This window comes from Paeniroseomonas aquatica (genome assembly GCF_030409335.1).
GTDB lineage: Bacteria > Pseudomonadota > Alphaproteobacteria > Acetobacterales > Acetobacteraceae > Belnapia > Belnapia aquatica.
Map to the genome: position 1 here is coordinate 220,942 of NZ_JAUFPN010000153.1, position 101,753 is coordinate 322,694.

Genomic DNA, 101,753 nt, shown 5'->3' on the forward strand with positions numbered 1-101,753 from the left:
GCCGCGACGCCGCCGACGTGGCGATCAGCACCACCTTCGGCCCGAGCACCCTGGCCGGCTTCTTCGTCCGCACCGACGAGATCCCCGGCTAGCCCCTGCCGGGCGGGGGGGCTTTATGGCGCCGCCCGGCGGGGGCATAAGCGCCCCGTCGGGATGGGAGAACGGGCGGATGGCGAGCTTCGATCTGGTGCTGCGCGGCGGCACCTGCGTGCTGCCCTGGGGGCAGGAGGCCACCGATGTCGGCGTCCGCGCCGGCCGCATCGCCGCGCTGGGCGACCTCCGCACCGCCGCCGCGGCCGAGACCATCGACTGCACCGGCCTGCACGTGCTGCCCGGGCTGATCGATGCGCATGTGCACCTGCGCGACCCCGGCGACCCCAAGGTCGAAACCCTGGCCGACGGCACCAAGGGCGCGATCCTCGGCGGCCTGGCCGCGGTCTTCGACATGCCGAACACCGCCCCGGCCATCACCGACCGCGAAAGGCTGGACTGGAAGCGCGACTACCTCGCCGGGAATGCCTGGTGCGACGTCGGGATCTACGTCGGCGCCAGCATGAAGAACATCCCGGAACTGGCCAGCCTCGAGCTGCAGCCCAATGTCTGCGCGGTGAAGGTCTTCGCCGGCAGCAGCACCGGCGACCTGCTGGTGGCCGACGATGCTAGCCTCGAGGCGGTGATGCGCAGCGGCCGGCGGCGGATCGCCTACCACTCGGAGGACGAGTACCGGCTGCAGGAACGCAAGCCGCTGTTCCACAGCGGCATGCCGCACCGCAACCACATGGTCTGGCGCGACGTGGAATGCGCCGTGCTGGGGACGAAGCGCCTGATGGCGCTGGCCCGCAAGACCGGCCGCCCGGCGCATATCCTGCACGTCAGCACCGCCGAGGAGCTGGAATTGCTGCGGGCCTGTCGCGACGTGGCGACCGTCGAGGTCCTGCTCAACCACCTGACCCAGACCGACGAGGCCTACGACCGGCTCGGCGGCTATGCGGTGATGAACCCGCCGATCCGCGACGCCCGGCACATGGCGGCGGCCTGGGCCGCGGTCGCCGATGGCACGGTGGACGTGGTGGGCTCCGACCACGCGCCGCACAGCCGCGCCGCCAAGGAGCGCCCCTGGCCGGATGGCGCGGCGGGGCTCACGGGCGTGCAGACCATCGTGCCGCTCATGCTCGACCATGTCAGCGCCGGGCGGCTCAGCCTCTCGCGCCTGGTCGACCTGATGTGCGCCGGCCCGGCCCGGGTCTATGGCGTCACCGGCAAGGGACGGCTGGCGGCCGGCTACGACGCCGACTTCACCCTGGTGGACATGGGCAAGTCCCGGACCATCGAGGAAAGCTGGATCGTCTCGCCCTGCGGCTGGACGCCCTTCGCCGGCACGCGCTGCCAGGGCTGGCCGGTCGGCACCATCATCCGCGGCGCGGTGGCGATGCGCGACGACGAGGTGATCGGCACCCCGCGCGGCGCCGCCGTCCGCTTCGCCGAGGCGCGCGGCAGTTAGAGCAAACTCCGATCTGATGGACTCATCAGATCGGAGAAATTTGCTCGCCAGAACAACATGCTAGAGCGGATTCCGTGAGCCAGTGCGAACGGAAACCGCTCTAGCGCCCGGGCCGCGCCTCGCCGGGGCCTGCCGCCCCGGCCAAGCCGGCGATGCGGAGCCGGTAGATCCGGGCGGCGTTTCCCGCAAAAAGCGCCGCCCGCTCCGCCTCCGGCAGGTCCGCCACCGCCGCGGCGAAGCCCTCGACGATGGTGCGGAAGCTGCCGCAGAGCCCATCCACCGGGAAGTTCGAGGCGAACATGCAGCGCCCCGCCCCGAAGATCCCGATGGTCTCCCGGATGATCCCGATGTTGTCGGCGATCGCCCAGGGCCGCCCGGCCAGGCCGAGGCCGGAAATCTTCACGCTGACCTGCGGCGCCGCCGCTAGCCGCCGCATCGCCGCCCGCCACCCGGCCAGGCCCGCGGCGCTGCGGTCGGCGGGCAGGCCGGTGTGGTTCAGCACCAGCGGCGTCGCCGGATGGGCCTCGACCAGCGCCAGCGCCTCGTCCAGGTGCCACCAGGGCGCCTGCAGCTCGAAGTGCAGCCCGTGCCGGGCCAGCAGCCCATAGCCCGCCCGCCAGCGCGGGTCGCCCATGCCGCCCGGGGCGCCGGGCTCGACCAACGCGGGCGATGCGGCGGCGCGCGGCTTGTGGCGGATGCCGCGCACCAGCGGCATGCCGCCCAGCGCCTCCAGCACCGCCGGCGCATCCGCCCGGTCCAGCCAGGCCTGCGCCACATGCGCCGCGGGACGGCCGGTGCGGGCCGCCAGCGCCGTCATCCAGCGGCTTTCGCCTAAAGGATCGGCCGGGTCCCATTCGCCCTCCATCGTCACCGTGGCGACGACCGGCAGCCCCTCGGCCACGCGGTCGTAGTCCTCGGGCAGGAAGTCCCGCCCGCGCAGCGCCGCGTAGTCGCCGTAGCGGAAGGGGATCATCGGCAGGTCGCGCAGCCAGGGATGCGGGTTGCGCCGCAGGTCCCAGAAATGGTGGTGCGCGTCGATGATGGGCAGGCCGGGCATCGTTCAGGCCTTCGCCAGCCCGAGTTCGCGCAGCAGCACGGCGGAGGTCTGGCCGAAGCCGGCGGCGAAGCGGGCGAAGCCCTCCGGCCCGTCCCAGACCGGCACGATGCCGCGCGCCCGCATCGGCTCCTGCACGTCGGTGCGGGCATGCGCCCGCTCGGCCGCGGCCAGCAGCGCCGCCCTGACCGGCGCCGGGATGCCGCGCGGCCCCACCAGGGCGAACCAATTGGCATAGACCCAGTCGAGGCCGCATTCGCGCAAGGTCGGCACCTCGGGGTAGGTCGTCATCCGCGCCTCGGCCATCACCGCCAGCACCCGGACCCGCCCGGCCGCGGCCAGGGACTGCGCCTCCACCGGGGAGCCGGTGAAGACGCCGAGGCCCCCCGCCACCAGATCCTGCAGCGCCGGCGCGCCGCCGACGCTCGGGATCCAGCGGATGCGGTCGGCCTCCAGCCCCAGCGCCCGGGTCATCCCCGCCGCCGCCAGGTGCCAGGATCCGCCGGGGCCGACGCCGGAGCCGGTCAGCTGGCCGCGCCGGCCCTCCTTCAGCGCCGCCGCGAAGGCCTGGAAGTCCCGCCAGGGGGCGCTGGCCTGGACCGTGACGCCGGCCGGGATGGTCGCCAGCCGCGACAGCAGGTCGAGGTTCTCCGCCCCGAAGTCGGCGAGGCCGAGCACCCGGAAATTCACGAATTCGGAGGTGCCGGTGCCGATGGTATAGCCATCCGGCGCGGCATTCGCGATGGCGGCATGGCCGGTGATGCCGTTGCCGCCGGTGCGGTTCACCACGTTGACCGGCTGGCCCAACTCCCGCTCCAGCCCCTGGGCGAAGAAGCGGGTCACCGTATCGGCCCCGCCGCCGGCCGCCCAGGGCACCACCAGGGTGACCGGCCGGGTCGGCCAGGCGGGCTGGGCCGAGGCCAGCGCGGGGATGAGGGCGGGCAGCGCCGCGAGGGAACGCCGGGTGACGCGCATCGGTATCCTCCTGGGCCCGCGTCGTCGCCGCGCGGTTCCTCGGCCGCGATCCTGCGCCGCGCCGCGCCGGCCGGCAATGCGGCCGGAGGGGCCGGGATCGCCCCGCCCCGCCCCGACCCGGAAGCCGGCCCGGCCCGGGCACTTCCGTCGTCCCATGGCGTTGGCTAGGGTGCCGGAACTCCAGGAGAATACATATGCCGATGCAAGCCTACCGGGCCTCCACCGCCCATATCACCAGCAACCTGTCGCTTTGGGCCGCCATCTTCGGGGTCGTGACCGTGGTCCTCTGCATCGCCCGCTACGTCATCGGCGGCGGCGACCACCTGGGCGACCTCGCCGCCCTGTCCGGCATGATCTTCGGCACGCTGATCATGATGAAGAGCCAGGAAGGCTACGTCGCGCCCGAGCTGGACGAGACCGCAGCCTGAGCCCCGGCGGCGGGGCGAGACGTCCCGCCGCCCGCCGTCAGCGGCCGGCGAGTGCCGGCCGCGGCGCCGCATCCGCCGCCGCCTGGGTCGCCGAGACCCGCCAGACCGCGTTGCCCACGTCGTCGGCCACCAGCAGCGCGCCTCGGGCATCGAGGGTGACGCCCACCGGCCGGCCCAGCGCCTTGCCATCCTCGCTCAGGAAACCCGTCAGCACATCAACCGGCAAGCCATTCGGGCGGCCCTCGGCAAAGGGCACGAAGATCACCTTGTAGCCGCTCGGCGGCCGCCGGTTCCAGGAGCCGTGCTGGCCGACGAAGGCGCCCTCGCGGAAGGCCGCGGGCAGGGTGCTGCCCTCGGCAAAGCTCAGCCCGAGCGAGGCGGTATGCGGCCCGAGGGCGTAGTCCGGCTTGATCGCCCGCGCCACCAGGTCGGCCCGCTGCGGCAGCACCCGGCTGTCCACCACCTGACCGTAGTAGCTGTAGGGCCAGCCGTAGAAGCCGCCGTCGCGCACCGAGGTCATGTAGTCCGGCACCAGGTCGCTGCCGATCTCGTCGCGCTCGTTCACCGCGGTCCAGAGCGCGCCGGTCCGCGGCTCCCAGGCCATGCCGACCGGGTTGCGCAGGCCGGAGGCGAAGACCCGGGTCTCGCCGGAGCGGGCATTGATCTCCAGGATGGCGGCGCGGTTCTCCTCCGCCGCGATCCCGTTCTCCGCCACGTTGCTGTTGGAGCCGACGCTGGCATAGAGCCGCGCGCCATCGGCGCTGGCGACGAGGCCCTTGGTCCAGTGGTGGTTGATGGGCCCGCCCGGCAGCGGCGCCAGCCGCTCGCCCGGCGCGGTGATGCGGGTCTCGCCCGCCCGGTAGGGGAAGCGCACCACCGCATCGGTATTGGCGACGAAGAGCGTCTCCCCCACCAGCGCCATGCCGAAGGGCGAGTTCAGCCCCTCGAGGAAGACCGAGCGCGTCTCCGCCACGCCGTCGCCATCGGCATCGCGCAGCAGGGTGATGCGGTTGGCGCTCGGCACGCCGGCGCCGGCCCGGCTCATCACCAGCCCCATGACCCAGCCGCGGATGCCCTCGCTCTCGGCCTTCGGCGGCTTGTTGCTCTCGGCCACCAGCACGTCGCCGTTCGGCAGCACGTAGAGCCAGCGCGGATGGTCGAGGCCGCGGGCGAAGGCCGTGACCTGCATCCCGGCGGCCGGGGTCGGCCTGGCCCCCTCCGGCCAGCCGACGGCGGGGGCGATGTTGACGGTCGGGATCCAGCTCGACCGCGGCGGCGGCAGCTGCGGATTGGGACCGGTGCCGGCGGCGACGGTATGGTTGGCTTCCTCGCAGCCGGCCAGTGCCAAAGCCAGGGGGGCCAGCAGCATCGCCACGGGGAGGAGGGAACGCATCATGGGCTTCACCTTCAGGCGCTGCGGCGCTTGGGCGCGGCGCGCGGCTTGGCGGCGGCGGGCTTCTTCGCCGCCGCCTTCTTCGCGGGGGCCTTGGCCTTCGGCGCGTCGCCGCCGAGGCTCTGCTTCAGCGCCGCCATCAGGTCGATGACATTGTCGCGCGCCGGCTCCTCGGCCGGCTCGGGCTCCTCCTCGCCGCGCAGCTTGGCCTCGATCACCTCGCGCAGCCGGGCCTCGTAGCGGTCGGTCATGTCGGCGAGGTCGAAGCGCGCCGCCTGGCGCTCGACCAGCTGCGTCGCCAGCTTCACCATGGCCGCATCCGGCTTCGGCCCGGCGAGATGGGCGAAGGCCTCCTCCGGGTCGTGCAGCTCCTTCGGGTCGACCAGCGTGTGCACCACAAGACCGCGGCCCAGCGGCATCACCGCGACCGAGCGTTCCCGCCTTGCGATCACCAGCCGCGACAGCGCCACCTTGCCGGTCCGGCCGATGGCCTCGCGCAGCACCGCATAGACATCCTCGCCCGCCTCGCCATCCGGCAGCATGAAGTAGCTGGTGTCGTAGTAGACCGGGTCGATGGTCTCGGCGGGGACGAATTTATCGATGTTCAGCACCGAGGAGGTGTCGATCTTCGCCCGCTCGAAATCGGCGTCGTCGAGCAGGACGTAGGTGTCCTTCTTGAACTCGTAGCCCTTCACGAGATCCGAGCGCTCCACCTCCTTCTCGGTCCCGGCATCGAGCGTGACCATGCGCACGCGGTTGCCGGTCTTCGGGTTGATGAGGTGGAAATGCAGCTCGGCCGAGGCCTGGCGCACGCTGGTGAGGGCGATGGGGCAGGAGACGAGGGCGAGGCGGAGATGCCCGCGCCAGATTGGGCGTTGGTGGTGCTCGGCCATCACGGCTGTTCCTTCGGTAGCGGCCGGGCGGCGGCGGCGAAGCCGGCCCAGGGGTCCTGCCTCTGCTTCGCCAGGCGCTGCGGCACCGTCGCGATGGTGAAGTCGGCCGGGTCCAGCTTCGCCGTCACCTCCCGCCAGGCGAGCGGCGTGGCGACCGTCGCCCCCGGCCGGGCGCGCGGCGAATAGGAACATATCGCGGTGGAGCCGGCGCCGTTCCGCAGCCAGTCCACCAGGATGCGGCCGCGCCGGCGGGCCTTGGGCACCGTGGAGACGAAGCGCTCGGGCTCGGCGGCCTCCATCGCCCGGGCGATGCCATGGGCGAAGTCCCGCACCGCGCCCCAGTCCGCCGCGGGCTGCAGCGGCACCACCACATGCAGCCCCTTGCCGCCGGTGGTGCGGCAGAAGCTCTCGAGCCCGAGGCTCCGCAGCCGCGTGCGCAGGTCGAGCGCGGCCTTGACCACCTGGGGGTAGCTGACGCCCTCGCCGGGGTCGAGGTCGAGCACGATGCGGTCGGGGTGGCCGGGGTCGTCCAGGGTCGCGCCCCAGCCATGCAGCTCGATCGCCGCCATCTGGGCGCAGGCGAGGAGGCCGGATTCGTCTTGGATGGCGAGCCAGGGCTGGTCCTCCGCGCTGCCTTCCTGCAGGGCAGGGGGCATGCCGCGGTTGCCGTGCTTCTGGAAGAAGCTCTGGCCCTCGATCCCGTCGGGGCAGCGCAGCAGCGCCAGCGGCCGGCCGGCGATGCCGGGCAAGGCCCGCGCCGCCACCTTGGTCCAGTATTCCGCCAGATCCTGCTTGGTGACGCCGGGCCAGAGCTCGCGGTCGGCATGGGTGATCTCGGTGCCGCCGACCCGCTGGGCGCCGCGCACCGGCTTCGGCGCGTGGACGATCCGCCCGGCGCCCGGGGTCTTCGGCTGGAAGGGCATGCGCGGCTCCTCCGGGTGCGGCACCTCGCGCACCACCTCCTCCGGCCCCTTGTCCTCGCGCAGGCCGAGCCAGGTGGCGTGGCGCAGCCGGCCGAAGCCGGTCCAGCCGATGTACTGCACCTCGCCCACCAGCTCCGGCTGCACCCAGTTGATCGCCGGGTCGGGCGGGTCGCCGGCCAGCAGCATCCCCTCCGGCGCGGTGCTGGCGAGGCGGCCGAGGCGGCGGCGGAGGCTGGCCAGCTCCTTCTCGGAGAAGCCGGTGCCGACGCCGCCGATGTAGTGCAGCCGCCCGCCGTCGTCGTGGAAGCCGAGGTGCAGCGCGCCGAGCCCCTGCCGCGCCCCGGCCGGCGGGGTCCAGCCGAGGATGATGAACTCGTCCCGGCCCTGGCACTTCAGCTTCACCCAGTCCCGCGTGCGGGCGCCGCGGTAGGGCGCATCGGCGCGCTTGCAGATGATGCCCTCGAGCCCCATCGCGCAGGCCTGGCGCCGCACCCGCGGCGTCTCGCCTTCCAGGTGGTCGCTGAAGCGCAGCGGACCCTTCCAGGCATCGAGCGGCTTCAGCACCGCCTTGCGGTCGGCCAGCCGGCAGGGCCGCAGGTCCCAGCCATTCCAGTGCAGCGCATCGAACAGATAGAGGAACAGGCCGCGCCGGTCGCCGTCCTGGCTGAGCGCCGCCTGCAGCGCGGCGAAGGAGGAGAGCCCGTCCGGCCGCAGCGCCACCAGCTCGCCGTCCAGCAGCAGCCTGTCCGGCTTCAGCCGGGCCACGGCGCGGGCGATGTCGGGCAGCTTGGCCGACCAGTCGAGCCCGTTGCGGGTGATGAGCCGCACGTCGCGGCCGTGCTTCCTGACCAGCAGCCGGTAGCCGTCGAACTTCACCTCCGACATCCAGCCGTCGCCCTCGGGCGGTTCCTCGACCAGCGTCGCCAGCATCGGCTTCTGGCTGTCCGGCAGGGTGCCCTGGATGGCGCCGGCGGCGGGGGCATCGGCGGGCTTCGGCCGCGGCGCGGCCTCGGGCTTGGGCGCCACCACCGTCCCCGGCCGGGCGACCGGCGCGGCGGCGGCCTCGGCCTTGCGCACCGGCGCGGGCTTGGCCTTCTCCGGCACCTTGCGCGCCCTGGGCGGGGGCTTCGCCTCCAGCGCCGCGGCATCGCCGCCGGGCTGCTCGGCCTCGTCGTGCTCCTTGATGAGCAGCCAGTTCTCGGCCCGCTCCCGCCCGCGCGGCTTCATCCGCACCAGCACGAAGCCGCCCGAGAGCCGCGCCCCGTCGACCCGGAATTTCATCTCCCCGGCGGCGAGGTCGGCCACCGGGTCGCCGAGCGGCGCCCAGCTCCCGGCATCCCAGATCTCGACGGTGCCGGCGCCGTAATTGCCCTCGGGGATGGTGCCGTGGAAATCGGCGTAGTCCAGCGGGTGGTCCTCGACCCGCACCGCCAGGCGCTTGTCGGCCGGGTCGAGCGAGGGGCCCTTGGGCACCGCCCAGCTCAGCAGCACGCCGTCCAGCTCCAGCCGGAAATCCCAGTGCAGCCGGCGGGCATCGTGCTTCTGCACGACGAAGCGGAGCGCCTTGCCACGCCCCTTGCGGCCGGGCGCCGGCTCCGGCGTCGCGGCGAAGTTGCGCTTCGCCCGGTAGGTGACGATGGAGGTGTCGCGGCCCTGCTGCGGCATGTTCGGGACAACGTTGCCGCCCCGGCAAGGTTCCGGCCAGCGCCGCTCCGGCGGCGTGCCCCGCCGGGCGCCGGGTCAGGCGGGCGGCCGATGCTCCAGGATGTTGACCAGGCGCCCGAAGGGATCGCGGACATGGAAGCGGTCGACGCCCCATGGCTCGGCCACCGGGCCGTACTCGATCCCAAAGCCGGCGGCCCGCATCCGGCCGAGCGTCGCGGCGAGGTCGTCCACCTCGATGGAGAGGTCGGGCACCGGCGTGCCCGAGCCGCCTTCGGTCGCCACGCTGAGCTGCGGCGCCATGCCGCCGTCGCCCGCGAAGGTCATGATCCATCCGAGGTCCATGACGACCCTCAGCCCGAGCGCATCGCCGTAGAAGGCCCTGGCGGCCCCGATCCGCTCCGCGGCGATGTTCGCCACGATCCGCCGCACCGCCATCCGCCGCCTAGATGCTGAGGTCGAGCAGGTTGTAGTCGCGCAGCCCCGCCTTGGCCGCCGCATCCCAGGTGAAGCGCTCGTCGCTCGCCACCTGCGGCGCATAGGCGAAGGGCGCCTCCTCCGGGAAGCGCTGCCGCCGTGCCGCGATGCCGAGGCCGATCAGCCGCGCCCGCTCCCGGATGCGCTCGGCGTCATAGACCGCCGGCGCATTGTGCACCCCGCCGCCCCGCACCCCGAGCACCGAGCGCCGCCGGTGGAAGCCGAAGTTCCAGGTCACCCGCCAGTCCCGGCTGGTATTGGCGAAGGAGCCGTGCACCGCCTGCCGGTTGGTGATGGCGACATCGCCCGGCGCGCAGAGGATGGGCACCGCCTCCGGCAGCCGCTCGCCGCCCGCCGCCGCGACCATGGCCTTGATGTCCGCCTTGCCGCCCTTGTGCGAGCCGGGGACCACCCAGACCCCGTTGGCCGCGGTGCAGCCATAGAGCTGCGCCATGAAGTTGAAGCCGTGCGAGCCCTGGTCCCAGTCCGGGCTGTCCCAATGCGTGACGCCGTCCTGGTGCCAGGCGACCGAGGCGCCGCGCCCCGGCTCCTTGATGAAGATCGCCTCGTTGAAGGGCACGAAGTCGTCGCCGTTCACCGCCGCCGCCATGGCCAGCAGCGCCGGGTGGGCATAGAGCCGCAGCGCCGCGTCGGAGAACTGCAGCGAGCCGAGGATGAGGTAGACCACCTCCTTCGGCGCCGCCGCATCCGGCGTCGGCTCGAACATCTTCACCGGGTGGCGGCCGTTGGCGAGGTCCGTGCCGCCGAAGGGGTCGCCCAGCGGCCGGGACCAGAACAGGGTATTGGCGGCATTCCCCGCCGTCAGCGCCGGGCGGCCCTTGGCATCCAGCGCGGCGCCGCGCTCGGCCGGCAGCCGGTCGAGGATGTCCTTCAGGTCGGCATCGAGGTCGGCCAGCTCCGCGGCGCCCAGCACGCCCTCGAAGACATAGAAGCCGCAGCGCCAATAGGCCTCGAGGATCTCGGGGTGGATCTTCCCGTCCGCGTCGAGGCGGAGCGGTCCGCGGTTGCCGAGCGCCGCGGCGCGGGCCTCGCCGGCCTGGAGATAGGCCTGCATGGCCGCGGCCTCCGGGCCGTAGTCGATCGGTGCCAGCTGGTTCATGCCGCATCCTCCGGTATTTTGCGGGAACGGTAGGTCCGCCCCGGCCGGCGGCGCAAGGCCGGCCCCTCGGGTGACAGCCGCGCCCGCCGGGGCCTAAGCTTCCGGCGACGTCCAGGCAGCAGCGGAACCCATCGCATGACCCCAGAGATCCTTGCGCAGCTCGCCCCGACCGGGGTGCTGCGCGCCGGCATCAACCTCAGCAATTTCCTGCTCGTCACCGGCCGCAGCCCGGAGGGCGAGCCGGAGGGCGTCTCCCCCGGCATGGCCCGCGCCATCGCCGACAGGCTCGGCGTGCCGGTGCAGTACGTGACCTTCCCGAAGCCGGGCGAGCTGGCCGATGCGGTCGGCACCGATACCTGGGACATCGGGCTGATCGGCGCCGAGCCGCAGCGGGCCGAGAAGATCGCCTTCACCGCCGCTTATGCCGAGATCGAAGCGACCTACCTGGTCCCCGCCGGCTCGCCGATCACGCGCCTCGATCAGGTGGACCAGCCGGGCAACCGCATCGCCGTGACGGCCCGGGCCGCCTACGACCTCTGGCTCGAGCGCAACATCCACAAGGCGACGCTGGTCCGCACGCCGAGCCTCGACGCCGCGCTGGAGCTGTTCACGAAGGAGAAATTCGAGGTGCTGGCCGGGCTGCGTCCCCGGCTGCTGACCGACCTCGCCAGCCTGCCCGGCGCCCGCATCCTGGATGGCCAGTTCACCGCCGTGCAGCAGGCGATCGGCACCGCCCGCGCCAATGCCGCCGCCGCCGCCTTCCTGCGCGACTTCGTCGAGGAGGCGAAGGCGACGGGCCTGGTCGCCCGGCTGATCGAGCAGCACAAGCCGAAGGGCCTGTCGGTCGCCCCCGCCGCCGGCTGAGGCCGGCCGCCCTCCTGGCCGCCCCACCCCGCCGGTCAGGCCGCCGGCACCGCCAGCAGCTCGATCTGCCAGAGCATCTCCGCCGTGGTCAGCGGCCAGCCGTTGTCCGGGCCGGGCAGCAGCAGCGCGGCGGGCGGCAGCTGGCCCAGGGCGCTCTGGGCCAGCAGGGCGCAGCGCATGCCGAGGCCGGCTTGCCAGCAGAGCGCGACCAGGGCCTTGGCGCTGCGCAGCCGGACGGCCCGCTCCACCGCGCCGGCCGGCACCGCGGCCTGGGCCGCCAGCATGGCCACCATGGCAGCCTGGTCGCCGCGCATCGCCGCCTCCTCGAAGTGCTGCTCGGCCGGCGGCTCGGGCGCCGCCGCCGTCAGCCGTGCCTCCACCCGGCGCTGCAGCCGCGCGGCGAGCCCGGGTTCCAGCTCGGGCCGCGCCGCCAGCCCTTCCAGCAGGTGGCCGGCGACGCAGAGCGCCAGCGCCCGCAGCGCCCGCGGCGACAGCGACGGCCGCCGCACCAGCTCCTCCTGCCAGGCGAGGCGGGTCGCCGCCTGCACGATCAGCCCGTCCAGCGTCTGCTCCCGGATGCTGGCCGAGCCGTTGCCGAGCAGGGCGCCGATCGCCGCCTCGTCGGCGGTGCCGACGATGGCCTCGCAGAGCGCCTCGCTCAGCGCCGGCCGCCGGGCGACGGCGGTGACGGTGGCCGGCACCGGCGGCGCCGCCACCAGCGCCAGCAGGTCCGCCTCGGTCAGCAGCGGCGACAGCCGGATCACCGGCTCCGCCACCGCCATGGCGGCATCGCCGGCCAGCTGCAAAATCAGTTCCCGCGGCGCCTCCGGCATCGCCTTCAGCTCCTCGGCGATCACCGCCCGGACCTGCTCCGCGGCATCCCCGGCCAGGCCGCAGAGGGTCTGCCAGCCGAGCAGCCCCAGCCGGTCCTGGGCCGCCGCCCTGGCCCGGGCCTCCAGCTGCGGCGCCTGCGGCGCCAGCTTGCGGCCGACCGCCGCCCGCACCCGGGGGTCGGCGTCGCCGGCCAGCAGCCGGTCCGCCCGGGCCGGCGCCGCGGCATTGGCGGCGACCGCCGCCCGCACCGCCGCGCTGCTNCCCGGGCCATGGCGGCGGCATTGGCGGCGATCGCCGCCCGCACCGCCGCGCTGCCGTCGGCCGCCAGGAAGACCAGCAGCTCGGGCGTCGTGCCCGGCTGGGCGGCCAGGGCGACGCGCGCCGCCTCCCCGCCGGTGCGGGCCAGGCGCTTGGCGTCCTCGTAGCCCGGCGGGGTGGAGGTGGGGCGGGGCATCAGCCCCGCCCCGCCGGCGGGGCCTCGTGGCGCGGCTCCGGCGCCAGCCGCCAGCCGTTCCGGCCGCCGCGCTTGGCGGTGTACATGGCGGTATCGGCCCGGGCGAGCAGCGTATCCGGCGTGTCCGAGCCATCCACCGCCCGCACCGCGCCGCCGATGCTGAAGGTCAGCGGCAGGGTGCAGCCGGGGATCAGCCCGGGCAGCACCGCCACCGCGGTCCGGCACATCGCCCCGGCCCGCATCCCCGCCGCCTCGGCATCGGCATCCTGCAGCCAGACCGCGAATTCGTCGCCGCCGAAGCGGGCCACCAAATCGGTCGGCCGGACGATGTCGCGCAGCAGCCGGCCGACCGCGATCAGCGCCTGGTCGCCCGCCTCATGCCCCATCCGGTCGTTCAGCGGCTTGAAATTGTCGAGGTCGACGAAGAGCACCGCCCCGCCCGAGCGGGACGGCTCCATGTTCAGCCGCTCGAGCCGCCGGTGCAGATCCTCGAGGAAGGCGCGGCGGTTCAGCAGGCCGGTCAGTGAATCGGTCCGCGCCTGCAGCTCCAGCTCCTGCTGCAGCGCCTGGTTGCCGAGCGCGACGAAGACCAGGTCCGCCGCCGAGGCCAGCAGGTGCCGGTCGTCCGCGTCGAAGGGCCGCCCGCCCGGCGGCCGCCAGGCCAGCAGCGCATGCCGCGGCGCCCGGCGCTGCGGATGCGGCAGCACCGCCAGCGCCTCCTGCCCGGGCCCCTCGGCATAGCTCGGCACGTCGTCGTTCAGCAGGGTGCCGACCGCCTCCAGCAGCGATCCCGGGTCGTCGCCATGCCGGTGGGTCACCACCGGCAGGCCGGAGGGTCCCACCTCCAGCACCGCGGCGCCGGCGCAGCCGAGCGCCGGCGGCAGGGCCTCGAGGGTCGCGGCGAGCATCCGCGGCGCCAGCACCTGCCGGCGGACCCGGCGCAGCAGCGTCTCCAGCGCCTGGGCGCGGCGCAGTCCGGCGGCCTGGGCATCGGCCTCCCGCACCTCGGCGGTGATGTCGCGGCCGATGCCGCGCAGCCCGGCGAAGCCGCCCGCGGCATCCAGCAGCGGTGCCACCGCCAGGCTGTAGCAGGCCGGCCCGCCCGTCGCCTGGCGCAGCCAGGCCCGGATGCCGCGGCCGCCGCCGGGCCGGCCGCCGGCCGGCGGGCGGAAGGGGTCGGGCTCGGTGTGCAGCAGCAGGTCGCTGGCCGGCTGGCCCAGCAGCGCGCCCTCCGGCCAGCCCAGCGCCGGATCCGGCGCCAGGAAGGTGAGGCGCCCCGCCGCATCCGTCTCGAAGGCCAGGTCGGCGGCGAGCTGGGTGAAGTCCCGCCAGCGCTGGCGGGATTCCAGCAGCGCGCCGCGCAGCACCGGCACCGTGGCCTGCGACGGGACGGCGGCGGGCGCGGGGGCAGGGGTGTCCTGGGCCATGTCCATGCCGCGGACCTTGAACCGCCCCGCTGAAGGACCGGTTAACCCCGGCGCTCCCCTGCCGCGTTGACAGCGGCGCGCCGGCATCGGCATGGTCCGCCGCCATTCCCCGCAGCGCCGCCGAGGACCTTGCCCCATGTCGTATGCCAGCCTCCAGGCCCCGATCGAAGCATTGTGGGAGCGCCGGGACACCGTCTCCTCCGCGACCGGCGGCGACGACCGGGCGGTGGTCATGGCGGCGCTCGAGGCGATGGACAGCGGCCAGCTCCGCGTCGCCGAGGCCGATGCGGGCGGCACCTGGCAGGTCAGGCAATGGGCCAAGCAGGCGGTGCTGCTCTCCTTCCGGCTGGTCGATTCCGCGCCGATGGACACCGCGGCCGGCGCCTACGACAAGGTGCCGCTGAAATTCGCCGACTGGGGGCCGAACCGCTTCAAGGATGCCGGCTTCCGCGCCGTCCCCGGCGCCGTGGTCCGCAAATCCGCCTACATCGCCCCGGGCGTGGTGCTGATGCCGAGCTTCGTCAACGTCGGCGCCTATGTCGACCGCAACACCATGGTCGATACCTGGGCGACCGTCGGCTCCTGCGCCCAGATCGGCAGGAACGTCCACATCTCGGGCGGCGTCGGCATCGGCGGCGTGCTGGAGCCGCTCCAGGCCAACCCGGTCATCATCGAGGACGACTGCTTCATCGGCGCCCGCTCCGAGGTCGCCGAGGGCGTGGTGGTCGAGCGCGGCGCAGTGCTGTCGATGGGCGTCTTCCTCGGCGCCAGCACCAAAATCATCAACCGCGCGACCGGCGAGGTCCACATCGGCCGCGTGCCCGCCTATTCCGTGGTGGTCCCCGGCACGCTGCCCGGCCGGCCGCTGCCGGACGGCACGCCCGGCCCGAGCCTCTACTGCGCCGTCATCGTGAAGACGGTCGATGCCCAGACCCGCTCCAAGACCTCGATCAACGAGCTGCTGCGCGACTGATGTCGAACACCCCCACCGACCCGGTGCCGCTGGCCCAGGCGCTGATCCGCTGCCCGAGCGTCACCCCGGCCGATGCCGGGGCGCTGGGTGTGCTGGAGGCGGCCCTCGCCCCGCTCGGCTTCGCCTGCCACCGCATGCGCTTCGGCGAGACCGAGAACCTGTTCGCCCGGCGCGGCACCGAAAGCCCGCATTTCTGCTACGCCGGCCATACCGACGTGGTCCCGCCGGGCGAGCAGGGCTGGACCGACGGCCCCTTCTCGGGCGTCGTCCGCGACGGCACGCTCTACGGCCGCGGCGCCTGCGACATGAAGGGCGGCATCGCCGCCTTCGTCGCCGGCCTCACCGACTTCCTCGCCGCCAACCCCAACCACGCCGGCAGCATCAGCCTGCTGATCACCGGCGACGAGGAAGGCCCGGCCAAGGACGGCACCACCCGCGTGCTCGACTGGATGGCCGAGACCGGCCACATCCCCGACATGGCGCTGGTGGGGGAGCCCACCTCGCGCGCCGCACTCGGCGACATCGTCAAGGTCGGCCGCCGCGGCAGCATGACCGCCTACATCACCCTGTTCGGCACCCAGGGCCACAGCGCCTATCCGCAGCGCGCCGACAACCCGATCCACCGCCTTGTCCGCGTCCTGCACCGGCTCACCGCCGCGCCGATCGACCAGGGCAGCGAATTCTTCGAGGCGACGACGCTTCAGGTCACCGGCTTCGACGTCGGCAACACCGCGAACAACGTCATCCCCGCCGAGGCGCGGGCGATGCTGAACATCCGCTTCAACGACCTCCACACCAGCGCCGGCCTGACCGAGCATCTCCATGCCGCCCTCCGCGCCGAGGGGGCCCGCTACGAGATGCGCATCGACTGCTCCGGCGAGAGTTTTTTGACGTCGCCCGGCCCCTTCGTGGATGGCCTGCAGCGCGCAGTGGAACGCGCCACCGGCCGCCCCGCCACGCTCGATACCGGCGGCGGCACCTCGGACGCCCGCTTCATCGCCCGCTTCTGCCCGGTGGCCGAGCTCGGCGGCGTCGGCTCAACGATGCACAAGGTCGATGAATGCGTCCCCGTCGCGGAACTCCGCGACCTCGCCACGCTCTATCGCCTGGTCCTCGAGGAGAGCCTGCGCTGAGCCTGCCGCCCCCGCCTGCCGGCCCCCCACCGCTCGGCCCGCCGCCGCTGAAGATGGTGATCGAGGCCGGGCTGCGCGGGGCGCTGCTGCTGGCGCGCGGCCGGCCCGAGGGGCTAATGCTGATCGAGGCGGGCCCGGGCGGCGTCGCCCGCAGCTTCTGGGCCGCGGCGCTCTGCCTGCCCGGCTTCCTGGCGCTGCGGCTCTTCGCCTGGGCCGAGGTCGGCCCGGCGAGCCTCGGCCGCGGGCTGACGGCGGAGCTGCTGGGCTATGCCTGCACCTGGGCCGGCTTCGCCCTGGCCACCCTGCCGCTGGCCGAGGCCAGCGGCCGGAAGGCCGAATGGCCGCAGTTCATCGCCGCCTGGAACTGGGCCAATGTGGTGCAGTACCTGGTGCTGCTGGCGCTGACCGTGCCGGCCTCGCTCGGCCTGCCGCCGCTGCTGGCGCATGGGCTCGGGCTGGCGGCGCTGGGCTATGCGCTCTGGCTCGAATGGTTTGTCGCCAAGTCGGCGCTGCGCATCGCCGGCGGCCGGGCGGCGGCCTTCGTGCTGCTCGACCTCGCGCTCGGCATCTTCGTCGGCGGGCTGGTGGCGCGGCTGACGGAAGGCTGAGGCCGGCGATGCGCCCGGATGCGCTGCACGCCCTTCGCCGCGGCGACCTCGCCGGGGCGCGCAGCCTGCGCCTGGCCGGGCTCGGGCTGACGGAATTCCCCGCGGAGATCCTCGGCCTCGCCGATACGCTGGAATTGCTCGACCTCAGCGGCAATGCGCTGGCGGCGCTGCCGCCGTCCTTCGGCCGGCTGCGCCGGCTGCGGGTCTTCTTCGGCTCGGGCAACCGCTTCGGCCGGCTGCCGCCGGTGCTGGGGGATTGCCTGGCCTTGAGCCAGCTCGGCTGCCGCGGCAGCGCCCTCGCCGAGGTCCCGGCCGAGGCGCTGCCGCCGGCGCTGCGCTGGCTCACCCTGACCGACAACCACCTGGCCAGCCTGCCCGCGGCGCTCGGGGAACGGCCGGCGCTGCAGAAGCTGATGCTCTCCGGCAACCGGCTGGACCGGCTCCCCGAGGGGCTGGCCGGCGCCGGCCGCCTCGAGCTGCTGCGCATCGCCGCCAACCGCTTCGCGACGCTGCCGCCCTGGGTCGGGGCGCTGCCGTCGCTGGCCTGGCTGGCCATGGCCGGCAACCCTTGCGAGGGCCCAGGGAAGGACCCCAGGGAGGACCCCGGGGCGGTGCCCGCCGCCACGCCGGTGGCCTGGTCGGATCTGGTGCCCGGGGCGCTGCTGGGGGAGGGCGCCTCCGGCCGGGTCCATGCGGCGGCATGGGACGGTCGCCCGGTGGCGCTCAAGCTGTTCAAGGGCGCCATGACCAGCGACGGCCTGCCGGAGCGGGAGATGGCCGCCTGCCTCGCCGCCGGCGGCCACCCCAACCTGATCGGCGCGCTGGGCCGGCTGACCGGGCATCCCGAGGCGCTGCAGGGCCTGGTCATGCCGCTGCTGCCGGTTGCCTGGCGGGTGCTGGCCGGGCCGCCGAGCCTCGAGAGCTGCAGCCGCGATGTCTATGACCCGGCGCTGCGGCTGGATGCGGAGGTGGCGCTGCGGCTCGCCCGCGGCATCGGCGCGGCGGCGGCGCACCTGCATGGGCGCGGCCTGCTGCATGGCGACCTCTATGCCCACAACGTGCTCTGGGACGGCACGGCGGGGGCGGCGGTGCTGAGCGACCTCGGCGCCGCCGCCTGCCTGCCGTCCGGCGCCCTGGGCGAGAGGCTGCAACGGATCGAGGTGCGGGCCTGGGGGCTGCTGCTCGGCGAATTGCTCGACCGCTGCGCGGCGGCGCCGGCGGCCGCCCGGGCGATGGAGGCGGCCTGCGTGCAGCCCGAGGTCGCCGCCCGGCCGCTGCTGGCCGAGGCGCTGGCGATGCTGCCGGCGGCCTAGAGCAAACTCCGATCTGATGGACGCATCAGGCCGGAGATATTTGCTCGCCAGAACAACAGGCTAGAGCGGGCTCCGTGAGCCACTGCGAACGGAAACCGCTCTAGACCCAGTCGGGCTCCTGCGCGTAGCGCACGAAGCCGAAGCACAGCCCCTCGGCCGGCGCCGTCTGCCCGGCCCGGGTCCGGTCGGCGCCGTCCAGCACCCGCCGCGGCCATTCGACGCCGCGCTTGCCCTGGCCGACCTCCAGCAGGGTGCCGGCGAGGTTGCGGATCTGGTGGTGCAGGAAGCTGCGGGCCTCGGCCACGATCACCACCTCGTCGCCCTGCCGGCTGACCTCCAGCCGGTCGAGGGTGCGCATCGCGCTTTTCGCCTGGCAGGCGGCGGCGCGGAAGGCGGAGAAGTCGTGCCGCCCCAGCAGGCGCTGCGCGGCGTCGTGCATCGCCGCCGCATCGAGCCGCTGCTGCACGTGCCAGACCCGGCCCAGCTCCAGCGCCGGCCGCGCCCGGCGGTTGAGGATGCGGTAGCGGTAGCCGCGGTGGATGGCCGAGAAGCGGGCATTCCAGCCCGCGGGGGCCAGGGCCGCGGCCACCACCGCCACCGGATGCGGCCTTGTGTGGAAGTTCAGCGCCTCCCGCAGCCGCTCGGGCGGCAGCTCGCGGTCGATCCCGAGCTGCGCCACCTGGCCTTCGGCATGCACCCCGGCATCGGTCCGCCCGGCGGCGACCGAGGCCGGGACCACCCCGCCGTTCAGCTTCGCCGCCGCCTCCTCCAGCACCTGCTGGACCGAGAGCCCGTTCTCCTGCCGCTGCCAGCCGACGAAGGGGCCGCCGTCGTATTCCAGGGTCAGGGCGTAGAGGGGCACTACCCGAGCACCGTTCCTACCGGCAGCGGGAACCCCCGCAGGAAATCCGCGACCGGCATCGGCCCACGCCCCGGCCGCTGCAGCCGCAGCAGCCGCAGCGCGCCCTCGCCGCAGGCGACCAGCCCGGCCGCATCCAGCACGGTGCCCGGCGCGCCGGACCCCTCGGCGGGGGCGGCCTCCAGCACCCGGATCGCCTCGCCGCCCTGGCGGAAGGCGGTGCCCGGCCAGGGGTTCAGCGCCCGCACCCGGCGGTCCAGCGCCGCGGCCGGCAGCGACCAGTCGAGCCGGGCGTCGTCCTTGGTCAGCTTCGGGGCATAGGTCATGCCGGCCTCGGGCTGCGGCACCGCCGGCGGGTCGCGCTCCAGCGCCTCCAGCACCAGCCGCGCGCCCAGCTCGGCCAGGGTGTCGTGCAGCTCCGGCGTCGTGGACCGCGGGCCGATCGGCACCGTGCCGCGCAGCAGCATCGGGCCGGTGTCCAGCCCCGCGTCCATCTGCATGATGGTGACGCCGGTCTCGGCGTCGCCGGCCAGGATCGCGGCATGGATCGGCGCCGCCCCGCGCCAGCGCGGCAGCAGCGAGGCGTGGATGTTGAGGCAGCCGCGCCGCGGCGCCGCGAGCATGGCCTGCGGCAGGATCAGCCCATAGGCCGCGACGACGGCCGCCTCCAGCCCGAGCGCGGCGAAGGCGGCGTGCTCGGCCGCGTCCTTGCGCAGCCGGGCCGGGGTCCGCACCGGCAGGCCCAGCGCCAGCGCCGCCCGGTGGACCGGGCAGGGGGCCTCCCGCTGCCCGCGCCCGGCCGGGCGCGGCGGCTGGCAGTAGACCGCGGCGATCTCGTGGCCCGCCGCCTGCAGCGCCCGCAGCGCCGGCACCGCGAAATCCGGGCTGCCCATGAAGGCGAGCCGCATCAGTCCCGCACCTTGGCCTTGAGCTCCTTGGCCAGCTTGCGCAGCAGCATGTTCCGCTTCAGGGCGCTGATGTGGTCGACGAAGAGCACGCCGTCGAGGTGGTCGACCTCGTGCTGCAGGCAGGTCGCAAGCAGCCCCTCCGCCTCGATCTCGCGCCTGGCGCCGCCGAGGTCGAGGTAGCGCAGCTTCACCCGGGCCGGGCGGGTCACCTCGGCGAATTGGCCGGGCAGGGAGAGACAGCCCTCCTCCCGCGCCGCCAGCTCCTTGCTCGCGGCGACGATCTCGGGGTTCACCAGCACCATCGGGTCCGGCGTGTCGTCCTTCTGCAGGTCGACCACCACCAGGCGCAGCAGCGTGCCCACCTGCGGCGCCGCGAGGCCGATGCCCGGGGCCTTGTACATGGCGTCCAGCATGCGCGGCGCGAGGGCGCGGACGGCATCGCCATCCGCCGGCGCGACGGCGCGCGCCTTGGCCCGAAGGCGGGGGTCGGGAACCAGGAGGATCGGCAGGGTTTCAGGGTCTGTCATGGCGGATGGGCGATGTAGCCCCGGCGCCACCCCCTTGCAACCGAAGCCGCCGCCGACAACATCTGGACCCGGCCGGATGCTTCGGGTCCGGCCGCCCGCTTCGCTCCACCTGAGGAGGCTCCGCGTGTCGCGTCCATCGGTTTTCGGCTCACCGCTGTTCCTCGGCTTCGACCACCTGGAACAGATGCTCGACCGCGTCGCCAAGAATTCGGATGGCTACCCGCCCTACAACATCGAGCAGACCGCGGAGAACCGGCTGCGGATCAGCCTGGCGGTCGCCGGCTTCTCGATGGACGACCTGCAGATCACCCAGGAAGACAACCAGCTGGTGATCCGCGGCCGCCAGCGGGACGACAGCGAGGGCCGGATCTTCCTCCACCGCGGCATCGCCGCCCGCCAGTTCCAGCGGGCCTTCGTGCTGGCGGAGGGGATCGAGGTCGAGGGCGCCTGGCTGGACAACGGGCTGCTGCACGTGGACCTGCAACGGCCGCAGCCGGAAGTCCGGGTCCGCAGCATCCCGATCAACGGCAGCCAGGGCCACCACGCCGCGCCCAGGGGCGCGGTGCCGTCCCGCGGGATGGGGGCGAAGGTCGCCGCCATGCCGATCGTCGAGGGGCGGAGCAACCGCGGCTGACGCTTTGGGGCGTGCCATTGCGGCCGACCGCCGCCGGGCGCCCCGCCGCATGGGCCATTCGGCCATGCCAACAGGAGAGACCGTTATGAACCATGATTTCTCGTCCGATGCCCCGCCCGCCGCGGCCTTCGCGCTGCGCCACCTCTCGATGGCCGACTGGGCCCGGTTCGGCGTGCAGCAGATCGCCTATATCCGCCCGGTGGTGGTGAACGGCGTCGCCGCCATCTCCATCCATGCCGCCGACGGCACCCCGATCGGGGCGGCGCCGAACGCGGAAGCGGCGATCGCCGCCATCGAGCAGCACGAGCTGGCCGCCGTCCTGGTGCACTGAGCCGCCGGGCGGCTCGTCCGGGCGAAGCCTAGGGGCCGCGATGCCGGGCATCGCGGCCCTTTTTCATGCCGGGCTCAGCCCGGGTTGGCGTCGATCCAGCCGACGCAGCCATCCGGCCGCCGGTAGACCACCGCCAGCGCGCCCGAGCCGCTGTTGCGGAACATCAGCACCGGCTGGTGCGTCAGGTCGAGCCGCATCACCGCCTCCCGCACCGTCAGCCGGGCGATGAAGCTGGGCTGCTCGGCGATGATGGCGCTGTGCCCGGCCTCCGGCTGCTCGGCCTCAGGCTCCTCGGTCGCGGCCCCCTCGGCCTCCTCCTCGGGCTCGGCCTCCAGCACGTAGGCGGTCGCCGCCTCGGCGGCATCCGGCCGCTCGTCGGCCAGGCTGCGGGCGTGGTCGTTCACCCGCCGGCGGTAGCGCCGGAGCCGCTTGGCGACATGTTCGGCGGCGACCTCGAAGGCCTTGTGGGCGTCGACCCCCTCGCCCTCGCCCCGCATGAACAGGTTGCGGCCGGCCTTGAGGTTAATGTCGCAGGCGAAGAAGGCCCCCATCCGGCCCTTCGCGTCGCGCCGGAAGGTGACGTTCGCCTCCAGCGCATGGTCGAAATACTTGCGGGCAATGATCGTGAGACCCTCCCTGACGTGCGTCTTCAGCGCCTCGCCGGTCTCGACCTGCTTGCCCGCGACAGTGATGTGCATGTGGACAGACCCTCCTTCCCGGTAAACCGGAAGGGCCGCCCGGCGAACCGGCGGTGACCCGGGGGGACTGCCCCCCCGGCATGCGCCGCAGGGTCATGCCGGCGGCAGGGGATGGCGACCTGCCGGCCGGCAGGGTCAGGCCGGGACGGCCTTCTCCCGCTTGCGCTGCACCGATGATGGGATGCGCAGCGCCTCCCGGTATTTGGCCACCGTTCGACGGGCGATGTCCACGCCTTCCTGCCGCAGTCGCTCGACGATTGCGTCGTCGGACAGAACCGCCTCCGCATCCTCCTGGTCGATCATGCCGCGGATGCGGTGCCGCACCGCCTCGGCGCTGTGGGATTCGCCGCCATGGGTGCCGGCGATGGCGGTGGTGAAGAAGTACTTCAGCTCGAAGGTGCCGCGCGGGGTGGCGATGTACTTGTTGGCGGTGACGCGGGAGACGGTGCTTTCGTGCATCTGCACCTCCTCGGCCACGTCGCGCAGGATCAGCGGCCGCAGGTACTCGACCCCGTGGCGGAAGAAGCCGTCCTGGCGCCGGACGATCTCCCCGGCCACCTTCAGGATGGTGTTGGCGCGCTGCTCCAGGCTTTTCAGCAGCCAGTTGGCGCTCTGCAGCTTCTCCGCCAGGAAGGCCTTGTCGTCCTTGCTGCGGGCGCCGACCTGGCACTTGGCATGGAAGCCGCGGTTGACCAGCACGCGCGGCAGGGTCTCCGGGTTCAGCTCCAGGATCCAGCCGCCGTCGGGGGCGCGGCGCATCAGCACGTCGGGCACCAGCGCCGGCGCCGGCTGCTGGTCGAAGCTCGCCCCCGGCTTCGGGTCCAGCCGCCGGATCTCGGCGATCATGTCGCCGAGGTCCTCGGCATCGACGCCGCAGACCGCCATCAGCCCGGCCCGGTCGCGCCGGGCCAGCAGCTCGAGGTTGTCGAGCAGCGCCCGCATCGCCGGGTCCAGCCGGTTCTTCTCGGCCAGCTGCACCGCGAGGCACTCCGACAGGTTGCGACAGAACATCCCGACCGGGTCGAAGCGCTGCATCCGGTGGCGGACCGCCGCCACCACCTCGACCGCGCAGCCCATGGCGGCGGCGAGCCGGGCATCCTCGACCGGCAGCCGCCCGGCGGCATCCACCAGCGCCAGGATCTGGGCGGCGATCAGCCGGTCGCGCGGGCTCTCGAAGGTCAGCCGAGCCTGCTCGCCCAGGTGCTCGCGCAGCGTCTGGCCCTGCGCCGCCAGGTCGTCGACGCCGGACAGCTCCTCGCCGAAATCGGCCCGGCCGCCCTTGCCGTAGGGGGATTCGTAGCCGCCGCCCTGGTCGTAGACATTCTCGAAGTCGGCATCGAGCGGCGCCGCCGCCTCGGCCGGCAGGGTCTCCGAGACCGCCGCCGCATGGCTGTCCGCGCCCTCGGCGACCAGGGGGGCGGTATCGACCCGGTGCCCGTCGTCCGGCCCGGCCAGCACCCGCTCGTCGCGCTCCAGCAGCGGGTTGCGCTCCAGCTCCTCCTCGACGAAGGCGGTGACCTCGAGGTTCGAGGATTGCAGCAGCTTGATCGCCTGCCGCAGCTGCGGCGTCATCACCAGCGACTGCGACTGCCGCAGGTCGAGGCGCGGCGCCATGCTCATGGCTAGAGGGCCCCGATCGGCCGATCAGCCGGGCCGGGGCTGGTCACAAACTGAACCGCTCGCCGAGGTAGACCCGGCGCACGCCCTCATGCGCCACGATGTCGTGCGGCAGCCCCTCCATCAGCACCTGGCCGTCGTGCAGGATATAGGCCCGGTCGATGATCTCGAGCGTCTCGCGGACGTTGTGGTCGGTGATGAGCACGCCGATGCCGCGGTTCTTCAGGTGCTTCACCAAGTCGCGGATCTCGCCGACCGCGATCGGGTCGATGCCCGCCAGCGGCTCGTCCAGCAGGATGTAGCTGGGGTGGGTGGCCAGGGCGCGGGCGATCTCGCAGCGCCGCCGCTCCCCGCCCGAGAGCGCCAGCGCCGGGGCGCGGCGCAGGTGGGCGATGCCGAATTCGGCCAGCAACTCGTCCAGCATCTGCTCGCGCCGGTCGCGCTCCGGCTCCACCACTTCCAGCGCCGCGCGGATGTTGTCCTCGACCGAGAGGCCGCGGAAGATCGAGGCCTCCTGCGGCAGGTAGCCGAGGCCGAGCCGGGCGCGGCGGTACATCGGCAGGGTGGTGACGTCGTGGCCGTCCATGATCACCCGTCCCTCGTCCGGCTGCACCAGCCCGGTGATCATGTAGAAGGTGGTGGTCTTGCCGGCGCCGTTCGGCCCGAGCAGCCCCACCGCCTCGCCCCGCTTGAGGTTGATCGAGACTCCGCGCACCACCGGCCGCTTGCGGTAGCGCTTGCCGAGGCCGACCGCCACCAGCCCGCCCTCGCCGTCGAGGCTGCGCAGCGGCGGGGTGCCGGGGGCTGCGGTGGGGAGGGGGGAATGGCTGTTCATCGGCTACGGCGCTCCGGCGTCGCGGGTTGGGTCGCGCCCCCCTGTCCCCGGGGCTGGCCCGCGGCCGGTTCCCCCGGCTGGTCCGGGTTCTGGTTCGGCAGGATCAGCCCCTGCACCCGGGCGCCGGGGGCGGAGACCAGCCGCGCCACGCCGGTCCGCATGTTCACGATGGCCTCCTGGCCATTGACCTGGTTGTCGCCGCGGGTGATCCGCACGTCGCCCAGCAGCCGGGCCATGCCGGTCGCCGCGCTGTAGACGCCGCGGCTGCCGCGCACGACCTCGGTCGGGGTGCGGATCTCGACATTGCCGAAGGCCTCGACCCGGTCGAGCTTGCCCGAGCCCGGCGGCTCCCGCCCGGCCGCCCCGGCGGCGGCCACGGGCGGGGCCGGCCTTGGCGCGGATGGCGCGGTGCCCGGCCCGTCGAGGAAGTAGGAGACGAGGGTATCGGCGGTGATCCGCCGCCCCTCGGCATTGTCCACCACCACGGCATTGCCGCGGGCGACCGCCATCTTGCGCTGCGACCAGTACTCCAGGCTGTCGGTCGCGGTGATCACCTGCTGCGCCGTGGTCAGCGAGAGGTCGCGCCCGGTCAGCACCAGCACCGCCTGGTCGATGTCATAGACCGCGCGGTCGCCGCGGGCGACGTCGGTGGCGGAGGTGATGCGGACGCGGCCCTCCGCCTCCAGCCGCCAGATCTCGCTGCCGCCGCCGAGCGCCTCGTCCGGCGCCGTCGCCGGGCCGGCGGCGGGGGGCGGGGCCGGGGCCGCCCCGGCGCGGGCCTGCGGCCGGTAGCGCGCCATCAGCCGGTCCGAATCCACGGTCACGCCGCCGCGGACCGCCCGGGCATTGCCGCGGGCGATCACCACCTGCTCGGCCTGCCGCCACTCGATCCCGTCGGAGGCCGTCACGTCCACCGGCCCGCCCTGGGAGAGGTCGAGGCCCTGGCCCCAGGCCAGGAGGGGCCAGCCGAGGGCCGTCCCGGCCAGCATCGCCGCCCGCAGCACCCGTCTCATCGCTTGCCCTCCAGCACCGCATGGGCATTCCCGGTGAAGACCACCACGGCGCCGCGCTCGGTCAGGCGGAAGCCCTCCGAGGTCAGGGTGCCGAAGCTGCCCTGGGCCGCCACCGGCGTATCCCCGCTGGCGCTGCCCGCGTCCAGCTGCACCGCGGCGGCCTCGGTCAGCAGCATCAGCCCGCTGTCGTGGTAGATCGTCACCGCCCCGGCCAGGTCGAGGTGGTTGGCCGGCCGGTCGAAGCGCCCGGTCCGGGCCTGGACATAGATCCAGGCGCCGTCGGTCAGCAGCAGGTCGCCGCGGGGTTCCTCGAGGTTCAGGATCTGGGTCGCGCCTTCCTGCTGCGCCGCGTCGGCGGTGATGGTGAAGGGCCGGTTCAGGTCGTCGATTCCCTGGTAGCGCGGATTGACCACCCGCAGCCCCTCCGCCCGCGGCTGCACCGTGCGGCGGAAGCTGACCCGGGAGCGGTCCTCGTTGCCCTCGATCTCGGGCCAGAAGACCACGGCCGAGAGCAGCGCCAGGGCCAGCGCCGGCAGCAGCCGCTTGGTCCAGCGCACGGCGAAGCGCCGCCGCGCGAGCTGGCCGCGGCTCAGCCCGCGCCGCTCCCGCGACAGCGCCAGCATCTGCCGGCCGGGACCGTCCTCGGCGGCGTCCCGCGGGCCGGCGCCGAGCCCATCCAGGCGCTGCGCCGGCGGCCGGCCGGGCGGGGAGGGATTGGCCATCATGGACGGGATGCAGCCACCGGGCGCCGCGCGACGGGCCGTGCCGGGGGCCGGACCCGGTCGGGGCGGCGGGGGAGGGCGATGCTCACCGCGCATCTATGGGCTGGCCTGGCGCGGGGGTCAACGCGCCGCGATGCCGCCGGGACAAGAATCGTGCCAACCGCGGCGCGACCCTTGACAAGCAGACTAAATTTCCGCAATCGGAACGGCCCGGCGCCGCGGCTAATGCGCGAAGATATCGGGTTCGGCATAGCCCAGAAGGTCGAGCGCGCCGCGGGCCGGCAGGAAGCGGAAGCAGGCCTCGGCCAGCTCCAGCCGCCCCTCGCGCCGCAGCAGCCCCTCCAGCCGGGCCCAGAGCGCATGCAGGTAGAGCACGTCGGAGGCGGCATAGGCGAGCTGCTCCGGGGTGAGCTCCGGGGCGCCCCAGTCGGAGGATTGCTGCTGCTTCGAGATCTCGACCCCGAGCAGCTCCTTGCAGAGGCCCTGCAGCCCGTGCCGGTCGGTGAAGGTCCGCACCAGCTTGGCCGCGACCTTGGTGCAGACCACCGGCGCCACCGTGATGCCGAGGGCGTGGTGCAGCGCGGCGCAGTCGAAGCGGGCGAAATGGAACAGCTTGGTGGTGCCGGGATCGGCCAGCATCCGCTTCAGGTTCGGGCACGCCGCGCCGCGGCCGCCGAGGCTCTCGGGGATGATCTGCACGCAATGCGCGTTGCCGTCGCCGGACGAGAGCTGGACCAGGCAGAGCCGGTCGCGGTGCGGGTTGAGGCCCATGGTCTCGGTGTCGATCGCCACCATCGGCCCGAGGTCGAGGCCGTCGGGCAGGTCATGCCGGTGCAGGCTGATCACGGTGCGGGTCCTCGCAGGGGTGCCGCGGCTGCGCCGGGCCGGGGAAAACAGGGTGATCCCCAAGGATATTTCCCCGCCGCGGAGAGTGGTGCCCAGGAAAGGACTCGAACCTTCACAACCTTGCGGTTACTGGCACCTGAAGCCAGCGCGTCTACCAATTCCACCACCTGGGCAAAGGTCGCGGCACCCGGCTTCGATCATCGCCGGGAGCGGCCTGATAGAGGGGCCCGATCCGGCCGTCAAGCGTCCTCGTGGCCCTTACCGGCTTGGCGCCGCACCGCGCCAGACATATGGTCCGCGCCGCCGCCCTGACACGCCCTTCGGCCGGAGCCACCTCGCATGCGCCAGTCCACCAACCGCCACGTCGCCACCGTCTTCGGGGGCGCCGGCTTCATCGGCCGCTACGTGGTGCAGCGCCTGGCCGCCCGCGGCTACGTGGTGCGCGTCGCCGGGCGCAATCCGGCCGGCGCCCGCTTCCTGCAGACCCAGGGCAGCGTCGGCCAGATCGTCCCGCTCAGCGCCGGCGTGGCGGACGAGGGCGCCTGCGCCCGCGCCATCGCCGGCGCCGACCTGGTGGTGAACCTGGTCGGGATCCTGCAGGAATCGAAGGCGGGCGACTTCCAGCGCATCCAGGCCGAGGGCGCCGGCCGCATCGCCCGGCTGGCCGCCGCCGCGGGAGTGGAGCGGCTGGTGCACCTCTCGGCCATCGGCGCCGACCCGTCCAGCCCGAGCCAGTACGGCCGGACCAAGGCCGCCGGCGAGGCCGCGGTTCGCAGCGCCTTCCCGGCCGTCACCATCCTTCGTCCCTCCATCGTCTTCGGGCCGGAGGACCAGTTCTTCAACCGCTTCGCCGGCCTCGCCCGGATGCTGCCGATCATGCCGGTGGTGGCCGGCGCCAGCCGCTTCCAGCCGGTCTATGTCGGGGATGTCGCGGATGCGGTCATCGCCGCCGCGACGCGCGAGGATGCGGTGGGCAAGACCTTCGAGCTCGGCGGCCCCCGCGTCGCCAGCTTCCGCGAGCTGCTGCGCTTCATCCTCGACACCACCGGCCACCACCGCCCGCTGGTCGACCTGCCGGCCGCGCTGGTGAAGCTGCAGGTCGCCATCGGCCGCTTCCTGCCCAACCCGCCGCTGACCCAGGACCAGCTGCTGATGCTGCAGCGGGACAATGTCGTCGCCGCAGGGTCGCTGGGCCTCGCCGATCTCGGCATCGCGCCCAAGGCGCTGGAGGCGGTGGTGCCGGGCTACCTCCAGCGCTTCCGCAGCGGCGGCGGCCGCCGGCCGCAGCTCGTCGGCTGAAAGGTCCGAATCGGACCGAAGCGCCGGGCATATCATACCGGGAAGCTAACCCCGGGTGACGGAATGCCGATAATAGGTCAGCGCTGCTGTCCTATCGGCCAAAAAGGACTCGCCTCCCGTATCCGGGAGCCGTAATGCTGCGTCACAGATGTCAGCCCGGGCGGCTGCGGCGCCGCGCGCGCCCGACGCCCCGGACCAGAAAGCGGGGACCCCGGCCATGGCCGAACGCATGCTGCAATTCGTCCGCCTTCACCAGGCGCAGCCCGAGAAGCGTCCCGTCTCGGCCCGCCGCGAGGATTTCGGCGAGATCTACCGCGAATTCGCCGCCGGCGCCGCGGCCGAGCAGGCCAGCCGCTGCAGCCAGTGCGGCGTGCCCTTCTGCTCGGTGCATTGCCCGCTGAACAACAACATCCCGGACTGGCTGAAGCTCACCGCCGAGGGCCGGCTCGAGGAAGCCTACGAGATCGCCGCCGCGACCAATACCTTCCCCGAGATCTGCGGCCGCATCTGCCCGCAGGACCGGTTGTGCGAAGGCAATTGCGTCATCGAGAAGGGCTTCGAGAGCGTCACCATCGGCGCGGTCGAGAAGTACATCACCGATACCGCCTGGGAGAACGGCTGGGTCAAGCCGCCGAGCCCGCGCCAGGAACGGCCCCAGAGCATCGGCATCATCGGCGCCGGCCCGGCCGGCCTCGCGGTCGCCGAGCGGCTGCGCGGCCGCGGCTACCAGATCCATGTCTACGACCGCTACGACCGCGTCGGCGGGCTGATGATCTACGGCATCCCGAACTTCAAGCTGGAGAAGGAGGTCGTCCTCCGCCGCTGGCAGCAGTACGAGGCGGGGGGGATCCACTTCCACCTGAACGTCGCCGTCGGCACCGACGTCACCATGGCCGAGCTGCGCTCCCGGCACGACGCGGTCTTCATCGGCACCGGCGTCTACAGGGCGCGCGACATCGAGACCCCGGGCAGCGGGCTCGCCGGCATCGTCCCGGCGCTCGACTACCTCACCGCCTCGAACCGCGACAACCTCGGCGACGCGGTGCCGGAGTTCACCTCCGGCGCGCTGGACGCCAGGGGCAAGCGGGTCGTGGTCGTCGGCGGCGGCGACACCGCCATGGATTGCGTCCGCACCGCCGTCCGCCAGGGCGCGACCAGCGTCACCTGCCTCTACCGCCGCGACAAGGCCAACATGCCCGGCTCGATGCGGGAGGTGAAGAACGCCGAGGAGGAGGGGGTGGAGTTCACCTGGCTCGCCGCGCCGGAAGCCTTCGTCGGGGAGGGCAAGGTGACGGGCGTCCGCGCCAGCCGCATGCACCTCGGCCTGCCCGACGCGACCGGGCGGCAGCAGGTGGCGACCATCGCCGGCAGCGGCTTCACCCTCCCCTGCGACCTCGCCATCAAGGCGCTCGGCTTCGACCCCGAGGACCAGCCGGCGATGTTCGGCGAGCCCGACCTCGCGGTCACCCGCTGGGGCACGCTGAAGGTGCATCAGCGCACCATGATGACCAGCCTGCCCGGCGTCTTCGCCGGCGGCGACATCGTCCGCGGCGCCTCGCTCGTGGTCTGGGCCATCCGCGACGGCCGCGACGCCGCCGACCAGATCGATGCCTATGTGACGTCCAAGGCGACCGCGGCGCTCGCCGTGGCGGCGGAGTGATCCCCATGACAGAATCCGGCAGCGAGTTCATCGACGGCTACCGCGCCAACCTGGCGACCCTGGCCGAGGCGCATGTCGACACCACCGAGCACGACGCCTGCGGCGTCGGCCTCGTCGCCGCCATCAATGGCAAGCCTTCCCGCCAGGTGGTCCAGGCCGGCATCGATGCGCTGAAGGCGGTCTGGCACCGCGGCGCCGTCGACGCCGACGGCAAGACCGGCGACGGCGCCGGCATCCACATCGAGATCCCGCAGGACTTCTTCGCCGAGGTGGTGCAGCGCGGCGGCGACCGCATGCGCCCGGGCCGCATCGCGGTCGGCATGGTCTTCCTGCCCAAGACCGACTTCGGCGCCCAGGAGCGCTGCCGCCAGATCGTCGAGAGCGAGATCCTGGCGGCCGGCTACGCCATCTATTCCTGGCGCCAGGTGCCGATCGACGTCGCCTGCATCGGCGAGAAGGCCAATGCGACGCGGCCCGAGATCGAGCAGATCCTGATCTACGACCCCGAGCTGCGCGACGAGGCGATCTACGAGCGCGACCTCTTCGTCATCCGCCGCAAGATCGAGAAGCAGGCGATCGCGGCGCAGATCAGCGAACTGTATCTCTGTTCGCTCTCCTGCCGGTCGCTGATCTACAAGGGCATGTTCCTGGCCGAGAGCCTCTCGGTCTTCTACCCCGACCTGCTCGATGCCCGCTTCACCTCGCGCTTCGCCATCTACCACCAGCGCTACAGCACCAATACCTTCCCCACCTGGAAGCTGGCGCAGCCCTTCCGCATGCTCGCCCACAACGGCGAGATCAACACGCTGCACGGCAACGTCAACTGGATGAAGAGCCACGAGACCCGGCTGTCGCATCCGCTGCTCGATGCCCATCTCGAGGACATCAAGCCGGTGGTCCAGGCCGGCGGCTCGGACACCGCGACCCTCGACAACGTCTTCGAGCTGCTGGTCCGCGGCGGCCGCGACGCGCCCATGGCGAAGTCGATGCTGATCCCCGAGAGCCTCGGCGCCAATGCGACCATGCCGCAGCCGCACCGCGACCTCTTCCTCTACTGCAACGCGGTGATGGAGCCCTGGGACGGGCCCGCCGCCATCGCCGCGACCGACGGCCGCTGGGTCATCGCCGGGCTCGACCGCAACGGCCTCCGCCCGCTGCGCTACACCCAGACCGCGGACGGGCTGCTGATCGTCGGCTCCGAGACCGGCATGGTGAAGGTGGCCGAGGATCTGGTGGTCTCGAAGGGCCGGGTCGGCCCCGGCCAGTGCATCGGCGTCGATCTCGAGACCGGCACCTTCTACGGCGACGCCGCGCTGAAGGACGCGCTCTCGGCCCGCCACCCCTTCGGCCGCTGGACCGAGCGCACCACCCGGATCGACGAGATCGTCCGCGCCGAGGCGCATGAGCCCGAGATCCTGCGCGGCGAGGAGCTGCGCCGCCGCCAGCTCGCGGTCGGCTACACCCTCGAGGAGCTGGAGACCATCCTGCACCCGATGGTCGAGGACAGCGCCGAGGCCATCGGCAGCATGGGCGACGACACCCCGATCGCGGTGCTCTCGGGCCACTACCGCGGCCTGCACCACTACTTCCGCCAGACCTTCAGCCAGGTCACCAACCCGCCGATCGACAGCCTGCGCGAGACGCGGGTGATGACGCTGAAGACCCGGCTCGGCAACCTCGGGAACATCCTCGACGAGGACCCGACCCAGTGCGACATGCTCATGCTCGACAGCCCGGTGCTGTCGAACAGCGAGTTCGGCGCCATGCGCCAGTACATGGGCGCGACCGCCTGCGAGGTCGACTGCACCTTCCCGGTCGAGGAGGGCGAGGCCGGGCTGCGCCGCGCCATCGACCGCATCCGGCGCGAGGCCGAGGAGGGGGTGCGCTCGGGCTGCGCCCACATCATCCTGACCGACCAGCACCAGGGCGCCGCCCGCGTGCCGATCCCGATGATCCTGGCGGTCGGCGGCGTGCACACCCACCTGGTGAAGCATTCGCTGCGGACCTTCACCAGCCTCAACATCCGCTCGGCCGAATGTCTCGACGTGCACTACGCCGCGGTGCTGATCGGCGCCGGCGCCACCACGGTGAACGCCTACCTCGCGCAGGAGAGCATCGCCGACCGCCACCGCCGCGGGCTGTTCGGCGACACGCCGCTGCCGGAATGCGTGGCGCACTACAAGAAGGCGGTCGACAAGGGGCTGCTGAAGGTGATGTCCAAGATGGGCATCTCGGTCATCAGCAGCTACCGCGGGGGGATGAATTTCGAGGCCATCGGCCTCTCCCGCGCCCTCGTCGCCGAATTCTTCCCCGGCGTGCCGAGCCGCATCTCCGGCATCGGCCTGCAGGGCATCGCCCGCCGGGTGCTGGCGCTGCATGCCCGTGCCTGGGACGCCGATGTGGTCACCCTGCCGGTCGGCGGACTCTACAAGCGGCGGCTGCGCGGCGAGAGCCATGCCTTCGACGGCGGGCTGATCCATACCCTGCAGGATGCGGTCGAGACCGACAGCTACACCAAGTTCAAGCGCTACTCGGACGCGGTCCGCCGCCAGGCGCCGGTCGCGCTGCGCGACCTGCTCGACTTCCGCACCGAGGGCCGCACCCCGGTGCCGCTCGAGGAAGTCGACAGCATCACCGAGATCCGGAAGCGCCTGATCGCCCCCGGCATCTCGCTCGGCGCGCTGAGCCCCGAGGCGCATGAGACGCTGTCGATCGCGATGAACCGCATCGGCGCCAAGTCGGACAGCGGGGAAGGGGGCGAGGATCCCGCCCGCGCCACCCCGCGCGCCAACGGCGACAACGCCAACAGCGCCATCAAGCAGATCGCCTCCGGCCGCTTCGGCGTCACCGCCGAGTACCTGAACGCCTGCCGCGAGATCGAGATCAAGGTCGCCCAGGGCGCCAAGCCCGGCGAGGGCGGCCAGCTGCCCGGCTTCAAGGTCAGCGGGCTGATCGCCAAGCTGCGCCATTCCACGCCCGGCGTGACCCTCATCTCCCCGCCGCCGCACCACGACATCTACTCGATCGAGGATCTGGCGCAGCTCATCTACGACCTGAAGCAGATCAACCCGGATGCGACGGTCACGGTGAAGCTGGTGAGCCGCTCCGGCATCGGCACCATCGCCGCCGGCGTCGCCAAGGCCAAGGCGGATGCCATCCTGGTCTCCGGCCATTCCGGCGGCACCGGCGCCAGCCCGCAGACCAGCATCAAATACGCCGGCCTGCCCTGGGAGATGGGGCTCTCCGAGACCCATCAGGTGCTCCAGCTCAACCGGCTGCGGCACCGGGTCAAGCTGCGGACCGACGGCGGCATCAAGACCGGCCGCGACGTGGTCATCGCCGCCATGCTGGGCGCCGAGGAATTCGGCATCGGCACCGCCTCGCTGGTGGCGATGGGCTGCATCATGGTGCGGCAGTGCCATTCCAACACCTGCCCGGTCGGCGTCTGCACCCAGGACGAGACGCTGCGGCAGAAATTCGCGGGCTCCCCGGAGAAGGTGATCAACCTCTTCTCCTTCGTCGCGGAGGAAGTGCGGGAGATCCTGGCCAGCCTCGGCGTCCGCAAGCTGGTCGACGTCATCGGCCGCACCGACCTGCTGAAGCAGGTCAGCCGCGGCTCGGAGGATCTCGACGACCTCGACCTCAACCCGCTGCTGGTGCAGGCCGATGCCGGCCCGCATGCCCGCTACTGCACGCTGGAAGGCCGCAACGAGGTTCCCGAGACCCTCGATGCCGACATGATCCGCGACGCCGCCGCGCTGTTCGAGCGGGGCGAGAAGATGCAGCTGCAGTACAACATCCGGAACACCCACCGGGCCATCGGCACCAAGATCAGCAGCAAGATCACCCGCAAGTTCGGCATGTCCGGCCTGCAGCCGGGCCACCTCACGGTGCGGCTGCGCGGCACCGCCGGGCAGTCGCTCGGCGCCTTCGCGGTGCGCGGCCTCAAGCTCGAGGTGCTGGGCGATGCCAACGACTACGTCGGCAAGGGGCTCTCGGGCGCCAGCATCGTGGTGCGCCCGGCGCCCTCCTCGGCGCTGGTCTGGAACGAGAACACCATCATCGGCAACACCTGCCTCTATGGCGCGACCGCGGGCGAGCTGTTTGCCGGCGGCCAGGCCGGGGAGCGCTTCGCGGTCCGCAACTCGGGTGCGCTGGCCGTGGTCGAGGGCTGCGGCGCCAATGGCTGCGAGTACATGACCGGCGGCACGGTGGTGATCCTCGGCCCGGTCGGCGACAATTTCGGCGCCGGCTTCACCGGCGGCGTGGCCTTCCTGTACGACGCCGACGACACCTTCGAGCGCCGGGTCAATCCCGAGACGCTGCTCTGGTCCCGCCTCGCCTCCAGCCACTGGGAGGCGGAGCTGCAGGCCCTGCTCGCCCGCCACGTCGCCGAGACCGGCTCCCGCCTCGGCGCCCGGCTGCTGAACGACTGGGCGCAGGAGCGCGGCCGGTTCTGGCACGTGGTGCCGAAGGAATACGCCCGCTACCTCGCCGCGCCGATGCAGGACCCGGCGGCGGTGGCGGCCGAGTAGCAAGCCGGCGGCGGCGGCCATGCTCGGTGGCCGCCGCCGGGCGATCCGGGGGCGAGGGGGGCAGATTTGCCGCTCTCGCGTCACGGTTGCCGCTTCCGAAGCTGCCGCACGGGTGCCATAACGCGTCCGTGCGTACCCTTTTCCACATCCCCCTCTCGCCGTTCTGCCGCAAGGTCCGCCTTGCCCTGGCCGAAAAGCGCATCCCCTTCGAGCTGCGGATCGAGCGCGTCTGGGAGCGCCGGCCGGAATTCGAGGCGATGAACGCCGCGGTCACCGTGCCGGTGCTGCTGGAGGAGAATGGCTTCGCCATCGCCGACAGCTATGCCATCTGCGAATACCTCGACGAGGCCTACCCGGACGTGCCGCTGTTCGGCCGCACCCTGGGGGAGCGGGCCGAGGTCCGCCGCCTGGTCGCCTGGTTCGACGGCAAGTTCAACGCCGAGGTCACCCGCAACCTGCTGTTCGAGAAGCAGATGAAGCGGCTGCTCGGCCGCGGCAACCCGGATGCGACGGCGATGCGGGCGGGCTACCAGAACATGCGCCCGCACATGGCCTATCTCGGCTGGCTGGCGGAGAACCGGGCCTGGCTGGCCGGCCCGCACATCAGCCTGGCGGATTTCGCGGCCGCCGCCCACCTCTCGGCGCTCGACTACATCGGCGACGTGAAATGGGAGCTGAGCGACGCGGCGCGCGACTGGTACGCGCGGATGAAGTCGCGCCCCTGCTTCCGCGCCATCCTGGCCGACCGGGTCAGCGGCCTGACCCCGCCCGAGCACTACGACAACCCCGACTTCTGAAGGGCGGGCCGGCGCTTGATCAGCCGGCGCCCCGGATGACGGCGCGCTAGCGCCGCTGCGGTCGCCGCGGCGTCGGCACGGCCTCGTTCAGCGCCAGGTTCTGCAGCGCGAGGTCGGCGGTCGCGCTGCCCGGCGCCAGTCGCGCGACCCGTTCCCAGTCCTGCTTCGCCCCGGCGGTATCGCCCTGCATCTGCCGGATGATCCCCCGCTCCAGCATCGCCTCGGCATTCTCCGGCGCCAGCGCCAGCGCCCGGGCGACGTCCTCGGCGGCCTGGCCGACCTTGTCCAGGTGGCGGTTGGCGGCGGCGCGGAAGACCCAGGCCTCGGCCCGGTCCGGGTTCAGCGCCAGCACGCGGTCCGCATCCTCCAGCGCCTCGGCGAAGCGGGAGAGGGTGCCGAGCGCCACGGCGCGGTCCAGCAGCAGCTCGGTGTCGTCCGGTGCCAGGGCCAGCCCCATGGTGGTGGCGCCGAAGGCCCGGCTGCCGTCGCCGGCCATCATCCAGGCCTGCCCCGCCTGGGCGAAGAGCGAGGCCCGGAGCGCCGCGCCGGCGCGGCTGGCCCGGCCAAGCTGTTCCAGCCGCTCCGCCGCCCGCTCCGGCTCGCCCATGCCGAGCAGCGCCAGCGCGCCGCAATGCCGCGCCCCCTCGCCGCCGCCGGACGCCTCCCAGGCTTCCGCCATGGACCGGGCGCCCTCGGCATCGGTGCGGATCTGGCCGAGGCAGGCGTCGTACTGCGCGCCCTCGGCCAGCCGCGGCCCGTCGGGGGGCCGCTCGCCGGCCGCGGCCAGCAGCAGGACGGAGCAGGCACCGAGCAGGATGGGGCGAAGGAGTGTCACGCGGCCAGTCTAGGGCAAAGCCCGCCGCAGGGACATCGCCCGGCCGGTCATCGGGCCGCGATGACCAGCCCTGGCATCCGCCGCATCGCCGCGCCAGATCATCCGCATGACCCATCCGCCCGCCATCCCGCCCACCGTCCCGCCCGCCCCGGCGCCTCCGGGGCACCTCCTCATCGCCGGCCTCGGCTACAGCGGCAGCGCCGTGGCGCGGGAGGCGCTGGCGGCCGGCTGGCAGGTGACCGGCACCTTCCGGGACCCGTCCCGCGGCGCGGCCCCGCCCGGCGTCGGCGTCATCGCCTTCGCCGCCGCCGGCCCGGCATTCGCCACCGCCACCCACCTGCTGGTCACCGCCGCGCCCGGGGAGGCCGGCGACCCGGTGCTCGCCGCCCATGCCACGGCCATCGCCGCCGCGCCGGCCCTGCGCTGGGTCGGCTACCTCTCGACCACCGGCGTCTACGGCGACCGCGGCGGCGGCTGGGTCGACGAGGCGACGCCCCCCGCGCCCGGCCAGGACCGCTCCCGCCGCCGGCTCGAGGCCGAGCAGGCCTGGGGCGCCCTCGCCGCCCGCCTCGCGGTCGACATCTTCCGGGTCGGCGGCATCTATGGCCCGGGGCGCAGCGCCTTCGACGAGCTCCGCGCCGGCACCGCCCGCCGCACCGTCAAGCCCGGCCATGCCTTCAGCCGCATCCACCGCGACGACATCGCTCTCGCCGTCGGCGCCGCCATCGGCCAGGCGCTGCCGCCCGGCCGGCGCATCCTCAACCTGGTCGACGACGAGGTGGCGGAAAGCGCCGAGGTGGTGGCGGAAGCCGCCCGGCTGCTCGGCGTGGCGCCGCCCCCGGCCATCCCCTACGAGCAGGCCGCCGCCGGCATGTCCCCCATGGCCCGCAGCTTCTGGGCGGAGAACCGCAAGGTCGCCAATGCCGCGACCAAGTCAGCGCTGGGCATCCGGTGGCGCCACCCCGGCTACCGCGCCGGCCTCGCCGCCATCCTGGCGGCCGAGCAAGGGGGGGCCGAGCAGCTCGCCGACCACCCGCCGCAGTAGCGCCAGGTCCTGCGGCCGGGAGAGCCGGTGGTCGCCGTCCTTCACCAGCACCACCTGCACGTCCGCCCCGGTCACCGCCGCGGCGATCTTCAGCGCGGTGTCCCAGGGCACGTCCGGGTCGTCCTGGCCCTGCAGCAACCGGATCGGCACGGTGATGGGCACCGCCGCCCGCAGCAGCAGATGGCGGCGGCCTTCCTCCAGCAGCTGGCGGGTGATGGGGTAGGGCGGGCCATACTGGCTCGGCCGGTGCCAGACCCCGTCGCGGGCGATGATCGCCTGGATCTCGGCCGGCAGCAGCGCCTCGATCCGCGCGGTGAAGTCCGGCGCCGCGGCGATGCCGACCAGCGCCGCCACCCGCTCCGGCTGGCGCACCGCCAGCAGCAGCGCGATCCAGCCGCCCATGGAGGAGCCGACCAGCACCTGCGGCCCGGCGGTCAGCGCGGCGATCGCCGTGGCCGCATCCTGGGCCCAGCGGCCGATGGTGCCATCCTCGAAGCGCCCGCCGCTGGCGCCGTGGCCGCTGTAGTCGAGCCGCAGGAAGGCCTGGCCCCGCGCGGCGCAGAAGGCCGAAAGATCCTCCGCCTTGCTGCCGGTCATGTCGCTGTTGAAGCCGCCGAGGAAGACCACCCCGGGGCCGCGGCCGGGGATGCGGCGCCAGGCCAGCGCGACGCCGTCGCCGCGGTCGAGGCGGCCGTGCTCCTCGGTCATCGGAGGAAGGTCGAGGAAGGAAAAGTGTTCCTTCCTCGAGCTCCATCCTTCCTTTTTGTGAGTCCGCCCATGGCCAATGCCTCACTGAAAACGAATGGAAATAGAAGAGGGCCTGGGAGAATGCTTTCTCCTGGGCCTTCCTTGCTTACGCTCTGGGCAATCCCCGCCTTGCCAGATTGGCGAACAGCGCGCCCGTCCCGAAGACCCAGGGCGGGCAGCCATCCGTCCGATCCACCTCGTTCACCAGCGCCCCGAGCCGCGGCGTGGCGATCCGCACGACGTCGCCGGGATGATGGGTGAAGCCCTGGCCCGCCTCGCCACGGTCCTTGCTGGGCGAGAAGGGGGTGCCGAGGAAGAGCACCGCGCCATCGGGGTACTGGTGGTGCGGCCCGATCATCTGGTCCACCACCTCGGTCGGGTCGCGGGCGATGGCGCCGACCATGCCGCGCTCCTCCAGCGCGAAGCCGTCGCGGCCGGTGATGGTCAGGGTCAGCTCCGCCCGCCGCACGTCCTCCAGGGTGAAGCCCGCATCGAACAACCGCAGCAGCGGCCCCAGCGCGCAGGAGGCGTTGTTGTCCTTCGCCCGCCCCAGCAGCAGGGCGGACCGCCCCTCCACGTCCCGCAGGTTCACGTCGTTGCCCAGCATGGCGCCGAGGATGGCGCCGCGCGCATTCACCGCCAGCACCGCCTCCGGCTCCGGGTTCGACCAGGCGCTGTTCGGATGCACGCCGACCTTGGCGCCGATGCCGACCGAGGCCATCGGCGGGCATTTGGAGAAGATCTCGGCATCCGGGCCGATGCCGACCTCGAGGTACTGGCTCCACCAGCCCTTCCCGACCAGCGTCGCCTTGACCGCCGCCGCCTCGGCGCTGCCCGGCCGCAACTCGGAGAGGTCGTCGCCGATGATGGCCCGCACCTCGGCCCGCACCGTCTCCGCCTGGGAGGCATCGCCGCGGCAGCGCTCCTCGATGACCCGCTCCAGCATGGAGCGGACATAGGTCACGCCGCAGGCCTTCACCGCCTGCAGGTCGACCGGCGCCAGCAGCCAGGGCTTCGCCGTATCGCGCGCCGCATGCGCGCTGTTCGCCAGCACCGCCGGGAGGTCGAGCGGGATGGGGACGCCGCGGTGGCGGATGGCGGCGACCGGGTCGGGCTCGTTCAGCCAGGCGCTGCTGGTGCCGAAGGCGGGGGTCATGTCGAAGGCCGCGCCCTGCAGCAGGGCGAGGACGCTCGGCCCTTCCGCCGTCATGATCCGCGCGGCGAAGCTGCCGTCCTTCCAGTCCTGCGGCAGGCAATCCGCCAGCCAGGCCGTGCTGTCGAGGCGCATGGTCATGGTCTTCTCCCTTTGCGCCATTCTTAGGGGGGCCGGGGAGCGCCGCGAAGCCCCCCCCGGCGACGGGTTTGCCTTGCCCTCCGGCCCGGGTCGGGCTATAGGAATATAATCAAAGGCATCGCCGTGAGCGCTGCCGGCCGCCGCCGCGGCGCAGCCGGCAATAAATTTTATTGTGTTTCGATTCAGTGGTTTGGGCAGCGCGAGCCCAGGAAATTTAGGGGAATTGAGGGGATTTGAGCGGAATTGAGGGCGCCCGGCCGGTCCGCGCCAAGCCCCGCCTTGACGACCCCGGGCCTCGCCCCGGACGCTGCGCCGCATGCCCCTCGACACGCCCCCGGCCCCCGCCTGGGCGCCCCCGGTCTCCCCCGCCTGCATCTCCTCGCCCTTCGGCGCCCGCCCGGCCGGCGGGCCGCGGGCCTCCCGGCTGCATGGCGGCATCGACCTGCCCGCCCCGGCCGGCGCCGCGATCCGCGCCGCCGCCGCCGGCGAGGTGGTCGCCATCCGCCGCCGCGGCGCCGCCGGGCTGGAGGTGGACCTGCGCCACGCCGGTGGCTGGCTGACCCGCTATGCCCATCTCGGCACCGTCGTGCCGGCGCTCGCCGGCGGCCGCCGCGCGGTGGCCCGGGGCGAGCCGCTTGGCCGGGTCGGCCGCACCGGCATCACCTACGGCACGCACCTGCACCTCGAGCTCTGGCTGAACGGCGTGCGGCAGGATCCGGCGCCGCACTTCCGCCTCGAAAGCTGCGGCGGCTGACCGGAGTTCGGCTTGCGGCCCGCGCCGCCCTCGCGCACCATGCCCCGTCCGGCAGGCTGTGCCGGCCCCGCCTTGACGATCCGCCCGAACGGTCCTGGCCCGGCTACGGCCGGACAGCATGCGAAGGGAATCCCCGATGTCATCAGCCATGAAACTCGCCAGCTCCGACATGTCCGATGCCGAGTGGCAGACCCGCTGCGACCTCGCCGCGCTCTACCACGTCTGCCACGACCTCGGCTGGACCGACCTGATCAACACCCACATGTCAGCCCGCATCCCCGGCGAGCCCGAGCATTTCCTGATCAACCGCTACGGCGAGACCTTCGACGAGGTCACCGCCTCCTCGCTGGTGAAGATGGACCTCAAGGGCAACGTCATCGGCGACCAGGGCCGCTACAACGCCGCCGGCTTCACCATCCACAGCGGCGTCTACATCGGCCGTCCCGATGCGAATTGCGTCCTCCACACCCATACCCGGGCCGGCGGCGGCGTCTCGCTGATGAAGCGCGGCCTGCGCCCGATCAGCCAGGATGCGCTGCACGTCTACGACGAGGTGGTCTACCACGAATACGGCGTGCCGACTTCGCAGGAGGAATGCGACGCCCTGGCCGAATCCTGCAAGGGCGGCACCTGCGTCGTGCTGCACAACCACGGCCTGCTTACGCTCGGCGAGACCATCCACGGCGCCATGATGCGCCTCTACATGCTCGAGCGCGCCTGCGAACTCGAACTCATGGCCCGCCAGCTGGATGAGCCGCCGGTGCCGATCGAGCCCTACATCATCGACCGCGCCGCCGCCCGCATGAAGAAGCTGCGCGCCACGCCGGAATACGGCCTGCTGGAATTCCAGGGCCTGGTCCGCGCCATCGACCGCAAGGGCGCCAAGTACCGGTGTTGACGATCTACGGCGTCCATCGCTCCCGCGCCTCGCGGAACCTCTGGCTGGCCGGGGAGATCGGCCTGCCCTTCCGCCACGTCCCGGTCATCCAGTCCTATCGGCTGGCCGACCCGGATGCGGCGGATGCGCCGCTGAACACCCGCTCGCCCGCCTTCCTCGCGGTGAACCCGAACGGCCGCATCCCCAGCATCGACGACGACGGGCTGGTGCTGCACGAATCGCTGGCCATCAACCTCTACCTCGCGCGGCGCTACGGCGGCGCGCTGGGGCCGGCGGATGCGGCCGAGGACGGGCTGATGGGCATGTGGTCGCTCTGGGCGGCGACCGAGGTGGAGCCGCATGCCATCCAGGTGCTGTACAACCTGGCGGCCAGGCCGCCGGCGGAGCGCGACGCCGCCCTCGCCGCCGCCTCGGTCGCCGCGCTGCGCGCGCCCTTCGCGGTGCTGGACAAGGCGCTTGCGGCGACCGGCTTCGCCGTCGGCGGCCGCTTCACCGTGGCCGACATCACCCTGTCGGAGGTGCTCCGCTACGCCATGCCGGCGCCGGAGCTCTTCGCCCCGCATCCGGCGCTCCGCGCCTGGCTCGAGGCCTGCCACGCCCGCCCGGCCTTCCGGGCGATGATGGCGGCGCGGGAGGCGGAGCCAGCCTGATCCGGCTCAGGTGCCGCAGAAGGTCGCCAGCACCCGCTCCTCGGGCTCGGGCGGCAGGCTGTAGCGGGTGAAGCCGGGCTGGTCCTCGTAGGGCCGGGTCAGCACCGCCAGCAGCTCCTCGAAGGGGGCGAAGTCCTCGCGCTCGACCGCCGCCGCCAGCGCCGCCTCCACCCGGTGGTTGCGCGGGATGAAGGCGGGATTGGCGGCGCGCATGGTGGCGAGGCGGGTCGCCGGGTCGGTCGCCTCCAGGGCCAGCCGGGCCTGCCAGCGCTCGGCCCAGGCATCATAGGCCGCGGGGTCGGCGAACAGCGCCCGCGGCGCCGGCTCGCCCGCCAGGGCAGCGCCGAGACCGCGGAAGGTCAGGGTATAGTCCGCCTGGTTCTCCGTCATGGCGGTCAGCAGCGCCTGGGCCAGCTCGGCATCCTCCGGCCGCTCCTCCAGCAGCCCGAGCTTGCGCCGCAGCCCGGCGAGCCAGGCGCCCTGGAAGATCGGGCCGAAGCCGGCCAGCGCCTCCTGCGCCTGGGCCACCGCCCGGTCCTGGTCGGCGTCGAGCAGCGGCAGCAGGGTCTCGGCCAGCCGCGTCAGGTTCCACTGGGCGATGCGCGGCTGGTTGCCGTAGGCGTAGCGGCTGGCCTGGTCGATCGAGCTGAAGACCGTCGCCGGGTCGTAGGCATCCATGAAGGCGCAGGGCCCGTAGTCGATGGTCTCGCCCGAGATGGCGCAGTTGTCGGTGTTCATCACCCCATGGATGAAGCCGACCAGCAGCCACTGCGCGATCAGCCCGGCCTGGGCCGCGACCACCGCCTCGAGCAGGGCGCGGTAGGGGTTGGGCGCCGCGAGCGCCGCCGGGTAGTGCCGGGCGATGGCATGGTCGGCCAGCAGCTGCACCCCCTCGGCATCGCCGCGGGCGGCGAAGAACTGGAAGGTGCCGACCCGGATGTGGCTGGCGGCGACGCGGGTGAGCACCGCCCCGGGCAGCGCCGTCTCGCGCCAGACGCTCTCGCCGGTGGTGACGGCGGCGAGCGCCCGGGTGGTCGGCACGCCGAGCGCCGCCATGGCCTCGGAGACGATGTATTCCCGCAGCACCGGGCCGAGCGCCGCCCTTCCGTCGCCGCCGCGGGAGAAGGGCGTCCGGCCGGAGCCCTTGAGCTGGAGGTCGCGGCGCTGGCCGTCGCGGCCCACCACCTCGCCCAGCAGCAGGGCGCGGCCGTCGCCGAGCTGCGGCACGAAATTGCCGAACTGGTGCCCGGCATAGGCCAGGGCGGCGGCGCCTTCCGGCAGGTCGTTGCCGGCCAGCATGGCGACGCCCTCGGGGCTGGCCAGCCAGGCGGCATCGAGGCCGAGCTGCTCGGCCAGCGGCCCGTTGAGCCGGATGAGCCGCGGCGCGGCGACCGGACGCGGCTCCAGCCGGGCGAAGAAGCGTTCCGGCAGGCGGGTGTAGCTGGTGTCGAAATCGATCTGGACGGGCATGGCGCGGCCTCCGGCGGCGCCCGGGCGGGCCCCGCCTTCAAGGGTCTATGGTGTCTGCGGCAACCGGGGAGGTGGGCATCGCCGGGGCCTGGGTCAACGCGGGGGCGGTATCGGGCGGCAGCTCCGCCGCCGGCTCCTCGCTGCGGCGGGCGGTGAGGCCGATCCAGTCGCGCAGCGCCGCCAGGGTCTCCGGCCGCAGCCGCAGCCCGGCGGCGGTCGCCTGGCGGGTCAGCGCGGCATAGAAGGCGCGGCGGAGGCGGCCGGCGGTATCGGCGGGCTCGGGGGCCGGCTGCCAGTCGAAGCGGGCGCGCAGCAGCCATTGCACCAGCACGTCCACCGCCCGGGCCGGCACGTCGAAGCCGGCGCCGATCGCCTCCGAGACCAGGGCGGCACGGGCCGCCCCGCCCGGCCCGCCCGGCAGCGGCAGCAGGCTCGCCAGCCGGTCGAGCACGAATTCCAGCTCCTCCGGCCCGAGGCGGGGCAGCTCGGTACCCTCCGCGGTGGCCGGGCGCAGCTCGGCCAGGGCGCGGGAGAGCGGGTCATTCCCCGTCTCCGCCTGGGCGAGGGCGGGCGGCTCGTGCCGGCGCGGGTCATAGAGCCAGCCGCCGCCTGGCCCGGCCTCGAGCATCAGGTCGGGGGCGCCCTCGATCAGCTTGGCCAGCGTCCCGGCGCCGCCGAAGCGGCTGCGCCGGACCCAGCCGCCGCACTCGACATGGATGCGCTTGCCCAGCGCCGGCAGGTGCAGCGGGTCCGCCGCGGCGGCCACCATGCGGCGGAGCGCGGCCAGGATGGTGCTGCGCTGGGCCTCCGGCTCGCCGGGGTCGGCGACGGCATCCGGCTCCGTCGCGGCGGGCGGGTGGGCGCCGGAGGATACCGCCGGGAGGGCCGGCACCGGCCCGGCCGGCTCGGGCAGCAGCGCCGCCTCGGCGAAATCCCCGAGCGGCAGCACGGCATCGGCGGCGGCCCGGAAGGCCAGGGCGGAGGCGTCGTGGGTGATGACCAGCGTCCGCCGGTCATGCTCCCGCAGCCGGTGCAGCAGCGGGGTGAAGTCGCTGTCGCCCGAGAGGATCAGGAATTCCTCGAAGCGGGTGGCATGGCCGATGGCATCGGCGATATCGAGGGCCATGACGATGTCGGCGGCATTCTTCAGCCGGGCGAGGCGCGGGCAATCCACCACGGTGAAGCCGGCGCGGACGAAGTCGCCGCGGAAGCGGCTGTAGTAGATGCGGGGCTGGCCGAGCCAGCGGGCCAGGCCGCCGCCGGCCTCCGGCTCGGTCCAGCCGGCCGGGTTCAGGTAGCAGCGGCGCACCAGCAGCCGGCGCGGGCCGCCGGGCAGGGCCTCCGCCAGCCAGTCCAGCCAGCGGCCGGGGTTGGCGGCGAAGCTCCAGGCGGCCCATTCGTCGAGGGCGGCGAGGGTCGAGAAGACATTGTCGAAATCGACATAGAGAGCGGCGCGGCGCGGCTCCGGCACAGGGAATGACTCCAGACGGCGGGGGAATATCGGCGCCCTGCCGCGGTGCCGCAAGCGCGGCGCTTGACGAGCGGCGCCCGCGCTGCCCATGGTCCGCGCCCCACGCCCCCTGACAGGAAACGCCATTCCCATGCCTGCGATCACGCTACCCGACGGGTCCGTCCGCGCCTTCGATGGGCCGGTGACGGGCACTGCCGTCGCGGCGGCGATCGGCCCCGGCCTCGCCAAGGCGGCGCTCGCCATGCAGGTGGATGGCGCGACGCGCGACCTCGCGGCCGAGATCACGGCGGACGCCGCCGTGCGCTTCATCACCCGCCGCGACCCCGAGGCGCTGGAGCTGATCCGGCACGACACCGCGCATGTGCTGGCCGAGGCGGTGCAGGCGCTCTACCCGGGCACCCAGGTGACCATCGGCCCCTCGATCGAGAACGGCTTCTACTACGACTTCGCCCGCAACGAGCCCTTCACGCCGGAGGATTTCGGCGCGATCGAGGCGAAGATGCGGGAGATCATCGCCCGCAACGCCCCCTTCGTGCGCAGCGTCATGCCGCGCGACGAAGCCATCGGGTTCTTCAAGGACAAGGGCGAGAAGTACAAGGCGGAGCTGATCCAGGACCTGCCGACCGACGTCGAGATCAGCCTCTATTCCCAGGGCGACTGGATCGACCTCTGCCGCGGCCCGCACATGCGCGGCACCGGCGACATCGGCGGCGCCTTCAAGCTGACCAAGGTGGCCGGGGCCTATTGGCGCGGCGACCACCGCAACGCCATGCTGTCGCGCATCTACGGCACCGCCTGGCGCGACCAGAAGGAGCTGGACGCCTACCTCCACCAGCTGGAGGAGGCGGAGAAGCGCGACCACCGCAAGATCGGCCGCGAGATGCACCTCTTCCACCTCCAGGAGGAGGCGACCGGCAGCATCTTCTGGCACCCCAAGGGCTGGAAGCTCTACCGGGTGCTGGAGGACTACATGCGCCGCCGGCTCGACCGGACCGACTACCAGGAGGTGAAGACCCCCCAGCTGGTCGACCGCAAGCTCTGGGAGGCCTCCGGCCACTGGGAGAAATTCCGGGAGAACATGTTCATCGCCCGGGTCGAGGACGAGTCCGAGAAGGACCGGGTCCTGGCGCTGAAGCCGATGAACTGCCCCTGCCACGTGCAGATCTTCAACCAGGGGCTCCGCAGCTACCGCGAGCTGCCGCTGCGGATGGCGGAATTCGGCTCCTGCCACCGCTACGAGCCCTCGGGGGCGCTGCACGGCATCATGCGGGTCAGGGCCTTTACCCAGGACGACGCCCACATCTTCTGCTCCGAGGAGCAGATCGCGGCCGAGACGGTGGAATTCGTGGCGCTGCTGTCCTCGATCTACCGCGACCTCGGCTTCGCCGACTTCCGGGTGAAGTTCAGCGACCGGCCGGCCAAGCGGGCGGGCGAGGATGCGGTCTGGGACCAGGCCGAGGGCGCCCTGCGCGAGGCCTGCCGGACGGCCGGCGTGGACTACGAGCTGAACCCGGGGGAGGGCGCCTTCTATGGCCCGAAGCTGGAATTCGTCCTGCGCGACGCCATCGGCCGCGACTGGCAATGCGGCACGCTGCAGGTCGATTTCGTCCTGCCGGAGCGGCTGGATGCGGAATACGTGGCCGAGGACGGCACCCGCCGCCGCCCGGTCATGCTGCACCGGGCCATCCTCGGCAGCTTCGAGCGCTTCATCGGCATCCTGATCGAGCAGCATGCCGGGCGCTTCCCGCTGTGGCTGGCCCCGGTTCAGGTGGTGGTGACCACCATCGTCTCGGACGCCGACGGCTTCGCGCGGGAGGCGGCGGCGGCCCTGGCCAAGGCCGGGATGCGCGTCGACCTCGATCTGCGCAACGAGAAGATCAACCGCAAGGTGGTGGACCACATCGACCAGCGCGTGCCGGTGCTGGCGGTGGTGGGCCGGCGGGAGGCCGAGGAGGGCAGCCTGGTGCTGCGCCGCCTGCCCGGCCGGGAGCAGGTGACCCTGCCGCTGGCCGAGGCGGTGGCGCTGCTCGCGCGGGAGGCAACCCCGCCCGATCTCAGGCAGGCCGATTGTGATGCCGAGGCCGCGGTGGCCTGATCAGCGTTGCGGAACAAGGGCTTGCGCCGGTTGCTTCGCGGTGCGGGGAAGCCGGGCGCTGGCGCTTGCTGTTGCAGCGGCGTGAGGCAGGGCCCATAACTACAGACCAACACGTCGACAGGAGACGACCATAGCCAGAGGTCCCGTTTCGAACCAGATGCCGACCCGCGACGGACCGCGGGTCAATGAAGAAATTCGCGTCCCCCAGGTCCGGTTGATCGATCAGGACGGCGAGATGCTCGGCGTCATGACGGCGCGCGAGGCCATGCTGAAGGCTTTCGAGGTCGGGCTGGATCTGCTCGAAATCAGCCCGAACGCGGTGCCCCCGGTCTGCAAGATCACCGACTACGGCAAGTTCAAGTACGAGGCCCAGAAGAAGGCCAACGAGGCCCGCAAGAAGCAGAAAGTCGTCGAGATCAAGGAAGTCAAGGTTCGCCCGAACATCGACGACCATGACTACGACGTGAAGATGCGCCAGATGAAGGGCTTCATCGAGGAAGGCGACAAGGTCAAGGTGACCCTGCGGTTCCGCGGCCGCGAGATGGCCCACCAGGATCTCGGCATCAAGGTGCTCGAGCGCATCCGGATGGAGCTGGGCGAGACCATCAAGGTCGAGCAGATGCCCCGGCTCGAGAACCGCCAGATGATCATGGTGCTGGCGCCCAAATAGGCTTGACGTTCGGGACGCCGGGTCTTAGGCGTCCGGACTTCGGTCAAGTAGGTCCCCTGCCGGGCAGGGGGCTCCGTCGCTCCGCGAAGTCTCGCGCAGCGGCGCGATACGTTATGGTCTGGCGGGAAGGGTACGGGTCGGTCCGATGTTCGAGGCATTATCCAGCAAGCTGAACGGGGTCTTCGACAAGCTCCGCCGTCGCGGCGCGCTGACCGATGCCGACGTCCAGGAGGCCCTGCGCGAGGTCCGCGTCGCCCTGCTCGAGGCCGATGTCGCCCTGCCGGTGGTGAAGGACATCACCACCAAGGTGCGGGACCGCGCCGTGGGCCAGGAGGTGCTGCGCAGCGTCTCGCCGGCGCAGCAGGTCATCAAGATCGTCAACGACTGCCTGGTGGAAGCGCTCGGCGGCGGCGAGGGTGATACCGGGGCCCGTGGCCTCGACCTCAATGCGCCGTCGCCGGTGCCGATCCTGATGGTCGGGCTCCAGGGCTCGGGCAAGACCACCACCTCCGGCAAGATCGCGTTGCGGCTGAAGAACCGCGACAAGAAGAAGGTGCTGCTCGCCTCGCTCGACGTGCACCGCCCCGCGGCGCAGCTGCAGCTCGAGACGCTGGCGAAGCAGGTGGGCGTCGCCAGCCTGCCGATCATCGCCGGCCAGACGCCGCTGCAGATCGCGGAGCGGGCGATGGACCTCGGGCGGCGCGAGCTCTTCGACGTGGTCATCCTCGACACCGCCGGCCGGCTCGCCATCGACGTGGTGCTGATGGCGGAGGTGGCGGCGGTGAAGGCCGCGACCCATCCGCACGAGACCCTGCTGGTGGTCGATGCCATGACCGGCCAGGACGCGGTGAACACCGCCCGCGCCTTCCAGGACACGGTGGGCGTCACCGGCATCGTCATGACCCGGATCGACGGCGATGCCCGCGGCGGCGCGGCGCTGTCCATGCGGGCGGTCACCGGCGCCCCGATCAAGCTGCTCGGCGCCGGCGAGAAGCTGGATGCGCTGGAGGATTTCCACCCCGACCGCATCGCCTCCCGCATCCTCGGCATGGGCGACATCGTCTCGCTCGTCGAGCGCGCGGCCGAGACCATCGACCAGGCCGACGCCGAGAAGATGGCGGCCCGGATGCAGAAGGGCCAGTTCACGCTGGAGGACTACGCGAGCCAGCTGAAGCAGATCGGCAAGATGGGCTCGCTGTCCGGCATCCTCGGGATGCTGCCGGGCGTGGGCAAGATCAAGCAGCAGCTCGAGGGCGCCAACCTCGACACCACCATCCTGAAGCGCCAGGCCGCCATCATCGGCAGCATGACGGTGAAGGAGCGGCGGGTGCCCGACCTCATCAAGGCCTCCCGCAAGCGGCGCATCGCCGCCGGCAGCGGCGCCACGGTGCAGGAGGTCAACCGGCTGCTGAAGCAATTCGACGAGATGTCCGCGATGATGAAGCGGATGAGCAAGCTCGGCCAGAAGGGGATGATGCGCGGCGGCCTCGCCGCGCTGATGCCGCAGGGGAAGCAAGGCCCCGGCGGACGGCGTCCCTACTGACCCCCACCCACCACACGGAGCGACATTGATACCATGGGCCTGAAGATCCGCCTCGCACGCGCCGGCGCCAAGAAGCGTCCCTACTACCACATCGTGGTGGCCGACAGCCGCAGCCCGCGCGACGGCCGCTTCATCGAGAAGCTGGGCAGCTACAACCCGATGCTGCCCTCCGACCACACCGACCGGGTGCGGCTGGTCGACGAGCGCATCAAGCATTGGCTGGGCGAGGGCGCCGTGGCGACCGACCGCGTGGCGAAGTTCCTCGGCAAGGCCGACCTCGCGCCGATGCCGGTCTTCCCGGAGCAGCCGAAGCAGTCGCTGCCGAAGAAGAAGGCGCAGGAGCGCGCCGCGGCCGCCGCAGCGGCGGCCGGCTAAGACCTTAAGCCAAGGGACCAGGGCCGGTGTCGGGCAAGCGGATATTGGTGGGGGAGATCGGCAGGCCGCACGGGGTGCGCGGCCTGGTGAAGCTGCGCAGCTTCACCGCCGATCCCGCCGCCATCGCCGACTACGGCCCGCTGACCGACGAGGCCGGCACCAGGCGCTACGGCATCACGCTGCTCTCGGAAGGGGTGGCGCGGGTCGAGGGCGTGGCGGACCGCGACGCGGCGCAGAAGCTGACCGGGACACGGCTGTATGTCGAACGGGCGCTGCTGCCGCCGGCCGAGGAGGAGGAGTTCTACCTCGCCGACCTGCTGGGCCTCCGGGCCGAGACCGAGGCGGGTGCGCTGCTCGGCCTGATCCGCGCGGTGGAGGACCATGGCGCCGGCGCCTTCCTGGTGATCGAGGCGACGCCGGAACTGCTGGTGCCCTTCACCCGGGCGGCGGTGCCGGTGATCGACCTCCGGGACGGCCGCGTGGTGGTGATCCCGCCGGACGAGATCGTGGTGCGGCCGGAACCCGGTGCGGAGGATGCCGCATGACTGTTGCGTCTCCCTGGCAAGCCTCCGTCCTCACGCTGTTCCCCGAGATGTTTCCCGGGCCGCTCGGCCAGTCCCTGGCCGGGAAGGCGCTCCGCGAGGGGCGCTGGGCGCTGGAGGCCATCGACATCCGCGGCTTCGCCACCGACCGCCACCGCAGCGTGGACGACACGCCCTGCGGCGGCGGCGCGGGGATGGTGCTGCGGCCGGACGTGGTCGATGCGGCCTGCGCCGCGGCGCTGGCGGCGGGGCCGGACCGGCCGCTGGTGGTGCTGACGCCGCGCGGGCGGCCGCTGGACCAGGCCATGGTGCGCGGCTTCGCCGCGGCGCCCGGCGTGGTGCTGCTCTGCGGCCGGTTCGAGGGCATCGACCAGCGGGTGATCGAGGCACGGGCGATGACCGAGGTCTCGATCGGCGACTACGTGCTCTCGGGCGGCGAGCCGGCGGCGCTGGTGCTGCTCGATGCCTGCGTGCGGCTGCTGCCCGGCGTCATGGGCGCGGCCGAGAGCGGGGAGGAGGAGAGCTTCTCCTCGGGCCTGCTGGAGTACCCGCACTACACCCGCCCGACGGTCTGGAACGACCGCGCCGTGCCGCCCGTGCTGCTCTCCGGCCATCATGCCGAGATCGCGCGCTGGCGGCGGGCGCAGGCCGAGGCCATCACCCGCGAGCGCCGCCCCGAGCTCTGGGCGCGATACGCCGCGGCCAACCCCATCGCTGCTTCGCGTGCGCCGCTTGCCGGTCACCCCGACGCCGCCTAAATCAAGATACGAGAAGGACCAAGCCATGAACCTGCTGCAGCAGTTCGAAGCGGAACAGCTCACCCGCCTCTCCGCCGCCCGCGCCGTGCCGGACTTCGGCCCCGGCGACACGGTGCGCGTGATGGTGCGCGTCGTCGAAGGCGAGCGCGTCCGCACCCAGGCCTATGAGGGCGTGGTCATCGCCCGCAGCAACAAGGGCGTGAACAGCAACTTCACCGTCCGCAAGCTCTCCTACGGCGAGGGCGTCGAGCGGGTCTTCCCGCTGTACTCGCCCTCGGTGACCGAGATCCTGGTGCTGCGGCGCGGCAAGGTGCGGCGCGCGAAGCTGTATTACCTGCGGGGCCGGACCGGCAAGGCGGCGCGCATCGTCGAGAAGCGCGACCCGCGGCCGGCCAAGGCCGAGGCCGCACCGGCCGAAGCCAAGGCCTGAGATACCCCGAATGCCCCGTTCCGGAAGGAGCGGGGCTTCTGTTCTTTTGACTGGGTAGGGGACAAGCAAGATGTCAGCGCAGAAGCCGCGCACGCTGTTCGACAAGATCTGGGACGCGCATGTCGTCGAGACGCTGCCCGACGGTACGGCCCTGCTCTACATCGACCTTCACCTCACCCATGAAGTGACCACGCCGCAGGCCTTCGACGGCCTCCGCGCCGCCGGCCGCAAGCTGCGCCGGCCCGACCGGACGCTGGGCGTGATCGACCACAACATCGCCACCGATGCCAGCCGCTACACCGGGATCGTCGATCCGGAAAGCCGCCTGCAGGTGGAGACGCTGGAGCGCAACGCCGTCGAATTCGGCATGCCGCTGATCCCGCTGCTGGATGCCCGCCAGGGCATCGTGCACGTCATCGGGCCGGAGCTGGGCCGTTCGTTGCCGGGCATGACCATCGTCTGCGGCGACAGCCACACCAGCACCCATGGCGCCATGGGGGCGCTGGCCTTCGGCATCGGCACATCCGAGGTCGAGCACGTGCTGGCGACCCAGACGCTGCTGCAGAAGCCGGCGAAGAATATGCAGGTGCTGGTCGAGGGCAACCTCGCGGTCGGCTGTTCCGGCAAGGACATCACCCTTGCCGTCATCGGCAAGATCGGCACCGCCGGCGGCACCGGCCATGTGATCGAATACGCCGGCGACGCCATCCGCGCGCTCGACATGGCCGGGCGGATGACGGTCTGCAACATGTCGATCGAGGGCGGCGCCCGGGCCGGCATGGTGGCCCCCGACCAGACCACCTTCGACTACATCATGAAGACCCCGAACGGCCCCAAGGGCGAAGCCTTCGAGCAGGCGCTGGCCTGGTGGAAGACGCTGCCGACCGACGCCGGCGCGCATTTCGACACGGTGGTGAAGCTGGCCGCGCATGAGATCGCGCCGCAGGTCACCTGGGGCACCAGCCCCGAGGACGTGCTGCCCATCACCGGCGTGGTGCCGAACCCGGAGGAGGCGGCCGACGAGGCCCGCCGTGCCCAGCTCCGCCGCATGGTGGAGTACATGGGCCTCACGCCCGGGCAGCGGCTGCAGGACCTGAAGATCGACGTCGCCTTCATCGGCAGCTGCACCAACAGCCGGATCGAGGATATCCGCATCGCCGCGGCCATCGCCCGCGGCCGCCGCGTGGCGGACGGCGTGCGCGCGCTGGTGGTGCCGGGGTCGGGCCTGGTGAAGAAGCAGGCGGAGGCCGAAGGGCTCGACCGCATCCTCACCGAGGCCGGCTTCGAGTGGCGCGAGGCGGGCTGCTCGATGTGCCTCGGCATGAACCCGGACAAGCTGACGCCGGGCCAGCGCAGCGCGTCCACCAGCAACCGCAACTTCGAGGGCCGCCAGGGCCCGGGCGGCCGCACCCACCTGCTGAGCCCCGCCATGGCCGCCGCCGCCGCCATCGCCGGGCACCTGGCCGATGTGCGCGACTACCAGCCGAAGGAGAGCGTGTGATGCAGGCCTTCACCACGCTGACCGGCATCGCCGCGCCCATGCCGGCCGCCAATGTCGATACCGACAAGATCATCCCGGCCCGCTTCCTCAAGTCGATCAGCCGCAGCGGCTTCGGCAAGCATCTGTTCGCCAACATGCGCTTCAACCCGGACGGGTCGGAGAACCCCGACTTCGTCCTTAACAAGGAGCCGTACCGGAAGGCCGAGGTCCTCATCGCCTATGAGAATTTCGGCTGCGGCTCCTCGCGCGAGCACGCGCCCTGGGCGTTGCTCGACTTCGGTATCCGCTGCGTCATCGCCCCCGACTTCGCCGACATCTTCAACAACAACTGCTTCAAGAACGGCGTGCTGCCGGTCCGCCTGCCGCGCGAGGTCTGCGAGCAGCTGATGGAGGACGCCCGCCTCGGCGGCAATGCGCGGATCACGGTCGATCTCGAGCGCGAGGTGGTGGTGCGCCCCTCGGGCGAGGAGATCCCCTTCAAGATCGATCCGCTGCGCCGGCACCTGATGCTGAACGGCCTCGACGACATCGGCCAAACCATGCAGCACGGCGCCTCCATCGACAGCTTCGAGGCGAAGCAGCAGGCCGCCCAGCCCTGGCTGCACGGCTGAGCCGGAAGGAAACCGACCAATGGCTGCCAACAAGACGCTGCTGATGCTGCCGGGCGACGGCATCGGCCCCGAAGTCATGCGCGAGGTCCGCCGCATCATCGAGTGGATGGACCGCCGCCGCAGCGTGACCTTCCGGATCGAGGAGGGGCTGGTCGGCGGCGCCGCCATCGATGCCGAGGGCACCCCCTGCTCCGACGCCACCGTGGCCCGCGCCAAGGCGGCGGATGCCGTGCTCTTCGGCAGCGTCGGCGGCCCGAAGTGGGACAGCCAGCCCTTCGAGAACCGGCCCGAGCTCGGCGTGCTGCGGCTGCGCAAGGAGCTCGGCCTGTTCGCCAACCTGCGCCCGGCGCTGGTGCTGAACCCGCTGGTCGATGCCTCCTCGCTGAAGCCCGACGTGGTCCGCGGCGTGGACATCATGGTGGTGCGGGAATCCACGGGTGGCATCTACTTCGGCGAGCCGCGCGGGATCGAGACCATGCCGGACGGCAAGCGCCGCGGCGTCGATACCGAGGTTTATACCGAGGACGAGATCGCCCGGGTCGCCCGCGTCGGCTTCGACCTGGCGCGCAAGCGCCGGGGCAAGATGACCTCGGTCGAGAAGGCCAATGTCATGCAGTCCGGCCGGCTGTGGCGGGCGGTGGTGGGGGAGATCGGCCGCGCCGAATACCCCGACGTGCAGCTCGAGCACATGTACGCCGACAATTGCGCCATGCAGCTCTGCTCGCGGCCGAAGCAGTTCGACGTCATCCTCGGCTCCAACCTGTTCGGCGACCTGCTGAGCGACCTGGCGGCGGCGCTGACCGGCTCGCTCGGGATGCTGCCCTCGGCGACGCTCGGCGCGGTGGATGCCACCTCGGGCAAGCGCCACGCGCTCTACGAGCCGGTGCACGGCAGCGCGCCGGATATCGCCGGCAAGGGCATCGCCAATCCCTGCGCCCAGATCCTCTCCTTCGCCATGCTGCTGCGCTGGTCCTTCGGCATGGAGGAGGACGCGGCCCTGCTGGAGACGGCGGTGGAGAAGGTGCTCGGCGGCGGCCTGCGCACGGCCGACATCATGCAGACCGGCATGGCCCGCGTCGGCACCGGCGTGATGGGCGAGGCGGTGATGCGCGAATTGGAGAAGCTGACCGCCTGATCGCCTCCGGCGGCGGGATTGGGGGTTGCGCCGCGGCGCAGCCTCCGCTATTCCGCCGCCTCGCCGCGAAAGCGGCCTGCGCGCCCGTAGCTCAGCTGGATAGAGCACCAGACTACGAATCTGGGGGTCAGGAGTTCGAATCTCTTCGGGCGCGCCATTCTTTCCCACCATGCGGTTGACGCGGCCTCGCCTGGCCCGGATCGCCCCTTCCCATGCCTGAATCCGATCCGCCCGCCGCCCTGGGCCCAGCCTCGCCCTGCACCGGGCGGTGCCGGCTCGATGCGCCGCAGCGCCATTGCCTCGGCTGCGGCCGCAGCCTGGCGGAGATCGCCGCCTGGCCGACGGCCACCGCCGCGGCCCGGCAGGCGATCCTGCTGGCCCTGGCCGGCCGGCGGAAGCCCGGCGGCGGCTGAGGCCCGGCGGCAGCCCTGGCCCCGCGCCCGGGCCGGCACCATCTCTCCGTGATGCGGTGGCTGCTCCTCGGCCTGTGTTGTCTCGCGGCCGGCCTGGCCTTCGGCCTGCGCCACCTGCCGCCGGCCTGGGATCCCCGCACCCCGCTCGACCTCACCGCGCCGCCCAACCTGCTGACCGGGGCCAAGCTCGGCTGGATGGCTCGGCACCCCGAGACCTGCTTCGCCGCCTTCGCCCTCTCCGGCATCCCGGTCGACCGGGTACCGGACCGCGCCTCCGAGGTGGGCTGCGGCCTGCAGGACGTGGTGCGCCTGGCCGGCGCCGTCCGTGCCGCGCCGGGCGTGCCGCTGGTCACCTGCCCCCTGGCCGCCGCCTGGGTGCTGTTCGAGCGCAACACCCTGCAGCCCGCCGCGCAACGCCACCTCGGCAGTCCCGTGGCGGGCCTGCGCCACCTCGGCAGCCATGCCTGCCGCAACGTGAACCATGCCGAGGCGGGGCGGCGCAGCCAGCATGCCACCGCCAACGCGATCGATGTCGCGGGCTTCGTGCTGCAGGACCGCCGCGAGGTGCAGCTGGCCCAGGGCTGGTCGGGGGCGCCGGCGGAGGCGGCCTTCCTGCGGGCGGTGCGGGACGGGGCCTGCCGGTGGTTCAACGGCGTCTTCGGGCCGGACTACAACGCCGCGCACCGGGACCATTTCCACCTCGACATGGGCCCCTGGCGAAGCTGCCGCTGAGGCATCCGCCCCGCCTGCAGACCGCGGCGTTTGGCGATATCCGCCGGCATGCCGCACACTCCCCGGGGCAAGGTGGAGGTCTATCGTGAAGCGTCGTGATTTCCTGACCCTGGCGGCCGGCACCGCGGCACTGGCACGGCCCGGGGTGCTGCGCGCCCAGGGAACCGCCGGGGCGTCGTCGGTGCTCCGGTTCGTTCCCCAGTCGGACCTGACGCTGCTCGACCCGGTGTTCAACACCGCGCTGGTGACGCGCAACCACGGCATGATGGTCTACGACCAGCTCTATGGCCTCGACAGCAGCTACGAGGCCCGGCCGCAGCTGGTCGAGGGCCATGTCATCGAGGATGACGGCCGCACCTGGCGCATCACCCTGCGGGGGGGCACCACCTTCCACGACGGCACGCCGATCCTGGCCCGCGACGCCATCGCCAGCATCGACCGCTGGACCCGCGCCGACGTGCTCGGCCAGAACATCCGCGCCATCACCCAGGAGATGACGGCGGTCTCCGACCGCGTCTTCCTGGTGAAGCTGAAGCAGCCCTTCCCGCTGCTGGCGACCGCCCTGGCCAAGCCTTCCTCCTACTGCCCGGTGATGCAGGAGCGCTTCGCCCGCAATCCGACCTCGACGCAGGTGACCGAGATCGTCGGCAGCGGCCCCTTCCGCTGGGTGGCCGACGAGCGGATGTCCGGCTCGCGCGCGGTCTACGAGCGCTTCGCCGGCTACAAGCCGCGCGACGAGCCGGTGAGCTTCCTCGCCGGCGGCAAGATCGCCCGGGTGGACCGCGTCGAGTGGCACACCATCCCGGATGCCGCGACCGCCGGCGCCGCGCTGCAGCGGGGCGAGGTGGACTGGTGGGAGCAGCCCGCGGCCGACCTGCTGCCGCTGCTGAAGCGCGCCCGCAACGTCAAGGTCGAAGTGAAGGACAAGGCGGGGCTGATGGGCATGATCCGCCTCAACCACCTCCAGCCGCCCTTCGACAACCCGGCGATCCGCCGCGCCTTCCTCCCCGCCATCAACCAGACCGACTACCTGACGGCGGTGATGGGCGACGACCGCTCGCTCTGGAACGACCGCTGCGGCTTCTTCCTGCCCGGCACCGCGCTGGCGACCGAGGCCGGGCTTGAGGCGATGGCCGGGGCGCCGGACTACGACAAGGTCCGGCGCAACCTCCAGGCCGCGGGCTACAAGGGCGAGAAGGTGGTGCTGGCGGTGCCGACCGACCTCACCGCGCTGAATGCGATGAGCGAGATCGCCGGCGACATGTTCCGCCGGGTCGGCATCAACCTGGACTACCAGGCCTCCGACTGGGGCTCGGTCGCCGGGCGGGTGATGAACAACCGGGACGGCTTGGACAAGGGCGGCTGGAGCGCCTGGTGCAACTACATCCCCGGCATCATCGCCCTCAACCCGGCGACGCAATCCTATGTCCGCGGCCCCGGCCGGGCGGGGACCTCCGGCTGGCCCGACCTGCCGAAGATCGAGGCGCTGCGCGAGCAGTTCCTCGCCGCCGGCAGCCTCGCCGAGCAGAAGCGCCTCACCGAGCAGATCCAGCTGCAGGCCTTCGAGGACATCCCCTACCTGCCGACCGGCGCCTATACCCCGCCCACCGCCTTCCGCAGCAACGTCACCGGCCTGATCGAGGGCTTCCCGCTGTTCTACAACCTGCAGAAGTCCTGATCCCATGCCGCTCTACGATGACCCCACCGCCCGGCCGGACAGCACGGTCAACGTCGGCCCCCGCTTCACCTACCCCACCGCGGGGGACCACCACTGGCAGGAGATGCGCCCCTTCGAGGCCCCGCGCGGGGACCCCGAGTGGCACGAGGTGCATGTCTATACCGACGCCATCTCCTATGCGCCCGGCGAGTGCGTGCAGTTCCACGGCAGCACCAATGCCGCGGCCTTCACCCTCGAGGTGATGCGGGACGGGCTGAAGCCCGAGGTGGTGCACCGCGCGGAGGGCCTGCCGGGCCGGGCCACGGCCATGCCGGCGGATGCCTACGAAGCCGGCTGCGGCTGGCCGGTGCTGCACCGCTGGACGCTGCCGGCCGGCCTGCCCTCGGGCTTCTACCTGGTCGAGTCGACCGTCGCCCGGCGGCAGGGCGGCCGCTTCGTGCAGCACCACTTCTTCGTCGTGCGGCCGGCGGCCGGCGCCGCGGCGGGACGGCTGCTGCACGTGCTGCCCACCTGCACCTACACCGCTTACAACGACTGGGGCGGCGCCAACCACTACGGCGGCAGCCATGGCCCCGCCCGCAACGCCATGTCACCGCTGCTGAGCCTGCAGCGGCCCTGGACGCGGGGCCTGGTGAAGCTGCCGGAGAATGCGCCGCGCATCTGCGCCACCACGCCTGAGCCGATGATGCCGCTGCGCTACGACTTCAAGGAATGGTCCTACGCCAACGGCTTCAGCTACTACTACGCGGCGACCGGCTGGGCGCAGTACGACCGGCACTTCGCGCTATGGGCCGAGCGCGAGGGCTATGCCGTCGACACCATCACCCAGACCGACCTGCACCTCCGCCCCGAGCTGCTGGATGGCTACGGCGGCGTCGTCATCGTCGGCCACGACGAGTACTGGACGCGGGAGATGCGGCTCGCGGTCGAGAGCTACGTGGACCGCGGCGGCCATCTCGCCCGCTTCGGCGCCAACTTCACCTGGCAGGTCCGGCTGGAGGAGGAGGGCCGGCGCCAGGTCTGCCACAAGAGCAACGCCCACCGCACCGACCCGATCCGCGCGACCGGCGACGACACGCGGCTGACCAGCGCCTGGGAGGACCGGCACGTCCGCTGGCCCGGCGCCACCACCGTCGGGGTGAACGGCCTCGGCGGCACCTACGCGAACTGGGGCCGCTTCACCCCGCGCGGCAGCCGCGGCTTCACCGTCTACCGGCCGGAGCACTGGGCCTTCGCCGATACCGACCTCAGCTACGGCGACGTCTTCGGCGCCGAGGCCCGCATCTTCGGCTACGAGGTGGATGGCGTCGACTACACCTTCCGCGACGGCCTGCCCTACCCGACGGGCAAGGACGGCACGCCGGACAGCGTCGAGATCCTGGCCATGACACCGGCGGTCATGGCCGAGGCTCCGCTCGAGAGCTACACGCTCCGCGCCTATGTCGGCGCGCACGACTGGTACGAGAAGGCCGAGATGATCCATGGCGTCGCCGATGCGGCGACGCTGGCGAAATCCTACCATGGCTCCGGCATGATGGTGTCGATGCGGCGCGGCAAGGGCGAGGTGCTGACCGCCGCGAGCTGCGAGTGGGTGATGGGGCTGACGCGCGGCTGCGCCTATACCCAGCGGATCACCCGCACCATCCTCGACCGCTTCGGCGCCGCCCCCGCGCCCGGCCCGGGGGAGGGCTAGCCCGGGCTTCGGCCGGCCGCCTCAGGGCTGGCCGGGCCGCTGCAGCGGCAGCATCCGGTCCAGCGTCCCGTCGCGCCGGACCGCGACATGCCAGACGGTGCCGGCGATATGCAGCAGCACCAGCCCGTAGACCGCGAACTGGGTCCAGACGTGGATGCGGTTGGCGATGATCCCGAGCGTCTCGTTCTTCGGCAGCCCCGGCAGGCCGAACAGGCCGAAGAAGGGCACCGGCTGGCCGTTGCCCGCCATCAGGTAGCCGGTTGCTGGCATCAGCAGCAGCACGGCATAGAGCAGCCAGTGGGTGGCCTGCGCCAGCCGCCGCGCCGCCGTGCCGGTCGCGGCCGGCAGCGGCGGCGGCGGATGCGCGGCGCGCCAGCTGAGCCGGGCGACGACCAGCAGGAAGATCATGATGCCGCAGGATTCGTGCAGCAGGTACCAGAACACCCGGATCGGGCCTTCGGGGAAATTCTCCGCCACCCAGACGAAGGGCAGCATGAGGCCGAGCAGCGCGGTCGTGACCCAGTGCAGCAGCTGCGCCATGCCGGTATAGCGCATCATGCCCGCCTCATCCTTGCTGTACGGCATGCGCCATCCCTGGAGTTTCGTGGTGACAGGCCGGCCCGGGCCGCCCGGCGCCGGCGCGGCGCCCGGCCCCGCGGGCAAGGGCTCGGGCCGGGATGAGCGGGAGAGCAGGCATGGATGATAGTGCGGTCAGTGTCCTCACCCTGGTCAAGGGCCGCGAGCGCCATCTGCGCAACCTGCTGGCCGGGCTGGCGGCGGGAACGCGGCGGCCGGATCGATGCGTCGTCGTCGACATGGGCGAGCAGCCGGTCGAGCTTTCGGCGCTGCCCTTCCCGGTCACCCTGCACCGCATGCCGCAGCCCGGGCTGCCGCTGGCCGCGGCGCGCAACGCCGCGGCGCGGCTGGCCGGGACGCCGGGGCTGGTCTTCCTCGACGTCGACTGCATCCCGGCGCCGGATCTCGTCGCCGGCCTGGCCCGGGATGTCGCCGGCGCGGCGGCGCTGATCTGCTGCGAGGTGCTCTATCTCCCGGCCGAGGCGGCCTCGGCCGGCCTCGACCCGCGGCGCCTCCGCGCCCTCGGCCGGCGCCATCCGCTGCGGCAATTCCCCGGGACCGGGCTGCGGCCGGAGGCCAATGCCGGGCTGTTCTGGTCGCTGGCCTTCGCCACCCGCCGCGCCGTCTTCGAGCGGCTCGGCGGCTTCGACGAGGCCTATGTCGGCTATGGCGCGGAGGATACCGACCTCGCCTTCCGCGCCCGCGACGCCGGCGTGCCGCTGCTCTTCACCGCCAGCACCTGCGCCTTCCACCAGTACCATCCGGTCTACGACCCGCCGCTGCAGCACTTCGCCGACATCATCGCCAATGCGGACCGCTTCCGGCGGCAGCATGGCATCTGGCCGATGGACGGCTGGCTGCGGGCCTTCGCCGCCATGGGGCTGATCGCGCCGCCGCCGGCCGAGGGGGGGCTGACGCTGCTGCGGCATCCCACCGCCGCGGAGGTCGCCGCCGCCGCCCGGCCGCCGGCCGAGGCCTACGGTCCATAGGCTTCGGCGCGATCGGCCGCGGCATCGATGAAGACCGCGGCCCGGTCCAGCGCGTCCGGGTCGTGCAACGCGGCGATCCGGCCGGGGTCGAGGGCCGCCGCCTCGCGCAGCAGGGCGGGCCAGGCGGCGGCCGCCGGCCAGGCGGGCCGCACCACGGCGGCGCCGAGGCCGGCGAGGCGCGCCGCCTTCTCCGCCTGCTCGCCGAAGGGGCGGGGCTCCGGCAGGCAGAGGAAGCGCTTGCCGAGCGCCGCCACCTCGGCGACCAGCCCGTCGCCGGCGCCGCCGATGACCAGGTCGGCGCCGGCGAGGATGGCCTGGGCATCCGCCCGCCAGCCCAGCAGGGCCAGGTTGACGGGCGGCGCGGCGTCCGCGGGCACCACCGGGCCGAGCACCCGCCAGGCGTGGTCCGGGGTCGCCCGCGCGGCCGCCGCCAGGGCGGCGCCGTCGCCGCCGCCGCCGCCCCGGCCGAAGACGACGACGATCCCGCCGCCCTCCGTGGCGGGCGGGGCGGGGACGGCCAGGAAGCCGGTATGGACGGACTTCCGCAGGACCCAGGCCGGGGTGCCGCTGGACTCCAGCGGGGCCGGGAAGGGGGCGATCAGCGCCTCGGCGGCCCGGAAGGCGGCGAGGTGCGGCGGGTCCTCGCGCCGCCCGTTGAGCCGGACATAGAGGAAGGGCGTGGCGCAGAGGCGGGACAGCAGGGCGACCTCGACCGAGACGTCCACCACCAGCAGGGCCGGGCGCCGGGCGGCGATCCAGCCGGCGATGGCGGCGGCGCGGCGCCGCGTCCCCTCATGCCCGAGCGGGGCGTAGTGCAGCCCCGGCACGCCGGCGAGGTCGCCGTGCCGGGCCGGGTCCCGGACGGCATCGTCGGGCAGGTCGAGGACGGGGCAGGGGGCCCGCGCCCGCTGGTCCGCCGGGATGGTGCCGAGCAGCACGCAGGGGCGCCGCAGCCGCCGGGCCAGCGCCGTGGCGCGCTGCCAGTGCCCGATGCCCTGGTGGTGCAGGTAGTAGCCGACCGGCCTCATCCGAGGCCGGCCATGGCGGGCACCGCGGCCCGCGTCCGGCCGCCGTGGAAGCGGGCGATCTCGTCGTGGTAGAGGCGCTCGTATCGGTCCACCATCACCGCGGCGTCGCACTGGGCTTCCGCGCGGCTGCGGCAGGCGCTGCGGGAGAGGGCCGCCGCCGCCGGGATGGCGCGGGCCAGGGCCTCGACGTCATCGGCGGGGACGAGGCGGCCGGTGCGGGCATCGAGCAGGTCCGGCAGGGCGCCGCGGGCGAAGCCGGCGACCGGCGTGCCGCAGGCCAACGCCTCGGCGACGACCAGGCCGTAGGCCTCCTCCCAGCAGGGGGTCACCAGGCTGACGGACGCCCGCGCCACCTCCTGCACCAGCTCCGGATGGCCGAGATGGCCGACATAGACGATGTCGCCGCCGAGCGCCGGCGCGACGAAGCCCTCCCAGTAGGCCCGGTCCTCGATCGGCCCCAGGATCCGCAGCGGCATGCGCGCGAGGCGCGCGGCGGCGATCGCCAGGTGCAGCCCCTTCTCCGGCACAAGCCGGCCGCTCCAGACGGCCCGCGGCATGGCCGGCGGCTCGAGGCGGGCGCGGAACAGCCCGAGGTCGATGCCGTTCGGGATTGTGTCGGTCACCGGAACGATCGGCTGCCAGAGGCGCCGCATCGCCGCCGACACCGCCACGAAGCGCAGCGGGCGCTGAGGCGGCGCGGCGGCCGCGGCCTCCAGCTCCTCGAAGGGCGGGCAGTGCAGCGTCGTCACCATGGCAGCCGGGATGCGGTCCGCCCGGTCCAGCGGGAGGTAGTGCAGCGAATTGTTGTGGACCAAGTCGAAGCCGCCGCGCTCGAGGCGCCCGACGATGCGGGCATAGGCCGCATGCTCCACCCGCGCGGTGACCGCGGCCTCCTGCAGCGTCGCCGGCGTGCCGGTCGGCGTGCAGATGGCCTGCAGATCGCAGACGGGGTCCGAGCCGGCGGCGGCGAAGAGCGTCACCCGGTGGCCGCGGGCCTGCAGGTGGCGGACCAGGAGATGGGTCTGGGCCTCGAGGCCGCCGGCGAAGGGCTCGGCGATGGGATGCTTGAGATGGGACAGGACCGCGATCCTCACGCGCCACCGACCATGGGCCCCAGCCCCTTCCATCGGCCGGCCCGGCCCGCGATCCGGCGGAGGCGACCCCCGAGCTGGCCTGCCATCAGCTGCCGATGACCCGGACCGGATGGGTGAAGACCTCGAAGCCGCTGCCGCGTGCGACCGCGACGAGGGTGACGCCGCAGGCCTCCGCCGTGCGTACCGCCAGCGCGGTCGGCGCGGAGACGGCGGCGATCACCGGCGCGCCGATCCGCGCCGCCTTCTGCACCATCTCCACCGAGACGCGGCTGGTGAGCGCGATCAGCCCGCCCGCGCCGGCCTCGCCGGCTCGCGCCAGGGCCCCGGCGAGCTTGTCCAGCGCGTTGTGCCGGCCGACATCCTCGCGGATGGCGACCAGCCCGTGGTCCGGGCGCCAGAAGGCCGCGGCATGCACCGCGCGGGCATCCCGGTTCATCGCCTGGGCCTCGGCCAGGGCCGCCATCGCCGCCTCGATCGCCCCGGGCCAGAGCCGCAGCGCGGAGCGCACCGGCGGCACCGCCCGCGCCGCCTCCTCCAGCGACTGGATGCCGCAGAGGCCGCAGCCCACGGGTCCGGCCAGGGCCCGGCGTCGCCCCAGCTGGCGCAGCCCGCTCTCCTCGGCGAGCCGCATCCGCACCTCGCAGCCGAGCGCGCCGCGCGGCACCACCTCCAGCTCCTCGATGGCGCCGGCGGCGGAGACGATAGCCTCGGTCAGGGAGAAGCCGAGGGCGAAGTCCTCCAGGTCCGCGGGGCTGGCCATCATCACCGCATGCGTGGCCCCGTCGTAGACCAGCGCCACCGCGGTCTCCTCGGCCAGGACCCGCTCGCCCGGGAAGAGCGAGGTGCCGGAGACGGCGACGCGCGGCAGGGTGGCCAGGGGAGGGGCCAGGGGAGGGGCCAGGGGCGGGGCCAAGCTCATGCGGCGGCCATGGCCTGCAGCCGGACCGGGATCGACTTGGCGGCCGGCACCTTGCTGTGCTCGGCATGGTGCCAGAGCGGGATCAGCGGGTTGCACTCGGGGTAGTAGGCGGCGCAGCAGCCGGCCGGGATATCGTAGTAGGTCACCCGGAAGCCCTCGACGCGGCGGGGGATGCCGTCCTCCACCGCCGTGGCCAGGGCCACCGCCGCGCCGTCCGCGAGGCCGAGCCGCGCCGCGTCGCCGGCATTCATGAACAGCACCATCCGGGTGCCGCTGACCCCGCGGAAGCGGTCGTCGTAGCCGTAGATGGTGGTGTTGAACTGGTCGTTGGAGCGGATCGTGATGAGCTGCAGCACGTCCGGCTGCGGCGCCACCGCGGTGTCGGGGTTTTCCTCGAGGGAGGCGGGGGTGAGGAAATTCGCCTTGCCCGTTTCGGTCTTCCATTCCCGCTGCCGGGCCGGGAGCGGCCGGTGGAAGCCGCTGCCTTCGAAGACGCGGGTGTTGAAGCCCGCAAAGGTCTCCGGGTAGGTCGCCTCGATGGCATCGCGCACGCGGCCGTAGTCCGCCACCCAGTCAGCCCAGGGCAGGCGCGGGTTGGGGGGCAGCGTCGCCTGGGCGATGCCGGCGACGATCGCCGGCTCGGAGCGCAGCTCCGGCCCGGCCGGCGCCACCTGGCCGCGGCTCGGGTGGATCTTGGTCATGGTGTCCTCGCAGGTGACCGACTGCGGCCCCGCCGCCTGCTCATCCACCTCGATCCGCCCGAGGCAGGGCAGCAGGTAGGCGACCTCGCCGTTGACGAGGTGGCTCCGGTTCAGCTTGGTCGAGATCTGCACCGTCAGCCGCAGCCGGGGCCAGGCTTCCTCCATCGCCGCCGTCTCCGGCACCGCGCGGATGAAATTGCCGCCGAGGCTCAGGAAGGCGCGGACCGTCCCGGCGATGATGCCCTCGCAGGCCTCGACCGTGTTCAGCCCGGACTCGCGCGGCGGCGTGAAGCCGTATTGCTCGGCCAGCCGGTCGAGCGGCACCAGCTCCGGCTTCTCGCTGATGCCGACGGTGCGTTGGCCCTGGACGTTGGAGTGCCCGCGCACCGGCAGCACGCCGGCGCCGGGCTTGCCGATGTTGCCGCGCAGCAGCAGCAGGTTGACCACCATGCGCACGTTCTCGACGCCGGTGCGGTGCTGCGTCAGCCCCATGCCGTAGACGGCGATGGCCGACCCGCTGCGGGCGTAGATCGCCGCGGTCTCGGCCAGCGCGGCGCGGCCGAGGCCGGAGCGCGCCTCGAGCGCCGCCCAGTCGGCGGCGCGGGCCGCGGCGGCGAAGGCGCCGAAGCCGTGGGTGTGCTCGGCGATGAAGGCATGGTCGATCCAGGGCGCCGTCCCGGCCGCCGCCGCCGCGTCGTCGCCCTCGAGCAGCGCCTTGCAGATGCCGAGGATGGCGGCGATGTCGCCGCCGGCCTTGACCTGGTGGTAGTGCGAGGAGATGCGCGTCTCCGACCGGGTGAGCATCTCGCGCGGCGACTGGGGATTGGTGAAGCGCTCCCAGCCGCGCTCCCGTAGCGGGTTGAAGGTGATCATCGGGACGCCGCGCTTCGCCGCCTCCTGCAGCGGGTGCAGCATGCGCGGGCTGTTGGTGCCGACGTTCTGCCCGAAGGAGAGGATCAGCTCGGTCCGCTTGAAATCCTCGAGCAGGATGGTGCCGACCGGCGCGCCGATCGACTCCGGCAGGCCGACCGAGGTGCTCTCGTGGCACATGTTGGAACTGTCGGGCAGGTTGTTGTGGCCGTAGAGCCTGGCGAAGAGGCCCCACATGTAGGAGGTCTCCAGCGAGGCGCGGCCGGAGGCGTAGAAGACGGTGCTGCGGGGCTCGAGCGCCCGCAGCTCCGCGCCGATCTCGCGGAAGGCCGCCTCCCAGGACACCGGCACCCAGCGGTCGCTCGCGTGGTCGAGGCGCATCGGGCGCAGCAGGCGGCCCTCGGCCTCGAGGTCGTGGTCGGTCCAGCCGCGCAGCTCGCTCACCGTGTGCCGGGCGAAGAAGTCGTCCGGCACGCGCCTGCGGGTGATCTCCCAGGCCGTCGCCTTGGCGCCGTTCTCGCAGTACTCGAAGGTCGCGGCCTCGTCGGGCTTGGCCCAGGAGCAGGAGACGCAGGAGTACCCCTCCGGCTTGTTCTGCCGCAGCAGGGTGGCATTGCCGGTGGCCAGCCGCTGCTGCTTGGTCAGGACGCTCTCGACCGAGCGGAGCGAGCCCCAGCCGCCTGCGGGACCGGTGTAGGGTCTGATCCGGATCTTCTCGCTCATGTCGGCCTCTGTGCCACGTCCCGGGAGGGCGCCGCTGTTCGGGGGAGGGGGGTCAGGCCGGCCGGCCCGTGGCAGCAGCCCGCGGCGCATCGGGCGAAGGGCCGGCGGGGACTGCCGGATGCCGATCGGGAGTATCCGCCACCATGCTGCAACCCCTGGGCGCTGCGACCGGGGAAGCCTTCCCGCCCCGGCGCCGATGGGGGGAAGGCGACCCATGCGTCCTGACGGCCATGCGGTCGCCGGGACAAGCGCCACGGGCCCGGCTTCGTTCCCGCCCGGCGCCGCACCGCGGCGTGCCGGCGCATGACGGTGCAGTCAGGGGCTGCATTGTCATATAAGGATATGTTTATGTCTGTTGACAGCTTGCGGCAGCCGGGGTCAGATGCCGGGGTCGAGGTTCTCTCTGGCCATGCCCGGCCGGGGAGCTAAGAGGGAATTCGGTGAGGCGGCGACGCCGATGCCGAAGCTGCCCCCGCAACTGTGAGCGGTGAGCCGGGATCCGTCGCGCGCCACTGATGCCTCCGGGCATTGGGAAGGCCAGGATCGAGGCGCTGACCCGTGAGCCAGGAGACCTGCCCCGACACATAACGTCCTCCGGCGGGGTGCCCGGTCAGGCCGCAGAGTCCGCGCGCGCCGGTCCGCACCGTCGTGGCTCGGGTTGCGTCCGGCTGCCTCCCTGCCCATCGCAAAGGCAAGGTTCATGACCGTCACCGTCGCAACCCTCGGCTTTCCCCGCATCGGGCCGCGCCGCGAGCTCAAGGTGGCGCTGGAGCGCTTCTGGTCCGGCAAGTCGGACCGCGCCGCCCTGCTCTCGACCGCCGCCGAGCTGCGCGCCAGGACCTGGGCGCGGCAGGCCGGCCTCGGCGTCGACCACGTGCCGAGCAACGACTTCTCCCTCTATGACCACGTGCTCGACACCAGCGCCATGGTCGGCGCCGTCCCGGCGATCTATGGCTGGCAGGGCGGCCCGGTCGGCCTCGATACCTACTTCGCCATGGCGCGCGGCGCCCAGGGGGAGGCGGAGCACGCCGACTGCGGCCATGGCTGCCACCACAAGGCGGTGGACGTGCCGGCCGCCGAGATGACCAAGTGGTTCGACACCAACTACCACTACCTGGTCCCGGAATTCTCCTCCGGCCAGGCCTTCGCGCTGTCCTCCACCAAGGTCGTCGACGAGTACCTGGAGGCCAAGGCGCAGGGCATCGCCACCCGTCCGGTGCTGCTGGGACCGGTGACCTTCCTGAAGCTCGGCAAGAGCCATACCGAGGGGCTGCACCGACGCGAGCTGCTGCGCGCCCTGCTGCCCGTCTATGCCGAGGTCCTCGGCCGCCTGGCCGCGGCGGGGGCGGGCTGGGTGCAGATCGACGAGCCCTGCTTGGTGCTGGACCTGACCGCCGAGGACCACGCCCTGCTGGCCGAGGCCTATGCGGCGCTGGCCAAGGCGGCGCCCGGCATCCGGCTGATGCTCACCACCTATTTCGGCGCGCTGGGCGACAACCTCGACGCCGCCCTGGCGCTGCCGGTCGCCGGCCTGCACCTCGACCTCATCCGCGCCCCGGCGCAGCTCGAGACCGTGCTGGCCAGGGCGCGGCCGGAGCTGGTGCTGTCGCTCGGCGTCGTCGACGGCCGCAACGTCTGGCGCGCCGACCTCGAGGCCCTGCTCGACCGGCTCGAGCCGGTGGTGGCGAGCGGCCGGGAGATCGTGCTGGCGCCCTCCTGCTCGCTGCTGCACACGCCGATCGACCTGGCGCAGGAGACCGCGCTCGACGCCGATGTCCGGAGCTGGCTGGCCTTCGCCGTCCAGAAGATCGAGGAGCTGGTGACGCTGGCCCGCGCGCTGAACGGCGGCCGTGCCGGCGTGGCCGGGCCGCTGCGCGATGCCTCCGCCGCCGCCGCCTCGCGCCGGACCTCGCCCAAGATCCACGATGCGGCGGTCAGCGAGCGCCTGGCCCGGGTGACCGCGGCGATGGGCCGGCGCCCGGCCGGCTTCGCCGAACGCCGCCCGCTGCAGGCCGGGCAGCTCGGCCTGCCGGCCTTCCCGACCACCACCATCGGCTCCTTCCCGCAGACCGAGGCGGTGCGCAAGGCCCGCTCCGCCCATGGCAAGGGCAGCCTGTCCGATGCCGACTACGAGGCCTTCCTGCGCGAGGAGACCGCCCGCACCGTGCGCTGGCAGGAGAGCATCGGCCTCGACGTGCTGGTGCACGGCGAGTTCGAGCGCAACGACATGGTGCAGTACTTCGGCGAGCAGCTCTCGGGCTTCGCCTTCACCAAACACGGCTGGGTGCAGTCCTACGGGTCCCGCTGCGTGCGGCCGCCGATCCTGTTCGGCGACGTCTCGCGGCCGAAGCCGATGACGGTCGCCTGGTGGTCCTATGCGCAGGGCCTGACGCAGCGGCCGATGAAGGGCATGCTCACCGGCCCGGTGACCATCCTGAACTGGTCCTTCGTGCGCGACGACATCCCGCGCGCGCTGGCCTGCCGGCAGACCGCGCTCGCCATCCGCGACGAGGTGGTGGACCTGGAGCGGGCCGGCGCGAAGATCATCCAGATCGACGAGGCCGCGCTGCGCGAGGGCCTGCCGCTGCGCCGCGGCGACTGGGACGCCTACCTGGCCTGGGCGGTGGAGAGCTTCCGCCTGACCGCATCGGGCGTGGCCGACCGCACCCAGATCCATACCCACATGTGCTACTCGGAGTTCAACGACATCATCGCCGCCATCGGCGACATGGATGCCGACGTGATCTCGATCGAGACCGCGCGATCCCGGATGGAGCTGCTCGGCGCCTTCGCCGACTACCGCTACCCGGCCGAGATCGGGCCCGGCGTCTACGACATCCACTCGCCGCGGGTGCCCGCGGTGGCGGAGATGACCGAGCTGCTGCAGGCCGCCCGCGCGCGCCTGGCGGCGGACCAGCTCTGGGTCAATCCGGACTGCGGCCTCAAGACCCGCAAATGGCCGGAGACCGAAGCAGCCCTCATCAACATGGTGGCGGCCGCCCAGGCGGCGCGCGCCGCCGCCTGAGCCGCACCAAGGGGGCCGCGATCCGTCGCGGCCCCCTCCTGCCCCTGCCGCGCCACGACCGCGGCCGCCGATGTGAAGGAAGCCGAGCATGAGCAACATGGAGACTTTGGCGCCGGTCCTGCGGCGCTGGCTGTCGAGCGAGCGGATCGAGCCCCTGCCGATGCGCGACGCGGCGCAGCCGGCACCGCTGCTGTCCTTCGAGTTCTTCCCGCCCCGCACCGAGGCGCTGGAGCAGCAGCTCTGGGCCTGCATCAAGCGCCTGGCGCCGCTGGCGCCGCGTTTCGTCTCGGTGACCTACGGCGCCGGCGGGACCACGCATGAGCGCACCCATGCGACCGTCGCCCGCCTCGCCCGTGAGACGGAGCTGGTGCCGGCCGCGCACCTCACCTGCGTCGGCGCCACCCGCGAGGAGGTCGACGCGGTGGCGCGCGGCTACTGGGAGGCCGGCGTGCGCCACATCGTGGCGCTGCGCGGCGATCCCGCCCCAGGCACGGATTATGCGCCGCATCCCGGCGGCTATGCCTATGCCAGCGACCTGGTCGCCGGGCTGCGGCGGATCGCCGATTTCGAGATCTCGGTCGCCGCCTACCCCGAGATGCACCCGACGGCGCGGAGCCCGGAGGATGATCTCGATAGCCTCAAGCGCAAGCTCGACAACGGGGCGACGCGGGCCATCACCCAGTACTTCTTCGACACCGCGACCTACCTGCGGTTCCTCGACCGCTGCCTGGCCGCCGGCATCACCGCGCCGATCGTCCCCGGCATCATGCCGGTGTCGAATTTCGCCCAGGCCGCCCGCTTCTCGGCGATGTGCGGCACGAGCGTCCCGGCTTGGCTGGGCCACCTGTTCGAAGGGACCGAGGATGCGCCGGAGATCCGCCGCATCGTGGCCAGCATCGTCGCCGCCGAGCAGGTCCGCACGCTGCAGGCCAACGGCGTCGACGAATTCCACTTCTACACGCTGAACCGTCCCGAGCTGACCCATGCGATCGCCCATATCCTCGGCGTGCGGCCGAGACCGGGCAGCGTGGCCGCCCAGGCCGGGTGACGGCTACCGCAGGGTCGGGTCCAGCCGGTCGCGCAGCCAGTCGCCCAGCACCGAGACCGAGAAGGTGGTCAGCACGATGACCGCGGCGGGGGAGAGCAGGATCCAGGGCGCCCGGGTCAGGTACTCCCGCCCGTAGCCGACCATGGAGCCGAGCGAGGTCTCCGGCGGCTGCACCCCGAGGCCGAGGAAGGAGAGCCCGCTCTCCAGCAGGATGATCTCGGGGAAGGCCAGCGTCATCGAGACGATGAGCGTCGAGGCGATGTTCGGCAGCACGTGCCGGCCATAGACCCGCCACGGCGAGGCGCCGAGCTGGCGCACCGCCGCGGCATAGCCCTGGGCGCCTGCCGAGACCGCCAGCCCGCGGGCGATGCGGGCATAGCGCTCCCAGGCATGCAGCCCGAGCAGGCAGACGAACAAGGTCAGCGAATTGCCGAAGAAGGCCAGCACCGAGAGCGCCAGGATCAGGAAGGGCAGGCTGGCCGAGAAATCGACCAGCGCCAGCACCACCTGGTCCACGACGCCGCGGCAATGCGCCGCGAGGAAGCCGAGCGTCGTGCCGATCACCGCGCCGATGATCGTCGCCCCGAAGGCGATCAGCAGGCTCATCCGGATCGAGTACACGAGCCGGGAGAGCACGTCCCGCCCCAGCTCGTCCGTCCCGAGCGGATGCGGCGCCACCCCGCCGAAGCCGATCGGCGGCGAGAGCCTGTTGCGCAGGTCGAGTGCGGTATAGCCATAGGGGCTGACCACATCCGCCAGCAGCGCGATGCCCAGCATCAGCAGCAGCCAGACCCCGGCGAAGACCACCAGCGCCGGCAGCCCCCGCGGCGCCGCCGGCGGGGCGAGGGTGACCGGCAGGGCGGCCTCGGACATCTCAGGCCCCCCGCACGGCGTTGCGCAGCCGCGGGTCGAGCGCGCCATAGAGCAGGTCGACCACCAGGTTGGCGGTGACCATGGTGGCGGCGACCAGCAGCAGGATGCACTGCACCACCGCGAGGTCGCGGTTGGCGACCGCCACCACCAGCAGCCGCCCGACGCCGGGCCAGGAAAAGACGCTCTCGACCACCACCGCCCCGGCGATCAGGCTGCCGACCATGAAGCCGATGATGGTCACCGTCGGGATCGCCGCATTCGGCAGCGCATGGCCCCAGACCACCGCCCGCCAGGGCACGCCCTTGGCCGAGGCGGTGCGGATATAGGGCTGGCCCAGCACCTCCAGCATCGCGCTGCGGGTGAAGCGCGCCAGCACCGCCGCGCCGCCGACGCCCATGGTGACGATGGGCAGGATCGCATGCCGCCAGCTGTCCTGCCCGCCCGAGGGCAGCCAGCCCAGCTGCACCGCGAAGACCAGCACCAGCAGTAGGCCGAGCACGAAGGAGGGAACGGTGAAGCCGGCGACCGCCAGCACCATCACCGCCCGGTCGATCAGCGAATTGCGGTGCAGCGCCGCGGTGATGCCGGCGGGGATGCCGATGCAGAGCTTGATGAGCAGCGCCGGGACGGTCAGCGCCAGCGTCGCCGGGATGCGCTCGGCGACCAGGGTGATGGCCTCCCGCCCGTCCCGCATCGAGCGGCCGAGGTCGCCGCGGAGGATCGCCCCGAAGTAGCGGAGGTACTGCACATACAGCGGCTCCTCCAGCCCCCAGGCCTGGCGGAAGGCGGCGACCGCCTCGGGCGGGGCATCGGCGCCCATGATGATCTGCGCCGGGTCGCCCGAAAGCCGCAGCACGAGGAAGGCGAAGCTGACCACCAGCACGATGGTGACCGCGGCGCGCAGCAGCCGGAAGCCGAGGAAGCGGAGCATCAGGCGGCCTTTCTGGGGCGGACATCGCCCTGCGCGACATGGCAGGCGACCAGCCTGCCGTCGCCGGCGCGCGGCTTCAGCACCGGGTCCGCCTGCGCGCACATCGGCACCGCCGCGGCGCAGCGGGGGTGGAAGGCGCAGCCGGCGGGCCGGTCGGCCGGATTGGGCGGATCGCCGGCCAGCAGGATGCGGCGCTGGCGGCGGCCAGGATGCGGGATGGCCGAGACCAGTGCCTGGGCATAAGGGTGCGCCGGGTCCTGCAGCACCGCATCCGGCTCGCCTTCCTCGACGATGCGGCCGAGGTACATCACGGCCACCCGGTGGCTCACCTGCCGCACCGCCCGCAGGTCGTGGCTGACGAAGAGGATGGCGGTGCCGAGCCGCGCCTGCAGCTCGACCAGCAGGTTCATCACCTGCGCCTGGATCGAGACGTCGAGCGCGCTGATCGGCTCGTCGCAGACCAGCAGCGCGGGGTCGGTCGCTAGGGCGCGGGCCAGCACCGCCCGCTGCCGCTGGCCGCCGGAGAGCTCATGCGGATATTGCCGGCCCTGGTCCGGCCGCAGCCCGACCTCCCGCAGCAGGGTGGCGACGCGCTCCGCCCGGTCCGGCAGGCCGTGGATCTCGAGCGGCTCGGCCACCTGCGCGCCGACCGTCATGCGCCGGTCGAGCGCGCCGAGCGGGTCCTGGAAGACCATCTGCATCCGCGCCCGCAGCGCCCGCCAGGCCGGCGTGCCGGGGGGCGGCATCGGCTGCCCCTCGAAGGCGACGCGGCCGGCATCGGGTGCCTCCAGCCCCAGCACCAGCCGCCCGGTGGTGGACTTGCCGCAGCCGCTCTCGCCGACGAGCCCCAGGGTCCGCCCCCGTTCCAGGGTCAGCGAGACGCCATCCACCGCCCGCACCGCGGCCGGCCGGCCGAAGACGCCGCGCCGCATCCAGTAGCGCCGGACCAGCCCCTCGGCCGCCAGCAGGGGAAGGTCCCTCATGCCGGGACCAATTCGCGGGCGGCGCGCAGGCAGGCGGCGCTGTGCTGCGGGCCGAGCGCGACGGCGGCCGGCAGCCCCTCGGTGCAGGCCGGCAGGCGCTGCGGGCAGCGCGGGGCGAAGGCGCAGCCCGGCGGCATCGCCCAGGGCTCCGGCACCCCGCCGGGGATGGCGGCCAGCGGCCGGCGCGGCCCGTCGACCGGCGGCAGCGCGCCGAGCAGCCCTTGCGTGTAGGGATGCGCCGGCGCCGCGAACAACCGCGCGGTCGCTGCCGCCTCGACAATCCGCCCGGCATACATCACCGCCACCCGCTCGCAGGTATCGGCCACCACGCCGAGGTCGTGGCTGATCAGCACCAGCGCCATGCCGAGGTCCCGCCGCAGCGCCCCCAGCAGTTCCAGGATCTGCGCCTGGATGGTCACGTCGAGCGCCGTCGTCGGCTCGTCCGCCACCAGCAGCTCCGGCCGCCCGGCCAGCGCCATGGCGATCATCACCCGCTGGTTCTGCCCGCCCGAGAGCTCATGCGGATAGGCATCCAGCCGCCGCCCCGCATCCGGGATGCCGACCTGGTCAAGCAGCCGCCGCGCCTCCTTCCGCGCCGCCGCGCCGCGCAGCCCCTGGTGCAGCCCGAGGGCCTCGGCGATCTGCCGGCCGATGCGGTGCACCGGATTGAGGCTGCTGGCCGGGTCCTGGAAGATCATCGCCACCCGGCCGCCGCGCACCCGGTCCAGCACCGCCGGCGCGGCGCCGAGGATCTCCGCCCCGCCCAGCCGCACGCTGCCGGAGACCCTGGCCCGCGCCGGCAGCAGGCCGAGCGCCGCCAACCAGGTGACCGACTTGCCGCAGCCGCTCTCGCCGACCAGGCCCAGCGCCTCGCCCGGGCCGATGTCGAGGTCGATGCCGCGCAGCGCCAGCGACCCGCCGAAGCCGACCGTCAGGCCGCGGATGGAGACCAGCTCAGACATCCCAGTTGCCCGCCCGGAAGTCCATCAGGAAGGATTGCGCCGCCCGCCAGCGGATGGCGCGGCGCTTGCCGGTGAAATTCGCGGCCTGGTGCAGCATGGCATAGGCCGGGTCCTCGTTCTCCAGGATGCCCAGCAGCCGCCGCATCGCCGCCCGGCGCCTGGCCGTGTCCATCTCGGATTCCAGCGCCTCCACCGCGGCGAAGGCCTCCTCGTTCGCCCATTCGCCGCCGGCGGGGTGCGAGCCATGCCGGCCCCAGACGCCCGGCATGTTGGAGACGGGATCGGCGATGAAGACGGTGCTCGACCAGTCCCGCAGCGCCCGGTCCGGGCCGGGGGCCAGCACCTGGTTCCAGTTCTCCCGCATCTCGATCTTCACGTTCAGCCCGGCCGCCCGCCAATTCTCCACCAGCACCTGCGCGGTCGGCGTCTGCGCGGTGTAGTAGTTGTTCAGCAGCCGGTAGGGGATGACCTCGCCCTTGTAGCCGCTGGCCTTCACCAGGGCGCGGGCCTCGGCCAGGTCGAAGCGCGGCTGCGGCCAGTCCTCCAGGTACATCCCGGCATAGAAGGGGAATTGCATCCCCCGCGGCACCTCGGTCCGCCCGGCCCAGAGCCCCTCGATGATCGCGGCGCGGTCGATCGACAGGCCGAGGGCGCGGCGGATGCGGGCATCGGCCAGTTGTGGATGGGTCTTGTCGAAGGCGATGAAGCGGTGATTGGCGATCAGCCCGCCCTGCACCTCAAAGGCCCGGTTGCGCTCGATCTCGCCGATCTGGTCGGGCGGGATGTCGCAGGCGAAGTCGTATTCGCCCGAGAGCAGCCCGGCGATCCGCGCTGAGACCTCCGGCACCTCGAGGAAGCGGATGCGCCGCAGCGGCGGCCGCCCGCCCCAGTACTCATCGAAAGCCTCCAGCAGCAGGGAGGTATCGGGGCGGAATTCGGCGACGCGATAGGGCCCGGTGCCGATCGGCTTGCGCGCCCATTCCAGCCAGCTTCCCGCTTCCGCCAATGCCCGGCGGTTGACCACGATGCCGATGCGGTGGCCCAGCCGCTTGTCGAGCGCCGGGTCCGGCCGTTCCGTGACGAAGCGCAGCCGGTGCCGCCCCAGCACCTCCACCGTCAGCCCGGGGAAGACCGCCCGCCCCTGGGCGCGGACCTCCTGCGGCACCCGCGCGGCGATGCCGGAGGCGCCGCCCATCAGCCGCTCCGGTCCGAAGGAGGCCGCGACATCCTCGGCCACCATCTCGTCGCCGTTGTGGAAGCGGACGCCGGGGCGCAGCTCCACCTCCACCCGCCGCGCATCCAGCCGGGTCCAGCTGAGCGCCAGGCCGGGCCGCGGGGCCAGGGTGGTGATCCAGTCGGTATCGACCAGCGGCTCGGTGTAGCAGGCGAAATGCCGCGTCCCGACGTTGGAATTCTCCCGCGCCACGTCCAGCGTATTGGAGTTGGCGATCTTCTGCACCGCGACGGTGACCGAAGGCCGCGCATCCTGCGCGACCGCCAGCCGCGGCAGGGCCGGTGCGGCCAACAATCCCAAGGTGGTGCGGCGCGACAGCACGCCTCAGGCCCCCCAGTTCGCCGCGCGGAAGTCCATGGCGAAGGCCGGCGCCGCCTTCCAGCGGATATCCTTCCGCTTCGCCGTGAAGGTCGCGTTCTGGTGCAGCACGGTATAGGCGGGGTCCTCCCGCTCGGCGATCTCCAGCATGCGGCGGAAGGCCTGCTTGCGCTGCGCCCGGTCGGTCCCGGTCTCCAGCGCACGGCAGAGGGTGTTGAACTCCTCGTTGGCGTATTCGCCGACCTGCTGCTGCTGCCCGTTCGGGCCATGCTGGTTCACCAGGGAGGAGACGGGGTCGCTGAACAGCCCGCTGTTGGACCAGTCGCGCACCGCGCGGGTCGCCCCCGGCTCCAGGATCTGCGACCAATTCTCCTTCATCTCGATCTGCACGTTCAGCCCGGCCGCGCGCCACATCTCGACCAGCACCTGCGCCGTCGGCGTCTGGTTGGTGTAGTAGTTGTTCAGCAGGCGATAGGGGATCGGGTCGCCCTTGTAGCCGGCCTCGCGCAGCAGGCGGCGGGCCTCCGCCAGGTCGAATTTCGGCACCGACCAGTCACCCACGAACATGTCGCCGTAGAATTCCCACTGCAGCCCGCGCGGGATGCTGGTGCGCCCCGCCCAGAGGCTGTCGACGATCGCCTGCCGGTCGATCGCATGGGTGAAGGCGCGCCTGACCCGCGCATCCCGCAGCGGCGCATGGTTCCTATCGAACACCGTCAGCCGGTGGTTCGGGATGGTGCCGCCCTGCACCTCGAAGCCGCGGTTGCGCTCGATGCCCGAGATCTGGTCGGGCGGGATGTCGCAGGCGAAATGGTACTCGCCCGAGAGCAGCCCGTTGACGCGGGAGGAGACCTCGGGGACCTCGACGAAGCGGAGCTGCTTCAGCGGCGGCCGGCCGCCCCAGTACTCGTCATGCGCCACCAGGGTCAGCGAATGGTCGGCGCGGAATTCGGCGACCTTGTAGGGCCCGGTGGTGACCGGCTTGCGCGACCAGTCGAGCCAGGTGGCGGCCTCGGCATAGCCGCGCCGGCTGCCGATCTCGGCGCCGTAGCGGGCCATGCGGCCCTCCAGCGTCACGTCCGGCGTGCGGTTGATCCAGCGGACCGTGTACTTGTCCACCACCTCGATCCGCTCGATGCCGGGGAAGGAGCGGTTGGCGACGGCCGGCACCTCGATCGGCAGTTCCTTGCCGGTGCGGCCGGGGTTCACCTCGCCGACCCGGATGGTGGCGCCGCTGTTCGGCCCGCCCGGGCCGAACATGCGGTCGTTGCCGAAGGAGAAGGCGACATCCTCGGCGGTGAGCTCGTCGCCGTTGTGGAACTTCACGCCCTGGCGGAGCTTGAGTTCGACCACGCTGTCGCTGAGGCGCCGCGCCTCGGTCGCCAGCACCGGGATGGTCTCCAGCTTGCCGGCATAGTCGCGCCCGAGCAGCCCTTCCCAGAGCGAGGTGACCATCACCCGCTCGCCGACGTTGGACTGCTCGCGCAGCGGCTCCAGCGTATTGGTGTTGCTGATCTTCTGCACCGCGACGGTGATGGACGGCCGCTGGTCGGACTGGCCGATGGCGAAGCGCGGCAGGGCGGCGAGCGCGCTGCCCGCCAGCAGGCTACGACGGTCGATCATGGATGTGCTCCTCGGTTCTCAGGCCCCCGGTCTTCAAGCCCGTCAGGCGTGGCGCGGAAGGCGGTCAGGGTGCGTTCGGCATGGCGCAGCCGCCAGGACAGGGCGCGCTGGGCGTAGTCCTTCACCAGCCCGGCATGGGCCGGGCTTTCGGCCAGGTTGGTGAACTGCCGCGGGTCGCGTTCCAAGTCGAAGAACAGCGGCGGCAGCGCGGCGAAGTGGACGTATTTGAACCTGGCGTCCTGGAGGACGCAGAGGCTGCTCTCGTCCATCCCGAGGCCGAGGCCGGTCTCGGGCTTCGAGTAGAAGACGTCGCGGAAGTCGTATTCGTAGTGCAGCGCGTCGCGCCAGCCCTCCGGCGGCCCGGCCGCCACCAGCGGCAGCAGCGAGGCCCCGTCGCAGGCGCGCGGGATCTCCCCGCCCAGCGCCGCGAGGATGGTCGGCATGACGTCGATGCTCTCGGTGAAGGCGCCCTCGATCGCGCCCGCCCGCGCCGCCACCCCCGCCGGCTTCACGACCAGCGGGATGCGGAAGCTCTCGTCGAAATAGCCGATCTTGCCGAGCAGCCAGTGGTCGCCGAGCTGCTCGCCATGGTCGGAGGTGAAGACCACCATGGTCTCCTCCCACTGCCCGGTCTGCTCGAGGTAGTCGAAGACCCGGCCGAGGTTGTCGTCGATCTCGCTGATCAGCCCGGCATAGGTGGCGCGCATCAGCCGCACCGCGGCCTCGTCCAGCCCGGTCGCCGCGCCGCCGGCGCCCTGGAAGAAGCTGCCCTGGCCGATGCCGCGCAGGTAGAAATCGAGCAGCGGATGCTGCCGCGCCTCGACCCGCCAATCGGCGGCCCGCACCGGCCCCGGCATCTCCGACGGGTGGTACATGCGGTTGTAGGGGCTCGGGGCGATGAAGGGCGGGTGCGGCCGGTAGTAGCCGAGGTGGAGGAACCAGGGCTTGCCATTGACCCCCTTGAGGTAGGTCAGCGCCCGGTCGGTGAAATAGGCGGTGTCGGAGAGCTCGGCCGGGATGCGGCAGGGCCGGTCGGTGGCGCCGGGGACGGCATCCTCACCTTCCGGCAGCCAGATATTCTCCCGCCGCTCCGGCAGGGCATAGCCCTTGTGCGCCAGCCAGCCGAAGTAGCCGTCCATCGTCGGCTCGAAGGCGCCGACGCTGCGGAAGCCCTCCATCAGGTCGCCGAGGGAGGTGAAGCGAGGGTCGCGCGGGCCGGTGCCGCGGGGGTCAGGGGTGGTGGTGGTATAGCCGATCAGCGCCGGGTCGTAGCCGATGCGGCGCAGGGCGCGGCCCAGGTTCATGTGCCGGGCATCGAGCGGCACGGTGTTCTGCACCGCCCGGTGGTTCATCAGGTAGAGGCCGGTGAGCAGGCTGGCCCGGGCCGGGCCGCAGGGCACCGTCGTCGTCACGTGGTTGCGGAAGGTCACCCCCTGGCGGCAGAGCCGGTCGAGGTTCGGGGTGCGCAGGAAATCCGCGCCGAGCCAGGGCACGAAATCCGCGCGCCACTGGTCCACCACGATGAGAAGCACGTTCCGCGGTCGCTGCATTGCATCTGTCCGGCCCATGGCCGCTGCGGTACCGCAGGTGGCTGACAGGTGCGTGGCGGTTTGGCTGCAATGCCGTGACAGATGCCCGGGTGGTGGTCAGCCGGGCACGGCGTCAGGCCTCCGGCGCGGCGGCCCGCTCGTCGGCGCCGATGAGATAGGCCGCGGGCAGCCCCTCCAGCACCCGGCGGCAGTTTATCGCGGCCCGGGTCAGCGCGACCTCGCCGATGCCCCGCACCGAGGCGGAGTTGTGCGGCGAGGCGATGACATTCGGCAGCTCGAGGAAGGGCCGGTCCATGCGGAAGGCGCCGTGGCGGACCGGCTCGATCCACCAGGCGTCGATGCAGGCGACGAACGCCGGCTGCCGCACCAGGTGCCGGTAGAGCGCATCCTCGTCGACCACCTCGCCGCGGGCGAGGTTGACCAGGATCGCATCGGGCTTCATCAGGCCGAGTTCGCGCGCGCCGATGATGCCGCGGGTGGCATTGGTCAGCGGCAGGCTGAGCACCAGCACGTCGGCGGCGGCCAGCATTTCGTCCAGCCGGTCCGGGGTGCCGATCCAGTCGACCGGCTCCTCGCTGCGGCCGCTGCGGCGGATGGCATGGATCCGCATGCCGAAGCCGCGCAGCAGCCGCGCCGTGGCGATGCCGATGCCGCCGAAGCCGAGGATGCCGCAGACCCCGCCGGCAAGCATGCGGTTCGGGACGAATTGGTTGAAGGCGCCCGCGGCCATCGCCTGCTGCTCGATGGACAGGCGCTTGGCCGCGGCCAGGACCATCGCCACCGCATGCTCGGCCATCGGCTCGGCATAGGCGCCGCCGTTGCTGGCGATGGGCACCTCGGCCGGCAAGGCCCGCAGCGGGATGTAGTCGACGCCCGCGGTCATGAACTGGATCAGCCGCACGCCGGCCAGCAGCGCCGGCTCGCCGGGCAGCAGCTCCTTGCCGGTGTTGCGGGCCAGCAGGACGCTGGTCCGGCGCAGGATCGCCTGGCGGGCCGCCGGATCATGCTCCGGCAGCACGCAGACCTCGGCGGCCTCGCCCAGCGCGGCCGCGAGGACGGCGCGGCCGCCGGCGTCGAGGGGGAAGGCGACGGTCAGCAGGGGTCGGGTCATGCGCATGCGTCCTGATCGGCCTGGGGTTGCGGAAGCGGCGATGGCCGCCGGCTGCCGAGCAAGATCCGAGCCGTGGCAGGGGGATCCCCCCGGGGCAGGCCTCGGGCCGGGCGGTCATTCCAGCCGCTTTCGCGGCCCCCGGCAATCGCGGGTCCCGGGCGCGGCCTCAGGCCACGCCGCGTCAGGTCGGGCTGGCCGCAGGGCTTGGCAATGACCTCGAAGCCGTGCCCGGCCGGGCCGTCCGCCGTGCCGTCGATGGCGACATGCCCGCCGGGCTGGCGGATGAAGCCGAAGAGCGGCGACAGGCCGAGGCCGGTGCCCATGCCCTGCGGCTTGGTGGTGAAGCAGGGCTCGAAGGCGCGCTCGCGGACCTCGGCCGGCATGCCGGTGCCGTCGTCCCGCAGCGAGAGCGCGACATAGGAGCCCGGCCTGGCATCCGCGTTGCCGTCCAGCAGCGCCGCGTCGAGCGGCGCCGGCCGCGTCGTCAGCGTCACGGCGCCGCCGCGCGGCAGGGCATCCCGGGCATTGATCGCCAGGTCCAGCGGCACCGCCTCAAGCCGGGAGGCGTCGGCGCGGCAGGGCGGCAGGGCGGCGTCCAGCACCAGGGCCAGGGTCACCGCCTCGCCGAGATGGCGCTCCAGCAGATGCACCGTGCCGAGGATGGCGGTCAGCAGGTTGAAGTCATGCGCCACGCCGCCGGTCAGCCAGCCGAGGGCTTCCAGCCGTTGCGACTGCAGCAGCCCGGCCTCGCCGGCCCGCATCCGGCGGAAACAGCACCGGTCGGCCACCGAGATCGCCGGGGTCGGCCAGGCGGTGCTCAGCATCGCCACCTGTCCATCCGGCCGGACCAGGTGCAGCGAGGCGATCCGGGCGATGCCCTCGTCCAGGCGCCGCATCCAGCGCTCGAGATCCTCGCCCAGCGCCTCGATGTCCTCCCAGGCGAGGCCTTGGATGCGGTCCTCCAGCCGGTCGAGCACCAGGGCGTTCGTCTCCACCACCTTCAGCGCATGGTCCTTGGCGACGGCGGAGAGCCTCGGCCATCAAGCCGATGATGGTCGTACCAGACGGCGCCGCCGAGGAAGGCGAGGGGGATAAGGAGGGCGGCCGTCAGGATCGCGCGGAGCGAAGGCGGCAGCCGTTCTCCTGCGCAGCCCGGACTGGCCGGACCCGCGGTGCCCTGCATCGTGATCTCCGATCGCCTGCGGTGGCGCCGGGCCCATCGCCCGCCACCGTACGATGTCGCGATACCAGCCTGGGCCTTTCAGTGCGCTTCCGCCCAGCTCCGCCCGGTCCCGACCTCGACCGCCAGCGGCACCCGCAGGGTGGCCACGCCTTCCATCACCTGGCGGACCAGCGCCGCGGTCTCCGCCACCTCGGCCTCGGGCACTTCCAGCACCAGCTCGTCATGCACCTGCAGCAGCATCCGCGCGCCGAGCCCGGCATCGCGCAGCGCCTTCGGCACCCGCACCATGGCGCGCTTGATGATCTCCGCCGCGCCGCCCTGGAAGGGGGCGTTGATGGCGGCGCGTTCGGCGCCGGCCCGGCGCACCGGGTCCTTGGCGCCGATGTCCTGGATCCAGAGCCTGCGGCCGAAGGAGGTGAAGACGTAGCCCTGCAGCCGGGCCTCCTCCTTCAGCCGTTCCATCGCCGCGCGGATGCCGGGGTACTGGCCGAAATAGGCATCGATGATGCCTTTGGCTTCGCCGGCACCGATGCCGAGCCGCCCGGCCAGGCCGAAGGCGGACATGCCGTAGATGATGCCGAAATTGATGGTCTTGGCCCGCCGCCGGGCCTCCTTGTCGACCGCCTCCGGGGCGAGGCGGAAGATGTCGGCCGCGGTGCGGGAATGGATGTCCTGGCCGGTCTCGAAGGCCTCCCGCAGCGCCGGGACATCGGCCAGATGCGCCAGCAGGCGCAGCTCGATCTGGCTGTAGTCGGCGCTCATCAGTACATGGCCCGGCTCGGCCACGAAGGCGCGGCGGATGCGCTGGCCTTCCTCGGTCCGCACCGGAATGTTCTGCAGGTTGGGCTCGGTCGAGGCCAGCCGCCCGGTGCTGGTATTGGCCATGGAGAAGTCGGTGTGGACCCGGTTGGTGCGGGGGTCGAGCTGCGCCGTCAGCCCATCGACGTAGGTCGACTTCAGCTTCGACAATTGGCGCCAGTCGAGCACCGCTCGGGCCAGCGGCACGTCGCGGGCGGCCAGCTCCTCGAGCACCGCGGCATCGGTGCCCCAGGCGCCGGACTTGCCCTTGCGGCCGCCCGAGAGCTGCATCTCGTCGAACAGGATCTCGCCGAGCTGCTTCGGCGAGCCGACCGCGAAGACCCGGCCGGCGAGGCGGTGGATCTCGGTCTCGAGCACCGCCATGCGGCTGACGAAATCCTCGCCGATGCGGGCGAGCTCGACGCCGTCGACCTTGATGCCGGCGATCTCCATGTCGCGCAGCACGCCGACCATGCGGCGCTCGACCTGCTCGTACAGCGCGAGCGCCCCGGCCTCGCGCAACTGCGGGCGGAGGATGTGCCAGAGCCGCAGGGTGACGTCGGCGTCCTCGGCGGCATAGGCGGTCGCCTTGTCGAGCGGCACCTGGGCGAAGCTGATGCGGGCGCGGCCGGTGCCGGTCACCTGGTCGTAGGGGACCGGCGTGTGGCCGAGGTGGAGGCGGGACAACTCGTCCATGCCATGGCCGTGCTTGCCGGCCTCCATGGCGTAGGAGATCAGCATGGTGTCGTCGACCGGGCCGACGGCGATGCCGCCGTTGCCCGGCTGGGCCAGCACCTCGAGGTCGTATTTGGCGTGCTGCAGCACCTTCAGCACCGCCGGGTCCTCCAGCAGGGGCCTGAGCGCCGCCATGGTGGCCTCGAAGGGCAGCTGCGGCGGTGCCGCTTCGGCCGGGACCTCCAGCATGTCCCCCTGGCTGGCGCCGGCCGAGACATGGCGCAGCGGGATGTAGCAGGCGCGGCCGGGCGCGGTGGCGAGGCAGACGCCGACCAGCCTGGCATTCAGCGCATCGAGGCTGTCCGTCTCGGTATCGAGGCCCACCACCCCGGCGGCGGTCGCCTCGGCGATCCAGGCGGCGAGGGCCTCGGGCGTGGTAACCGTCTCGTAGGCGCCGAAGGGCGCCGCCGTGGGGTCGGCCGGGGCAACCGGCGCCGCGGCGGCCTGGGCGGCGGAGACGGCGCTGTTGCGGGCGCGGCTGCCGGAATCCCCCGCGGCATCGCCGAGGCCCATGCGGGCGACGACGCTGCGGAAGCCCTGGTCGCGGAGGAATTTCTCGAGCGCCGCGGGCTCGGGCGGGCGGACCGCCAGTTCGTCGATGGTCAGGCTCATCGGCGCCTGGTCGTCCAGCGTCACCAGGCGCTTCGAGATGCGGGCCTGCTCGGCATATTGCTCGAGGTTCTGCCGCCGCATCGGCTGCTTGATCTGGGCGGTATTGGCCAGCACGGCTTCCAGGTCGCCATAGGCGAGGATCAGCTCGGCGGCCGTCTTGGGGCCGATCTTGGGCACGCCGGGGACGTTGTCCACGGCATCGCCGATCAGCGCCTGGACCTCGATCACCTTGTTCGGCGGCACGCCGAATTTCTCGGCGACCTCGGCCTCGCGGATCGCCCGGCGCTTGATCGGGTCGTACATCTGCACGCCGGGGCGGACCAGCTGCATCAAATCCTTGTCGGAGGAGACGATGGTCACCTCGCCGCCGCTCTCGACGAAGGCGCGGGCATAGGTGGCGATGAGGTCGTCGGCCTCGAAGCCGGGAGCCTCCACCTGGGCGACGCCGAAGGCCTCGGTCGCCTCGCGGATCAGGGCGAATTGCGGGACCAGCTCCTCCGGCGGGTCGGGCCGATGGGCCTTGTAGGCGGGGTAGAATTCGTTGCGGAAGGTCGTCCGGCTGGCATCGAAGACGCCGGCGAGGTGGCTGCCGCGGTGCTCGGCCAGGAAGCTCGAGAGCATCTGGGTGAAGCCGAAGACGGCGTTCACCGGCGTGCCGTCCGGCCGGGTCATCGGCGGCAGGGCGTGGAAGGCGCGGAAGATGTAGCCGGAGATATCGACCAGCACGAGGTGGCGGACGCCGGGCACGGCGACCGGGACGGCCTCGGCACCCTCGGCCGGGGCCGCCTCAGTGATGGTCGTCGCCACCGGCACCGGCCTTCAGCACATAGGTGATGGAGCAATAGGGGCAGGTCACCTCCTGCTCCCCGTCGTTGATCCGCAGCCAGACGCGGGGATGGCCGAGGCCGGGGCCGGCGATCTCGCCGTCGCAGGGCACGGAGCGGGAGGTCGCCTCCAGCCGCTGGACCGGGGTCACCCCGGCGGTCAGCTTGGGCGCGTAACCGGTTTGCTTGGCGTCGCGCATGAGCGCTCCTCATCAGGGTGCGGGGTGGCGGCAACATAGCGGCCGCCGGGCGCACGGGCCAGGGCCAGGGCTCAGCCCGAACGCGGATGCGCCCGGCGCCAGGTCTCGAGCAGCGCCGCCGCGTCCACCGCGGTATAACGCTGGGTGGTGGACAGGCTGGCGTGGCCCAGCAGTTCCTGGATCGCCCGCAGGTCGGCGCCGCCGCCCAGCAGGTGGGTGGCGAAGGAATGCCGCAGCGCATGCGGCGTCGCATGCTCCGGCAGCCCGGCCAGGCGGCGGTAGTGCCGCATGGATTTCTGCGCGACGGCCGGGTCCAGCCGGGCGCCGCGGGCGCCGCGGAACAGCGGCGCCTCCGGCGGGGGGGCGCCGCGTTCCACCAGGTAGTCGGCGATGGCGCGGCGCACCGCCGGCAGCACCGGCACCAGCCGCTGCTTTCCCCCCTTGCCGGTGACGCGCAACGCGGCCTGTCCGCCCGGCAGCGGCGCATCCCGCACGTCGAGCGCCAGCGCCTCGGCGATGCGCAGGCCGCAGCCGTAGAGCAGGGTGAACAGGGCGACGTCGCGGGCGGCCTGCTCGGCGGGGCGCTCGGCATGGCCGGGCTGGTGGATGCTGCCGGTCCGGGCCGCCACCTCCTTGGCCTGGTCGGAGGTCAGGGCGCGGGGCACCGGCGGCCGGGCGCGGGGGCCGCGGATATTGGCCAGGGCCAGCGGCGCCAGCCCCGCGGTCCTCGCGAGGTACCGCAGGAAGCCGCGCACCGCGGCCAGTTGCCGGGCGCGGGTGGCGTTGCCGGCCCCGGCGGCGGCCCGGGCGGCGAGGAAGCCGCGGAGGTCGGCCGGGCGCAGCGCCGCCAGGGCCGCCTGGCCGGGCTCCTCCCCCAGATGGCGGGTCAGGAAGGCCAGGAAGTCGCGCAGGTCGCGGCCATAGGCCTCGACCGTATTGGCCGCCGCCCGGCGTTCCAGGGCGAGCCAGGCGAGGTAGTCGGCCATGCAGGCCGCACCGCTCCGGTCCCCCCCGGCCGGGCCGGAAGGGGAGCCGGGGGAGGGGGCGGGGAGGGGCAGCGTCTCCGCCATGGCCGGCGGGGCCTAGCGGGCCATGGCCGCCGCCACCGCGCGGCCGAGGAAGGCCAGGGTCGCCGTCGCCTGACGGGCCGGCAGGGTCTGCGGGTCGCGGGCGCCGAGCGCCATCAGCACCGGCTGCCCGGTCCAGACCGGCACCCGCACCAGCGCGTCCCGCACCACCAGCGCCGCGGCTTCCTGGTGCAGCAGCTCGATGTCGGTGGGGCTGGCGCGGACCACCGCATCCTTGCCCGGCCCCAGCAGCCGCGCCACCGAGCCGGGCGGCAGCCGGGCGACGCCGCGGCGATCCGGCGCCTCGGCCAGCAGCCAGCAGCTTTCGATCCCGAGCAGCGCCGGCAGTTCCTGGGTCACCGTCTCGACCACGTCCTGCGACCGCATCAGCGCCAGCACCGCCAGCCGCACCCGGATGGCCAGGCCGTAGCCGGCCCGGCCGGCCGTCACCGCGGCATCCACCTCCGCCTCGAGCGAGCGGACCCGGCGGCGCTCGGCCTGCAGCATCGCCGCCATGTGGTCGGCCAGCCTTTCGCCGTGCAGGCGCGTCGGCGGATTGAGCGCGCGGTACAGGTCGGGCCGTTCGGCCAGGAAATCGGGATGCTCCTGGAGGTAGGCGACGACCGCCTCGGCGGCCGTCGCGGTCTCCGACATCGGCAGCCCGCCCGGTCGGGGCCCGGGGAGGCGGATCGCGCTCAGAGGATGCTCTGCCCGGTCTTGGCCCAGTCGGCCGTGAAGGCGGCGAGGCCGCTGGCGGTCAGCGGGTGCTTGAACAGCTGGCGGATGACGTTGGGCGGCAGGGTCGCCACCTCGGCCCCGAGCTTGGCCGCCTCGACCAGATGGACCGGGTGGCGGATGGACGCGACCAGGACTTCTGTCTTAAACTTCGGGTAGTTGCGGTATATCTTCAGGATGTCGGCGATGAGCAGCATGCCGTCGAAGGCGATGTCGTCCAGCCGCCCGACGAAGGGCGAGATATAGGCGGCCCCGGCCTTGGCCGCGAGCAGGGCCTGCGCGGCGGAGAAGCAGAGCGTGACGTTCACCGGCGTGCCCTCATCCGCCAGGCTGCGGCAGACGCTGAGGCCGGCCTCGGTGAGCGGCACCTTCACCGCGACGTTCTTGGCGATGCCGCGGAGGTACCGGCCTTCCGCCAGCATGGTGTCGAAATCCGTCGCGGTGACTTCGGCGGAGACCGGGCCTGGCGTGATGGCGCAGATTTCGGCAATCACCTCGGACATCTTGCGGCCGGACTTGGCGATGAGGCTGGGATTGGTGGTCACCCCATCCACCAGCCCGGCCTCGGCCAGCGCGCGGATTTCAGCCACGTCGGCAGTATCTACGAAAAATTTCATCCGGGCGGTCCCTTAGGCTTGCCCCATGGGGCCTGGGTTGACAATCGGCGCCGGAGACTCTGGATCGCCGGCGAACGTTGCGTATTTGTTCAGGGCAGGATAGCCGATGCACCAGGGGGCGGGAAAGCCGCGGGATATGAAAGCCACGCCGTCTGTGTCAAAAATGCAACGCGTGCGGGTTTTACTGCCTCTGCCATTGGCCGGTGCTTATGACTACCGCATCCCGCCGGAGCTTGATATCCGGCCGGGAGATTTCGTGTCGGTCCCCCTCAATCATAGGTCGATGATCGGCGTCGCCTGGGACGCCAGCGAGGCGCCCGAGGCGAAGCCGGTGGCCGAGCATCGTCTGAAGCCGGTCGCCGGCATCTTGCCCGCGCCGGCCATGACCGCAAGCCTGCGCCGTTTCATCGACTGGGTCGCGGCCTATACGCTCAGCCCGCCGGGGGCGGTGCTGCGCATGGCCATGGGCTCGACCGCCGCGCTGGAGCCGCCGTCCCAGCAGGCCGGCTGGATGCTGGCCGGGCCCGGCTCCAATGCCCAGCCGCGGCTGACCCCGGAACGCCAGCGGGTGCTGGCGGCGATGCGGCCGGGCGAGGTCTATGCCGGGGCACCGCTGGCCGAGGCGGCGGGGGTCTCCCCCGGCGTGCTGCGGGGCATGGCGGACAACGGGATGATCCGCCCGGCGCTGCTGCCCCATGCCAACCGCTTCACCCGGCCGGACCCGGACCACCCCGGGCCGCAGCTCGGTGGCGCCCAGGCCGCGGCCGCGGCCTCCCTGGTGGCCAAGGTCGCCGCCCGGCGCTTCGGCGTCACCCTGCTGACCGGGGTGACCGGCTCGGGCAAGACCGAGGTCTATCTCGATGCGGTGGCCGAGGCGCTGCGCCAGGGCCGGCAATCCCTGGTGCTGCTGCCCGAGATCGCGCTCTCGGCGCAATGGCTGGACCGCTTCAAGGCCCGCTTCGGCGTCTCCCCGGCGCTCTGGCATTCCGAGGTGACGCCGCGCACCCGGCGGGAGACCTGGCGGGCGGTGGCCGCGGGTGACGCCCCGGTGGTGGTCGGCGCCCGCTCCGCGTTGTTCCTGCCCTTCCCGGACCTCGGGCTGGTGGTGGTGGACGAAGAGCACGAGACCGCCTTCAAGCAGGAGGAAGGGGTCGTCTACAACGCCCGCGACATGGCGGTGGTGCGGGCCCGGATGGCGGCGGCGGCCTGCGTGCTGGTCTCGGCCACGCCCTCGCTCGAGAGCCTGACCAATGCCGAGAGCGGCCGCTACGAGGCGCTGGACCTGCCGGTGCGGTATGGCGGCGCCACCCTGCCGGCGGTCGAGACGGTGGACCTCCGCCGCACCCCGCCGGAGCGCGGCCGCTTCCTGTCGCCGCCCTTGATCGAGGCGGTGAACGCGACCCTGGCGCGGGGCGAGCAGGCGATGCTCTTCCTGAACCGCCGCGGCTACGCGCCGCTGACGCTCTGCCGGCACTGCGGCCACCGCATGCGTTGCCCCAACTGCACCGCCTGGCTGGTCGAGCACCGCGCCCGGCGGCAGCTGCAGTGCCACCACTGCGGCCATACCGAGGCGCCGCCGGCGGAATGCCCGGAATGCGGTTCTGCCAACAGCCTGGTCGCGGTCGGCCCCGGGGTCGAGCGGGTGCTGGAGGAGGCGATCGCCCTCTGGCCCGAGGCGCGGCGGCTGGTGATGGCCAGCGACACCCTGCCCGGTCCGGCCGCGGCCGGGGTCGCGGCGCAGTCGATCCAGGACCGCGCGGTGGATCTCATCATCGGCACCCAGATCGTCGCCAAGGGCTGGCACTTCCCGCACCTCACCCTGGTGGGGGTGGTCGATGCCGACCTCGGCCTCGCCGGCGGCGACCTGCGGGCGGCGGAGCGTACCGTGCAGCTGCTGCATCAGGTCGCCGGCCGCGCCGGCCGGGCCGAGGCCCCGGGCCGGGTGCTGCTGCAGAGCTTCAGCCCCGAGCATCCGGTGATGCAGGCGCTGATCTCCGGCGACCTCGGCGCCTTCATGCAGGAGGAGGCGGCGATCCGCCGGCCCGGCCACTGGCCGCCCTTCGGCCGGCTGGCCGCGCTGATCGTCAGCTCGGAGGACGAGCGCGAGGCCGAGCGCACCGCCCGCGACCTGGGCCTGGCGGCGCCGGGCGGGGAGGGGGTGCAGGTGCTCGGGCCGGCCCCGGCGCCGCTGGCGCTGCTGCGCGGCCGGCACCGGCGGCGGCTGCTGCTGAAGACCCGGCGGGACATCGCGGTGCAGCCGATCCTGCGGGACTGGCTGGCCCGGGTGGCGGTGCCGAACAGCGTGCGGGTGCAGGTGGACGTGGACCCCGTGAGCTTTCTCTAGGCGGCGGCCGCAGCCCGGGCGGGCTGCGAATTTTCGCCGGGAAGGCCTGAATTCGCTTGGTTAACGGCCGGGTAACCCCTAAATTACTGATCGGTAATCAAGATGATCCCAGGAGGTTTCCATGCCCGTTCTCGACGCCCATGACATCGCCGCCTGGGCTCTGGTGATCGGCGGATGCGCCTATGCGTTGGCTGCCTCCCGCGGGGTGGCCACGGCCGCCATGGCGGCGGCATTGGCGGCGATCGCGGTGAAGTCGGCGCTGATCGGTTTCGCCTGACGCCTGCGCCGGGCCTCCGGCCCAACCGGGCGGCGATGCCGCCGCCCGGCCGCGGAATCGAATCGCGGACTGCCCCGGCGCTAAACGGTGACGGCCGCCGCGCCAGGCAGGCCGGTGTTCCGCGCGCTGCAAGCGCGACGGTAGATGACGCATCGATGAAGCTCATGTCCTGGCTGAACTCCACCAACACGGGGGGAGCCGGCGCGGCGCGACAGCCGGGCCGGTCCTGCCGGCCAACCCACCGCCGAACGCCGCGGAACCACGGCCTGCATGGCTGCTGCGGGGCAGCGTCGCGGGGTGCTCGGATGAAATGTCCGACCTCCGCCGGATTGCGGGCATGTAAACCCCATGGTAAGGGCCGCCCGCCGCGCGGGGGGTTAAATCCTCGGGGCGGACCCGCGCTCGCGCACCATTCAGGAACAGGACCGGGATAACCCGTGGCCGCTGTCGAGACCGTCGCATCCGCCGCGCCCAAGGCGCCCAACCCGACCGGCGTTGCCGCGCGTTATGCGCTGGCCCTGCTGGGGCTCGCCGACGACCGGCGGGCCACGGACCCGGGCGCCCTGGACCGCATCGCCGCCGACCTTGAAAAGTTGGCCGACCTCTGGCGGGGGGACAGCACCTTCCGCGCCTTCGTCGCCGACCCCCGGCTGGGCGTCGCCGCCCAGCGGGCCGGCGGCTTCGCGTTGCTGGAGAAGGCCGGCATCGGCCCCGAGGTGCACAACCTCGTGGGCGTGCTGATCGCCAATCGCCGGCTGTCGCAGCTGCCGCAGGTCGCCGCCGCCTTCGGCGCCGAGCTCGCCGCCCGCCGCGGCCAGCAGGTCGCCGACGTGATCAGCGCCCATCCGCTCTCCGCCACGCAGCGGACGCAGATCGCGGCGCGACTGACCGAAGCCGGGTATTCCGGCGTGAAACTGACCGAGCAGGTGGATCCCGCGATCCTCGGTGGCCTGATCGTCCGGATCGGCTCCCGGCTCTATGACAACAGCATCAAATCGAAGCTGCAGCGTCTGCAGTACGCTATGAAGGGGGCTGCCTGACCATGGAAATCCGTCCCGCCGAAATTTCGGAAATCCTCAAGCAGCAGATCGCCGGCTTCGACGCCGAGGCGAATGTTGCGGAGGTGGGTACCGTGCTGACCGTGGGCGACGGCATCGCCCGCGTCTACGGCCTGCAGAACGTCATGGCTGGCGAGCTGGTGCTGTTCCCCAGCGCCGGCATCCGCGGCATGGCGCTGAACCTCGAGACCGACAACGTCGGCATCGTGATCTTTGGCTCCGACCGTGACGTCAAGGAAGGCGACACCGTCGAGCGCACCGGCGACATCGTCGACGTGCCCACCGGCCGCGGCCTGCTCGGCCGCGTGGTCGACGGCCTCGGCAACCCGATCGACGGCAAGGGCCCGCTGGTCGACGTCGAGCGCAAGCGCGTCGAGGTGAAGGCCCCGGGCATCATCCCGCGGAAGTCGGTGCACGAGCCGATGCAGACCGGCATCAAGGCGATCGACGCCCTGATCCCGATCGGCCGCGGCCAGCGCGAGCTGATCATCGGTGACCGGCAGACCGGCAAGACCGCGGTCATCATCGACACCATCATCAACCAGAAGGGCATCAACGCCGGTACGGACGAGAGCAAGAAGCTCTATACGATCTATGTCGCCGTCGGCCAGAAGCGCTCCACCGTGGCGCAGCTGGTGAAGACCCTCGAGGAAAACGGCGCGATGGAGTATTCCATCGTCGTCGCCGCCACCGCCTCCGACCCGGCGCCGATGCAGTTCCTGGCGCCGTACACCGGCTGCACCATGGGCGAGTATTTCCGCGACAACGGCATGCACGCGGTCATCTTCTACGACGATCTGTCGAAGCAGGCCGTCGCCTATCGCCAGATGTCGCTGCTGCTGCGCCGTCCGCCGGGCCGCGAGGCCTATCCGGGCGACGTCTTCTACCTGCATAGCCGCCTGCTCGAGCGTGCGGCGAAGATGAACGAGGAGTTCGGTCTCGGTTCGCTGACCGCGCTGCCGGTCATCGAGACCCAGGCGGGCGACGTCTCGGCCTATATCCCGACCAACGTGATCTCGATCACCGATGGCCAGATTTTCCTCGAGACCGAATTGTTCTTCAAGGGCATCCGCCCGGCGGTGAACGTCGGCCTCTCGGTCTCCCGCGTCGGCTCCTCCGCCCAGATCAAGGCGATGAAGCAGGTCGCCGGCAAGATCAAGCTGGAGCTGGCCCAGTACCGCGAGATGGCCGCCTTCGCGCAGTTCTCCTCGGACCTCGATGCCTCCACCCAGGCGCTGCTGGGTCGTGGCGCGCGGCTGACCGAGCTGCTGAAGCAGCCGCAGTACAAGCCGGTCCCGGTCGAGGAGCAGGTCGTCTCGCTCTTCGCCGGCACCCGCGGCTACCTCGACAAGCTGCCGGTCTCCGCGGTGGGTGAGTTCGAGCGCCGGCTGCTGAGCGAGCTGAAGTCGCGCGAGCCCGCGATCGTCGACGCGATCCGCACCGACCGCGAGATCAAGAAGCCGACCGAGGACAAGCTGGTGGCCTTCCTCGACGCCTTCTCCAAGTCCTTCTCGGCCTAAAGCCCGCAGCAGACAGGAAGCAGGGCCGATGGCGAGCCTTAAGGACCTACGGGGTCGGATCAACAGCGTGAAATCCACGCGGAAGATCACCCAGGCCATGAAGATGGTGGCGGCGGCCAAGCTGCGCCGCGCCCAGGCCCAGGCGGAAGCCGCGCGCCCCTATGCGCAGCGGATGGAGGCGATCCTCGCCTCGCTTGGCGCGGCGGTCGCCGGTTCGCCGGATGCGCCGCGCATGCTGGTGGGCGGCGGGGCCGATAGGGTGCATCTGCTGGTGATCGTCACCGCGGATCGCGGCCTGGCCGGGCCCTTCAACACCCAGATCGGTCGCCTCGCGCGGAACCGCATCCGGGCGCTGGAGGCCGAGGGCAAGACGGTGAAGCTGCTGACGGTGGGCCGCAAGGGCGCGGCCTACCTGAAGCGGGAATTCGCCAGCCGCTTCGTCGCCGAAGTAACCTATGCCGGCAAGAAGCGCGTCGACTTCACCGATGCCGAGGCGGTCGGCATCCAGATCGCGGAGCTGCTCGATCAGGGTGCCTTCGATGTCTGCAGCCTGATCTACAACCGGTTCCGCAACGTGATCAGTCAGGTGCCGACCGAGCAGCGGCTGATTCCGGTGCCGCTGCCGGAAGGCGATGCGACGGCCGCCGCCGCGGGTCCGCAGGCGCTGTATGAATACGAGCCGGCGGAGGAGGAAATCCTCGCCACGCTGCTGCCGCGCAACCTCGCCATCCAGATCTACCGGGCTATCCTGGAGAGCTCGGCGGGTGAGCATGGCGCGCGGATGACCGCGATGGACAATGCGACGCGCAACGCGGGCGAGATGATCAACAAGCTGACGCTGAACTACAACCGGACGCGTCAGGCGAACATCACCCGCGAGCTGATCGAAATTATCTCCGGCGCCGAAGCCGTCTGAGGAGCATAAGACGATGAAGAACAATGTCGGGCGCGTGGCGCAGGTCCTGGGCGCCGTGGTGGACGTGCAGTTCCCCGGTGAGCTGCCGGCCATGCTCAACTCCCTCACCACCAAGAACGGCGACAACACGCTGGTTCTCGAAGTGGCGCAGCACCTGGGCGAGCGCACCGTGCGCTGCATCGCCATGGACATGACCGACGGCCTGGTCCGCGGCCAGGAAGTGGTCGACACCGGCGCCGGCATCTCGGTGCCCGTGGGCGAGGGCACCCTCGGCCGCATCATGAACGTCATAGGCGAGCCGATCGACGAGCGTGGCCCGGTGCCGCACGAGAAGACCTACACCATCCACCGCGAGGCCCCGAACTTCGAGGACCAGGCGACCAGCGCCGAGATCCTCGTCACCGGCATCAAGGTGATCGACCTCCTCGCCCCCTACATCAAGGGCGGCAAGATTGGCCTGTTCGGCGGCGCCGGCGTCGGCAAGACGGTGACCATCCAGGAGCTGATCAACAACATCGCCAAGGGCCACGGCGGCGTGTCGGTCTTCGCCGGCGTCGGCGAGCGCACCCGCGAGGGCAACGATCTCTATCACGAGATGGTCGATGCCGGCGTCATCAAGCTGAACGACGACGGCACCACCACCGGCTCCAAGGTGGCGCTGGTCTATGGCCAGATGAACGAGCCGCCGGGCGCCCGCGCCCGCGTCGCCCTCTCGGGCCTGTCGGTCGCGGAGTACTTCCGCGACGAGCAGGGCCAGGACGTGCTCTTCTTCATCGACAACATCTTCCGCTTCACCCAGGCGGGTGCCGAGGTCTCGGCGCTGCTGGGCCGCATCCCCTCCGCCGTGGGCTACCAGCCGACGCTGGCGACCGACATGGGCGCGCTGCAGGAGCGGATCACCAGCACCAAGAAGGGCTCGATCACCTCGGTGCAGGCGATCTACGTGCCGGCCGATGACTTGACCGATCCGGCGCCGGCGACCTCCTTCGCCCACCTGGACGCGACCACCACGCTGAACCGCTCGATCGCCGAGCTCGGGATCTTCCCGGCCGTCGATCCGCTGGACAGCACCAGCCGCGCCCTCGACCCCCGCGTGGTCGGCGACGAGCACTACCGCGTTGCCCGCGAGGTGCAGCGCATCCTGCAGACCTACAAGTCGCTGCAGGACATCATCGCCATTCTCGGCATGGACGAGCTTTCGGAAGAGGACAAGCTGGTCGTGGCGCGCGCCCGCAAGATCCAGCGCTTCCTCAGCCAGCCCTTCCACGTCGCGGAAGTCTTCACCGGCACCCCGGGCGTCTTCGTGAAGCTCGAGGACACCGTCCGCAGCTTCGCCGCCATCTGCGCCGGCGAGTACGACTACCTGCCCGAGGCCGCCTTCTACATGGTCGGCACCATCGAGGAGGCCGTGAAGAAGGGCGAGTCGATGAAGGCCGCGGCCTGATCCAGGCCCAACCAACGCCGGGCGGTCCCCCGCCCGGCGTTCCGGCAGCCCGCTGCATCTAGGATAGCGATCCATGGCCACCTTCCTGCTCGAACTCGTCTCCCCGGAGAAGCTGCTGCTCTCCCGCCAGGTGGAGATGGCGACCATCCCCGGCGTCGAGGGCGAGATGGGCGTGCTGCCCGGCCATTCCCCGATGATCGTCGTCCTGCGCGGCGGCGTGATCCGGGTGCGCGAGAACGGCGCCGAGACCGAGACGCTCTTCGTCGGCGGCGGCTTCGCCGAGGTTTCGCCGGACCGCGTCACCATCCTGGCCGACGAGGCGACGCCGCTGGCCAGCCTGTCGCGCGCGGCCTCCGAGCGCCGGCTGGCCGAGGCCCAGACCGCCCTGGGCGAGGTGCTGGTGACCGATCCGGAGGCGAAGCGCGACGCCGCCATGGCCCGCGTGCGGGCGCTTGAGGAAGCGGTCTCGGTCGCCGGAGCGGCCTGACCGGCCGCGCCTGCCATCGCTTTTCGGCAACGCCTGCGCATTTTACGCGCCTGATCGTGGCGGCCCGGCAACAGGCGCTTGCAACCTGTTGGTCTTCATCGAACATTGCCGACCGCGGCGGCGTTGTCCGCACAACGCCCGGAACCCCGGGCGCCGATGGTTAACGGCCGCCTCGAGGCCGCGGGGATGCAATGAAGCACTGGCGTGTCGAGCAGGTGAGTTGGGACCGCTTTGATCCGTCCAAGGTGGATCCGGAGATCATCCCGCTGGTCAAGGCCGCGGCCATGGTCGAGCGCAACGGCGACGACTACGCCATCTACCTCAAGCGCGTCTTCGCCGGCGATCCGGACTTCAGCCGGGCGGCCGACAATTGGGCGGAAGAGGAGATCCAGCACGGCGATGCGCTGGGCCAGTGGGCCAGCCTGGCGGATCCGGGCTGGGACTATGCCGCCGCCTTCGCCCGCTACCGGGCCGGCTACAAGATCGACCTCGATGCCGATGCCTCCATCCGCGGGTCGCGCACCGGCGAGCTGATCGCCCGCTGCATCGTCGAGACCGGCACCAGCAGCTACTACACCGCCCTGGCCGAGGCGACCGAGGAGCCCTGCCTGCAGCAGGTCTGCAAGCTGATCGCGGCCGACGAGTACCGGCACTTCAAGCTCTTCTACGACCACATGAAGCGCTACCTGGCGCGCGAGGACCTCTCCTTCGTCAGCCGCCTGCGGGTCGCCGCCGGGCGGGTCGGCGAATCGGAGGACGACGAGCTCGCCTACGCCTTCCACTGCGCCAACGAGGCGCCGAGCATCGTCTACAGCCACGATCGCTGCATCGCCGGCTACATGGGCCGCGCCATGGGATTCTACCGTCCCCGCCACCTCGAGCGCGGCATGGGGATGATCTTCAAGGCGGTGGGGCTGGAGCCGCGCGGCCGGCTGTCCCGCGTCGCGGCGCGCGGCGCCTGGCGGCTGATGTGCTGGCGTCGGGACCGTTACCGGGAAGCGCTGCGGCAGATGGCGCCGCCCGCCGTTCTCGCGCAGGCCGCTTGAGCAGACTGCCGCGTCGGCAGGGCGTGCTCGCCGCGGTCGCGGCCGGGGTCCTGGCGGCGACCGGCCGGGCCGCATCCGGGCAGGTGCCGGCGGAGGGATTGGCGGGGCTCGCCCGCGCCACCGGCTGCACCTTCGGCACCGCCGTCGACTCGCTGCGGCTCGCCGCCGATGCCGGCTATGCGGGCCAGGTGACCGCCGAGGCGCAGCTGCTGGTGCCGGAATGGGAGGCCAAGTGGGCGGCCCTGCAGCCGCAGCCCGGCGTCTTCGACTTCGGCCCGCTCTCGGCGGTGGCCGGCTTCGCCCAGGCCCATGGCCGGCAGCTGCGCGGGCATACGCTGGTCTGGCACACGGGCATGCCGCCGTGGCTGCTGGACGGCATCGCCGAGGGGCCGGCGCGGGCGCGGGCGCTGCTCACCGCGCATCTCGATGCCGTGCTGCCGGCCACCCGCCCGGCGATCCGCGACTGGGACGTGGTGAACGAGGCCATCGCCAATCCCGAGGGCAATCCCTTCACCGCCCGCACCCCGGCGGTCGGCGACCTGCGCGACACGCCCTGGCTGCGGGCGCTGGGCCCCGGCTATGTCGAGCTGGCCTTCCGCCTGGCGCGGGAGCGGGACCGCAGCCTGCGGCTGACCTACAACGACTACGGGCTGGAGGGCGGCACGCCCTGGGCCGAGGAGAAGCGCCAGCGCGTGCTGCGCCTGCTGCGCCGGCTGCTGGAGGCGCAGGTGCCGGTCGATGCCCTGGGCCTGCAGGCGCATCTGCTGATGGACGAGCCCTTCCGCCCGGAGCTGTTGGCCGGCTTCCTGAGGACGGTGCGGGAGATGGGGCTGGCGGTGCTGGTCACCGAGCTCGACGTGCGGGAGGGACGGCAGCTGCCGGCCGGCCTCGCGGGCCGCGATGCGCTGGTGGCCGAGCGGGTGAAGGCCGTGGTCGGCACCGCCCTGGAGCAGGGCTGCCGCACCGTGCTCACCTGGGGCCTGTCCGACAAGGACAGCTGGCTGACGCGGGACCCTGACGTGATGCGGAAGGATGGCGAGAGCCACCGCGGCCTGCCGCTGGATGCCGAGGGCAACCGCAAGCCGATGTGGCAGGCGCTTGCCCAGTGCTTCGCCGCACGGCGGCCCTAGCTCCTCCCGCGCAGCGGGATCTCCTTCAGGCAGAGCGCCGCCACCAGGCAGAGCCCGGCGATGCCGGATGCCGCCAGGAAGACGGTCGAGAAGGCCGCCCGCACCACCTCGGGCGGCGCTCCGCCGGCCATCGCCCCGTCGGGCAGGTGGCCCAGCAGCACCGAGGAGAGCAGCGCCACGCCGAAGGCCCCGCCCATCAGCCGGAAGAACATCATGCAGGAGACGGCGATGCCGCCGTCCCGTGCCTCCACCGCATTCTGGATGGTGACGGTCATCGGCGAGAACTGGCAGCCGAAGGACAGGCCGAGCAGAAGCGTCACCGCGGTGTCGAGCGGCAGCGAATGGCCGAGGCCCATGAAAGCGATCAGCAGGCACATCAGCGTGGCGACCGCGGCGCCGAGCACCGCGAACGGCCTATAGCGGCCGGTGCGGGAAACCGCCTGTCCCGCGAGGAAGCTGCCGGTGACGCTGCCGAGCGTCATGGCGATCATCCTGAGGCCGGCGTCCTTGGCCGAGAGCCCGGCCGACATCTGGTAGTCCAGCGGCACCAGGATGACCAAGGCCATCATCACCATGGACGACAGCGCGGTGACGATGATGCCCATGGTGAAGACCGGGCTGCGGAACAGCTGCAGCGGCAGCATCGGCTGCGACACCGACCGTTCCTGCGCGATCAGCGCCACCAGGAAGGCCGCGCCGAGGCCGAAGCAGCCGAGCGCTTCCGGCGCCGTCCAGGAATTGGCCCGCTGCACGAAGGTGATGCCGAGCAGCAGCGGCGTGCAGGAGAGCAGGATCAGCAGCGCGCCGAGCCAGTCGATCTTCGGCCGCTTGCCCGGCAGCGGCAGCCGGCGGAGCTGGAAGTAGGTGGTGGCGAAGGCGGCCGCGCCGAGCGGCAGGTTCACCCAGAAGATCCAGTGCCAGGAGAGATACTCGACGAAGAGCCCGCCCAGCAGCGGCCCGATGATGTTCGCGGTGGCGAAGGTGGCCGACAGGTAGCCCTGCACCCGGCCGCGCTCCCGCGGCGGCAGGATGTCGCCGACCACGGCGAGGGAGATGGCGCGCAGCCCGCCGCCGCCGAGGCCCTGCACCACCCGCGCCGCGATCAGCGCCAGCATGGTCGGCGCCAGGGCCGAGAGCACCGCGCCTGCGACGAAGATGGTGACCGAGACCAGCAGCACCGGGCGGCGGCCGTAGAGGTCGCTCAGCCGGCCGTAGATGGGCGTGGTGACGGTGGAGGAGATCAGATAGGCCGAGACCACCCAGGGCATCAGCTCGAAGCCGCCGAGGTCGCCGGCGATCGACGACAGCGCGGTGGCGACGATCGTCTGGTCGAGGCTGGACAGGAAGAGCGCCAGCATCAGCCCCATGACGATGGTGCGGACCTCGGCATGGGAGAACAGGCTGTCGGTGGCGGGCGCGGCGGGTTCGGGCATCCGGGCAGGCTAGCCCTGCCGGCGTCCCGGGGCGAGTGGCCCCGGGACGCCGGGCGTCACGTCAGCTTTGCGCCGCGGCGGGGAAGGCGAAGGCCTCGTAGGCGCTTTCGGCGACGCGGAACCACTGGAACTGCTCGTTCCGGAAGACCCGGTAGCTGTCCCAGACCTTCTTGAACTGCGGGTTGCGGCTGGCCGTCTCGTCGTACAGCGCATGCGCTTCCCGCCAGGCGGCCTGCAGCACCTCCCGCGGCCAGGCGCGCAGCTGGGCGCCATTGGCGATCAGCCGGCGCAGCGCCGGCGGATTCCAGGCGTCGTAGCGGGCGGACTGGTCGATATCGATCTCGGCCAGCGCCGTCTCCACCGCGAAGCGGTAGTGCGGCGGCAGGCTCTCCCAGGCGCGGAGGTTCACCAGGAAGCCGCCGCGCGAGGACGGCTCCCAGAAGCCGGGCGCGTAGTAGAAGCGGGCAATGCGGTTCAGCCCCAGCTTCTCGTCGTCATAGGGGCCGATGAACTCGGCGGCGTCGATCACCCCGCGCTCCAGCGCCGGGTAGATGTCGCCCGGGGCGATCTGGGTCGGCACCACGCCGAGCCGTTCGAAGACATTGCCGGCGAAGCCCGCGACGCGGAATTTCAGCCCCTTCAGATCCTCGAGGCTGCGGATCTCGCGCCGGAACCAGCCGCCCATCTGGGTGCCGGTGTCGCCGAAGGGCAGGAAGTGGGTGTTGAAGGGGCGGAAGGTCTCCTGCGCCAGGGCCAGGCCGTCGCCGTAGCGCAGCCAGGCGGACATCTGCCGGGCGTTCATCCCGAAGGGGATGCAGGTGAAGAAGGCCAGCGCCGGGTCCTTGCCGACGTAGAACAGCGCCGGGCTATGGCCGCATTCCACCGTGCCGGCCTGCACGCCGTCCAGCACCTGCAGCGCGGGGATGATCTCGCCGGCCGGGAAGGGGCTGATGCGGAAGCGCCCTTCCGTGAGCTGCAGCACCCGCTGGCTCAGCTTCTCGCAGCTGCCGAACAGCACATCGAGGTTGCGCGGAAAGCTGCTGGGCATGCGCCAGCGGATTTCCGGGTTCTGGGTCTGTGCCAGCGCGGGCGCGGCGAGACCAACGGCGCCGCCTGCGGCGCCTCCGGCAGCGCCGAGAAACACTCTACGATCCATGGTTGAAGCCTCCTGGTGCCATCGTTGTGGCACCACGCAGTGAAGCCCGAGATTGGGGGCGATTTGCAACGACTATTCGCGGCCCGGGCGGCGAATGATGCCGGGCTTTTCCGCCGCCCGCGCCCGGTGCACTCTCCGCCGCCCCGCAGGAGCGCAGCCCGATGCCCGAGACCCCGACCAAGCCCGTCCTTCTCACCGGTGCCAGCGGCAACCTCGGCCGGGTCCTGGCCCCGGCGCTGGCCGCCCAAGGCTGGAAGCTGCGGCTGACCGACATCACGCCCTTTCCCGATCAGCTGCCCGCCGGGGCGAGCTTCACCCGGGCCGACCTGAACGAGGGGCTGGCGGTGGCGCGGCTGGCGGAGGGGTGCGGGGCCATCCTGCATTTCGGCGGCGTCAGCGTGGAGCAGCCCTTCGAGACGGTGCTCGGGCCGAACCTGCGTGGGCTTTACCATATCTATGAGGCGGCGCGGCGGGAGGGGGCGCGGGTGCTCTTCGCCTCCTCCAACCACTCCATCGGCTTCCACGAACGGCCGCGGGGCAATGAGGCGAAGCTCGACGTCGACTGCGCCTTCCGCCCCGACGGCTACTACGGCCTGTCCAAGGCGTACGGGGAGCTGATGGGGCGGATGTACTGGGACAAGCATGGCGTGGAGAACGTCAACCTCCGCATCGGCTCCTGCTTCGAGAAGCCGATCAACGCGCGGATGCTCTCGACCTGGCTGTCCTTCGGCGACCTGACGCGGCTGGTGACGGCGGCGGTCGAGGCGCCGCGCAGCGGGCATTGCGTGATCTGGGCCTGTTCGAACAACCCCGCCAGCTTCTGGGGCCGCGACCACCGCGACCGCATCGGCTGGGCGCCGCAGGACAGCGCCGAGGATTACCGCGCCGAGGTCGGCCATATCCTCTCGGGCGATCCGGTGGAGGAGCGCTACCAGGGCGGCGGCTATACCAGCATCGAGTATTCCCGCAGCGCGCCCTCGCCGCGCGATCCGTTCGCGCTGGATTGAGCATGCTGGAGCTCACCGGCGGCGGCTGGACCGCGCGGCTGCTGCCCGACCAGGGCGGTGCGGTCGCGGCCTTGTCCTGGCAGGGCAGGGAGGTGCTCGCGCCCCTGCCGGCGGGGGCCGATCCCAATGCCAGCTTCGGCGGCGCCTTCGTCATGGCGCCCTGGACCAACCGCCTGGATGCGGGGCTGCTGCCGGTCGTCGGCGAGACCTATCACCTGCCGATCAACCGGCCGGCCGACCAGACCGCCATCCATGGCCTGCTGCGCGACCATCCCTGGGTTGTCGAGCAGGATGGCGACGGGCACTGCACGCTGCGGCAGGAGCTGGAGGATCCGGCGCTGCCCTGGCGCTGCACCGCGCGGCTGACCCTCTCGCTGGACCAGGCGGGCGCGCATCTTGCGCTGTCGCTCACCAACAACCGGGCTGAGCCGTTCCCCTGCGGCCTCGGCTGGCATCCCTTCTTCCTGCGCCCGCCCGGCACCGGCCTGCGCTTCCGGGCCACCGCCTTGTTCGCGCGCGATGCGCGCTGCCTGCCGGTGGCGGTGCAGCCCAGCGACGGCGTGGTCGGCGACGAATCCGCCTACGAGGGACTCGACACGCATTTCGCCGGATGGGATGGCGAGGCCGAGATCATCCGCCCGGATTGCCGGCTGCGGCTGCAGGCCTCCGGCGCCTGGGCGCACAATCTGCAGGTCTTCGCCCCGGGCGGCAGCAACGTGCTCTGCCTCGAGCCGGTGAGCCATGTGCCGGATGCGCCCAACCGTCCCGAGTTCGCCGGCTACGGCCCGCTGGCGATGCTGGCGTCCGGCGCCGCCATGCAGGGCAGGCTGCGGCTGATCGCCTCCGCCTGACCGGCACATCCGACCCTTGCTCCGATGACTCCCGCGTGCGCGGTGCGGCCTGCGCGGGAACGCTTGTCTTTGCGTGACGTTGCCCGAAGCAATCGCGTCACAGGAAAGCGCAGCATGGCCGGCACCGCGCGCAAATCGGACCCTGCATTATGGGACAAGGTGAAGGCTGCGGTCACTGCCGGTGATGCCGGCGGCAAGCCGGGACAGTGGTCCGCCCGCAAGGCGCAGCTCGCCACTGCCGAGTACAAGAAGCAGGGCGGTGGCTACCGTGGACCGAAGCAGGCGGACAACCATCTCGCCGAATGGACGCGGGAGGATTGGGGGACGCGCTCCGGCAAGCCGTCGCTCGAGGACGGCGAACGCTACCTGCCGCGCGCGGCGCGGGAGGCGCTGACGCCGTCGGAGTATCGCCGCAGCACGGCGCGCAAGCGGCAGGACCTTGCCGCCGGCAAGCAGGTTTCGGCCCAGCCGGCGGATGTCGCGCGCAAGACCGCGGCGGCACGGCACCGGCCAGCAACAGGGAAAGGCAAGACCATGGGAGACACTGACCCGCAGCAGGCCAGCGGCGGCGCGACCGAGATCGAGGCTGAGTTCCGCCGGCTGGTGAACATCCCCGCGGCCGAGCTGCGCCGCTGGCTCGACACCTGGGAGAGCCAGGCCGTCGGCTTCACCCGCGAGGGGGAGGAGGAGGCGGTCGGCCATCGCTCCGGCCGGCGCATCCTCGAATTGCTCGAAGGCGATGGTGACGACGCGGAGGCCGACGCGGCCTTCCGCCACCAAGTCGTCGGCTACATCCAACGCCACCTGGCCCAGCGCCCCGATGGCGACGTCACCGATACGCGCTGGCGCCATTCACTCATGAATTGGGGACACGATCCGATGCGCGACACCAGCGAAAGCACCACGATGAACAGCGAAGACAGCGGCGCCGCCGCCACCTCGGACACCGGGACGGACGCCAGGACGGCGACGGAGTCCGCGCCAGCGCCGCGCAAGCCGCGCGCCCGTCGGGCCGCGGCCCCGGCCGAGGGTGCGGCACCGGCCCGCAAGCCGCGCGCCGCGAAGCCGGCGGCGGAGACCAGCCCGGCGCGCAAGCCGGCCC

Annotated in this window: 92 protein-coding genes, 2 tRNA genes and 1 riboswitch (1 of these 95 running past the window's edge); of the genes, 49 read left to right on the forward strand and 45 right to left on the reverse strand. The window is 72.4% G+C overall.

Annotated features, from left to right (window positions below; all coding sequences use genetic code 11):
* Together QWZ14_RS16215 and QWZ14_RS16220 are read left to right on the forward strand one after the other, a co-directional pair.
* Positions 1–92 carry the 3' portion of a transglutaminase-like domain-containing protein gene (locus tag QWZ14_RS16215; protein WP_290317789.1) on the forward strand. The gene continues 718 nt to the left of window position 1, outside the view, so 92 of the gene's 810 nt are visible here — the last part of the coding sequence; its start codon lies off the left edge, out of view; its stop codon occupies positions 90–92.
* A 77-nt stretch (positions 93–169) separates the two neighbouring features.
* Positions 170–1,501 (forward strand): dihydroorotase, encoded by a 1,332-nt coding sequence (locus tag QWZ14_RS16220; protein WP_290317790.1) that lies wholly within the window; start codon positions 170–172, stop codon positions 1,499–1,501.
* Between the two features lie 100 nt (positions 1,502–1,601).
* Here QWZ14_RS16220 and QWZ14_RS16225 read toward each other — a convergent pair whose 3' ends face one another.
* Together QWZ14_RS16225 and QWZ14_RS16230 are read right to left on the reverse strand one after the other, a co-directional pair.
* The gene (locus tag QWZ14_RS16225) at positions 1,602–2,558 is read right to left on the reverse strand and encodes an amidohydrolase family protein (protein ID WP_290317791.1); all 957 of its coding nucleotides are present in this window, start codon (positions 2,556–2,558) and stop codon (positions 1,602–1,604) included.
* A 3-nt stretch (positions 2,559–2,561) separates the two neighbouring features.
* Positions 2,562–3,530 carry a Bug family tripartite tricarboxylate transporter substrate binding protein gene (locus QWZ14_RS16230; protein ID WP_290317792.1) on the reverse strand — a complete coding sequence of 323 codons (969 nt, stop codon included), beginning with the start codon at positions 3,528–3,530 and terminating at the stop codon, positions 2,562–2,564.
* A gap of 194 nt (positions 3,531–3,724) precedes the next feature.
* Here QWZ14_RS16230 and QWZ14_RS16235 point away from each other — a divergent pair, with 194 nt between their 5' ends.
* On the forward strand, positions 3,725–3,958 hold the full coding sequence (locus QWZ14_RS16235) for a hypothetical protein (RefSeq protein WP_290317793.1): 234 nt from the start codon (positions 3,725–3,727) through the stop codon (positions 3,956–3,958).
* 37 nt (positions 3,959–3,995) lie between these two features.
* Here the strand turns inward: QWZ14_RS16235 and QWZ14_RS16240 are convergent, their stop codons facing one another.
* The 5 genes from QWZ14_RS16240 to QWZ14_RS16260 form a co-directional block, all read right to left on the reverse strand.
* Positions 3,996–5,354: a PQQ-dependent sugar dehydrogenase gene (locus QWZ14_RS16240; RefSeq protein WP_408903698.1), complete on the reverse strand. Its 1,359-nt coding sequence runs from the start codon at positions 5,352–5,354 to the stop codon at positions 3,996–3,998.
* 11 nt (positions 5,355–5,365) lie between these two features.
* Positions 5,366–6,244 (reverse strand): non-homologous end joining protein Ku, encoded by an 879-nt coding sequence (ku, locus tag QWZ14_RS16245; RefSeq protein WP_290317794.1) that lies wholly within the window; start codon positions 6,242–6,244, stop codon positions 5,366–5,368.
* Positions 6,244–8,832, reverse strand: a complete 2,589-nt coding sequence (gene ligD, locus QWZ14_RS16250) for a DNA ligase D (RefSeq protein ID WP_290317795.1) — start codon at positions 8,830–8,832, stop codon at positions 6,244–6,246. The genes ku and ligD overlap by 1 nt, the downstream gene beginning before the upstream one ends.
* 75 nt (positions 8,833–8,907) lie before the next feature.
* Positions 8,908–9,261, reverse strand: coding sequence for a VOC family protein (locus QWZ14_RS16255; protein ID WP_456307247.1), 354 nt, complete (start codon positions 9,259–9,261; stop codon positions 8,908–8,910).
* Between the two features lie 13 nt (positions 9,262–9,274).
* The gene (locus tag QWZ14_RS16260) at positions 9,275–10,426 is read right to left on the reverse strand and encodes a phytanoyl-CoA dioxygenase family protein (RefSeq protein WP_290317797.1); all 1,152 of its coding nucleotides are present in this window, start codon (positions 10,424–10,426) and stop codon (positions 9,275–9,277) included.
* Between the two features lie 135 nt (positions 10,427–10,561).
* Here QWZ14_RS16260 and QWZ14_RS16265 point away from each other — a divergent pair, with 135 nt between their 5' ends.
* Positions 10,562–11,290, forward strand: coding sequence for a transporter substrate-binding domain-containing protein (locus QWZ14_RS16265; protein ID WP_290317799.1), 729 nt, complete (start codon positions 10,562–10,564; stop codon positions 11,288–11,290).
* Positions 11,291–11,325: 35 nt separating this feature from the next.
* On the opposite strand, the gene QWZ14_RS16270 is transcribed toward QWZ14_RS16265, so the two are convergent.
* Positions 11,326–12,372, reverse strand: a complete 1,047-nt coding sequence (locus QWZ14_RS16270; RefSeq protein WP_290317800.1) for a DUF2336 domain-containing protein — start codon at positions 12,370–12,372, stop codon at positions 11,326–11,328.
* 21 nt (positions 12,373–12,393) lie between these two features.
* On the opposite strand from QWZ14_RS16270, the gene QWZ14_RS16275 reads away from it, so the two are divergent.
* Entirely contained in the window at positions 12,394–12,549 is a 156-nt protein-coding gene (locus QWZ14_RS16275; RefSeq protein ID WP_290317801.1) for a hypothetical protein, read from the forward strand.
* A 28-nt stretch (positions 12,550–12,577) separates the two neighbouring features.
* Here the strand turns inward: QWZ14_RS16275 and QWZ14_RS16280 are convergent, their stop codons facing one another.
* Complete coding sequence (locus QWZ14_RS16280; RefSeq protein WP_290317802.1) at positions 12,578–14,011, reverse strand: sensor domain-containing diguanylate cyclase; 1,434 nt, start codon at positions 14,009–14,011, stop codon at positions 12,578–12,580.
* A 130-nt stretch (positions 14,012–14,141) separates the two neighbouring features.
* Between QWZ14_RS16280 and dapD the strand changes: the two genes are divergently transcribed.
* The 4 genes from dapD to QWZ14_RS16300 are packed head-to-tail and all read left to right on the forward strand — an operon-like array spanning position 14,142 to position 18,032.
* Positions 14,142–14,978, forward strand: a complete 837-nt coding sequence (dapD, locus tag QWZ14_RS16285) for a 2,3,4,5-tetrahydropyridine-2,6-dicarboxylate N-succinyltransferase (protein ID WP_290317803.1) — start codon at positions 14,142–14,144, stop codon at positions 14,976–14,978.
* A complete protein-coding gene (dapE, locus tag QWZ14_RS16290) occupies positions 14,978–16,111 on the forward strand; it encodes a succinyl-diaminopimelate desuccinylase (RefSeq protein WP_290317804.1) in 1,134 nt (377 codons plus the stop codon). Before dapD ends, dapE begins: the two co-directional genes overlap by 1 nt.
* A 53-nt stretch (positions 16,112–16,164) precedes the next feature.
* A complete protein-coding gene (locus tag QWZ14_RS16295; RefSeq protein ID WP_290317805.1) occupies positions 16,165–16,719 on the forward strand; it encodes a hypothetical protein in 555 nt (184 codons plus the stop codon).
* Positions 16,720–16,727: 8 nt separating this feature from the next.
* Complete coding sequence (locus QWZ14_RS16300; RefSeq protein ID WP_290317806.1) at positions 16,728–18,032, forward strand: leucine-rich repeat-containing protein kinase family protein; 1,305 nt, start codon at positions 16,728–16,730, stop codon at positions 18,030–18,032.
* A 100-nt stretch (positions 18,033–18,132) separates the two neighbouring features.
* On the opposite strand, the gene truA is transcribed toward QWZ14_RS16300, so the two are convergent.
* Genes truA through def form a run of 3 tightly spaced genes read right to left on the reverse strand, consistent with a single transcriptional unit; the run spans position 18,133 to position 20,326 of the window.
* The gene (truA, locus tag QWZ14_RS16305; protein ID WP_290317808.1) at positions 18,133–18,894 is read right to left on the reverse strand and encodes a tRNA pseudouridine(38-40) synthase TruA; all 762 of its coding nucleotides are present in this window, start codon (positions 18,892–18,894) and stop codon (positions 18,133–18,135) included.
* Positions 18,894–19,799 carry a methionyl-tRNA formyltransferase gene (gene fmt, locus QWZ14_RS16310; protein WP_290317809.1) on the reverse strand — a complete coding sequence of 302 codons (906 nt, stop codon included), beginning with the start codon at positions 19,797–19,799 and terminating at the stop codon, positions 18,894–18,896. The genes truA and fmt overlap by 1 nt, the downstream gene beginning before the upstream one ends.
* Positions 19,799–20,326 carry a peptide deformylase gene (gene def / locus QWZ14_RS16315; protein WP_290317810.1) on the reverse strand — a complete coding sequence of 176 codons (528 nt, stop codon included), beginning with the start codon at positions 20,324–20,326 and terminating at the stop codon, positions 19,799–19,801. The genes fmt and def overlap by 1 nt, the downstream gene beginning before the upstream one ends.
* A 184-nt stretch (positions 20,327–20,510) precedes the next feature.
* On the opposite strand from def, the gene QWZ14_RS16320 reads away from it, so the two are divergent.
* Both QWZ14_RS16320 and QWZ14_RS16325 read left to right on the forward strand, forming a co-directional pair.
* Positions 20,511–20,960, forward strand: coding sequence for an Hsp20 family protein (locus tag QWZ14_RS16320; RefSeq protein ID WP_290317893.1), 450 nt, complete (start codon positions 20,511–20,513; stop codon positions 20,958–20,960).
* Positions 20,961–21,045: 85 nt separating this feature from the next.
* A complete protein-coding gene (locus QWZ14_RS16325; protein WP_290317811.1) occupies positions 21,046–21,291 on the forward strand; it encodes a DUF1150 family protein in 246 nt (81 codons plus the stop codon).
* Positions 21,292–21,365: 74 nt separating this feature from the next.
* Here the strand turns inward: QWZ14_RS16325 and hpf are convergent, their stop codons facing one another.
* The 7 genes from hpf to QWZ14_RS16360 form a co-directional block, all read right to left on the reverse strand.
* Positions 21,366–21,989 (reverse strand): ribosome hibernation-promoting factor, HPF/YfiA family, encoded by a 624-nt coding sequence (gene hpf, locus QWZ14_RS16330; RefSeq protein ID WP_290317812.1) that lies wholly within the window; start codon positions 21,987–21,989, stop codon positions 21,366–21,368.
* A gap of 135 nt (positions 21,990–22,124) precedes the next feature.
* Entirely contained in the window at positions 22,125–23,609 is a 1,485-nt protein-coding gene (rpoN, locus tag QWZ14_RS16335; protein ID WP_290317813.1) for an RNA polymerase factor sigma-54, read from the reverse strand.
* A 43-nt stretch (positions 23,610–23,652) separates the two neighbouring features.
* Entirely contained in the window at positions 23,653–24,441 is a 789-nt protein-coding gene (lptB, locus tag QWZ14_RS16340; RefSeq protein ID WP_290317814.1) for an LPS export ABC transporter ATP-binding protein, read from the reverse strand.
* Positions 24,438–25,454 carry an LptA/OstA family protein gene (locus tag QWZ14_RS16345; RefSeq protein WP_290317815.1) on the reverse strand — a complete coding sequence of 339 codons (1,017 nt, stop codon included), beginning with the start codon at positions 25,452–25,454 and terminating at the stop codon, positions 24,438–24,440. The genes lptB and QWZ14_RS16345 overlap by 4 nt, the downstream gene beginning before the upstream one ends.
* Positions 25,451–26,179 carry an LPS export ABC transporter periplasmic protein LptC gene (gene lptC / locus QWZ14_RS16350; protein WP_290317816.1) on the reverse strand — a complete coding sequence of 243 codons (729 nt, stop codon included), beginning with the start codon at positions 26,177–26,179 and terminating at the stop codon, positions 25,451–25,453. Before lptC ends, QWZ14_RS16345 begins: the two co-directional genes overlap by 4 nt.
* 219 nt (positions 26,180–26,398) lie before the next feature.
* On the reverse strand, positions 26,399–26,971 hold the full coding sequence (locus QWZ14_RS16355; protein ID WP_290317894.1) for a ribonuclease D: 573 nt from the start codon (positions 26,969–26,971) through the stop codon (positions 26,399–26,401).
* Between the two features lie 137 nt (positions 26,972–27,108).
* Positions 27,109–27,195 (reverse strand) — tRNA-Leu (locus QWZ14_RS16360).
* A gap of 166 nt (positions 27,196–27,361) precedes the next feature.
* On the opposite strand from QWZ14_RS16360, the gene QWZ14_RS16365 reads away from it, so the two are divergent.
* The 4 genes from QWZ14_RS16365 to QWZ14_RS16380 all read left to right on the forward strand — a co-directional run bounded on the left by QWZ14_RS16365 (position 27,362) and on the right by QWZ14_RS16380 (position 35,313).
* A complete protein-coding gene (locus QWZ14_RS16365) occupies positions 27,362–28,321 on the forward strand; it encodes a complex I NDUFA9 subunit family protein (RefSeq protein ID WP_290317817.1) in 960 nt (319 codons plus the stop codon).
* A 217-nt stretch (positions 28,322–28,538) separates the two neighbouring features.
* Complete coding sequence (locus QWZ14_RS16370; RefSeq protein WP_290317818.1) at positions 28,539–29,981, forward strand: NAD(P)-dependent oxidoreductase; 1,443 nt, start codon at positions 28,539–28,541, stop codon at positions 29,979–29,981.
* A 5-nt stretch (positions 29,982–29,986) separates the two neighbouring features.
* Entirely contained in the window at positions 29,987–34,516 is a 4,530-nt protein-coding gene (gene gltB, locus QWZ14_RS16375) for a glutamate synthase large subunit (protein WP_290317819.1), read from the forward strand.
* A gap of 128 nt (positions 34,517–34,644) precedes the next feature.
* Positions 34,645–35,313 (forward strand): glutathione S-transferase family protein, encoded by a 669-nt coding sequence (locus tag QWZ14_RS16380; RefSeq protein WP_290317820.1) that lies wholly within the window; start codon positions 34,645–34,647, stop codon positions 35,311–35,313.
* Between the two features lie 46 nt (positions 35,314–35,359).
* Here the strand turns inward: QWZ14_RS16380 and QWZ14_RS16385 are convergent, their stop codons facing one another.
* A complete protein-coding gene (locus QWZ14_RS16385) occupies positions 35,360–36,148 on the reverse strand; it encodes a tetratricopeptide repeat protein (RefSeq protein WP_290317821.1) in 789 nt (262 codons plus the stop codon).
* Positions 36,149–36,254: 106 nt separating this feature from the next.
* Here QWZ14_RS16385 and QWZ14_RS16390 point away from each other — a divergent pair, with 106 nt between their 5' ends.
* A complete protein-coding gene (locus tag QWZ14_RS16390) occupies positions 36,255–37,193 on the forward strand; it encodes an SDR family oxidoreductase (protein WP_290317822.1) in 939 nt (312 codons plus the stop codon).
* Here QWZ14_RS16390 and QWZ14_RS16395 read toward each other — a convergent pair.
* A complete protein-coding gene (locus QWZ14_RS16395; protein WP_290317823.1) occupies positions 37,083–37,901 on the reverse strand; it encodes an alpha/beta hydrolase in 819 nt (272 codons plus the stop codon). The two genes, QWZ14_RS16390 and QWZ14_RS16395, sit on opposite strands and share 111 nt — an antisense overlap.
* 145 nt (positions 37,902–38,046) lie before the next feature.
* Entirely contained in the window at positions 38,047–39,234 is a 1,188-nt protein-coding gene (locus QWZ14_RS16400) for a fumarylacetoacetate hydrolase family protein (RefSeq protein WP_290317824.1), read from the reverse strand.
* Positions 39,235–39,550: 316 nt separating this feature from the next.
* Here QWZ14_RS16400 and QWZ14_RS16405 point away from each other — a divergent pair, with 316 nt between their 5' ends.
* The 3 genes from QWZ14_RS16405 to QWZ14_RS16415 all read left to right on the forward strand — a co-directional run bounded on the left by QWZ14_RS16405 (position 39,551) and on the right by QWZ14_RS16415 (position 41,536).
* Positions 39,551–39,988 carry a M23 family metallopeptidase gene (locus tag QWZ14_RS16405; protein WP_290317825.1) on the forward strand — a complete coding sequence of 146 codons (438 nt, stop codon included), beginning with the start codon at positions 39,551–39,553 and terminating at the stop codon, positions 39,986–39,988.
* 136 nt (positions 39,989–40,124) lie between these two features.
* Positions 40,125–40,886, forward strand: coding sequence for a class II aldolase/adducin family protein (locus QWZ14_RS16410; RefSeq protein WP_290317826.1), 762 nt, complete (start codon positions 40,125–40,127; stop codon positions 40,884–40,886).
* Positions 40,880–41,536 carry a glutathione S-transferase family protein gene (locus QWZ14_RS16415; RefSeq protein WP_290317828.1) on the forward strand — a complete coding sequence of 219 codons (657 nt, stop codon included), beginning with the start codon at positions 40,880–40,882 and terminating at the stop codon, positions 41,534–41,536. Before QWZ14_RS16410 ends, QWZ14_RS16415 begins: the two co-directional genes overlap by 7 nt.
* A gap of 6 nt (positions 41,537–41,542) precedes the next feature.
* Here the strand turns inward: QWZ14_RS16415 and QWZ14_RS16420 are convergent, their stop codons facing one another.
* Both QWZ14_RS16420 and QWZ14_RS16425 read right to left on the reverse strand, forming a co-directional pair.
* Entirely contained in the window at positions 41,543–43,006 is a 1,464-nt protein-coding gene (locus tag QWZ14_RS16420) for a protein adenylyltransferase SelO (protein ID WP_290317829.1), read from the reverse strand.
* Positions 43,007–43,043: 37 nt separating this feature from the next.
* On the reverse strand, positions 43,044–44,477 hold the full coding sequence (locus QWZ14_RS16425) for an NYN domain-containing protein (RefSeq protein WP_290317830.1): 1,434 nt from the start codon (positions 44,475–44,477) through the stop codon (positions 43,044–43,046).
* 130 nt (positions 44,478–44,607) lie between these two features.
* Between QWZ14_RS16425 and thrS the strand changes: the two genes are divergently transcribed.
* The 15 genes from thrS to QWZ14_RS16500 all read left to right on the forward strand — a co-directional run bounded on the left by thrS (position 44,608) and on the right by QWZ14_RS16500 (position 58,653).
* On the forward strand, positions 44,608–46,572 hold the full coding sequence (gene thrS / locus QWZ14_RS16430) for a threonine--tRNA ligase (RefSeq protein ID WP_290317831.1): 1,965 nt from the start codon (positions 44,608–44,610) through the stop codon (positions 46,570–46,572).
* 157 nt (positions 46,573–46,729) lie between these two features.
* Complete coding sequence (infC, locus tag QWZ14_RS16435) at positions 46,730–47,242, forward strand: translation initiation factor IF-3 (protein WP_290317832.1); 513 nt, start codon at positions 46,730–46,732, stop codon at positions 47,240–47,242.
* 145 nt (positions 47,243–47,387) lie between these two features.
* Positions 47,388–48,785: a signal recognition particle protein gene (gene ffh / locus QWZ14_RS16440; RefSeq protein ID WP_290317833.1), complete on the forward strand. Its 1,398-nt coding sequence runs from the start codon at positions 47,388–47,390 to the stop codon at positions 48,783–48,785.
* 33 nt (positions 48,786–48,818) lie between these two features.
* Positions 48,819–49,160 (forward strand): 30S ribosomal protein S16, encoded by a 342-nt coding sequence (gene rpsP / locus QWZ14_RS16445; protein WP_290317834.1) that lies wholly within the window; start codon positions 48,819–48,821, stop codon positions 49,158–49,160.
* Positions 49,161–49,186: 26 nt separating this feature from the next.
* Positions 49,187–49,705, forward strand: coding sequence for a ribosome maturation factor RimM (rimM, locus tag QWZ14_RS16450; protein WP_290317835.1), 519 nt, complete (start codon positions 49,187–49,189; stop codon positions 49,703–49,705).
* Positions 49,702–50,460: a tRNA (guanosine(37)-N1)-methyltransferase TrmD gene (trmD, locus tag QWZ14_RS16455; protein ID WP_290317836.1), complete on the forward strand. Its 759-nt coding sequence runs from the start codon at positions 49,702–49,704 to the stop codon at positions 50,458–50,460. The genes rimM and trmD overlap by 4 nt, the downstream gene beginning before the upstream one ends.
* 25 nt (positions 50,461–50,485) lie before the next feature.
* Complete coding sequence (gene rplS / locus QWZ14_RS16460) at positions 50,486–50,890, forward strand: 50S ribosomal protein L19 (RefSeq protein ID WP_290317838.1); 405 nt, start codon at positions 50,486–50,488, stop codon at positions 50,888–50,890.
* Positions 50,891–50,960: 70 nt separating this feature from the next.
* A complete protein-coding gene (gene leuC / locus QWZ14_RS16465) occupies positions 50,961–52,391 on the forward strand; it encodes a 3-isopropylmalate dehydratase large subunit (protein WP_290317840.1) in 1,431 nt (476 codons plus the stop codon).
* On the forward strand, positions 52,391–53,002 hold the full coding sequence (leuD, locus tag QWZ14_RS16470; RefSeq protein ID WP_290317841.1) for a 3-isopropylmalate dehydratase small subunit: 612 nt from the start codon (positions 52,391–52,393) through the stop codon (positions 53,000–53,002). The genes leuC and leuD overlap by 1 nt, the downstream gene beginning before the upstream one ends.
* A gap of 19 nt (positions 53,003–53,021) precedes the next feature.
* Positions 53,022–54,137, forward strand: coding sequence for a 3-isopropylmalate dehydrogenase (gene leuB, locus QWZ14_RS16475; RefSeq protein WP_290317842.1), 1,116 nt, complete (start codon positions 53,022–53,024; stop codon positions 54,135–54,137).
* 80 nt (positions 54,138–54,217) lie between these two features.
* Positions 54,218–54,294: transfer RNA gene (locus QWZ14_RS16480), tRNA-Arg, on the forward strand.
* 55 nt (positions 54,295–54,349) lie between these two features.
* Positions 54,350–54,550: a DUF1289 domain-containing protein gene (locus QWZ14_RS16485; RefSeq protein WP_290317843.1), complete on the forward strand. Its 201-nt coding sequence runs from the start codon at positions 54,350–54,352 to the stop codon at positions 54,548–54,550.
* 51 nt (positions 54,551–54,601) lie between these two features.
* Positions 54,602–55,282 carry an extensin-like domain-containing protein gene (locus QWZ14_RS16490; protein WP_290317844.1) on the forward strand — a complete coding sequence of 227 codons (681 nt, stop codon included), beginning with the start codon at positions 54,602–54,604 and terminating at the stop codon, positions 55,280–55,282.
* 85 nt (positions 55,283–55,367) lie between these two features.
* Entirely contained in the window at positions 55,368–56,960 is a 1,593-nt protein-coding gene (locus QWZ14_RS16495) for an ABC transporter substrate-binding protein (protein ID WP_290317845.1), read from the forward strand.
* 4 nt (positions 56,961–56,964) lie between these two features.
* Positions 56,965–58,653, forward strand: coding sequence for a N,N-dimethylformamidase beta subunit family domain-containing protein (locus QWZ14_RS16500; RefSeq protein ID WP_290317846.1), 1,689 nt, complete (start codon positions 56,965–56,967; stop codon positions 58,651–58,653).
* Positions 58,654–58,674: 21 nt separating this feature from the next.
* On the opposite strand, the gene QWZ14_RS16505 is transcribed toward QWZ14_RS16500, so the two are convergent.
* The gene (locus QWZ14_RS16505; RefSeq protein WP_290317847.1) at positions 58,675–59,211 is read right to left on the reverse strand and encodes a cytochrome b; all 537 of its coding nucleotides are present in this window, start codon (positions 59,209–59,211) and stop codon (positions 58,675–58,677) included.
* Positions 59,212–59,348: 137 nt separating this feature from the next.
* Here QWZ14_RS16505 and QWZ14_RS16510 point away from each other — a divergent pair, with 137 nt between their 5' ends.
* A complete protein-coding gene (locus QWZ14_RS16510) occupies positions 59,349–60,218 on the forward strand; it encodes a glycosyltransferase family 2 protein (protein ID WP_290317848.1) in 870 nt (289 codons plus the stop codon).
* Here QWZ14_RS16510 and QWZ14_RS16515 read toward each other — a convergent pair.
* From QWZ14_RS16515 to QWZ14_RS16530, 4 genes are all read right to left on the reverse strand, one after another.
* The gene (locus QWZ14_RS16515; RefSeq protein ID WP_290317849.1) at positions 60,206–61,246 is read right to left on the reverse strand and encodes a glycosyltransferase; all 1,041 of its coding nucleotides are present in this window, start codon (positions 61,244–61,246) and stop codon (positions 60,206–60,208) included. The genes QWZ14_RS16510 and QWZ14_RS16515 overlap by 13 nt on opposite strands.
* Positions 61,243–62,340 carry a glycosyltransferase gene (locus tag QWZ14_RS16520; RefSeq protein ID WP_290317850.1) on the reverse strand — a complete coding sequence of 366 codons (1,098 nt, stop codon included), beginning with the start codon at positions 62,338–62,340 and terminating at the stop codon, positions 61,243–61,245. Before QWZ14_RS16520 ends, QWZ14_RS16515 begins: the two co-directional genes overlap by 4 nt.
* Positions 62,341–62,425: 85 nt before the next feature.
* Positions 62,426–63,259 (reverse strand): formate dehydrogenase accessory sulfurtransferase FdhD, encoded by an 834-nt coding sequence (gene fdhD / locus QWZ14_RS16525; protein WP_290317851.1) that lies wholly within the window; start codon positions 63,257–63,259, stop codon positions 62,426–62,428.
* Entirely contained in the window at positions 63,256–65,553 is a 2,298-nt protein-coding gene (locus tag QWZ14_RS16530) for an FdhF/YdeP family oxidoreductase (RefSeq protein WP_290317852.1), read from the reverse strand. Before QWZ14_RS16530 ends, fdhD begins: the two co-directional genes overlap by 4 nt.
* Before the next feature lie 377 nt (positions 65,554–65,930).
* Positions 65,931–66,147: riboswitch (cobalamin riboswitch) on the forward strand.
* 106 nt (positions 66,148–66,253) lie between these two features.
* Here QWZ14_RS16530 and metE point away from each other — a divergent pair.
* Positions 66,254–68,578, forward strand: coding sequence for a 5-methyltetrahydropteroyltriglutamate--homocysteine S-methyltransferase (gene metE, locus QWZ14_RS16535; RefSeq protein WP_290317854.1), 2,325 nt, complete (start codon positions 66,254–66,256; stop codon positions 68,576–68,578).
* A gap of 88 nt (positions 68,579–68,666) precedes the next feature.
* Complete coding sequence (gene metF / locus QWZ14_RS16540) at positions 68,667–69,626, forward strand: methylenetetrahydrofolate reductase [NAD(P)H] (protein ID WP_290317855.1); 960 nt, start codon at positions 68,667–68,669, stop codon at positions 69,624–69,626.
* A gap of 3 nt (positions 69,627–69,629) precedes the next feature.
* On the opposite strand, the gene QWZ14_RS16545 is transcribed toward metF, so the two are convergent.
* The 14 genes from QWZ14_RS16545 to fsa all read right to left on the reverse strand — a co-directional run bounded on the left by QWZ14_RS16545 (position 69,630) and on the right by fsa (position 85,982).
* Positions 69,630–70,499, reverse strand: coding sequence for an ABC transporter permease (locus QWZ14_RS16545; protein WP_290317856.1), 870 nt, complete (start codon positions 70,497–70,499; stop codon positions 69,630–69,632).
* 1 nt (position 70,500) lies between these two features.
* On the reverse strand, positions 70,501–71,430 hold the full coding sequence (locus QWZ14_RS16550) for an ABC transporter permease (protein ID WP_290317857.1): 930 nt from the start codon (positions 71,428–71,430) through the stop codon (positions 70,501–70,503).
* Entirely contained in the window at positions 71,430–72,413 is a 984-nt protein-coding gene (locus QWZ14_RS16555) for an ABC transporter ATP-binding protein (RefSeq protein ID WP_290317858.1), read from the reverse strand. The genes QWZ14_RS16550 and QWZ14_RS16555 overlap by 1 nt, the downstream gene beginning before the upstream one ends.
* Positions 72,410–73,375, reverse strand: coding sequence for an ABC transporter ATP-binding protein (locus QWZ14_RS16560; protein WP_290317859.1), 966 nt, complete (start codon positions 73,373–73,375; stop codon positions 72,410–72,412). Before QWZ14_RS16560 ends, QWZ14_RS16555 begins: the two co-directional genes overlap by 4 nt.
* Positions 73,368–74,930, reverse strand: a complete 1,563-nt coding sequence (locus QWZ14_RS16565) for an ABC transporter substrate-binding protein (RefSeq protein WP_290317860.1) — start codon at positions 74,928–74,930, stop codon at positions 73,368–73,370. The genes QWZ14_RS16560 and QWZ14_RS16565 overlap by 8 nt, the downstream gene beginning before the upstream one ends.
* 3 nt (positions 74,931–74,933) lie before the next feature.
* Positions 74,934–76,550 (reverse strand): ABC transporter substrate-binding protein, encoded by a 1,617-nt coding sequence (locus QWZ14_RS16570; RefSeq protein ID WP_290317861.1) that lies wholly within the window; start codon positions 76,548–76,550, stop codon positions 74,934–74,936.
* Entirely contained in the window at positions 76,547–78,100 is a 1,554-nt protein-coding gene (pehA, locus tag QWZ14_RS16575) for a phosphoric/sulfuric ester hydrolase PehA (protein WP_290317862.1), read from the reverse strand. Before pehA ends, QWZ14_RS16570 begins: the two co-directional genes overlap by 4 nt.
* Positions 78,101–78,212: 112 nt before the next feature.
* Entirely contained in the window at positions 78,213–79,211 is a 999-nt protein-coding gene (locus tag QWZ14_RS16580) for an NAD(P)-dependent oxidoreductase (protein WP_290317863.1), read from the reverse strand.
* Positions 79,208–80,209, reverse strand: coding sequence for an ATP-binding protein (locus QWZ14_RS16585; protein ID WP_290317864.1), 1,002 nt, complete (start codon positions 80,207–80,209; stop codon positions 79,208–79,210). The genes QWZ14_RS16580 and QWZ14_RS16585 overlap by 4 nt, the downstream gene beginning before the upstream one ends.
* A gap of 263 nt (positions 80,210–80,472) precedes the next feature.
* Positions 80,473–83,286, reverse strand: a complete 2,814-nt coding sequence (gene polA, locus QWZ14_RS16590; RefSeq protein ID WP_290317895.1) for a DNA polymerase I — start codon at positions 83,284–83,286, stop codon at positions 80,473–80,475.
* A 40-nt stretch (positions 83,287–83,326) separates the two neighbouring features.
* On the reverse strand, positions 83,327–83,563 hold the full coding sequence (locus QWZ14_RS16595) for a zinc-finger domain-containing protein (RefSeq protein ID WP_290317865.1): 237 nt from the start codon (positions 83,561–83,563) through the stop codon (positions 83,327–83,329).
* 71 nt (positions 83,564–83,634) lie between these two features.
* Positions 83,635–84,549, reverse strand: coding sequence for a tyrosine recombinase XerC (locus tag QWZ14_RS16600; RefSeq protein ID WP_290317866.1), 915 nt, complete (start codon positions 84,547–84,549; stop codon positions 83,635–83,637).
* 96 nt (positions 84,550–84,645) lie between these two features.
* Entirely contained in the window at positions 84,646–85,284 is a 639-nt protein-coding gene (locus tag QWZ14_RS16605) for a DUF484 family protein (RefSeq protein WP_290317867.1), read from the reverse strand.
* A 41-nt stretch (positions 85,285–85,325) separates the two neighbouring features.
* Positions 85,326–85,982 (reverse strand): fructose-6-phosphate aldolase, encoded by a 657-nt coding sequence (fsa, locus tag QWZ14_RS16610; RefSeq protein ID WP_290317868.1) that lies wholly within the window; start codon positions 85,980–85,982, stop codon positions 85,326–85,328.
* Between the two features lie 136 nt (positions 85,983–86,118).
* Between fsa and QWZ14_RS16615 the strand changes: the two genes are divergently transcribed.
* The 9 genes from QWZ14_RS16615 (at position 86,119) to QWZ14_RS16655 (ending at position 96,204) form a co-directional block, all read left to right on the forward strand.
* Complete coding sequence (locus tag QWZ14_RS16615) at positions 86,119–88,326, forward strand: primosomal protein N' (RefSeq protein WP_290317869.1); 2,208 nt, start codon at positions 86,119–86,121, stop codon at positions 88,324–88,326.
* 121 nt (positions 88,327–88,447) lie between these two features.
* Positions 88,448–88,603, forward strand: a complete 156-nt coding sequence (locus QWZ14_RS16620) for a hypothetical protein (RefSeq protein WP_290317870.1) — start codon at positions 88,448–88,450, stop codon at positions 88,601–88,603.
* Between the two features lie 437 nt (positions 88,604–89,040).
* Positions 89,041–89,643 (forward strand): ATP synthase F1 subunit delta, encoded by a 603-nt coding sequence (gene atpH / locus QWZ14_RS16625; protein ID WP_290317871.1) that lies wholly within the window; start codon positions 89,041–89,043, stop codon positions 89,641–89,643.
* 2 nt (positions 89,644–89,645) lie between these two features.
* Positions 89,646–91,181, forward strand: a complete 1,536-nt coding sequence (gene atpA / locus QWZ14_RS16630) for a F0F1 ATP synthase subunit alpha (RefSeq protein WP_290317872.1) — start codon at positions 89,646–89,648, stop codon at positions 91,179–91,181.
* 28 nt (positions 91,182–91,209) lie between these two features.
* Positions 91,210–92,097, forward strand: coding sequence for a F0F1 ATP synthase subunit gamma (locus QWZ14_RS16635; protein WP_290317873.1), 888 nt, complete (start codon positions 91,210–91,212; stop codon positions 92,095–92,097).
* Between the two features lie 13 nt (positions 92,098–92,110).
* Positions 92,111–93,541, forward strand: a complete 1,431-nt coding sequence (gene atpD, locus QWZ14_RS16640) for a F0F1 ATP synthase subunit beta (protein ID WP_290317874.1) — start codon at positions 92,111–92,113, stop codon at positions 93,539–93,541.
* A 73-nt stretch (positions 93,542–93,614) separates the two neighbouring features.
* Positions 93,615–94,028: an ATP synthase F1 subunit epsilon gene (atpC, locus tag QWZ14_RS16645; RefSeq protein ID WP_290317875.1), complete on the forward strand. Its 414-nt coding sequence runs from the start codon at positions 93,615–93,617 to the stop codon at positions 94,026–94,028.
* Positions 94,029–94,219: 191 nt separating this feature from the next.
* Positions 94,220–95,074, forward strand: a complete 855-nt coding sequence (locus tag QWZ14_RS16650; protein WP_290317876.1) for a ferritin-like domain-containing protein — start codon at positions 94,220–94,222, stop codon at positions 95,072–95,074.
* Positions 95,071–96,204, forward strand: a complete 1,134-nt coding sequence (locus QWZ14_RS16655) for an endo-1,4-beta-xylanase (protein ID WP_290317877.1) — start codon at positions 95,071–95,073, stop codon at positions 96,202–96,204. Before QWZ14_RS16650 ends, QWZ14_RS16655 begins: the two co-directional genes overlap by 4 nt.
* Here the strand turns inward: QWZ14_RS16655 and QWZ14_RS16660 are convergent.
* The gene (locus QWZ14_RS16660; RefSeq protein ID WP_290317878.1) at positions 96,201–97,637 is read right to left on the reverse strand and encodes an MDR family MFS transporter; all 1,437 of its coding nucleotides are present in this window, start codon (positions 97,635–97,637) and stop codon (positions 96,201–96,203) included. The two genes, QWZ14_RS16655 and QWZ14_RS16660, sit on opposite strands and share 4 nt — an antisense overlap.
* A gap of 61 nt (positions 97,638–97,698) precedes the next feature.
* A complete protein-coding gene (locus QWZ14_RS16665; protein ID WP_353959315.1) occupies positions 97,699–98,685 on the reverse strand; it encodes a TRAP transporter substrate-binding protein in 987 nt (328 codons plus the stop codon).
* 269 nt (positions 98,686–98,954) lie between these two features.
* On the opposite strand from QWZ14_RS16665, the gene QWZ14_RS16670 reads away from it, so the two are divergent.
* From QWZ14_RS16670 to QWZ14_RS16680, 3 genes are all read left to right on the forward strand, one after another.
* Complete coding sequence (locus QWZ14_RS16670; protein ID WP_290317881.1) at positions 98,955–99,800, forward strand: NAD-dependent epimerase/dehydratase family protein; 846 nt, start codon at positions 98,955–98,957, stop codon at positions 99,798–99,800.
* A 2-nt stretch (positions 99,801–99,802) separates the two neighbouring features.
* Positions 99,803–100,651, forward strand: coding sequence for an aldose epimerase family protein (locus QWZ14_RS16675; protein ID WP_290317882.1), 849 nt, complete (start codon positions 99,803–99,805; stop codon positions 100,649–100,651).
* 114 nt (positions 100,652–100,765) lie between these two features.
* Positions 100,766–101,753, forward strand: a 988-nt coding sequence (locus tag QWZ14_RS16680) for a DUF3140 domain-containing protein (protein ID WP_290317883.1), incomplete at its 3' end; no start/stop codon positions are given.

What these genes read in the sequence shown, in the direction of transcription:
- QWZ14_RS16235 (WP_290317793.1), top strand. Translation starts at nt 3,725, where the DNA reads ATGCCGATGCAAGCCTACCGGGCCTCCACCGCCCATATCACCAGCAAC.
- hpf (WP_290317812.1), bottom strand. Translation starts at nt 21,989, where the DNA reads ATGCACATCACTGTCGCGGGCAAGCAGGTCGAGACCGGCGAGGCGCTG.
- rpoN (WP_290317813.1), bottom strand. Translation starts at nt 23,609, where the DNA reads ATGAGCATGGCGCCGCGCCTCGACCTGCGGCAGTCGCAGTCGCTGGTG.
- fdhD (WP_290317851.1), bottom strand. Translation starts at nt 63,259, where the DNA reads ATGAGCTTGGCCCCGCCCCTGGCCCCTCCCCTGGCCCCTCCCCTGGCC.
- QWZ14_RS16395 (WP_290317823.1), bottom strand. Translation starts at nt 37,901, where the DNA reads ATGACCGAGGAGCACGGCCGCCTCGACCGCGGCGACGGCGTCGCGCTG.
- QWZ14_RS16595 (WP_290317865.1), bottom strand. Translation starts at nt 83,563, where the DNA reads ATGCGCGACGCCAAGCAAACCGGTTACGCGCCCAAGCTGACCGCCGGG.
- QWZ14_RS16410 (WP_290317826.1), top strand. Translation starts at nt 40,125, where the DNA reads ATGTCATCAGCCATGAAACTCGCCAGCTCCGACATGTCCGATGCCGAG.
- infC (WP_290317832.1), top strand. Translation starts at nt 46,730, where the DNA reads ATGCCGACCCGCGACGGACCGCGGGTCAATGAAGAAATTCGCGTCCCC.
- QWZ14_RS16400 (WP_290317824.1), bottom strand. Translation starts at nt 39,234, where the DNA reads ATGACCATGCGCCTCGACAGCACGGCCTGGCTGGCGGATTGCCTGCCG.
- leuC (WP_290317840.1), top strand. Translation starts at nt 50,961, where the DNA reads ATGTCAGCGCAGAAGCCGCGCACGCTGTTCGACAAGATCTGGGACGCG.
- QWZ14_RS16505 (WP_290317847.1), bottom strand. Translation starts at nt 59,211, where the DNA reads ATGATGCGCTATACCGGCATGGCGCAGCTGCTGCACTGGGTCACGACC.
- QWZ14_RS16220 (WP_290317790.1), top strand. Translation starts at nt 170, where the DNA reads ATGGCGAGCTTCGATCTGGTGCTGCGCGGCGGCACCTGCGTGCTGCCC.
- QWZ14_RS16515 (WP_290317849.1), bottom strand. Translation starts at nt 61,246, where the DNA reads ATGAGGCCGGTCGGCTACTACCTGCACCACCAGGGCATCGGGCACTGG.
- atpD (WP_290317874.1), top strand. Translation starts at nt 92,111, where the DNA reads ATGAAGAACAATGTCGGGCGCGTGGCGCAGGTCCTGGGCGCCGTGGTG.
- QWZ14_RS16560 (WP_290317859.1), bottom strand. Translation starts at nt 73,375, where the DNA reads ATGTCTGAGCTGGTCTCCATCCGCGGCCTGACGGTCGGCTTCGGCGGG.
- QWZ14_RS16670 (WP_290317881.1), top strand. Translation starts at nt 98,955, where the DNA reads ATGCCCGAGACCCCGACCAAGCCCGTCCTTCTCACCGGTGCCAGCGGC.
- QWZ14_RS16420 (WP_290317829.1), bottom strand. Translation starts at nt 43,006, where the DNA reads ATGCCCGTCCAGATCGATTTCGACACCAGCTACACCCGCCTGCCGGAA.
- QWZ14_RS16580 (WP_290317863.1), bottom strand. Translation starts at nt 79,211, where the DNA reads ATGACCCGACCCCTGCTGACCGTCGCCTTCCCCCTCGACGCCGGCGGC.
- atpC (WP_290317875.1), top strand. Translation starts at nt 93,615, where the DNA reads ATGGCCACCTTCCTGCTCGAACTCGTCTCCCCGGAGAAGCTGCTGCTC.
- gltB (WP_290317819.1), top strand. Translation starts at nt 29,987, where the DNA reads ATGACAGAATCCGGCAGCGAGTTCATCGACGGCTACCGCGCCAACCTG.
- pehA (WP_290317862.1), bottom strand. Translation starts at nt 78,100, where the DNA reads ATGCAGCGACCGCGGAACGTGCTTCTCATCGTGGTGGACCAGTGGCGC.
- QWZ14_RS16355 (WP_290317894.1), bottom strand. Translation starts at nt 26,971, where the DNA reads ATGGTGGCGATCGACACCGAGACCATGGGCCTCAACCCGCACCGCGAC.
- dapE (WP_290317804.1), top strand. Translation starts at nt 14,978, where the DNA reads ATGTCGAACACCCCCACCGACCCGGTGCCGCTGGCCCAGGCGCTGATC.
- QWZ14_RS16260 (WP_290317797.1), bottom strand. Translation starts at nt 10,426, where the DNA reads ATGAACCAGCTGGCACCGATCGACTACGGCCCGGAGGCCGCGGCCATG.
- trmD (WP_290317836.1), top strand. Translation starts at nt 49,702, where the DNA reads ATGACTGTTGCGTCTCCCTGGCAAGCCTCCGTCCTCACGCTGTTCCCC.
- QWZ14_RS16510 (WP_290317848.1), top strand. Translation starts at nt 59,349, where the DNA reads ATGGATGATAGTGCGGTCAGTGTCCTCACCCTGGTCAAGGGCCGCGAG.
- lptC (WP_290317816.1), bottom strand. Translation starts at nt 26,179, where the DNA reads ATGATGGCCAATCCCTCCCCGCCCGGCCGGCCGCCGGCGCAGCGCCTG.
- QWZ14_RS16620 (WP_290317870.1), top strand. Translation starts at nt 88,448, where the DNA reads ATGCCCGTTCTCGACGCCCATGACATCGCCGCCTGGGCTCTGGTGATC.
- fsa (WP_290317868.1), bottom strand. Translation starts at nt 85,982, where the DNA reads ATGAAATTTTTCGTAGATACTGCCGACGTGGCTGAAATCCGCGCGCTG.
- thrS (WP_290317831.1), top strand. Translation starts at nt 44,608, where the DNA reads ATGCCTGCGATCACGCTACCCGACGGGTCCGTCCGCGCCTTCGATGGG.
- leuD (WP_290317841.1), top strand. Translation starts at nt 52,391, where the DNA reads ATGCAGGCCTTCACCACGCTGACCGGCATCGCCGCGCCCATGCCGGCC.
- rplS (WP_290317838.1), top strand. Translation starts at nt 50,486, where the DNA reads ATGAACCTGCTGCAGCAGTTCGAAGCGGAACAGCTCACCCGCCTCTCC.
- ffh (WP_290317833.1), top strand. Translation starts at nt 47,388, where the DNA reads ATGTTCGAGGCATTATCCAGCAAGCTGAACGGGGTCTTCGACAAGCTC.
- QWZ14_RS16370 (WP_290317818.1), top strand. Translation starts at nt 28,539, where the DNA reads ATGGCCGAACGCATGCTGCAATTCGTCCGCCTTCACCAGGCGCAGCCC.
- QWZ14_RS16530 (WP_290317852.1), bottom strand. Translation starts at nt 65,553, where the DNA reads ATGAGCGAGAAGATCCGGATCAGACCCTACACCGGTCCCGCAGGCGGC.
- lptB (WP_290317814.1), bottom strand. Translation starts at nt 24,441, where the DNA reads ATGAACAGCCATTCCCCCCTCCCCACCGCAGCCCCCGGCACCCCGCCG.
- QWZ14_RS16490 (WP_290317844.1), top strand. Translation starts at nt 54,602, where the DNA reads ATGCGGTGGCTGCTCCTCGGCCTGTGTTGTCTCGCGGCCGGCCTGGCC.
- QWZ14_RS16545 (WP_290317856.1), bottom strand. Translation starts at nt 70,499, where the DNA reads ATGTCCGAGGCCGCCCTGCCGGTCACCCTCGCCCCGCCGGCGGCGCCG.
- QWZ14_RS16555 (WP_290317858.1), bottom strand. Translation starts at nt 72,413, where the DNA reads ATGAGGGACCTTCCCCTGCTGGCGGCCGAGGGGCTGGTCCGGCGCTAC.
- QWZ14_RS16605 (WP_290317867.1), bottom strand. Translation starts at nt 85,284, where the DNA reads ATGTCGGAGACCGCGACGGCCGCCGAGGCGGTCGTCGCCTACCTCCAG.
- metE (WP_290317854.1), top strand. Translation starts at nt 66,254, where the DNA reads ATGACCGTCACCGTCGCAACCCTCGGCTTTCCCCGCATCGGGCCGCGC.
- atpA (WP_290317872.1), top strand. Translation starts at nt 89,646, where the DNA reads ATGGAAATCCGTCCCGCCGAAATTTCGGAAATCCTCAAGCAGCAGATC.
- QWZ14_RS16660 (WP_290317878.1), bottom strand. Translation starts at nt 97,637, where the DNA reads ATGCCCGAACCCGCCGCGCCCGCCACCGACAGCCTGTTCTCCCATGCC.
- fmt (WP_290317809.1), bottom strand. Translation starts at nt 19,799, where the DNA reads ATGCGGCTCGCCTTCATGGGCAGCCCGGATTTCGCGGTGCCGGCGCTG.
- ligD (WP_290317795.1), bottom strand. Translation starts at nt 8,832, where the DNA reads ATGCCGCAGCAGGGCCGCGACACCTCCATCGTCACCTACCGGGCGAAG.
- QWZ14_RS16365 (WP_290317817.1), top strand. Translation starts at nt 27,362, where the DNA reads ATGCGCCAGTCCACCAACCGCCACGTCGCCACCGTCTTCGGGGGCGCC.
- QWZ14_RS16485 (WP_290317843.1), top strand. Translation starts at nt 54,350, where the DNA reads ATGCCTGAATCCGATCCGCCCGCCGCCCTGGGCCCAGCCTCGCCCTGC.
- QWZ14_RS16675 (WP_290317882.1), top strand. Translation starts at nt 99,803, where the DNA reads ATGCTGGAGCTCACCGGCGGCGGCTGGACCGCGCGGCTGCTGCCCGAC.
- QWZ14_RS16650 (WP_290317876.1), top strand. Translation starts at nt 94,220, where the DNA reads ATGAAGCACTGGCGTGTCGAGCAGGTGAGTTGGGACCGCTTTGATCCG.
- QWZ14_RS16295 (WP_290317805.1), top strand. Translation starts at nt 16,165, where the DNA reads ATGGTGATCGAGGCCGGGCTGCGCGGGGCGCTGCTGCTGGCGCGCGGC.
- QWZ14_RS16390 (WP_290317822.1), top strand. Translation starts at nt 36,255, where the DNA reads ATGACCCATCCGCCCGCCATCCCGCCCACCGTCCCGCCCGCCCCGGCG.
- def (WP_290317810.1), bottom strand. Translation starts at nt 20,326, where the DNA reads ATGACAGACCCTGAAACCCTGCCGATCCTCCTGGTTCCCGACCCCCGC.
- QWZ14_RS16225 (WP_290317791.1), bottom strand. Translation starts at nt 2,558, where the DNA reads ATGCCCGGCCTGCCCATCATCGACGCGCACCACCATTTCTGGGACCTG.
- QWZ14_RS16300 (WP_290317806.1), top strand. Translation starts at nt 16,728, where the DNA reads ATGCGCCCGGATGCGCTGCACGCCCTTCGCCGCGGCGACCTCGCCGGG.
- QWZ14_RS16280 (WP_290317802.1), bottom strand. Translation starts at nt 14,011, where the DNA reads ATGGACATGGCCCAGGACACCCCTGCCCCCGCGCCCGCCGCCGTCCCG.
- QWZ14_RS16230 (WP_290317792.1), bottom strand. Translation starts at nt 3,530, where the DNA reads ATGCGCGTCACCCGGCGTTCCCTCGCGGCGCTGCCCGCCCTCATCCCC.
- QWZ14_RS16635 (WP_290317873.1), top strand. Translation starts at nt 91,210, where the DNA reads ATGGCGAGCCTTAAGGACCTACGGGGTCGGATCAACAGCGTGAAATCC.
- QWZ14_RS16550 (WP_290317857.1), bottom strand. Translation starts at nt 71,430, where the DNA reads ATGCTCCGCTTCCTCGGCTTCCGGCTGCTGCGCGCCGCGGTCACCATC.
- QWZ14_RS16240 (WP_408903698.1), bottom strand. Translation starts at nt 5,354, where the DNA reads ATGATGCGTTCCCTCCTCCCCGTGGCGATGCTGCTGGCCCCCCTGGCT.
- ku (WP_290317794.1), bottom strand. Translation starts at nt 6,244, where the DNA reads ATGGCCGAGCACCACCAACGCCCAATCTGGCGCGGGCATCTCCGCCTC.
- metF (WP_290317855.1), top strand. Translation starts at nt 68,667, where the DNA reads ATGAGCAACATGGAGACTTTGGCGCCGGTCCTGCGGCGCTGGCTGTCG.
- QWZ14_RS16320 (WP_290317893.1), top strand. Translation starts at nt 20,511, where the DNA reads ATGCTCGACCGCGTCGCCAAGAATTCGGATGGCTACCCGCCCTACAAC.
- leuB (WP_290317842.1), top strand. Translation starts at nt 53,022, where the DNA reads ATGGCTGCCAACAAGACGCTGCTGATGCTGCCGGGCGACGGCATCGGC.
- QWZ14_RS16275 (WP_290317801.1), top strand. Translation starts at nt 12,394, where the DNA reads ATGGCGGCGGCATTGGCGGCGATCGCCGCCCGCACCGCCGCGCTGCCG.
- QWZ14_RS16570 (WP_290317861.1), bottom strand. Translation starts at nt 76,550, where the DNA reads ATGATCGACCGTCGTAGCCTGCTGGCGGGCAGCGCGCTCGCCGCCCTG.
- QWZ14_RS16600 (WP_290317866.1), bottom strand. Translation starts at nt 84,549, where the DNA reads ATGGCCGACTACCTCGCCTGGCTCGCCCTGGAACGCCGGGCGGCGGCC.
- QWZ14_RS16405 (WP_290317825.1), top strand. Translation starts at nt 39,551, where the DNA reads ATGCCCCTCGACACGCCCCCGGCCCCCGCCTGGGCGCCCCCGGTCTCC.
- QWZ14_RS16615 (WP_290317869.1), top strand. Translation starts at nt 86,119, where the DNA reads ATGAAAGCCACGCCGTCTGTGTCAAAAATGCAACGCGTGCGGGTTTTA.
- dapD (WP_290317803.1), top strand. Translation starts at nt 14,142, where the DNA reads ATGTCGTATGCCAGCCTCCAGGCCCCGATCGAAGCATTGTGGGAGCGC.
- QWZ14_RS16265 (WP_290317799.1), top strand. Translation starts at nt 10,562, where the DNA reads ATGACCCCAGAGATCCTTGCGCAGCTCGCCCCGACCGGGGTGCTGCGC.
- QWZ14_RS16345 (WP_290317815.1), bottom strand. Translation starts at nt 25,454, where the DNA reads ATGAGACGGGTGCTGCGGGCGGCGATGCTGGCCGGGACGGCCCTCGGC.
- QWZ14_RS16665 (WP_353959315.1), bottom strand. Translation starts at nt 98,685, where the DNA reads ATGCCCAGCAGCTTTCCGCGCAACCTCGATGTGCTGTTCGGCAGCTGC.
- rpsP (WP_290317834.1), top strand. Translation starts at nt 48,819, where the DNA reads ATGGGCCTGAAGATCCGCCTCGCACGCGCCGGCGCCAAGAAGCGTCCC.
- QWZ14_RS16500 (WP_290317846.1), top strand. Translation starts at nt 56,965, where the DNA reads ATGCCGCTCTACGATGACCCCACCGCCCGGCCGGACAGCACGGTCAAC.
- QWZ14_RS16325 (WP_290317811.1), top strand. Translation starts at nt 21,046, where the DNA reads ATGAACCATGATTTCTCGTCCGATGCCCCGCCCGCCGCGGCCTTCGCG.